The following is a 115,343-nucleotide window of genomic DNA, read 5'->3' as shown; positions in this document are numbered from 1 at the left end:
CGCGCTATCCCAAATGGGGCGGGCTGTCTGTCCTGTTTTTCATGGTGTTGACCGCCGTTCCTGTTTACAGTATCGGGCGAATTTACTTTTACTGGAACGTCTGGATTCACTGGAGCGACAACGTTCGCTTTACCGATCTGGGCGACAAATTGTTTCTCCAGACTCTTGAGCAGACCTTGCAGTATTTGCGCTGGAACCGTCCGGATCTCTGGAGCGCCTATGAATGCGGCAGTGTGGAATTCAATCCGGAAGTGGCGCTTCATGACGGACCGAATCGTTTTTGTCAGGGCCGCTATGATCTGATTTCCGATGCAGACGGAGCGCTTTACTTCCCCGGATTTGCTGTCATACGGTATTCGGCAAAGAAACAATGTTCCGTTTTGCTTCGGACAACATTGGATGATTCCGGATGTCTGAAATTCCTCTATGTCAATGACCATTGCAACTGGCGGCTGCCGAAAAAGAAGCGACTTTCTTTGAGATCCGCGAGTATCGTCAAGGATGTTTTAACGGAGGATCTGACATACAAAATCGGTCCGGCAGAAGATGTTCCGGAAAATTTGCGGGAATGTCTGAAACAATGTTGTTCAGACTATCCGTCAATCCGGAAAGCATGGCTCAATCCGGCCATTATGGATGGAGTCCCGGTATATTTGCTGACGGTGCTCGGCGACGAAGATACCGGATTGAATCCGCTTTTGGGAAAAGCACTGGAACTTTCCGATCGTCCCTTTAACGCGGCAGTGATTTTCGACGAAAACGGGATGGAAAACAACCCGCCCCTGTTTGTACGAAACGCGGAGGAGAAACAATAACCATGCCCGATATGTTCAATACGACGATTCCGGTGGATTGGGGAACGGAAACTTTACGCTGGACGGCCGGCGATGAGGTATTCTCCTGTCCGAATCTCGCGGTGCCGCCGTCGAAACGCGGGCCGGTGTGCGCCGTGGATAATGATGCAAAACAGCTATTGAACGATCACCCGAACTACTGTGGTTTCACGCCTCCTGCCGAAATTTTATTCGATGATCCAGAGATCATGGCAGTACAAAATTTGACAATGATTCATCACGCCCGGCAACCTCTGCCGTGGAGGAAACGCCTGATGAAGCCTAAGATACTTGCCGCCGTTCCATTGGGCACCAACGGCATCGAATCCATCGGATTCTGTCAAGTTTTGAAGCGGGAAGCACCAAAAGTCATTTTCGTGGAAGCGCCGATGGTCGCGCCGCGCGGAATCTCGCCGGAGCCGTCCTGTGCGGACTTCTGCGAATGCAGGGGGAGATTCCGCAAAATCTATGGAAATAATCTCACGTAGATTTCATACGCGGAACCGATATGTCCCCCGCCCTTACGGATGCCACGCCAGCCAAAGCGGCTGCGTCCGGCTGAGCTGCCGGTTGTGCAGCGGCTTTTCCTTGCACAGGAGCGGCCACCAGCGCAATCTGTTTTCGCCGCCGTCACGCCGCAGCAGGTTGCTGACGTCGAGGCGGCGCATCCAGCCGGGCGTGGAAATCACATGCCCGTTCAACATCAGCCAGCCGAGGTGGCCGGGAGCCTCCAGAAAGATCCGCCGCGACGGGCCGGACGGCGTTTGGAACACCGTTTCCAGATAGAGGAATCCGCCCGGCTGCTTCCCGTCGAAAGGCGACAGCACATTCACCTCGCGCGCCGCCCGCCAGCCGGTCACCGGCACGGTTTTCAACGGAACCGGATCGCTCTGCAGGAAAAACAGCCCGGTCACGCCGCTCGGACGGCTGCGAAGCTGCTCCTTGTGGCGCAGCGCCCCATTCACCTCCAGCTCCAGCACCACCTTTTCGCCCGGCGTCAGATCGAACATGAAACAGCCGTTCGTCCGGTCTCCGAAAGGCTGTTCGATCGGAGCCGGCTTGCCGTTGACCCACAGCCGCCCCTGCGGTTCGATGCCGTAGAACCAGTACTGCGACGCGAAAACCAGCGACGCCCGCCGCCCCCGCCATGAAGCCGGAACCGTAAACTCCCGGCGGAAGTGAGTGACCGCTTCCTCATCCGGCACTCCCATTGTCAGGTAGGCGCCGAGCTTCACGGTACGCCCGGCCTTCCAGTCGTGATCCGGCGGCGGCGCTTCGCCCCAGACCGGACCGCCGACCGTCATTTGCCAGCCGTCGGCCAGGGAAACCGTGTTTCCATCCGCGACTTCGGGAGGCGGCAGCTCGTCCGCCGGGATCTCCGGCAGCCGGTACCAGCGCTGCTCCAGACTCTTCAGCCACGCCAGCGGCGCGCGGGCGATATCCCGGCGCGGCGCGGCGAACATGCGCAGTTGCATCGGTTCAAAGGAAAGGCCCGCCAGCGTCAGCTTTCCTCCCTCGTACCGGAACGGCGTTGCGGGATGGCCGTTCGCCGTCACCTCCCGCAGCGTCTGCGGCCGGTCCGGCGCGGCGAAGGTCAGAGCCACATCCCGCACGCCCTCCTTGTCGTTGACCTTGGCGGCAAGATAGAGGTCGTAAAGGCCGTTCTTGCTCCGCCAGCGTTCCGAGAAAATATCCGCCGTCCCCTTCGCTCCGTTGTTGTAAGAACTGCGCGGCACCTTCAGCGCATCCAGCAGTTGCGCAAGGTACGGACGCGCCGCCGGATCGGTTTCAAACCGGCCGCTGCGGTCGCGCGCCTCGCGCCAGAAGGTCGAGCCGAGCGTGATGATCCGCCCCTTGCCGATCTTCCGGGCGGCGATCGCGATGCGCCCCTCCCCCGGCTTGCGGTCCGCCCATTCGGCGATCACCTCGACGTCGGAAGCCGCCGGCTCCATGCCGAGGGAAGAACCGGTCACGTCGGCTCCGGTCCAGTCGTAGACCACGCCCCAGGCGTCGATCTCCCTGCCGCGCAGTTCCGGCCACAGCTCCTGCTCCTTGCTGAACCGCAGTTTGCCCCAGCCGCCCCGGCTGCGGCCGACTACGCGCAGGCCGTTCAATTTTGAAACCGGCCACGACCAGCCGCGTTCCGGCGAATGCTTGCCGGTCTCGTGCATCGCGATAAAGGTGCCGCCGTTGCGGCAAAACCGCTCGATTCCGGCGATTTCGCCGTCGGTCAGCAACTCGCTGGCCGCGTCGAACACCACGTCGAACCACGCTCCGGCCCGATCCTTCTCAAAGTCCGACGGATCGGCGAGGTTCACGGTGCGCCCGGCGGCCTGAAGTTCACCGCGGCTGACATCCCAGCTCCACACCGCAGGGAAGTGGAGACGCGACGCATTGCGTACCGATCGCATCACTCCGAGGTCGGAACGGTTCATCTCGAATTTCCCGGCGCTGCGGATCACCTCGGGATTCGCGTCGATCCAGCGGCGCACCTCCTCGTTGCCCATATATTGCTCCGCGTCGAACAGCGCATTGATGCCCTCGTTGCCGAGCAGCATGTACAGCGTCATCATTTTGCGCATCTCCCACGCGCTGCCCGGCGCATTGCCCGGTTCGCAGGTGATCGGCAGTCCGCGCGCGACATAGTAGCGGGCCAGCCACGGCGCCCAACAGGCTCCGCCCTGCCCGGTATCCTGCGCGGTCGCGCCGTATTTCCGGCAGAGGTCGAAAGTGTGATCGATGAAATCCCAGGTCGCCATCAGCAGCTGGGGACGCCCCTGCGGATCGCCGCCGCGGGTCGCCTTCAGCCAGTTTTCGATGCCGCGCATCCGGTAGCGCGATGCGAATTCGATGGTGTCGAAATAGAGTCTGTTCAGTCCCGGATCGTCCGACGGATAGCTCCACCGCCCTTTCGGTCCGAGGAAGATATAGCCGGGAACCGGCTTGCCGTCGAGTTTCAGCACAATGGTGTTCTCCCCGGCGCGCACCGCTCCGCCCAGCTCGAAACACTCGTCGAAGTCGCCGGTGATCGGATCGTCGTGCGTCAGGTCCTTCAGTGGTTTCCCGTTCAGGAACGCCGCCTGAACCTTGGAGACGCGCCCGTGCCACGCATTCCGGGAGATGTGCAGATAGTTCAGCTTCGCCGGGTCCGCCGCGCGGAAATTCCGCTTCAGCCACACCGAACCGGAGTAATAATCGTACAACAGCAGCAGCGGGTCGTCGCTGCGGATTGCGCTCCAGCCCGCCCCCCCGTCCGGAGGCGTTTTCCCGCCGGCGGGATCGGCCTTCAATTGCCACTCGCCGCGCAGGTCGAGACAGGTTTCCGGATTCCATCCGGCAAAAGTGCGCATGGTCGGAATCTCCACTTTCTCACGCTCCGGGTTCCGGCCGGTAAACGCGGCATAGGCCGCGACCGCACCGGGATCTCCGGCGTAGGTCGGAATCGCCAGCATCACGTTGTGGCCGATTTCAACGCCGCCGAAATGGTTGTTGAAGTCTGGATTTTCCGCATTGTGCGCCGCAATGCCGCGCAGCGAGGCGGCGAGCGCCGCATCGGTCGGGCGCACCGGATCGAACGCCGCGCAGACCGCGTTTTTCTGGTAATCGAGATCGGGATAGGAAACGAAACCCGGCTCCGCAGACACATGCGGCAGCGGCGTGCGGTTCCACAGCCATGCCGGACGTTCCGGGTTGCCCCACGGCTGGTAGATATGATACGCGGTGCCGTGCCGCTTCGCCAACGCCGCGAACCAGTCCGCCACCGAGAAGTCGTACACACCGGGAGCCAGCTGGATATTGGGATTCAGCACGTCGCCGATCAGGTTGAATTGCTTTTCGCCCAGCCAGTCCGCCCCCTTGCGGTAATCCTTCGGCAGCTTTCCCCACCCGAGCAGGCCGATCGCGAATGCGTCGTTGTCGAAGCGGTCGAGCCAGCGCGGATGGACGCCCGGCGTCACCGGCTTCCAGTTTTCCGCATTCGCCTGCTTCGCCAGCGCGCCCAGTCCCTCCGGATCGCGGGCAAACAGCACCTGCACCCGGTCGCCGTCCAGGCCGAGCAGCCAGCAGCCGGTTCCATCCAGCTTCAGATTGGTTCCGGGGAGTCCTCCGTCCCATATTTTCACATCCCCGAAACCGGTCAGGTCGGCCAGCAGCTTCGAGCCGCACGCGGCGGCCAGTTCCGCGCTCCCGGTTTTCAGGGTGGTCCACGAACTTTTCCCGCCGCCGGACTCCCGGCAGAGCGCCTCGATTTTCCCGAGGCCGCGCAAGTCGGCGGCCCCCCGGCTCTCCCCGGCAAGTGCTCCGAAACCGATCAGCATCCCCAGCAGGACGGCAAACCGTATCTGATTCATTCAATCACCTCAACCAGGCGTCCCAGCCGGGCCAGCCCCAGGCCTGCGTCCACTCGTTGCCGAGGTCGCTGTCCACGAATTTACGCAGCAGCCCCTGCCGGGAACCGCAATGGCCGTCGGCATAAAGCTGGTTCGAGGAGACATTGCCGTGCGGATAGCGGGCCCGTCCCACGCCGGTCGCCACGCGCGGCAGCGTGTCGTCGCCGTTGTCGAGGTTGCATTCGCTCAGGATCGCCCCCTGCCGTCCGCCTTCGACGATCGCGAACAGCGTGGAGGGATTGCGCAGTTTTTCGATCCTCTTGGGTTTGTTATAGGCGGCGTCCGGATAGCCGACCACCGTTGCATATCCCATGCCGTTGATCGCATAACAGAACCGCTCCGGCCCGCAGTCGGTCGGCCCCGGATAGCCCCAGTAGCTGTCATCGCTGCCGTTCGCATCCGCATTGTACGGAACCGCCGGACAGCGGTAGATGTGGCTGCCCCGCTTTGCGGAGGTGTAGTTCAGCACATCCACCCCGAGTCCGAGGTAGGAGGCCAGAAAATGCTGCCACGAAGGCTGATCCGTCGTGAAGTCCCCCATCGTGAATTTGAAACTGCCGTCCATCACATGCGGCACCGTAATGCCGTTGCTGTCGCCGGTGTACAGATTCGCCGCCTGTCCGAATTGCTTCATATTCGCAAGGCAGCTCGCCGACTGCGCGGTCGCCCGCGCCTTGTTCAGCGCCGGAAGCAGCATCCCCGCCAGAATCGCGATGATCGCTATCACGACGAGCAGCTCGATCAAAGTAAACCGCTGGTTCTTCATTGTCCCTCCATTATCAATTGTTGCGTTGTTTTTATCGGCCATTTATCATCTCCTGAATCCAATGCCACCCGAGGTCAACCTTGGAGTGCGGAGCCCGAAAGGGCGGCGAAGCCGACTTCAGCTCCGCTTTCCAATCGCACGTGATCATGCACTTACTCATAAGTTTGGTCTGCCTTTTCGCATCATTACAGTTCACAAACTGGTTGTTATGTCTTATGCGGATGGCTCCGGAGGGCCAACCGCCCTCCGGACCTCCCCGCTCGCCTCGGAACTCCCGCTGACTTGCAAAGCACTTCCATTCGCGGGCGGGGCTAGCGCCCCTTACTTGTCGGGCTACGCCCGCCAACCCTTCATCGTTCGCTACGCTCACTACGCCAGGGGGGCTTCGCTCTCTACGTTCGGCTTCGTCACTATCGTTCCTCGTTATTTTGCTACCACAAAATAATTCCCTCACATTCGTTCGCGGCGCTGACCGCGCTTATTGTGCGCCGCGTAAATGGTCTTGGAGACCAACCAAGGCTCGCCTGTACCGGCAGCCGCACGCCCCCCAGCAGCGGCGCTTTGCCGCCCTTAGCACTTTTCCGGCAAGTCCGGCGACAGTTGTTTTTTGTCGCCGGTACCGCCTTTCCATGTATATTATACCAGAAAATCATCGAAATGCACAGACGATAAAACCATCATCTCTAGCACAAATAAGGAATCCGCCGGGCAGATATCACGCTTCATTCCCGTCGAAGCGGATTTCCCACTCGCGGCGGAAGCGGGAGGGGGTCATACCGGTTTTCTGCTGAAAGAAGCGCGTGAAGTAGTTCGGATCGTTGAAGCCGGAGGCGAAAGCCACCTCCCGCACGGTCAGGTTGCTTTCCAGCAGCAGCTTGCGGCTGTAGTCCACGCGGCGGGTCTGGATGTAGTCCATCACCGACATTCCCAGCGCGGCGTGAAACAGCTTGGTCAGGTGGTTGGCGGTGATCTGGAATTCGGCGGCGACTCCCGCCACGCGCAGGCCGCCGTCCAGATAGCGGGCATCGATCAGGTTCTTGGCCTTGAAAAAGAGCTTGCCGGATTCCGGCGTCTGAGCGGCCTCCGGCTCCTCGCCGCGCAGGACCAGCCCGAGAATCTGCATCAGAACTCCCTGGCGCATCAGCATTCCGCCGACCCCTTTCGACTCCGGCAGGAAGTAGCGCCGCAGAAACAGCAGAATCTCCTGAGGAACCGTCTCGCGGAAAACCGGAAACGACACGCCGGGCAGTTCCGGGTCCTTCGCCGCCAGCTCTTCCCGGTACGGGGCGGGATCGTCGTTGTAGACGAACACATCCTCCGCTTTCGGGTTGTCGCGGTGCGCCCCGCAATCCCCGAACCAGTCGAAATGGATGCACCACCGTTCCAGCTGGGGCACTCCGACTGTGCAGTGCACCAGCCCCGGCGGAATGATGATCGCGGAGCCGGTACTGCATTCATAAACCCGCTCACCGGTGATGATCCGGCCGCTGCCGTTCGCGAAATAGACCAGTTCATAATCGTAAATCCGGCGGTTCGGCTCGACGCGGCCCGGAGGCCAGGTCGAGTGCCACACGGGACCGCCGCCCAGAAACAGGCGGCGGCGTTCAAACTCATGTTCCATTTTCAGCGGCTCCTTCGGCGGTTTCAGCCGTACTATAAAACCGGAACGGAGCGAATGCAACCTGTTCTTTCCGGTTTTCCCGCCGAAATACGCCTGACAAGCGGCTGCCGAAAATTATATCCCCCTCCGAATCTACCGCAACCAGCAACACCGGAGAACCGGAAAATTGGATCAACCTGTTTCATTCAAACATCTTACAAAACAGCACTTCCAGAAATCGTCCATCTGCCCGGCTGCTCCGGCGTCCGAGGCAGGGGTGAATCCCCAAAGAACTGCCGGAAAACGGAGAACCGGGCTTTGCCCGGATATCGGAGAAGGGACTGAATCCATTCCGGCTGAAAAAATCCTCAAAAAGCCTGTATTTTCTCACGGAATGGCAGGTAAAACCACTAAAAATCCGTGATCCGTGCTAGGAATATCGGTTTTGTCGCCTGTCATTTTCGCTACATTCGAGTATAATATAGTCAGGAAACATCTCACAACGAAAGAGGTATTGCCATGTCCTGGTTGGAAAAATGCTATTCCCGAATGCTGATCGACAACCACATCACCGACCTGAACCCCAGATTCATGAGCCGTTTCGACCCGGCGGAGTATGTCAGGATGCTGAAGCTTTCCGGCGTCGAGAGTTCGATGGTCTACGCCTGCGACCATAACGGCAACAGCTACTATCCGACCAAAGTCGGCCACATGCACGCCGGACTCAACGGACGCGATATCTTCGGCGAAACCGTCCGGGGACTCGCCGACGCGGGGATCATCCCGGTCGCCTACCACACCATCATCCACCATAACTGGTCCGCCAAAACCCATCCGCAGTGGCAGATGCGCGACCGCACCGGCAACAACCACGGCAACCGCTACTACTGGAGCTGCCCGAACAACGACGAGTACGTGGAGTTCTGCTGCACGGAAATTTCCGAAATCCTCGCCTATCCGGTCGCGGGCATCTTCATCGACATGACCTTCTGGCCGACGGTCTGCTGCTGCGACTCCTGCCGCGCCAAATTCCGCGCCGCAACCGGAGCAGAAATCCCGGAGGTAATCGACTGGAGAGACCCGGCATGGGTCCGTTTCCAGCGCTGGCGCGAGGATTCGATGGCGGAATACGCGATGAAGCTGACCGGCCATGCCCGCAAGGCGCGGCCCGGCGTGACCGTGACCCACCAGTTTTCGCCGGTGCTGCACGGCTGGTTCCTCGGCGCCAGTTCCGGCATCGCGGAAGCGTCGGACTACACCTCCGGCGATTTTTACGGCGGCAGGCTCCAGCAGCGGTTCGGCGCCAAGGCGTTTTCAGCCTACACGAATATGCAGCCCTATGAATTCATGACCTCGCGCTGCGTGTCGCTGCACGACCACACCTCGACCAAATCCGACGAGGAACTTTACCTGCATGCCGCGACCACGCTGGCCAACGGCGGCGCTTACTTCTTCATCGACGCGATCAACCCCGACGGCACGCTGAACGAGCACTTCTACAAACGCCTCGGCAAGATCGTGCGGAAGCTCGAACCCTTCCGCCGGGCCGCCGCCCGGCTGCGGCCGGTGCTGCGGGCGGAGGTCGGCCTTTACTATTCGATGTCCAGCTGCGTGGACGAGTCGAAAAACCGCCTGCCCCTGCTCGAACTCTTTGAACAGGGCGCGAATATGGACATCCGCCACAACGCGGTGCTCGACGAGGTGCTCGGCACCGCCGCACTGCTGAACCGCCTGCACGTCCCCTACAAGGTCATCACCGACCGGACCAGCGACTATTCCGGCTTCAAGGCGATCATCGTGAACCATGCCGCCTACCTGTCGCCGGAGGAAGCGGAACGGCTGCGCCGGTTCGTCGCCACCGGCGGCACCCTGATCGCGACCGGCAAGACCTCGCTCTACGACCGGTTCGGCAACACGGACGGCGACTTTCAGCTCGCCGACGTATTCGGAGTGAGCTACACCGGCAAGGATACCGACAAGGTCTGCTACCTCGCCGCCGGGGATGAACTGATCTCCTGCTCCGGCACCTGTTACCCGCTGGTCGAAGCGCATGACGGAACGCGGGTGGACGGCACCGTCACACTGCCGGATTTCCCGGTCAACGATCCCGAACTTTACGCGTCGATCCACTCCAATCCGCCCGGCGTCGCAACCGCTTATGCGGGGCTGACCGAACACATTTACGGCAGCGGGCGCTGCGTCTACCTCTACTCCGGGCTGCTCGCCGAACGGCAGTACGCCCAGCAGAGCTTCGGCGAAACGCTGTTCCGCCGCCACCTGCCGATGTTCGTGACGGCCTCCCGGAACCTGCCCGCGTCGGTCGAACTGACGCTGCTGGAGTGCGCCGTCCCCGGCACGCTGCTGCTCGGCATGGTGGACTATCAGGAGGAGCTGCCGAACATCACCCTCGCCGATGTCGAACTGACCGTGAAGCTGCCGGAAGGGTTCACGCCGAAGCGGGTGCGGCGCACCTCGGACGGCAAAACCGTGCCGTTCCGCTTCACCGGCGGCGAACTCGCGCTGACTTTCGACCGCTTCCGCGACGCCGAACTCTTTGAACTCACGATGGAGGAATGAATTATGACTTACTGCAACCTCTCCGACGCCCGCCGCTACGCGGGCAGCATGGAACAGCTCGCCGACGCCCGACTGGTCGAACTTGCCGAAGGCCCCGGTCGCGGCTCAAGGCTGATCGAATTCCGCAACGGTTCCGGGCTGGCGTTCACGGTCGCGCCGGACCGGGGAATGGATCTGGTGGACTGTTCGTTCCGCGGGATTCCATTGGTGTTCCGCGCCCCGGCGGGCTACGTTTCCGGCGAACGCTACGAACCGCAGGGGACCGGCTGGCTGCGCAGCTGGCAGGGCGGACTGATGACCACCTCCGGCTTGCGCAACGCGGGAGTGCCGGACGGGGAACACGGCCTGCACGGCCGCGCCTCCCACCTCGCCGCCGAAGATGTCGGCATCCGGCGCGGCGCTTCCGGAGGCAGTTACCGGCTCGAAGCCGTCGGCACGCTGCGCGAAAGCGCGATGTTCGGCGAATATTTGCAACTGGAGCGTTCCGTCTCCACCGGTTTCGGCGACAACTCGATCACACTTTGCGACACCATCACCAACCTCGCCCCCCGTGAGGACTACCTCGAACTCCTGTACCACTGCAACTTCGGCTATCCTTTCGCGTCGCCCGACCTCGAATTCGAGGCGCCGCCCCATGAAGTCGTGCCGCGCGACGCCGAAGCCGCCGCCGGGCTGGCCGAATGGGACCGGCTCGACGAACCGGCGCCGGACTACCGCGAACAGTGCTTCTTCCACAAACTGCCGGAGGGCAGGATCGCGGTACTGAACCGGAAGCTCGGCGTCAAAGTGACCCTCGTCTGGAACACCGACGTACTGCCCGATTTCGTGCAGTGGAAAAACTGCCTCGCCGGAGCCTACGCGCTCGGCCTTGAACCGACCAACGCCTCGCTGCGCGGCCGTTCCGCCGATATCGCCGACGGCGTCGCCCGCCGCCTCGCCCCCGGCGAAGCGGTCCACACCCGCCTTGAATTCCATTTTGAAACCATATAAAGGAGGTTCACCATGTCCGCTTCCGCCATCCGCAACGCCTTCTCCGCCGGAAACGGCATTTTCCGGCTCGCCCCCAACTGGGTGCCCCGCTCCTTCTGCATTCCGGGCCGCCGCATCAAACTGCATCCGGACGACTACTACGCGCTCGGCGGTCAACGCGGCGGCATCGACGAACGCTGGCTCGGCTGCACCACCCCCGCCGACAACGGCCCGCTGACCGGCAGGAACGAGGGAATCAGCCACCTCGTGACGCCCGGCGGCGAACTGATCCCGCTCACCGAAGCGGTCGCCGAACTCGGCGCGGAACTGCTCGGCGAGCGGCTCTGGAAAGAGTACGGCTGCTGGCCGGTCTACTCCAAGTTCTTCGACAATCTCGGCCCCCTGCCCCACCATGTCCACCACCGCGACGAACACGCGAAGCTGGTCGGTCAGCGCGGCAAGCCGGAGTGTTATTACTTCCCGCCGCAGCTGAACAACCACGGCGGCCACTTCCCGTTCACCTTCTTCGGCTTCGAGCCGGGCACGACCAGAGAGCAGGTCCGCGAGTGTCTGGTGAACTTCACCAGAGGCGACAACAAGATCACCAACCTCTCCAAAGCCTACCGGCTCGAACCCGGCACCGGCTGGGATGTCCCGCCCGGCGTGCTGCACGCCCCCGGCAGTTTCTGCACCTACGAGCCGCAGGTCGCCAGCGACGTGTACGCGATGTACCAGAGCCTCGTGGACGACCAGATCGTACCCGAATCGCTGCTGTGGAAGGATTGCCCCGCCGACCGCGTCGGGGATTTCGACTACCTCGTCGAAGTGATCGACTGGGAGCTGAACGTCGATCCCGACTTCGGCAGACACCGCTTCATGCGTCCGGTCGACGCCCACCCCGAAGCCGAAATGCGCGACGGCGGCTACCTCGACCGCTGGATCTGCTACAAATCCCCGGCGGTTTCGGCCAAGGAGCTGACCGTGCTGCCCGGCCGTACCGCCGTAATCCGCGACAAAGCCGCCTACGGGCTGATCGTGATGCAGGGACACGGTTCGATGAACGGCCTTGCGCTGGAAACTCCGGCCCTGATCCGCTTCGGGCAGTTGACCAGCGACGAATACTTCGTCTCCGAATCCGCCGCGAAGCAGGGCGTCACGATCGTGAACGCCTCCCCGACCGATCCCCTGGTGATGCTGAAGCACTTCGGCCCCGCCAACCCCGAGTGGAGCGCCCGTTTCCGGCAGTGACTCCCGTTTCCGGGAATTGCAGGGCGGCAACGGGCCTGCGCCGCGGGATCAGAACTCTCTCCGGATGACGGAAAGGATCAGCTTCCCGATGCGTTCGCCCAGCCGTTCCGCATTTCGTATTTCCACACTGACGCAGCGCCCCGGCAGCAGGCCGGCGGCCTCCGTCAGCACCAGTTCGATCCGGTAAAGAGCGAGAACCGACGAATATTCTCCCGGATTTTGCCCGTCGGCGTAAACCGGAACCGGCCCGCCGTAGTGTTGAAGCAGCGGTGAATCCTTCAGCCGCGCCGCAATCCGGTTGACCTGCGTAATCCGGGCCGGATGCTCCGCCGGCGAATCCCGGACGAAGACGACGGCCCGGCCTCCCTCTTTCAGCTTGCCGATATCGCGATCCTGCGCATAGGCGTAAACCATCAGCCTCTCGGAAACGACCTCGCCGGCTTGCAATCCTTTCGGCAGATACGCCCCCTCCGACATATCCGGCAGGGCCGGGACAAACACGCCGTCCGCTCCGGCCCGCACCGTCAGTTTTTCCCGGCGGCGTTCCAGTTCTTCCAGTCCGAGCCGGTCCGAAGCGATTTTTTCAGCCGTCACCCGGCTTTCGGAAAACAGCTTTTCATCAAGCTGTTGAAGATCGTAAAGCGTCCGGTCGTATTTGAGAACCGTTTTCAGCCGTTCGATTCCGTTTTCCAACTGCGGGGAACGCAGCCGGAACAGGATATCCCCCTCCCTGACCGCCCTTGCCCGGCGCGGCAGCTTCGCCGTCAGGTAGCCGCCCTCGGAAACGGTCACGAGCCGGCGCGCCGCCGGAACCGTCTCCCCCGGCAGCGAGATGCTCCACGACAGCGGCAGAAACAGGATTCCCGCCAGAATCACCAGCGCGGCTGCGCCCGGAAACCAGCGCGCCCGTCCGGCGGAACGCTTCGACAGCGCCCGGATCGTCCAGATCTCCCGCCAGCACGGATAAATCAGAATGCTGTAAAGCTCCAGAACCATCATCACCACGGCCACCGCCTTTACAAAGCTGTGATAGATGACCAGAACGATCGAAGTGTACAGGAAAATCCGGTAAAGGAACGCCCCGACGCCGAAACAGAACAGCAGCACGCCGTGTTCGCCGCGCGGTTTTGCGCCGAGCCGGAGGAAATGCCAGCGCCAGCACTGCCTGACGTATTCGCCGGAACGCGCCATCAGGTTTTCGATATTCACCAGGTCGCAGAAGATGTAGTAGCCGTCGTAGCGGATGAACGGGTTGCCGTTCACGAAAAGGGTCGAAATGGTGCTGACCGCAAAGACATAGAACATCGTCGACTTCCATGCGCCCGGCGGCAAATAGGCCCACAGCAGGGCCGCGATGCCGCCGAGCAGCAGCTCGGTAATGATTCCCGCCGCGTCGATCAGCAGCCGTTTCCCGCGCGGCAGCCGCCAGCTGTCGGTGGTATCCGTGTACAGCTTCGGATAGAACACCATGAACCCCACCCCGATCCCGCGCACCCGGCAGCCGAAACGGATCGCCGCCAGCGAGTGCGCCGCCTCATGGATCAGTTTCAGGAACAAAATCGCCGCGAAGTACTTCGCCAGCCCCGCCCATGAAAGCGAATCCAGAAACGTCGTGCGTACCGTCCCGAACTCCCGGACCACCAGCAGATACCCCAGCAGGGCGGGAAACAGCAGCGCCAGAACCACCGGTTTCGATGCGATCCAGCCCGCATACGGCCTGATGGCCTCAAAAAAGCGCTCCGGGCGCCACGGCGGCAGCCTGAAAAAAAGGTATGCCGCCGAAAAACGCAGAAAAGCGGTCTTCTCCCTCTGCTCCGCCCGACGCTCGCGCCTGACGCCGATCTGGCCGTATTCGGGAGCGAGCAGGTTGTTCTGCCGGAGGAATGCCAGCAGTTTCACAAGCTCGCTCCGCTCCAGCGAAATGCCGTTGCACCTGAGTTTATCGAGGAACTGTGAAACCGGCATGGATTCCGTCAGGAACGCCGCGACATCGAGCATGGCCGGAGGAATCCGGTAATAGGCATCCGCCTGCCGGTCGAAAAGCAACGGCGTCCCGCCCCGGATCAGTTCGACATCCGTTCTCAACATGCCGGTCATCGGTTCCGCGGCGGCCATTTCACATTCCCCGGAAGTAAAGTACGGAGCTCTTGAACAACCGGTAGCCGATGGGAACCCGGCCGCCGGAAAGCCTTGCGACGCCGCGCATGCCGTAACGCAGTCCGGCCGGGGCGTTCTGCAGTTTTACCCGGACTTTATAGCAGTAGGTCTTTTGTTCGGTCAGCTCCGGGTAATGCGAAATTTCCAGAATCTCAGCCGGAATTGCCGTTTCCGGCGCGGTGTGCAGAAATAAAGTCACCCGGAAATGTTGAGACAGCACCGACGCCTCTCGTTCATCGACCGGTATTTCCGCAACCATTCCGTTTCCGCCGAATATCTCGAAGAGCTTGTCGCCGGTCCTGACCGCTTTCCCGGCAAGCAATTCGGCACGGTCATCCGCCAGCGCCACGATCCCCTCGGCCGGAGCTGCAATTTCGGAGTGTTCCAGATACCACTGCGCCTCCTCAACCGCGACTTTCGCCGTGTCGCGGCGGGCTTCAAGCAGCCGTACCTGTCCGAGCCGCGTCTCGTCGGTAAAAGCATTCTGCTGTTCAAGCGCAAGCTCCGCCTCAACTTCGCGAAGCGCGCTCCGGGCGCCGGAAAGCCGGTAGGCGAGCTGTTCCGTGTCATATTCCGCAACCACATCGCCCCGCTTCACGGTTTCTCCATCCTGAACCAGACACTTCGCGATCAGCCCGTCGAACCAGGCGTAGGCGCTCGTGATTTCCGGCGCTTTCAGCGTAAACTCCGCCGTGACATTTTCGGGAACGCGCACGAACATTGCGCCGGTCAGCATGGCGAGAATCACGCCCCAGATCCACCTTTTTTTCACATGGCGCTTCATCCGGCGGAACCGGCTCTTGCAAAGCCGCTGGTAATAAAGCGCTTCGGAAACCGAAGCCGCCAGCAGTTTCACCGTGTTCGAGACATAAGGCGGCACTCTCTTTTCATATTCGAGCAGCCAGATGAAAGTAAAATCCGTTTCCTCAAGGTTCGCGGGCGGACGCAGTTTCACACAGCAATAGACCGCGTCATGTTCCGCCAGTTCATCCGGCAGGCCGTTTTCCCGCGTGACGGTTTGCGGTTCATCGGCAAGCTGCAGCGACTCCGCAAACCGGCATTGCCGCACCGCCAGCTGCGAGTGCGGATTCGCCTCCGCCAGCCCATACTGCGCAATCACGCGGGCTTTGCCGCCGGCAAGTTCCAGCAGCGTGGCGGTGCGGAAATTCAGCAGTTGGCGGCTGTTGTTGACCGCCAGCGCCGCCGCATCCATGAAATCCCCGGCCCCGAAGAGGTCGTGTCCGTATTTCAGCATCAAAGCAAAGGCTTTCAGCCGGGCGGAAAGTTCCTCATTCGTCATGGATCAATTCCCCGGTCATGCCGGCGCGCAGTTTGCCGTCGCCGTTGTCGATCAGCACACGGATGCGGACGGTGCCGGTACGGTGGTCGGCCTGCGGAGCCACCTCATATACGGTTCCCTTCGCCTTCCGGTCCGTTCCCGAAACCGAAACGACAACCGGATTGCCCACCGTCGTCAGCGCGGCATCGTTCAACGGAACGTTCATCACCGCCAGCAGCCGGTTGTCGTCGATGATCCGAAACAGCGGCTGCCCCGGACGAACCGTTTCGTACTCCTGCGTCCGGATTTCCGCGAGCTTGCCCGCGAACGGAGCTTTCACGATGCAATACGAAAGATTCAGCTTTGCATCCGCCAGGCTGCTTTCCGCAACAGACAAGTCAAATTCTGCTTTTTTAAGCTCGTGATCGCTGGTGAAGTTCTTGGCCCGCAACTGCTTCCTGTCCTCGAATACAGCCCGGGCAAAGTCGGCCTGTTCCGTTGCCCGCCTGACTTCCAGCGCATACCGGGAGTCGTCCAGTGCAGTGAGAACCTCCCCCGCCTTGAACGGCTCGCCGAGCTTGAAACGGTAAGGCAGCAAAGTGGATTCCGCCCGCGCCGCAATGACTGCCTCGCGGAACGGAAAAAGCACCGCCTTCACCGCCTCGCCGTATGCCGGGGCGGCAAACAGCAGCAGAAAAAACGCACACCATCTCACTTCGCTTCTCCCCGTCAGTAGAGCGCCCGGGAAAATTTCGCCATTTCCGCCTCCGCCCGGGCATTTTCATAAAACGCATCGCCGATATAATCATCCAGCAGAAGTTCGAAATCATCCTTGAACGCGGTGTGCCGATTCAGGATGGTTTCCCACCGGACGCCGCCGATTTCCAGATAATCCTCCAGGGAGTCATCCGCCTCACGGAGGTTCAAACTGCCGCTGACAGAATTTTCACCATCCGGGATCGGATCAAGAACCGAAGTCGGAGCCTCGAACCGATAAATCCCGCGCGGTTCCCAGTAAAAACCGGCGCTGCCCGGTCCGAGGGCCTCGGTGGACATCGTATAATTCAGATTGTAAATATACGGCTGCTGCCATTCATTGATGCTGCTGTCCGGAATCCTCTCCGGCTGGTTGTCGCGCGGATTTTCCGTGATATGCAGCAGGTTTTCCACATAGTGAAGGATATAATTGGGGTTGTTCACCTGCAGCGTATCGTTGAGGATGGTGTAGTCCCCGACCTCCTCGCCCGGTTCCCGGACCAGCGTTCCATCGATGGAATCGCCTTCCAGCAGGACACCGCCGGTATGCTTCCAGGTCAGTATCGGATCGTCGTCTCCCCGCTGCTTGCTCTGCTCATCCGCCGTCACCGTAATGTGCCGCGGCGTGACGGCGCCTTTCCCCGTCAGGACCAGAATATAATTGCCGCTGTCGCCGCCGGTCAGACTGCCCGCCATTCCGGTCAGCTCCCGGCCGGAATGGACATTGGCATCCGCATATTCCGCCTGCAGCGAATCCATATCGAAATCCACATCATCATTGCCGATCCTGCCGGCCAGTGCATAATCCGCTTCATCGTGACCAAGACGGGTATTCGCATCGTACACCTTTTCCGCATTGACATCGACCGTGATGACGGCATGGCGAATCGTGCCGGTATAGACATATTCAATGATGAAATTATTCTCGCCATACTTGCCGATATAACCGGCGTTGCCGTTCGTGCCGTCCGCTCCGGTATACTGCCCGACATTCTTGCCGCCGTACTCGAAGGATTCCAGCACGAAATCATCCGCATCCAGCAGCCCCGACTCGTCGCTGTTCACCGTAACCGTATGGTTGCCGCTTGCGACGTCGTAGCCGGTAGTTCCGTCATAGGTTTTTACGGCATCGACGGTTACAATGACCTTCGCCGGGTTGATCGTCAGCTTGCCGTCGATGTAGCTGATCTCGTAGTTGCCGCTCATGTCGTTGCCGTCGGCATCCACAACCACCGCATCCGAAAGCACCTGATCATACTCGCCGACATCCGTTCCGGCGGCGACGCCCGCTACGCTTTGCAGGGCATCACCGGAAACCAGACCAGTGACATCCGACCAGCCGACGACCGCATGTTCCTTGCCGTTATAGATTTGTGTATCGGTATTGCCGGTTACGGTCAACTGCGCTTTATGGATATCCCCCTTGCCGCTGAAAGTGACGATATAAAGAGAGCCGTCCTCGAATCCCCCCAGAACGCCCTTGACATTAAGCGGAATATCCCTGCCCGCATTCTTATCGGTGTATTCCAGTTGTTCCAGTTCAACCCGCTCCGCACCAATCAGCAGTCCGTCATTGGTTGAAACGATACCGTCGACGCTGTAAATGTAACCGCCGTTTCCGTCAACCGGTGCGGCGGTGGTGCCGTCGTAGCTCTTTTCGGTGCTGACTTCCACGGAAATTTCCACCATCGCATGGGCGCCGACATTGAACCCGCCCCGGCTGGTTTCCACGCGGACGATTCCATTCGCGGCGCTTGAATCCTGTGCCGCCATGATGTAATCAGCCCGTGAAACCGTCGTGGTGTTGCCTTTCATATCAACCCACGCTCCATCCTGCAGGAAATAGAAATCATCACCCACTTTGGCCACCTGCGTTCCCGAGGTGAAGGCAAGCCCCGCCGCACTGATCGCCAGCGTGCCGTATGCGGTCAAATCCGATGCCGCAAGCAAATCCTTGCCGAACACCTCATTCAATACCGCGTATTGCGAATGAGTATCCGTCGCGACCGTTCCGGCGGCCTCCCGGCCGTAAATCGAATAGGCGGTATGGATCTCTCCGCCGTTGGCGACGGCGAACTCTCCGCCGCCGTTGCCGAGCACGATCGAGTTGATCACATTGACCACGACCGCGTCGGCAGAAATTCCGCCATTCGCCGCCGTATTGCATGCCACAGTGGAATCGATCAGATTCAGGCGCATTTCATACCGCGTATCAATTGCGCCGCCATTCGTCCCGGCCGCGTTGAACGCCAGTGTGGAGTTGATCATATCCACCTGCAAAGAGGTGCTCCTGATCGACGACGAAAAGGCTCCGCCGGCCCGCAGGGCGCTGTTTTCGCTGAACGTGTTGCGATCCAGTTCAAAAGTGATCCCGGAAGAAGTTCCAGACCGCGATACGGCCATCGCCGCCGGAGCAGGCGCAGAAGCCATGCGCAACTCAATCTCCTGCTCCACGACGTGCCAGCTCAGCACATTGATCCTGATACTCATGAAGAACGAATAGAATCCTCCGTTGGAATCCTCCGTCAACCGGATCGCTCCGCCATCTCCGGCTGTCGAGTTGCCGCTGAAGAAGTTGCCGTCGATTTCCACATCAACGCCGACCTCGCTCATACCGGCGGTGTAGCCACAGAAAAATACCGCTCCGCCGCCGTAAGTCCCGGCGGTATTGCCGGAAAAAGTCGAATCGGCCAGTACGAAATTCTTCCCCGCACCGTCGTTCTGCCGCCCGGTCAGATCCATGAAAATCGCGCCGCCGCCGCTTGCCGTAAGGGTTGCGGCATTGCCGCTGAATACGGAATCGCGGATCTCCACTAGAAAATAGCTTTCCGAGTTCACAAACGAGGTCTGGATGTAATAGGAATATTTCCCCTCAGACCTCATATCGTTGAGCGAAACCGGCGCAACGGCGATCGCCCCCCCCGCCTTTTCCGCGGAATTGCCGTCGAACACCGAACCGGTCACCGTCAGTTTTCCTGCCTCATAATCGCCCCGTCCGGTCGGAGTGAAGCTGCCGGGGCGGGAAGCACTGCTCCCCAGGGACGCCTGTCCGCTGCTGCCCGCCATGATGTCGTTGATATAAACCGCCCCGCCCATGTAGCTCGCGGAGCAGTTGCGGAATTCACACCGGTCAAGCGTGATCGCCGGGCCGATATATCCGGCCCGGTCCGCCTGAATAAACAGCGCGCTCGAACCGTAGACCGCACCGCCGAACGAGGCGGAACTGCCGTAGAACTCGCATTCGTTAAGAGTCAGGACAACGTTGCCCTCCACATAGATGCAGCCGCCTGCTTCCGGCGCGGCCGACACATTTTCGCGCGTCATCGCGACATTTTCAATTGTGACGACAACCTGAGGCAATGCGGCGTCATAACGGGTTGAACCATCCGGAAGCCTGCTCGAATTGACGGTCAGGATGCTGCCGCCGGAAACCGCCGAAAGCACCGTATGCTCCCCGCCGACGAAATGGAACTCCACATTCGCCGCCTCCGGATTCGCCGGATCATATTGGAAATCGGCGTCGTTGGAAACCGTGATCGACTTCACATCGATATAACCATCCGCCAGATAGATGGTTTTCCCGACCAGCGAGGCGTAGTCGCTGATCGCCGGAGTAAGCATCACATTGACGCCGCCCCGCTCCGGCATGTACAGAAAGACATCCGCCTCCAGAATGTCGGTGACATCTTTGGCCGGATCCGTGAAATAGTATCCCCAGATCGCCTTGCCCGCATAGGCTCCGGCTCCGTAAAAACCCGCCAACATGCGCGCGGCGCCGCGTCCGTCCCGGCTGATGTACATCGCCTCGGCCTCCGCGACGGATCCGGTCACGAGATCCGTCCCCGCCGGGTCGAGCGCGATCCACTGCATTTGCCCGGTATCGCGGCCGGTGGTGAAGTAAAAGCTGCCGTCCTTTTCACCGACGATCAGGTTCCGTTCCTGCGACGCGAAAGCGCCGGGAAGCACGCGAAGGCCGGGCATGTCGCCGCCGTTGGCCGTATAGCGGCTGCCGCCGAATTCCGATTGGGAATCGGCTCCGCCGAGGTTGGTGCCGTCCATGCCCGCCGCGTTGGAAACGACATTGTACTTCAGATTCGCCGCCGCTCCATCCTCCGCAAAGAAATCGAACGCGCCGTTCGAGACAGCCAGATTGTTGAGCGCCAGCAGTTTCGATCCGGAAGCGGCATAGACGCCCGCACTCTGCTGTGCGGCATCATCGCTGAATGCCGTAATCGTATTGTTGACCAGCGAGGAGACGCCGGAAGCCGCAAACCACGCGCTCCCCTTCCCGGCCGCCGTATTGCCGTCAAAGGTAGAATTGACTGCCGCCGCGGTTCCGGCATTCCAGACCGCGCCGCCGTCGACGGCGGCATTCGCGCTGAAATAAGAGTTGTCGATGCGCACCGTGCCGGCGGCGTTCGCAATTGCCCCGCCGCTGCCGGAAGCTTTGTTCCCGGTAAAAATTCCCTTGTCAATCGAAAGGCTGCCGCGATTGAACACCGCACCGCCGGAAGCGGCGGCGTTGCCCGCAAACAGGACATTGACCGCGGTGAGCACTCCGGCATTCCAGACTGCGCCGCCATTGCCGGTCACCGTCAGGCCGGAAAATTCGACATCGGCAAGCGTCAGCGTCCCCCGGTTCACCACCGCGCCGCCGTCCCCCGACATGCTCCTGCCGTTTCCCGTCATGGCGAGGTCGGATATCGTCACGTCGCCCGCCTGTATCTGGAAAATTCCATTCCCGGCGGAAACCAGAATCGTTTCACCGCTCCCCTGCCCGACGATGGCAAGGTCGCGGCCGATGGTCAATTGCCCGTTCAGCAAAATGCGCGTATCCAGCCAGTAGAGCGTGTCGACGCTCTCGTCATCCAGCGCCGCCTGAAGTCCGGCAACCGTGTAGAAATGCGTTGCGTCTCCGGCGGCTTCGGCGCCGCTCCATGCGACATATCCCTCCCGCAGGACTGCGCCGATATTGCCGGGCGCGCTGCCGTAAAGATAACCGCGCTGGTCATGGTCGAGCTGCCGTTCCGTTGTCGCGGTGGAATAGCCCGGCGTGGAAACCCTCACCGTCACCTCATTTTCCGAAGTGCCGTCGCCGTAGAAGAAGGCGTAGATTCTCCCGTCGGAGTCCCCCGTCTGCATACGGACCGCCGCCGCGGCAAAGCCGGCGGCATACTCGCTCAGGGCAACCGATTTTGAATGCCCGCCGTTGTCCGTGAGCGCGCCGCCGTTTTCAAACATGCTCTCCACACTCTCCCCGGCGTGATTCCGGAACGCCGCCTCGTCCGCAAAGCCGTCGATGGAACCGTAAGCGGAATACCGGATCTCCAGCTTCCCGGAGTTCGTGATGTCGGCGCCGCTGCCGTTGCCGACGGCGATGCTGTTCAGGACAAACGCCGTTCCCAGACTGCGAATCGCTCCGTCGCCCTGTACCGCCTCATTGAAAGCAAAGGTGGAGTTGGCCGCGTAAAATTTACTTTTGGCGTCATTGTAGACCGCACCGCCGGAAGCCGCTCCGTTCCCGTGAAACGTCGTATTGACAACTACAAGGGTCGCGCCGCCGTAATTGTTGATCGCACCGCCGGCATGGCTGCCGCCGTCCACCCGGTTGTCGGCAAAAAGGCAGTCCGTGATCGACAGATAAGCACTCCCGCTGCCTTTCTGGTTGAAGATCGCTCCGCCGCCGCAGGTTGCATCGAATAAACCGGAACTGCCCTCATAAGCGATATTGCCCTCAAACACACACTGTTTGAAAGTCCCGACATTATAGTTCATCACCGCACCGCCGTCCCCGGTCGCCGAGTTGCCGGCAAAACGGACTCCGGAAGCGGTCACCGTGGCGGAGCTGCCGCTGATCAGCGCACCCGCATAGGAATCGGCATGATTGCTTTCGAACAGAGTATCCTTCAGGATCAGCTTGGCGTAATTGGCGATCGCGCCGCCGCCGTCGGCACTGTTTTCCCGGAATATGCAGCCATCGACAGTCAATGTCCCCGAACTCGTATTAAGATAGATCGCGCCCCCCGCATGGCCGGAAGCGTGATTGTCGAAAAATAAAGAATCGGTAATGTTGATCGTCGCATAACCGCCGTACCAGGAATCGGCGGTATTGTAAAGTACTCCGCCTCCAGCGCCGCTGGTCGAGTTGTCATGGAAAACACTGTCGTTGATATTCAGCGTAATACTGCCTTCCGCATAATTGTAGATCACGCCGCCGCGATTGCCGCTGGAAAGATGGAACCCTGAAAAATCGGTGTGATTCAACGTCAGGTTGCCGGAGTTGTAGATCGCTCCCCCATTGGAGTTGACGGTGCCGTTCCCCTCGAAATTGAGGTTTTCCAGCACGACATTCGCGCCGGAGTCGATCGAAAAGATCCTCCGGCTGGCGGCAGCGGTGATGGTGACAATGTTTTCTCCGTCGCCGCTCAGGTATCCGGAAATGGTGACCGAATCATCGATCGTCAAAGCCCCGGAGAGCCGAATTTCCGTAACATTGTCGGCGAACGTGATCTCATCGGTTCCGGCATGTTTGTTCGCCTCGCTGACCGCCCACGCGAACGATCCCTCGCCGGAGCTGTTTTCATTCACGACAAGATAGTTGGTCAGGTTGTGCATATAGCCGTCGACCGCAATGCTTTCGGCCTCCACCGTGCCGAACCGGTACTCCAGTTCCCAGTCGCCGGAGACGCCCGTCGCGTCGTCGCTGGCGGCGACGTCGGCTCCGCTCGCGTCGGCAATCAGCCCGATCAGCTCGCGCCCGGCTTTGCCGTCGGCGAGATTGCAGCCGTACAGCAGGATGTCGCCTCCCCCGGTCAGGTGCTCGCCGACCTCTGCCCACTCCGCCGCATCGAAGTTTTCCGCATTGAAAACTTCGCCGTTCAGCACGAAGTAACCGTCATTGCCGTGGCTGAGAATGTGAAGCGCCTCATATTTCACGCCGTCGTGGCGGTTGAAGTAATCGTTGATCTGCTCCATCGCATCGCGGTCGGGATCCAGAAGCAACGCCTCCTGATTCGGCTTCAGCGACGCGACAATGTCGTCCGCATCGGCGACACTGGAGTTGATGACCACCAGCTCCCGGCCGGTGGAAACCGTGCCGCCCCGGTCGATAAAATCCACCGTGACCGTCGGGACATCGCCATTCTCAACTCCCGGATCGGAAAAAACGGCGTCAGCGGCAAGGTCGGCGGAACCGATCTCCCCGTTGATCAGCTTATCCAGCTCCGCGTCGATTCCGGCGGGTTCGCCGGGAATATTCTGTGACTCGCCGTTCGGACGCGCCTGCGACGGGTTTTCAGGCGGCGCATTTTTCAACGCCTCCCGCTCCTCCTGCGCTTGCTTTTCGCTTTCGCTCACATTCGCATTCGGGTTGTCCTGCGCCGCTTCCGCCGCGTCGACGATTTCGGCGGCGGCGGCGGCTTCAAAAAGCACCCGGTCTTCCAACCGGAACATATCCCAGTCATTCAGTTTCATTGTTCAACTCCTCCCACATTTGCATCAGGCGGCAGGTTCGGCAGGCGGTTCCACCGGAGTTTCCAACTGCTGCTCCGCCTCGCGGATCTTCGCTTGTTCCGCCTCATACTCCGCCTTGGCGCGCGCCAATTCTTCCGCGGCGCGGATCCGTTCGTCCTCCAGACGCTTTTTCAGTTCGGCAACCGTGGCTTCATGCAGATTTTCGATGCCGAGGGTATTCAGGATGCGGAAATACGCGACATAATAGTTGCCGAGCGACAGATATTTTTCAATTTCGGTTTCGGCGGCGGCAAGGCGCATGTGGGCAAGCTCCAGCTGCGAGAGTTCGCCGGAAACCCGGCTGCTGCCCTCCGCCTTCTCCAGATTCTTCCGGTAAGCGGCGTTGACCCGCGTGTCGATATTGAGCCGCTCGCGGGTCGCGACCAGATTGGCGTGCGCGATGCGGACCTGCGCCATCACCGCGATCGCCTGCGCATAGGTGCGGGCCTCCTCCGCATCCACCTGCGCGCTGTAAGCCTGATAACGGGCGATGTGCTGCGGCAGCTTCAGCAGATTGTACGCGGCGCGGATTCCAAGCTCCCACCAGGTCGAGTGATAGAGGAAACTGTTGTTGCTGTTGGTGAAGTCGACGAACATGCGCACATTCGGGAACATCATCACCAGCGTTTTCCGGCACTCCAGCACGTTGATGTGCTTTTGCATGTCGACCTCATACAGCTCCGGGCGTTTCATCAGCGCGATCTGCTCCATCAGCTCCATCTCCGGGAAATCAAATTCCGGAACCGTGTCGAGCACCGAATCATCCACCCTGATCGCGGCATTCGGATAGAATCCGAGCAGAGAACGCAGTTCCACGCAGGAGTTCTCATAGCTGCGGATATAATTCGTCAGCCGTTTTTCCATCTCGACAAACTGCTTGACCTCGTCGAAGGCCCGGAACGGCGTGATCTGCCCCGAATCGCCCATCTGCTCGATCAGCTCGTAACGGTTCCGGCACTCCTCCAGCAGCTTCCCGGCGACGTTGATCGCGCGCTGCGCCGCCGCCACCTGAAAGTAGACCCGCACCGTATCGAGCACCAGATTCTGTTCCGCCCGGCGGGTGCGCTGCTGCCGCAGCAGCATGCGGTCCTGCGACTGCTGGGTGTTGAAGAAGGCAAGCCCGAAGTCCAGCACGCTCAACGCCAGATCGACGTTCAGATAGTTCACATTCCGGTCCTGGCTCTGGGAATAGGTGTACGTGCCCGGCCCGGTGCCGTGAACCTGCCGGCTGCTCGAAGCGGGGGTGTTGCTGCGCCCGGTCAGGTTGTCGGAGACGTTCAGCTCCGGCAGCATTCCGAGCATTTCGCTGGTCCGCATCTCCTTCGCGACCTGCTCTTCAAGCCCGAACACCTTCAGATCGAGATTGTTTTTCACGGCGAGACGGACGCATTCGTCGAGCGAAAGAACGCGCTCCGCGTCAATATTGTCATATCGCGCACGCTCGAAATGCTTCACCGCATAGGCCACGCGCTCTTCCTGATAGTCATCGAACGATTTGCACCCGGCCAAAAACACTAAGCCGACAGAACCGCCAACCAATACATTCCGATATTTCATTCCCTGATTTTCCCTGATGTTACTGATCTACGCCGTTGACGTGAATTGAATGTTTCAAACGCAGGATTTCAGGACGGCTGCGCCAGCCCTCTCCTGACGGAAAACCGCACGCAGACCTCCATTTATCCAATATTTATTATGTATATATTTTTATATAAAAGCAAATAAAATTAAGGGGAATTTATATTTTTTCTTTATTTTCGCACGCCTGTCGAAATCCGGCGCGAAACAGGGAAATCCCCCTGAACAGCTTCCGGCTCCGAATTGTCATACGTCCCCTGTCCGCATGAAATCCACGCGACCGCCCCCTATTTTTCCGAATATTATTATGTTTAGAATCACGGCAAAAGCAAATAAAATAAGAACAATTTATATTATTTCTTTATCATTCGGCAATTCGCACCGCGCCGGCCTCATCCCCCTCCCTCTGCCCGTCCCGTGATGAAAAACAAATAAAAACAGGACCGGCCCTTGATATCCCAATAAATAAATGTTATATTTATTTAGATTTAAAATTTATATAACTGGATTTGAATTTTCATGCAGACCGCGACACATGCTGAATTTTTGAAACTTTGCCGGAAGATCGGCTGGAAGTGCACCTCCCAGCGTCTGGCCGTCTACGAGTTTCTGCAGGGAAACCACGCACATCCTGACGTGGATACGGTCTGGTTCGCAGTGCGCAGCGCCCTGCCGACGATCACCCGTGAAAGCGTATACCGGATTCTCAATGAATTTACCGAAATGGGGATCATCGGGCGTCTGGATCATATCGACAACGCCCGCTACGACTCCCGGGTGGGCGCGCACGGGCATTTCATCTGCGGACAATGCGGAGAGATTTCGGACTTCGACTGGCCGGAAGGCGCGGTAATTCCGCCGGAAATGCTGTCGCGCGGCGTCAGCCACATGGAAATCCGGCTCGTCGGAATCTGCAGACGGTGCGCCGCCGCAACCGGCGGGTCCGCACCGTCACAGGCAAACGATTTCCCCAACAACCAACCAAAATAAGGAGAAAGAAACATGAGAAGCATCACGAAGATCGAACTGCAGTATGCGCACAGGTTCTACAAATTTCAGGGCGAAGCCCAGTACCTGCACGGTCACACCGGCGTCCTGACGATCGAGGTCGAGGACACTGTCGACCCCGGCGTCAACATGGTTTTCCCCTGCAATGAGATCCAGAAAGTCGCATGGGATGTGTTGAAAAATTTCGATCACGCCCTCGTGCTGCGCGAGGATGACCCGCTGCTCCCGGCCATCCTTGACGTTTACGACAAGCAGGGAATCAGAAACGGTTCTCCCAACAACAAGATGAAGGGAGCGGCCTTCAAAACCGAACTTGCGACTGCCTATCCCGACTGCCGCCTGGTCGTCACGAAAGAGACGATGACCGTCGAAGGCATGATCAAGATCGTTTACGACCTGCTGAAAGACAAGCTCAACATCGCCAGGCTGACCTTCACCAGCGGAGTCAACGCCGCCACGCAGGAGTACGCTCCGGACAAAACCGTCGACCGCTGTCCGCTGTGCGGCGTCGCGCTGGTCAACGGAGTCTGCCCGAAATGCGGCTACCGGAAACACTGACCGGTTCGCTTCCGCTCTGAACCGAAAACACGAACATCCCGGCCGGATCCCCTCCGAACCGGGATGTTTTTCATTGCCCGAAACGGGAAATCGCAGCTTTCCGCAAAAAAAACGCACCCGAATTGCTTCGGATGCGTTTTGTGCTGTAACAGCAGGAGGATGAATTACATCATGCCGCCCATGCCGCCCATGCCGCCCATGCCGCCGCCGGCGGGCATCGCGGGTTCCTTTTCTTCCTTGATGTCGGTGATCAGGCACTCGGTGGTCAGCAGCAGACTGGCAATCGAGGCGGCGTTCTGCAGCGCCGAACGGGTCACCTTCGCCGGATCGAGGATGCCGGCCTTCAGCATGTCGCCGTATTCGCCGGTCGCCACGTTGAAGCCCTCATTGTCCTTGAGTTCCTTGATGCGCTGGACGACCACGCTGCCCTCGTAACCGCCATTGGCGGCCAACTGGCGGAGCGGCTCTTCCACCGCGCGCTCGACGATCGCAGCACCGGTGGCCTCGTCGCCGCAGAGCTTCAGGTCCTTCAGCGCCTTCGCGGCGCGGATCAGGGCCACGCCGCCGCCGGCGACGATGCCCTCTTCCACCGCGGCGCGGGTCGCATGCAGCGCATCGTCGACGCGGTCTTTCTTTTCCTTCATTTCGACTTCAGTCGCGGCGCCGACGTTGATGACGGCCACGCCGCCGGCCAGCTTGGCCAGACGTTCCTGAAGCTTTTCGCGATCGTAATCGCTGGAGGTCTCCTCGATCTCGCGGCGGATCTGGGCGACGCGGCCCATGATCGCGGCCTGGGTGCCGGCGCCTTCGACGATCGTGGTGTTTTCCTTGGTGACGGTCACGCGCTTGGCCTTGCCGAGCTGGTCGATGGTCACGTTTTCAAGTTTGATGCCGAGGTCTTCGGTGATGCAGGTGCCGCCGGTCAGAACCGCGATATCCTGCAGCATCGCCTTGCGGCGGTCGCCGAAGCCCGGAGCCTTCACCGCGCAGACCTTCAGGATGCCGCGCATGCTGTTGATGACCAGAGTGGCCAGCGCTTCGCCTTCGACGTCTTCGGCGATGATCAGCAGCGGCTTGCCTTCCTTGGCGACGGACTGCAGCAGCGGCAGCATGTCGTTCAGGTTGCTGATCTTCTTTTCGTGGATCAGCAAGTAGGCGTCCTCAAGGACCGCTTCCATCGCTTCGGTGTTGGTCGCGAAGTAGGGCGACAGATAGCCCTTGTCGAACTGCATGCCTTCGACCACGTCGAGGGTGGTTTCGAGGGTCTTGGCTTCTTCGACGGTGATGGTGCCTTCCTGGCCGACCTTCTCCATCGCTTCGGCGATAATCTGGCCGATGGTGGTGTCGCCGTTGGCGGAGATGGTCGCGACCTGCGCGATCATGTCGCCTTCGACCTTCTTGGACATCTTGGCGATGCCCGCGACGACCGTTTCGACCGCCTTCTCGATGCCGCGCTTCAGCTCCATCGGGTTGGAACCGGCAGTCACGTTCTTCAGACCTTCGCGGTAGATCGCCTCGGCCAGCACGGTGGCGGTGGTGGTGCCGTCGCCGGCGACGTCATTGGTCTTGCTGGCGACTTCCTTGACCATCTGGGCGCCCATGTTGGCATAGGGGCACTTCAGTTCGATTTCCTTCGCGACGGTAACGCCGTCCTTGGTGATCGTCGGAGCGCCGAACTTCTTGTCGAGCACGACGTTGCGGCCCTTCGGACCGAGGGTGGCCTTGACCGCCTTGGAGAGCAGGGTGACGCCTTCGAGAATGCCGCGACGGGCTTCATCTGAGAAAACAAGCTGTTTCGCCATAATAAACTAAAACTCCTTTTAAAATTCAAATACGTTCAGAAACCTGAAATTCCGTCAGCCGACGATCGCGAGGATATCGTCCTGGTTGACCACTTTGTACTCCTTGTCGTCAACCTTGACTTCGCTGCCGCCGTAACGGCTGGTCAGCACGATATCGCCGACCTTCACGTCAAACGGAACCTTGTTGCCATTGTCGTCGGTCTTGCCGGTGCCGAGCGCGATCACTTTGTATTCCTGCGGTTTTTCCTTCGCGGAATCCGGGATCAGAATTCCGCCCTTCATCTGGTCGCGGTTCTCGCAGATCTCGAGGAGGACACGGTCGCCAAGCGGCTTGATGTTGACATTCGACATTTCTGAAAACTCCTTTGTTTTTGGGTTAAAGAAGCACAACGTGCTTACTCTTTTTGAAATTCAAATTTTTCCGGAAAAATTCCCCGCCCGGGCCGCCCCGGGCGGGGCTCTTCATTGATACTCGTCTACGTCCTATTCCGTAGCCGGGATTTGCTTACTTATCGTCCACCACTTCGGCGTCGACGACCCCGTCGTCATTGCCGCCGTTGCTGTCCGGCCGGCTGCCGGCATCCGCCGCCCCCTGCGCAGCTCCGGCCTGCTGGGCCTGCTGCTGGGCGGCGTACACCGCTTCGCCGATCTTCTGCAACAGCTGTTCGAGCTCCTGCATCGTGGACTTCATGCCTTCGGTGTTGTCGGCTTCGATCTCCTTTTTCAGCTTGGCGATCGCGCTTTCGATCTGGCCCTTCACATCGGCCGGAATCTTGTCACCGAATTCCTTCATCTGCTTTTCGGTCTGGTAGACCATCGAGTCGGCGTGGTTCTTGGTCTCGATCTTGTCCTTGGCCGCTTTGTCGTCGTCGGCATGGGCCTTGGCCTCGTTGACCATCCGCTCGATTTCGGCGTCGGAGAGACCGCTGGAAGCGGTGATCGTGATCTTCTGCTCCTTGCCGGTGCCGAGGTCCTTCGCGGTCACGTGCAGAATGCCGTTCGCGTCGATGTCGAAAGTCACCTCGATCTGCGGCACGCCGCGCGGAGCCGGAGCGATGCCGTCGAGCTTGAACCGGCCGATCGACTTGTTGTCGCGCGCCATCTCGCGCTCGCCCTGCAGCACGTGGACATCCACGGCGGGCTGGTTGTCGCTGGCAGTGCTGAAGATCTCGCTCTTCTTGGTCGGGATCGTGGTGTTCCGCTCGATCAGCTTGGTCATGATGCCGCCCATCGTTTCGATGCCGAGCGACAGCGGAGTCACATCGAGCAGCAGCACGTCGTTGACTTCACCGCCGAGCACACCGCCCTGGATCGCGGCGCCCGCGGCCACGACTTCATCCGGATTCACGCCCTTGTGCGGTTCCTTGTTGAAGGTTTCCTTCGCGGTCTCCTGCACCTTGGGCATACGGGTCATGCCGCCGACCAGGATCACTTCCTTGATCTTATCGGCGCTGACGTCGGCGTCGCGCATACAGTTGCGGCACGGCACCTTGGTGCGCTCAAGCAGCGGATCGCAGAGCTTTTCGAGTTGGGCGCGGGTCAGCGTGATGTTCATGTGGACCGGGCCATCCTGATTCATCGTGATGAACGGCAGATTGATGTCGGAACTCATGCTGCTGGAAAGCTCGCACTTCGCCTTTTCGGCAGCCTCCTTGAGCCGCTGCAGCGCCTGCGGGTCCTTGCGCAGGTCGACGCCGTTCTCCTTCTGGAACTCGTCGGCCAGATAGTTGATCACCGCCTGGTCGAAGTCGTCGCCGCCGAGGTGGGTGTCGCCGTTGGTGGCTTTCACCTCGAAAACGCCGTCGCCGATTTCCAGAATCGAGATATCGAAAGTACCGCCGCCGAGGTCGTAAACCGCAACAGTTTCTTCGCTCTTCTTGTCGAGGCCGTAAGCCAGCGCGGCCGCGGTCGGCTCGTTGATGATGCGGAGCACTTCGAGGCCCGCGATCTTGCCGGCGTCCTTGGTCGCCTGACGCTGGCTGTCGTTGAAGTAGGCCGGAACGGTGATCACCGCCTGGGTGATCTTCTCGCCGAGATAGGCTTCCGCATCGGTCTTGAGCTTCTGCAGGATCATCGCGGAGATTTCCGGCGGCGAATAATTGTGGTCGCCGACCTTCACATGGGCGTCGCCGTTGGCGGCTTCTACGATCTCATACGGCACGAGCTCGCGCTCGCGGCCGACTTCCGCGAACTTGCGGCCCATCAGGCGCTTGATCGAGAAAATCGTATTCTTCGGGTTGGTGACGGCCTGACGCTTCGCGGTCTGGCCGACCAGACGCTCACCGGTCTTGGTGAACGCGACGATGGACGGGGTGGTCCGGTTGCCTTCCGCATTCGGGATCACCTTGAATTCTCCGTGCTCCATCACAGCCATGCAGCTGTTGGTGGTGCCGAGGTCAATACCTAAAATCTTGCTCATAATACATCCTCCTTGAAAAGTAATTTTTTAATCATTCAAAATAACGTTTCGGATAATAGCAAAGGGCGTGCCAACTTTTCTTCTGCCGCAGCTTTTCCTCGAAAACCGCCGTTTTCCCTTTGATTGTCCCGGTATCCGGCTGTTTCCGGCACACCTTACTGTGCCATTTTGTCACACCGTGACACGCCCGGAGTGTGCCATGACACACCCCGGACAAAAAAACGGCCCGGCAGAAACCGGGCCGCAGCGACGACGTATGTTTATACTATTTCGCTTTCAAACATAGACATGAAGCCGCTGATATTCCGGATTTGATTTTTGTTTTGTCCCGCAGGGCGATACAGAGTATCGCACGAGGACACAAGGCAAAAAGCAAACCGGAAGGGCAAGGCTGGATCTATGTTTGAAAGCAAAATAGTATTACTCCAGACTTCCCATCACCGCTTTCACATACTGCGGATACTTGCGCAGGTTCGTGACCGATACGGCGCGGTCCACGCCGACGCTCGGCATCGCGGCAGCGACCAGTCCGGGCAGGTAATTCCGGATGTCGCCGGGGCGGGTCGAACAGTTCGCATTGACCGTCCAGCAGATTTTGCCCTTTTCCGCGGCGCTCATCGAATAGCGCACCACCATCCGGTTGGCCTGGGTGCTGCTGAAATTGATCGTCACGATCAGCTTCGCGGCGGATTCGCCGGCTGCTTCGGTCATGCCGATGTACTTGAGGCCGTTCACGGTATAGGCTTTGACCTCCTCCAGATACGGGGAGTTTTTCACGGCCTTGTCGGCGACCACATAGAAGGTTTTCGGATATTCGGCGTTCAGACAGGAGCTGGACACCTGCACCACCCCGGTTTTGTTCGCAACACCCGGAGCGACGTTATTCGGAATCGACGACAGCGAACTGCAGCCGGTCAATCCCAATACCGACATGCAGACAACGGCAATGCTTCCCATCCATTTCACAGTTTTCTTCATCTTCCTTGCCTCCTTGCGTAAAATAACGATTCGCGTGCGGAAACGCACCCTATAATATGGTATCATTTCAGCTGTTTTGCAAGGGCCGGGCGATCAAACAGTGGATTTTCGCCGCTCCGCCGTAGACCGGCAGCACCTCGACTACTACCCGGTATCCCTCCGGCAGCCCCGCGCCGCGCGCGATCTCCTCCAGCTCGGCGGCGGTATAGCTGCGCATCCGCGACAGGAAGCCGTCAACCAGCAATACCAGCGGCAGAACCGGAATCAGATAGGTGAAGAACAGCCGTCTCCACGAGAACGGAAACACCAGAAACGACACGCACCACAGCAGCACCGGCGACAGCAATACCGGCGGAAGTTCCGGCAGCAGCTCCCGGCGGGAATAGTCGAAGAACGCGAGCGTCCGCCCCTTCGCCGCCCCCGCGCGGAGCAGCCCGGCAATCTCCTCCGGCGAAAAATGATGCAGCGCGGAAAACATCAGATGCACGCCCGGCAGCCCGGCCACCGCCCGCTCCGCCGACAGCGGCACCGCCGCGAAATCGACCATGCCGCCTGACAACTCCTTCACCCGCGCCCAGTTCCGGTTCGGATAAAGGTCGGTCAGGGTACAGCGGATCGCGCTGTCTCCGGTCAGTTTCCGCAGTTTTCCGACCAGCATCCGGTCGTAGAGGCCGCCGCCCGCGCACAGGTCCGTCAGCCGGGATTCGCGGCTGCGCTCCAGCAGCGTTGCGATCCGCTTCACGGCGGGGTCGTAGATGTGCGAATAAAGCACGAAAAAACTCAGAAAATCGGTCAGGCCGTCCCGCAGCACGGCGGGACAGAACTTCGTCTCGTGAAATTCGCGGCAGTTCCAGCGTTTCATCACTTTTTCCTGACGATCTTGCCGCTGGCGGTGCGCGGAATCGACGCGACCACCGCGAACTCCTTCGGCACCTTGTAGCCGGAAAGCCGCGCGAAGCAGTGCCGCCGCAGCCGCTGCCGGAACTCCTCCGACCACTCCGCGCCGGGCTCCAGCACCAGCTCCGCCGCCGGAAGCTCGCCGTAGCCGGGGGTTTCGACGCCGGAAACGCGCGACTCCTTCACGCCCGGAAACGCATTGAGCACCGTTTCCACCTCATACGGAAAGATTTTCATGCCCATGAAATTGATCAGGTTCTTGGCCCGGCCGACGATGAAAAGATACCCCTCGGAATCGACCCGCCCGAGATCGCCGGTGCGGAACCAGCCGTCCGGTTCGAGTTCGGTGCGCAGCGCGAACGGCGAAAAGTACGCGTCGAACATCCCCGGCCCGCGCAGCAGGATTTCACCGACGCCGTCCGCCCCGGCTCCGTCGAGCCGCAGCCGGTACGCCTGCTGCAAACGCCCCACCGAATCGACCCGCTCCCCGGCGATGTCGTCGTTCAGGCAGGGGAGTCCGACCTCGATGATGCCGTATGCCTGCGTCAGCGGCACGTTGAACTTGCGCGTAAACGCCTCCGCCTCGGCGGCGGTCAGCCGCATCGCGGTCGAAACCGCCTGCTTCACACTGTTCAGGCACTCCGGCGGGAAATCCGGCGAACCGGTCATCAGCCGGTAGTGGTACGGGGTCGCATAGAGCAGCCGCACCGGCCGGAGCCGGAGGGTTTCGGCCATCGTGCGCTCCAGCGGCGCGCGGGCGACCGCGATCAACGCGCGGCGGCGCAGGAACAGGATGATCGTGACCACGAAGTGAAACGCCATATCCAGCACCCACAGCACGGTCTCGCCCTCGCCGATCCGCAGCCGGGTACAGGCGGCGGTCCGTTCCAGCACCGCCCGGTGGGAGAGCACCACCCCTTTGGAAAGCCCGGTGGTGCCGCTCGAAAAGCGGATGAACGCCGCCTGCTTCCCCTCCCCCAGCGCCAGCGACGCGACCGGCACGCCTTCAAAGACCGCCGCCTGAAGTTTCAGCTCCGGCGTGACCTCGAACTCCCGCCCGGCCACGCCGGGGAGCGGCTGCGACGCGATCAGCGCATTCAATTCGATGCGGCGCACAATCTCCAGCGTCTCCTCCGCCGGGACGTTCACCGAAACCGGCACGATCACCGCATCCAGCGACAGGATCGCCAGCGACAGCGCGATGTACCCGGCGGAATTTTCCACCTCCACCCCGACCCGGAAATCACGCCCGATCCCGAAAGCGCGCAGCCGCGCGGCGGTCGCATCGACCAGCCTGAACAGCCCCTGATAGGTGAGTTCGGCGCCGCCGTCGGCGACCGCGACGCCATTGTAAGCGCCGACCTCGCGGCGGATTTCAGCGTAGATATTCATCACTCCTCCCATTGCAGTTCGCGACGGATCAGCCGGAGCAGCCCGTCGGCTTCCTCCGGCCTGAACAGGCCGCCGCGCCACGACAGCACCAGATTCAGCCGATCCGCAAAGACGTTGCAGAAAATGCCGAGCGCGGGCCGGGGCGGCATCACCGGCAAATGCACCAGATTCCGGAACTCCCGCCCCTCCCACGCCGCCGGAACCGACGAGGCGGGAATCAGCGAAAACATCGCGCTGCCCGCACCGCCCCGGAACCGGCTCGCCGCCAATTTTCCCTCCAGACCGACCGGCAGAATCCGCATCAGCAGGTTCGCATCGCGGAAATCCTTCGGCAGCCCCGCGCCCATCGCTTCGAGCATCCGTCTGCGGCACTCGGCGATCCACCACGCCCGTTCCGGCGCGGCTTCGCCCGGCTCCCACCAGAGCGGCAGGCAGCTCCACTGGTTGAACCACATGTTCGGCTCCGGGTCACCCGGCAGCCGCATATCGATCGACATCGGGAAAAAGACCCGCCCCGGCGAAAACCGTTCCCGCCGCCAGAGGTCGAAAGCGCGCGCGATCAGCGCCGCCGCCGCCGTGCCGAACATAAAGGGGCCGGCGTGCTGCCCGATCTTCGCTTTGATCTGCTCCGCGTCAAGCTCCGCGACCCGGAACCGGACTCCGGCGCTCTCTCCCTCCGGATTCGGAAGCTCCGAAATCGGTTCGGCGGAGAGTGCGCGCAGCGCCCGGTTGACCCGCGTGCCGGAGCCGAACAGCTCTCCCCAGCGGTTCAGGCCGGGCTCCTTACAGCCGGGGAAAACACTCCACAGCGTTTCGTCGCCGGTGAACAACGCTTTCAGGAAAAGCTCCGCGCCGCCGCCGTCGAAAAGCCGGTGACTGAATTTGAAAGCGATCCGCCACTCGCCGCCGCCGTCGATGACCCGCACCGCCAGCGCGGCGCGGGGCGGCAGCGGCTCGTCCGCATAAATCCGCGCCGCCCTGAGCCAGTCGGAGGAGGCGACGCAGGAGAAGGCGACGGGAGCGGGCGGCCCCGGCTTCCAGTAAGGCGCGAGATGCCACGCGCGGACCCAGCGGCCGTGCAGCAGGGCGCGAGCGGCCTCCGGGATGGAGCCGAGCAAAGCGCGCACGGCCTCCGGCTCGACCCTCCCGGCGGGAGTCAGCAGCAACAGAAAATGGTTGGAACCGCCGGGGGTGGCGGCGCATTCCGCACCGAGCCCGGCGGCGACCCAGTCCATGCCGTTCGCGTAGCTTCTCCTCATGCAACTTTCCCGATCAAATTTACCGCGTTTCCGCTGTAATATAGCCTCCCCGGATGGAAAGTAAAGCAGTCATGAAAAAAAGAGGCCGTCAAATTCCGGCGGGCTGCCCCTGCGCGTTCCCCCATGAACCGGCATAGACCACCGCCCGGTCGCCTTCTCCTCTCCCCGGCACGGTATTGCCCCGGCACTCCGCTCCGGCGCAGCCCAGAAAAACGATCGCGGAGCGGGATTCCTTCAACCGCCCCCGTTCTTCCGGGGAAATCTTTTCCACGGAGAGGTCCAGCCGTTCGCCGAGATCGATCCGGCCGGCCGCCGTCGGATTGGCGAACGGCGCTTCGATCCGATTGTCGGAAACTCTGGGAGCCCGGCTGTTGAAAACCGCGATTCCGGCGCCCGCGTTGCACCGGCGGATCAGGTTGCCGGCCACGACGATGCCCTCCATGTTGACAACCGGCGTGATCCGGTCTGCGGGCGGTGCGCAGCAGCCGCACATCACCAGAATCGCCGCAAGGGCGGTATGCCCGAACGCGCAGTCCGTCAGGGTATTGCCCCGAATCACGATATTCCGGGGCATCGGCCCCTCCAGCCAGAAAAACTCCGGTTTCAGGATGATTCCGTTGAGGGCGGTGCGTTCGATCCGGTTGTCTTCGATCCGGCAGTCGGCGGCTTTCAGCAGGATGCCGCGCACATGGCAGTCGTGAAAATGGTTGCAGCGGATCACCGCGCCGGAGCCGCAGTTGTCGTAGTCGCACGCGAAGTCGCCCGGCTCCGTATCCAGCGGCCGGTCGAACCGGACCCGGCACAAAGAGCCGCCGGGAAACCCCTGAAGGCCGATCCCGAACTTCCGGCCGTAAAGCTCCCTGACCCGCCGCAATCCCTCCTGTTCGCTCCCGGCGCTCTCCTGTCGGGAGACGACCGCGGCCCGGAATTTCTCCCTTCCGTAGGGAGCGGAGAAAAAGGTCAGCTCCGTACCGGGCTGCAGACCGGTGCCGAAAGGGGTGACGATCAGCAGTTCATCTTCGGAGAGCTGTTCCAGCACCACATGAAAATAACCGTGGATGTTCACGAAATCATCCATCGCCCAGGAAAATTCGCACTGTTCGATCAGCGGTCCGCGCCGCTGGTTCATCGAGTGGAAACAGTCGGCGGCAGAAGCCAGCAGCCGGTCCGTCCCCGGACGGCGGATCAGCCGGCAGCCGCGGTAAGTGTTGCCTCCTCCGCCGTGGCCGATCTCATAAAACGCGAAACAGGGCGAAGCGTAGACCGTGACCGCCTCGAAGCACATGGCTTCGCAGCCGTCGACCAGCAGCATGCCGCCTTCATGACGCATTCCCAGCACGACCCGGTCGCCGGGACGGGGCACCCGAAGCTGGTAGCGCCAATGCCGGGCAACCGGTTCCGACACCGGAACCAAGAGATTGCCCGCCGCGTCGAGAGAAAGTTTTTCCCGCGGGACGATGAAGTCGAGATTATCGGTTTCGCACTCGCCCGCCACGTCGAGAAACATCAGCCGGAAGTGATCCTGATCCCGCTGTTCATGAAAGCGGCGGCGGAAATACTCCTCCAGCCGGATCACCAGCCGTTCTTCCCCGACTTCCAGCAGAATCCCCTGCAGAAACGGCAGTTCCTCCATGTCAAGGGCGAGGCCGGAAAGCCGGACGTTGCGGCAGTTGCGGAAATGCACGCCCGCCGTGACTTCGGGAGAGAACCAGAAGGTTGCGCCTTCCGCTTCCAGCGAAATATCCCGCAGATTTTCCAGCAGCATCCCCTCCCGGCCGGGGAAGCGGTAATCGCCGGGCGGAATGCGGACCGTGCCGGAACCGTCCCGCCCGGCGCGCCTGATCTGCTCCAGTACTTCGCGCCCGGCGGCGGCCCGGCGCTCCTTTTCGTCTTCATCCCACGCGGAAACCTCCGCAGGGAACAATTGCGGCATGTCAACCATATTTTTCATCTTGTCGAAAAAGTACTTTTCTGAGCTTTGCTGCGGTCATATCCGAAATACGGAGCATGATCCCAGCCTTGATACATGACCATCCGTTTGGGCACGGTAAGGTTATTGTAGAGTATCTGAACACCGGACGGTGGGCAGATCCAGTCCGAAAGTCCGGCGGAAATCTCTACCGGGCATTGAATGCGGCGAGCGAAATTCACAGTGTCGTAATAACCGAGTCCCCGTTTCCAGACAGGTCGCCACCCCCTTGTACGCCCCAACCCGGCGCCCCCCAGATCGCAAAACCACGGAATCTGCAGTTCGCACCGGGTCGCCTGAGGAGTGAGCGCCGCAACCGCAGCCGCCCGGAACGCGCCCTGACTGCCGCCGGATACGAGGATTTCACCACCATTCCATTCCGGCAGCGACATCGCATAGGCGACAGCTCGAAGATCCCGGAGGATCATGTATTTGAAATAGCATGTATCCGGGTCTTCGTTTTCTTCTTCCCGAAAGCCATAGGCATACAGTTCTTTGTCGGCAAGCTGCCTGTAATATTCCGGCTCGCGATTGTTTTCAATGCCGTGAGCATTAACGAAGAAAACAATGGCATCACGGCGTTCGACCGGCCGGATCGCGTGAACCGCGTAACCGTCGAACCGGATGTCGATCGGCAGAGACTTCGCGGCGGCCTCCCGGGGAATGGCGAGATAACCAACAGTCGGCCGGGGCCCCGGGGCGGCGATCTTCACATCGTAAATATGACAGTGCTCCGTTGTGTTGAAAAGCTTCCGCTCCAACACCTTTACTGGAACGCGATCGAGTTCCCGGCGGCACTTCCGCCAGAATTCGTCAAAATCGGCGGGTTCCGGTTTTCCCTGCCGGAGCTTGTCCGGCTCAACGGCGGCAGCGAGTCCATATTGAAGCGGACGCATGACGCCGCGGTCATCCCGACGGTTGATGACCGCGCCCTGCGGCGTCAGCAATGCAGCACGAACCATCATATATCCCGGCGCATCAAGGGAAGCTGTTACTTCAAGCGGCTTGTCATCGGGAACATCAAATTCCTTTTCCTCACGGCTGCCGTCGTCACCGGAGAAAAGCACCCGCAACCGTCCTGAAACTTTTTTACCGCCGTCAAGGATATCAAAACAGAACTTCATCGTTTCGCCCGGCGCATAGAGTGCATCGTCCCGGCCGCAACGACCGGTAACGACAGTCCGGGAATAATCGCCGGCGGGAAGTGCCTTTTCGATTCTGATATTGCGGAATTCCGCTATCCCGCACACATTTTCCAGACCGAGAGCAAGTTCCGCTTTGCGGACATCGGCCGGGATGTTCAGCAAAAGGGTACGGCGTGTCCAGTCGCAGGTTCCGTCGACGGTGGAAGCCTGCGGATAGTTCCGTTTGCCGTCCGCACCGGTCAGCACCAGCATCAGTTTAACACCGTTATACGGTCTTGGACGGGGTGAAACATTGTGCTGCCGGATATCCGCAGACAGAATGATCTCCTTGCCGGCCAGCCGTTTTTCATCCAGCGGCAGGAAGATGACGTCAGCCGCTTTGTCTGAATTCGCGACGGTCAGCACGGGAATGCCGTCCAGTTCTTTCACTTGAAACGCCGCCGTCAGCTTTCCGCTGAATTCCGGGGAATTCAGGTCGATCACCGGCAACGGGGCTTCGGATTTTTCCGGTTCGACTTCCGCGGCGAACGCTGCAACTTCGGGAGGAGGCGCACCACCTCCCGGCCGGGTGTTTTTACGGAAATGCTCCAGCAGCACTTTCAGGCGCGGATTGTTGAGATCCGGCGTCTCGCTGCCACGGTCATCGGAGTGTTCCGCACTCCAGCCGGACCATTCCCGATAGGCATGGTAGCACCAGTCCCAGCCGTATTCTTCGGCGATCTCCAGCAGGTCACGCAGATAGTCCGCTCCGTTCGGAGCCCAGCGGATCACCCCGAACTCGCTCATCACGATCCTCGCTCCGTACTTCCGCTGGAATTCACGGACAGGAGCGAGATAACCGCGCATCACCTCTTTATCCCACTTTTTCCCATAGAAGACACCGGGCCAAGTCTTCCGAATCCATGTTCCCCCCACCCCCTGATGAGTATAGCGCAGCGGATGATACATGTGGACATTGTAAATCAGGTTCTTCAACGGCAGCGGATGAAGAAATGCAAAAGCACGCGGTCCATTCCAATTGCTTGCGGCAATGCAGATCGGCGTGTCGGGATCGATTTCCCGGATCGCCTGCGCCGCCTGGTATTGCAACGTCAGATAATCGATTTTGCAGGGGCGGCGCTGATTGGGTTCGTTGATGAGATCATAGCCGTAGATCACCGGATTGCCCCGATAACGCCTGGCGATTCGCCGCCATGCTTCGATGAATTCCGCCGCGAGTTCTTCCGAATTGAACATGCGTGCTTCCGACTGTATTTCTCCGAGGTTTTCACTTCCTCCTGGAACGCGGTGCATATCGATCATGACCATGATGCCGGCTTCACGGCACTGACTGATGACCTTGTCGAGCGTTTGAAGCTCGCGATCAAGCGCATCAAGAAAGTTTTCCGTCGTCCGGTTCCGTTCCGCTTTCTGCTGATCAACACCCGGAATATAGATTTTCTGCGGCGAAGGGCGCAACTGCCAGCGGATCAGATTGGCATTCCATTTCGCCAGATCCGGAATGTCATTCACCCGATATCGGACCGGCGACATCACCCCGCGCATCGGCGGGAGATTGCGGAGACGTTCATCATATGCACACTTGAAATTTTCCGGCAGCGGAACGGGTGGCTCTCTGAAGAGAACCATCGGATCATAATCCTGAATTTCCACATTGCGCACTTCAAGGATTCCGGTCGAATCCTGAAGGCCGACTTCGATGGAAATCCACTCGGTATCCCATGAAATATTTTCCCGGACGGTGATGCGCTTCCAACCGTCACTGCTGCCGCTGAGCGGGGGGCAATTGCGCCAGAATTGTTTGCCGTTGACCCTCGTGTGTATCATCAGCTTGATACCGTTATGCGAAAGGGCGGGAGTACTGACGTCGGTGTATTTCACATCGAAATGGACGATCAGCGTTCGTCCGATATAATCGCGTGAATCGATTTCCGTCCGGGCGAGCCGGGCTTCCCGATCCGTAGAAGCGACGGTCAGAACTCCGGCGGAAACCGCAGCCCCCGGCGGCAGCTGCCAATTTCCCGGAAACGGCAGGCCAATCTCCGCTTTCAGCGGAAACGCGACAAGCATCATCAGACAGAGCACGCCGGAAAGAGAAGCAAATTTCATAATTACGGCAACCTCCTTAAAGCTCTTCGACAAACTTGAAGAACTTTCCCATGTCATATCCCCACCACCACGGAGCCTGGCTTTTCAGAATCGTGGCCTGCGCATGTTTCCTGACGGACCCGTCCGCATGGAGAAAAGTCGCACTTCCGCCATGATATTCTCTCACATGAGGTTGATAGAACGGCATGTCCCCGGTACTGCGGCAATAGAGCAGTACCTGACGGCGGCACATACTCCAGGAAGGCAGCTTGCCCGCATCCAGCCATCCGGCCGCATCATATTGGTCGCGCGTATACATATAATCACTTTTCCCCCAGAAATTTGATTCTGTATCCGGTCCTTTCCAGGCGGGACAGGTGATGTTTTTCGGACACTCCTGGCGATTCGGAACATTCATATTATTTTTTTTACCACCGAAATAATTCAAACTCAGCGGGATACCGATCCCAACCCCTTCTGTGGCCATTACAGAAGATTTGAACCTCATCGGCTCACTGTATCGCGGCGGCAGTCCATTATAATCATCCGCATATTGAAGCAGCCCATATCCAAGCTGTTTCAAATTGCTGAGACAGTTGGACACTTTGGCGGAAGCACGCGCCCGGTTCAAAGCCGGCAACAGCATTCCCGCAAGAATCGAGATGATGGCTATCACTATCAACAATTCAATAAGTGTAAATTTTCTTCGCATTTTTCCATCCTTTTCTGCCATGTTCTTCCCGCTGATTACAGGGATAACAGCCTGTTTTCGCAAAACAGTCCCAACTGCTGAAAAATTTGCACACGCCATCAACGTCCTCTTGTCATTTATGTTTTTTGCATTTCCATTTCAGGAATGTTATGTTAATATTATGGACTGAAACAAAGCAAAAAGCAAGCGGGGTAAGTTGCGTAAAATGGTAGTTGAAAATATGTTTTCCGGTATCGAGGTTCCGACGCGGATCGTCTTTCGCGACAACCGCAATTACAACGACCGGATCGGGATGGGAATACAGAACAAGACCGGGCCGGAGGATCAGGTGCCGGCTCCGGCCTGCTTTTCCTTTTTTTCCGTCTCCTGGCTGGCGCGCGGAAACGGCAGCTACGAAAACAGCCTCACCGGACAGTGCCGGCCGCTGGCCGCCGGATCCGTTTTCCTGCGCCAGCCGGGCGTGGAGCATCGCGTCCATGTGGATACCGGAAGCGGCTGGCTGGAATACTGGCTCCACCTCGGAAATTTCGCATGGCCGTTTTTCCGGAATTACCTCTCGCTGCGCGACGACAGCCTGACCGGGCAGTTCGCACCGTCCCCGGAGTGGTTCAGCCGTTTCGACACGCTGATGGACCGTCTGGAAGCCTCGCCGGAAGACGCGCTGCTGGAACGCGCGATGGAGCTGTGCATGTTCGCCGCCGACTGCGTCCGCCGGACCCGCGGCGGCGGCGAGGAGGAGGATATGATTCACCGCGGCTGCGAATTTCTCGGCACGAACTTCGCGGAAAACCGCGACCTGCGCACCTTCTGCCGCAGGAACGGCTGGGGGTACGAACGGTTCCGCAAGCTCTTCACCGACCGGGTGGGAATCTCGCCGAACCGCTATCGGATTCAGCGGCGGATGGCGGCCGCCCGGTCGCTGCTGGCGCAGACCTACCGTTCAGTCGAAAGCATCGCCGGAGAACTCGGCTACTGCTCCGTATTCGATTTTTCCGCTAAATTCAAGGCGTACACGGGACTGTCCCCCTCGGAATTCCGGAAAAAGGCCCGAGAACCCTACAAAGACTTCTTTCACGTCCCCCTGAACCTGATCCGGTGAACTGGCCGGTCACTCCGCGTCCCGCGCGATCCTCGCCGCCAGCGCCTCCGGCGACTCCACATCCGTCATCGGCAGCCCTGCCGCCGCGTAGTCCAGATTCCACTTCCGCCTGATGAACAGCAGCAGTTCCACAAAACCCAGCGAATTGATCCGGTTCACCCCCAGCGGCGCCCCCGGAGACAATGTCGCCTCCGGCGCTCCCGTGATCACCGAAATCTCCTCCATCAGCGCCTTCAGCACTTCATCCTGATTCTTCACAGCATCGTCTCCCCGTCGCCGCGCCACGGCTCCCGACGGCGCAGCGTCAGCACGCCGCCCGCCTCCGCCCGCTCCAGCGACTCGAAAAATTCCCGGCTTCCGCCGAAGTAAAACAATCCCGGCCCTTCCGCCGCCGTCCGGTCGAGTTTCAACTCCCCGTACCGGTTCTCCGCCGGGTCGAGGCTCAGCAGCAATGCCGCAGCACCCTCGCGCGGCTCCGCCTCGAACCGTTCCGGCCACAACTCATGGGCGTGCTCCGTCAGCAGCGCCCGCTCCTCCGCGCCGATCACCAGCGCCCGGCGGCACAGCCCTCCGTCCAGCAGCGTCCGCGCCAGCTCCAGCGCCTCGAACCACACATCCTCGAAGCCCGCCAGCGCCAGCGTCGGCCCCTGAATCTGCAGCGCCACCCCGACATAGGAGGCGGCGGCGTTGTGCACCGAGTGCGAAAAACGCGTCGGCAGAATCTGGTCCTCCGGGTAGTCGAGGATGTCGTCCAGCGTCGCAAACGTGGTGCGGTGCGGTCCGAACGCGGTCGCGGTCACCAGCGCCGTGCCGGTTCCGGCGACCTCCACGCCCTGCGCCGCCCGCACCGCCGCGCCGACCACCAGCGCCGTATAGCGGTCCGCCCGGCGCAGCGAATAGGCTTCGCGAATCCGTTTCAGCTCCGCCGTATTCAATTCGGCGGCGCCCGGCGCCTCCGCCGGTCCGAACAGGCATTTCGATGCGATATACATCACGGTATCCTCCCGACCGCCAATGCGGTATTCGAGCCGCCGAACGCCAGCGAGGTCGAAAGCGCCCATGCGCCGTCCGTCGCGAAATCCTCCGTCAGCGGCGGCACCGGAATCTCCTCCGACGGCGTCCGGTAACCGTGATTTTTCACCGCGCGGCGCGCTTCGAGCATCAGACAGCAGAAGATGAACTCCAGCGCCCCGGCCGCTCCGAGCGTATGGCCGGTCATCGACTTGGTCGACATATACTTCAGTTCCGGCCCGAACACCCGCGCCAGCGTCTGCGCCTCCACCCGGTCGTTGGCGGGCGTGCCGGTGCCGTGCGCATTCACGAAAGCGATCCTGGCCGGAGTCAGCCCGGCACTCTCCAGCGCCTGCCGGACCGCCCGTTCCAGCCCGATCCCTTCCGGGTGGGGCTGGGTGATGTGGTAGGCGTCCGCCGACTTGCCGAAACCGCCGACGATGAATTTCCGGCCGATCCCGCGCCGTTTCGCGGAGCCGGGCGACTCCAGAATCACCACGCCCGCCCCCTCGCCGAGGTTCAGCCCGGAGCGGTCCGCATCGAACGGGCGGCAAGGCTCAGCCGAGCAGACGCCGAGCGCGTGAAAACCGTCCAGCGGCACCTGATTCAATTCGTCCGCGCCGCCCGCGATCGCGAGGTCGCACACCCCTTCGCGAATCCACAAGGAGGCGATCCCGACCGCGTCCGCGCCCGAAGTGCACGCATTCGACACGGTCAGGGCCGGGCCTTCCAGCCGATAGCGGCGGCGCACCCATTCGGCCGGATCGCCCTTCACGTAACTTCTGAACGCCTCGCGCGGCGCGGCGCGCCCGGCGCGCAGATCGGCGTAAAACGGAATGTTGTTCAACTGGCACGCGACGGTGGTGCCGATGCAGACGCCGACCCGTTTTCCGGCCAGCTCCTCCTCCGTCAATCCGGCTTCCCGCAGCGCCTCGTCGAGCGCGAGCCGCAGCAGCTCCATCGTGAAACCGCCCGCGATGCCGGGCGTGCCGGGCAGCGAGGCGATTTCAAAGACCGGCAGTTCCAGCACGGTCCCGAACCGGCGCGGCAGGGCGGGACGCGGCGGCGGCGCAAACAGCCCCGCCCGCGTCGCTTCCACTCCGACTCCGACGGCGGAAACCGCGCCGAAACCGGAAACCCCGACCGGAATCACTCCCATTACTGCATGCTCCTCGCCTGCACGAAGTCGCTCAACGTCGCAAAGGTCGCGAAGATTTCACGCTTCTGATCCACATCGCGCTGCGGGATGTTATATTTGCGCTGAAGCATGATCACGATCTCGACCGCGTCCAGCGAATCGAGGCCGAGGCCGGAGCCGAACAGCGGTTCGTCGTCTTTGATCTCCTCCGGTGCCTTCTCCTCCAGTTGGAGCCATTCGATCAGATTTTTCTTGAATTCCAGCCGGAATTTCGCAGTAGCTTCGTCCATATTTTTCCCTCACGTTTGTCATTCAGCTATTGTAACACCGTTTTGCCGTTTTTTCAATCCGGTTCGAAGCGGAATACCTGATACGGATAGCGCCGGGCCATATTCTCCAGCCCGCGCGCATACTCCGCCATCGGCGCGGCCAGCTCCTCCGGCCTGACCCGCCGGTCGGGATCGCCGGAAACCCGGATCACATCGCCGAAGCGGAACAGCAGTTCCGAGCAGTCCGGCTCGAATGCGATGAAAAGCGGCACCACCGGGCAGCCGCTCCGCGCCGCGACCAGCCACGGCGAAAGCGGGAACTCCATCGCGCCGCTGAAAAATTTTGCGGGGCGCGACGCACCGCCAGCGACCCGGTCGCCCATCACGCAGACCACTTCGCCGCGCCGCACCGCCTCGATGCACTCCAGCAGGCCGCCCATGAAGCCGTCCGCCGGAATCAGCTTGAACTGATCCGCGCAGTCCGGCACCGCCATGCGCTTGTCCAGCTCCGCCTTCGCGTCGGGCTGCGCCAGCAGATTCACGGTGCGGCCGAACCCCGCCAGCCCGGCCAGCGCCGCCTGCCAGCAGCCGAAGTGGCTGGTCACCATCACGAATCCCCGGCTCCGGTCGGCCAGCAGCGCCGCCATGCCGTCGCGGTTCTCCGCGCGGTGCGGGAACTTCCAGCCGTGCGCGCCGATCCAGCCCGCGATCAGCAAGGCTTCGCCCTGCGAGGCCATCAGCCGGTAGCAGTGCAGCCACCGCGTGAAACCGCGCGCCTCCGGGAAGCGCAGTTGCACATACGGCAGCGCCGCCCGGTTCGCCCTCCGGTCGAACAGCGCGTAGAACAGCACCACGAACCACACGAAATTGCACGCGTGCTTCAACCCGAACAACCGCATGAACACCCGGAAAAACCGGATTCCCGCCGAGCTCCCCCGCGTCGCGCTGAGGTTCTGCCGCTCACTCATCGCCCCGCCTCCCGGCGAGCAGCCGCGCCGCCGCGAACACCGCGACGAACGCCGCCGCCGCGAACACCGGCGCCAGCACCAAACTGCCGAGCAGCCACTCCCAGAGCCGGTACGGCATCTCGCGCACCACGGAGTCGAAGGTCAGCTCCGTCCACCAATGGCCGTGCCGCAGATAGTAGCCAAGTTCGATGCACAGAAACGGCGTCAGCGGCGGCATGAAAAGGTTCTGGATCGCCAGCGCCATGATCTTGTTCAGGTTCAGCCGCACCGTCACGTACAGGATCGCCAGCGTGTGAACGCCCGGCAGCGGCAGCACCGCAAGAAAAGTTCCGACCGCCGCCGCCGCGGCCAGCCCGCCCGGCGTCGCGTTTTCGCGCAGCAGCTGCTTGAGGAAAGCGGCCGGATGCAGCAGCACGCCCCACCCCGGCCCTTTCTCCGGCTTTGCTTTCGCGATCCGCTTCGCGTTCCACGGCAGCAGCCGCAACCCGACCAGATGGACGTGGATCAATGAAATACGCAAGTTGTCCAGCCACGGCCGGAAGTGGCTGACCCGTTCTTCCCGCGCCGGATAGTGCACCCGCACCGGCACCTCGCGCAGCTTCAGCCCGCCCCAGATGCAGCGGGTCAGCACTTCGGTTTCAAAGTTGTAGTGACGGCAGCGGAACCGCAACTTCGCCAGCGCCGCGACCGGATAGGCCCGGAACCCGCTCTGGCAGTCGCCGCATGACGCACCGGTTTCGACCTTCAGCCAGAAGTTCGCGAAAGCACGCCCGAAACGGCTGCCGCCCGGCACGTTGTCCCCCTCGAATTTCCGGCAGCCGACGACCAGCAGGTCCTCCTGTCGTTCCAGCAGTTCCAGAAACGCCGGCAGGTCCTCCGGGTAGTGCTGGCCGTCGGCGTCGATCGTGATCATATAGTCGGCCTTCTCCCCTTCGAGGAACGCGAGCGCGGTCAGGATCGCAGCCCCCTTGCCCCGGTTGCGGCCGTGAATCAGATAGCGCACGCCCATGCTTTCAAGCATCTCGTAAAACCCGAGCGGCAGGTCGGTGCTGCCGTCGTCCACGACCAGCACCTGCTCCATCTGCGCGCGGCAGCGGCGGACGACGTCGGCGACAGTCGAGCCGTTGTTGTAGACCGGGATCACACACCAGATATTGTTCGGCGACGTCCCCATTCAGTTCCTCGCCAGCTGGAGGTTGCGCAGCTTCACATAGCCGAATTTGTGGATCATCTGCAAGTCGCGGTTGCGGCTGCCGGGCGGATAGACGCAGAACCGGCTCCCCTTGAATCCCTCCAGAAGCATCTCATGGACGCGGTCGGGATCGAGGCCGGGCGCGAAGTAGTACAGTGAACCAAGCCCGTCCCAGTCGGGCGCGACTTTCCCCTCGCGGCGGGCGACGTCGACCAGCGGCGCGCCGTCCAGCACCCGGATTCCGGAAAACGCGATCGAGTAGGCCGGTTCGATTTCGCGCAGGTTGCGGATGCCCTCGGCGACGGTTTCGTAAGTCTCGCCGGGGCCGCCGAACATCACGCTGGTGGTCACGCCGACGTTGAGTTCCAGCAGTTTCCCGCAGCAGCGCCGCACCTCGTCGAAAGAGAAAGCCTTGCCCAGCCCGGCCAGCGTCGCGTCGCTGGCGGCATCCACGCCGAGGTCGACCGCGACCATGCCGGATTCGGCCATCCGTTCGAGGTCGCCGTCGCGCAGCCGGGCAGGAGTCACGAAGCCGGTCCACGGCACGGTGAGCCTGCGTTCGATCATCGCCTCGACCAGCGGCACGTAGCAGCGGCCGGGATCGTTGAACACCGCATCGACGAAATAGAGCATCGCGTCAGGCCATTCGGAGCGGATCCGTTCGATGTCGCGCAGCACCTCATCGAGGTCGCGCAGGCGCATCTCATGCCCCTCCAGCATCGGGTAGGTGCAGTAGGCGCAGCGGAACGGGCAGCCGCGCTTGGTCTGGATCGGGATGATGTGGGTCTCGCCGTGGTAGAAGCCGGCGATTTCCGGCGAATACAGCGGCGGAGCCTGCCGCTCCGACTTTTTCCGGTAGACGCCCGGCGCGGGCCGTTCGCCCCGGGCCAGCGCGGCGGCGAGTTCCACCACGGCGCTTTCCCCCTCCCCCGCGACGCCGTATTCGGCCCCGGTCAACTCAAGGATCCGCTCCGGGTAGAGCGAATAGCCCGGCCCGCCCAGGATCATCGGCGCCGCCGCGAGCGTGCGCAGGAAACGGATCACCTTCACGCTGTCGCGGATCAGTTCGTCGTCGTCCGCGCGGCTGTCGATGTTGTCGAGATTGCGGATGCTGACGCCGATCAGTTCGGGACGGAATGCGGCGACCCGTTTCGCGACCTCCTCGCGGTACTTCTCCGGCCCGAACGGCATCGGGTCGAACTGCTCCACCTCGTGTCCGGCAGCGGCTAGCGCCCCGGCGATCACGCTCATGCCGAGCGGATAGACCGGATACGGGTCGGAACAGAAATTGGCGGCCGAAAGCAGAATGCGCATCCCGTCACGCCTCCCTGCCCCAGCGGCGGCGGTTCGGCCGCAGTTCACGGGCGCTGCCGTCGGCTTCCTCTTTTTTCATCACGTCCAGATAGAGCTTGGCCATCTTGAACTCCTTGCTGCAGTCGTAGTAGAAGGTGTCCCACGCGTACTGATAGGCCCACTGCAGTTCGTCGACGGTCATCTTCGCGGGCTTGAACACCACCTCCCCGGCGGTATAGCGTTTCCAGTCACGGTGCAGAATCCGCCCCTGCTCCTCAAGGCTCGCCGCGATCGACGAATGCGGGAACGGGGTCAGCACCGTGAATTCGGCGAGGTCGAGGTCGATTTCCAGCAGGAAGTCCACCAGCCGCCGGATGTCGTCGAGCGTCTGGTCATCGGTGCCGAGGATGATGGTCCCCTCCACGCCGATGCCGTGGTCCTTATAGCGCCTGATCCGGTCGCGGATGTAGTCGGAAGTGTCGAACACCGCCTGATAGACGTACCAGCAGCCCGCCTTTTCCGCCAGCTTCAGAATCTCCTCGTCATCCTTGATCGGGTGGGAGATCCACTTCTTCTTCAGCGGGGCGATCGCGCGGAACAGCTCCTTTTCCCACTCGTCGTCCTGCGCGAGGGAGTTGTCCACGATGAACAGCCGGTTGTTGTCGATCGACTCAAGCTCCTCGACCACCTTGTCGATCGGGCGCGGCCGGAACCGCCGCCCGCCGAGGTAGGGCGTGCAGCACGGGAAGCAGTTGAAACGGCAGCCGCGCGACGCATGCACCAGATCCACCATCTGAATCCCCCGGTAGTTGTAGAGGTCGCGCTTGAGGATGTCGCGCCGGGCGGTGCCGATCAGGCGGGTGTCCGGGAAGTCGCCGAGATAGTTGTAGACCTTTTTGAGACGGCCGTTTTCAAAGTCGGAGATCACCGTTTCCATCCGCCCCTCCGCCTCGCCCAGAAACACGCAGTCCGCATGTTCCGCCGCCTCCTCGGCGTGAAGCATCACAGCGATGCCGCCCATCATCACCGTTTTGCCCTCGGAACGGAAGCGGTCGGCCAGCTCGAACGCGCGCGGCGTCTGGCAGGTCAGCATGCAGGAGATGCCGACCAGGTCGCAACTCCCGCCGAAATCGATCGGCTCGACGTTTTCGTCGTAGAAACGCACTTTCACCCGTTCCGGCAGCGCGGCGGCGAACACCGTCGGGCCGACCGGCGGGAGATTGAACTCCGGCTGGTTCGGCAGCTTCGGCCATTTCGGGTAGATCAACTTCATTTCCATTTCCGATACCTCATCTCTTCAAACAACTGTTCCAGACTTGCACAATCGGGGTATTCCGGCCCCGCTCCGGGCGCGAAAACCAGAGCCGCCGCCCGTTCCTTACCGATTTCAATCGCCATCGTCAGCGTTTCGCCGCACAGCTTCGCCAGCTCGCGCGTCGAAGCGGCCCCCTTCACGTAACAGCCGGAGCCGTGCGCGCCAAGCGTGATCGCCGCCTCGCAGACCGGCGTGGAGGCGAGCGTCGCGACGAACAGCCCGCCCCGGCCGAGGTCGCGGCCGTTCGCAAGATAATCCTGCCAGTAACGGCGGTTTTCAGCGGCGCAGCCGGAACCGTTCCAGCCCAGCACCGCCGCCCGTTCCGGACGCCACGCCTCCCCGGCGTCGGCGGCGGCCAGCAGCGCCGCAAGCTGGGCGAGCCGCACCGCCTCGCAGCCGCGCCGGAAATCCTCCAGATCCCCCGCCGGCACCCAGTCGGCTCCGGCGACGAGCGTTTTCAATTCCGCGAGCGTAGCGAACCCTTCCAGGCGGCGGGCGCTCCGCAGGGTTTCGGCGACGCCCGGCGCGATCCATGCGCCTCCGGCTACGATACTCATTGCAGTTCCTCCACGATCAAAGCGGAATTGAGTCCGCCGAAACCGACATTCAGCGACAGGATCGCGCCCGCTCCGAGCGGACGCGCCGCGCCCGATACCATCTTTTCCGCACCGGGGGCCGGAGTGCGAAGCCCCGCCTGCGGCGGCATCCGGTGCAGTTTCAGCAGCTCTGCCGCGACCACCGATTGAATCACTCCCGTGGCGCCGAGGGTGTGGCCGAGATTGCCCTTCAGCGAAAAAAGCGGCGGTACATTCCCGCCGAACACCGTGTGCAGCGCATTGATTTCAGCCTCGTCGTTGTAGCGCGTGCCGGTGCCGTGGCCGATCACTCCGGCGACCGCCGGATTCCCGGCGGCTTCCAGCGCCCGCCGGATCGCTCCGGCCAGATGCCGCCCGGAGAGATCGGGCGCGGTGATGTGGGCGGCGTCGCAGCTTTCGCCCCAGCCGATGATCCGTCCGAGCGGCGTAAAACCGTGCCGTTCCGCCGCTTCCGGCGACATGAGAATCACCGCCGCCGCCGCTTCGCCGAGGGTCAGCCCGTCGCGCTCCGCGTCATAGGGACGCGCCGCCGACGCCGACAAAGCCCCGAGCGACGCGAAGCCGGAGGTCACAAATTCGCTCGCGATATCGCAGCCTGCCGCCAGCGCGCAATCGAGTTCGCCGCGCCGGACCGCTCCGGCGGCCAGCACAATCGCCTGCTGGCCGGAGGCGCACGCCGCTGCGACCAGCATCCCCCGCCTCCGCCCGAAACGATCGAGGGCGAGCTTCAGCAGCGCATCGCTGCCGTCCGCCGGCTCCGCCTCTGAATCCTGCCGTTCCAGCAGGTCGATTGCGCCGACGGTGGTCGCAAGATAGAGCGGCGCTTCCTGCGGCAGCTTCGCGGCTTCCGGGAAAGAGGCCGCCAGCAGATCAAGCAGCTTTCCCGCACGGGAACCGTCACCGCCGTCCAGCTCGTGACACAGTCCGAGCTTCACGCCCTTGCCGTCGAAGTGGCGCGGCTCCGAAAAAGCGCGCTTCCCGGCCAGCAGCGCTGCGACATTTTCCCGCACGCCGTCGCCGAGGGCGGTCGCCATCCCGGCGGCGGCGATCACCGCGTCACGCATGGAATTCCCCTTTCCGCCACCGCTCGCGGCAGGCTTCAAACAACGGCGGAGTCAACAGATACGGTTCATGGGTGCGCACATGGAAAAACATCTGCACCGTATAGCCGGTCGCCGCCGTTTCACCCTTTTCATTCAGGATCAGGTACTCCACGTTGAGCCGTGCGCCGTCGCTCCAGCACAGCGAGGCGCGCACCGTGAACTCCTCGTCCAGCACCAGCGGGATATAGTAGTCCACATGACACTGCACGATCGGCGCGCCGATGTCGCTTTTGCCGTAGTTCTCATAGGTCAGGCCGACTTTGCGCATCAGTTCGGTGTGCGCGTCCTCGAAAAACTGCAGATAGCGGCCGTGCCACGCGATCGCGAGCGCATCCACCTCGCTGAAGCGCAGTTTGCGTTTCACCTCCACGGCCACCGGGGCCGGATCGCCCGGCAAGGCGTCGAAATAGTGCTTGCGCCTTCTCATTTCATTTCCAGCTCCATCGTGAATTTGCAGACCCGTTCCCCCGGCCCGGTCGCGACCGAGCCGGAAAGGCGGCTTCCCTCAACCGCCAGCGTGAACACGCCGCTGTCACCCGGCTGCAGCGGGCGGAAAAACTTCACCTGCCCGATCGAACGGATCGCGACCGGCTTTTGCAGCGCCCGTTCCGCCAGCAGCTCCGCCGCCTGAATCAGGCAGACGCCGGGAACCAGCGGATTGCCCTCGAAATGCCCGGCAAAGCCCGGGAACTCCGGGTCGAACCGGAGTTCCGCCTCGAATTTTCCCTCCCCCGCCGCGCCGAAACGGACGATCCGCTCCTCCAACGCTTTGGCCAACAATGATTTTTCACTCAATTTTTCCTCCTTCCGGCGTCACCGTGCGGGTGCGGACCACGATCCGGCACCCGGAAGCGTCATCATCCAGAACCGCATTGCCGACGCTCCAGCGCCCGCCGGTCCGTTTCCAGTCGTAATAGCGCACCCGCCAACGCCTTTTCCAGAAACCGCGGCAGCTCTTTTCCACCAGCTGCAACGGCTTTCCGGCGAAGCGGTAACGCAATTCGTCCCCATCCGGCAGCGGCAGCGAAAACTCCACGAAACGCCCCTCCGGCGCGATCCCCTCCTGCGGCTGCGGCGCATTGCCGAGCCAGACCGCCGCCAGATCGCGGTACACACTTTGCGCCGCCGCCTCGCGGTCGCCGCCGGGGAAGTACGGGGCCAGTTCCCACCGCTCCAGAACGCCGCCCGCCCCCGCCGCCTCGAATACCTTCGCCCCGGCGGGGGCCAGCCCGGCGGCGGCCAGCCGCTCCGCCGGCAAATCGCCGCGCACCAGCGCCAGCGCCGGAACCGTGACCCGCCAGTATTCGATCGACAGATTCGCCTGCGCGCGGAACCGGGGCAGCGCCGTCCGGTTCCACTCCGCCAGCTCCGCCGCCGTTTCGGCTGGCGAAAGTTCCAGCGGAGGGTACTCCGGCGCCTCAAACACATCGCTGCGGCACCCGGCCAGCAGCACCGCCGCCAGCAGCGCCCCGGCCACCCAGCCGCGCCGCTTGAAAAGCGTCCACAGCGCCGGAACCACCAGCAGCCCGGCCGCACACGCGACGGACACCCCGACCACCAGCGCAAAGCCGGTATGGAACAGCACCGGGTGCGACGAAAACAGCAGCGCCGCCGCGCCGAACACCGTGGTAGCCGCCGAAATCCCCATCGCCGCCGGCAGCGTCGAACCGCGTCCCTCTTTCGCCGCGTACACCGCGAAAATACCGTAATCGATGGTCAGCCCGGCCAACATGATCCCGGTGAAGCAAACGATCAGATTCAGCGCCGTGCCGCAGAGCGCGAACACCGCCCCCAGTACCGCCATCGCGGTCACCGCCGGCACCGCCGCGAGGAAAGTCAGCGCCGCCGAGCGGAAGAAGAACGCCGCCAACGCCAGCACCCCCGCCGCAGCCGCCGCCAGCACCTTCAGGAAGCGCCCTCCGAAGTCGTCGGCCAGCATCTGCTCGAAAGCGCCCGGCGACACCACCGCGCACTCCGGCTCGCCCGCCGCGGCGGCGCGCACCGCCCGCACCAGCTCCGGCTCGTCCGGGAAAAAGAGCACCGCAGCATATCCGCCGCCATTTGCGCGCACCATCCGGTCCCGCACCGCCCGCACCAATGCCGGCGGCTCCGTCCCCGGCTCCGCCACTCCCTGCCGGACTCCGGCGAAGAACGGCGCGAAAAACCCGGCGGGCAGTCCCCGCTTCCGCGCTGCGGCGGCCAGTTCCCGCTCCAATCGGTCAAGATCGACGCCGCGCCATGCTGTCAGATTCTCCTGCCGCGTCTTTTCGGAGGGCCACAGGTCGGTCGGCGAAAAAGAACGCCCCGCCATCCCCGGCAGCGCCGCCAGCCGCGCCGACCACGCCTCGCCGCGCCGCGCCAGCGTCTCCGGGTCGGGCGCGAGCACCATCAGCACAGCCGGAGCCGGGGCGACCCGCCACGCCCGGTTGAACGCCGCCTCCGCCTCGATGACTTCACGCGGCGAACCGTCGAATTCCGACAGCGACAGCTTCACGCGCAGCTCCGACGCGAACCAGACCGCCGCCGCCAGCGCCACCAGCCAGACCGCCGCCGTGCGGCCCGCCCACCGCTCCGGCGGATGCGGAACCGGGAAGCGCGGCCTGCGCCCGCCGCTCCCCGGCAGCAGCGTCGGCAGCAGCAAATAGGAGAGGATCAGACTGGTCAGCAACGACGCTCCGGCGAAAATCCCGAGCTGCGCATAAGCCGCGATGCCGGTCAGCATCAGCAGCCCAAAGACGCCCACCGTGGTTGCCGCGCCGAGCAGCAGCGGCAATCCGACCCGTCCGAGCCGCCGCATCCCCATGTTGCCGTGGCGCGCCGCGTACACGTGAATGCCGTGATCCACCGCCAGCCCCAGAATGCCGCCGCCCATGCCGATGATGAAGAAGAAAAGCTCGTCGCAGAAAAGCGCCATCGCCCCGAGCACCAGCAGCGCCGCGCCGAGCGGGATCACCGGAATCCAGAAACTCTCCAGCCGCCCCCGGTAGATCGCGAAAAAGAGCAGCGCGAGGAACAGCGCCGAAAAGATACCGACCCGCGTGATATCCCTTTTCAACACCTCCTCGTTGCCGAGGGTGTGCAAGTGGGGTGCGATAATCCGGCACGCCACGCCCGGCGGCGCGTCGCGGAACTCCCGCTCCAGCGCGCCGACCAGCTCCCGGCTCGCCGCCGCGTCGGCGCTCGATGCGGTCACATCCAGTACGATCGAAGCGCGCTTGCCGTCCTCCGACACCATAAAAGGGTACAGGGGGGAAAAGGCCAGCCCCGACACCGCATTCAGCGCGTTGAGCCGCAGCATCAGCTTTCCCCGCAGTCCATAGGGATCCTCGCGCGCCATCGCGGCGGCTCCGGCGGCGGGAAACATCAATTGCCGCCGGGCATTGGCCGCCGCCCGCTCCGGATCGGCCTCCCCGGGGGCCGGAGCCGGCAGCAACTGCGGCAGGAACGACAGCAGTTCGCGCATCGAATCGGCCAGCGGCGCGGTGCGGAACCGGTAGTCCACCTGCCGCACCTGCGGCAGTGCCGCAAGGCGCGGCGCGAGCCGGTCCAGCCACGGCGCGAGCTTCGCCTGCTCGATCCCCGCGTCGCCGGTGTCGAATTCCAGCTGCACCCGGTTGGTCAGGCCGCTCTTTTGCATCACCCGGAAAGTGCGGCCCGACTCGGAGTCCGGCGGAAAGAGCTCGCCCAGATCGTTGCCGTAATTCCCGGCGAACACCGCCAGCGCGACGGCACCGGCGACCGCGGCGCAGCAAACCAGCCAGAGGAGTCTGCGGCGCCGGATCACCCGGATCAGCAGCCGGGTCAGAAAGCGTTCGACGGAGGCGGAAGCTGCCATCTCTCCCCCGGAATCGGTTGATTGTTCACCACATCACGGAACACGATCTCCATCTCGTCGCCGTTTTTCTCGACGATCCGGAGCCGCTCCACCCGGTCGAGACCGGGGCCGAACTCGAATTCGACCGTTTTCACATACTCTTTGAAAAAGCCGGCGTCCAGCGGCGTCAGCCGCAGCGACCGTTCACCGGACGTTTCGACCGTGAACTCCTTTTCCAGCGCGTCGAGGTCCGCCGACAACCAGCCGGAGAGGCTGCCGTAAATCAGCCGCAGCCACGGAATCCGCTTTGCGGAGAGCTTCAGCACCTCGCCGGAATCGCCGTCCCACTGCGCGAGGCCCTGCTCCGAAATCACGCACATGTAGCGCATCGGTTCGCGGACCAGCCACGCCATGCGCTTCCCCTTTTCCAACGCGAGGCGGCCGGTGATCGCCAGCGTCATATCCAGCGACTTGAGCCTGCGGTTCTGGATGAAGGCGGCTTCGACCGTCTCCACCTTGCCGAGGTTCGCGGCGAGCTTCTCCCGGAACTGCGCCGACAGCGGCGCGGCGCACGCCGTAGACGCCGCCAGCAGCGCGATCAGGATTCCAGTACGCATAATTTCAGCTCCCCGGAGGCGACCGTATCCGGCTCCCCCTCTTTGACGACGTTGAACGCCACGATATGCCAGCCGTCCAGCGCGGCGGTCTCCTCCAGCGACACGACCAGCCGGTCGCCGACACGGATATCGCGGAAATATTCGATCTTCCGGCAGCCGACCAGCATACCGGGCTTCACCGCGCCGTCGTTGCGGAACGCATCCGCCGCCGCGCCCGCCTGCGACACCAGCTCCGGCAGCGCGGCGCGGTCCAGCACCCCGCCGCCGTCCAGAAACCGGTTGTCCGGCCGGATCACCGCGAGCACTTCGCTGGTCTGCCCGCTCGACAGCACCTCGTCCACCATCACCATCGGCGGCTTGTGCGGCACCAGGCTGCGCGCGTCGCACGGCAAGACCGCAATCTCGCTTTCGCGCCCGATGTTGTGCCAGCAGAGCGGATCCGACGCGAGGTAGTCGCCGGTCATCTGGTAGGCGGCGCCCCGGCAGCCGTAGCACTCCTGCGCCTTGCGGCAGGTGCGGCAGGGGCCCTTGATCATCTTCCGGTAATTCTTCAGGTCGCGGATCACGCTGCTGTCGAAAAGGATGTCCCGGACCGGCCGCTCCGCGGCGCTGCCGAGCTTCGTGGTCACGCCGACGCACGGCATCACGTCGCCGGACGCATTCACCAGACACGAATAAATATGGCGGAAACACTTCCCGCCGACCAGCGGCGGCTGCGGCTCCCAGCAAAAGCCGAACTGCGCGTCGATCGCGGCGATCTCCTCGAACACCTGCCGGAGCCGGGCCGGCTCCACCATCAGATGGCGGTTTTCCAGCATCCGTCCCTGCGGCGTCATCATTTCAAAGTAGGGCAGGATCTCCCGCTCGCGCAAGTAACGCCACAGCGCGGGCATCCCGTCCACGTTTTCCGAACAGATCACCGAACTGGCCGCCACTCTTCCCGCACCGCAGCCCGCTTCGCGCAGCAGCCGGAGCGCCCGCTGCGCCAGCTCCAGCGCCTCCGGTTCGCCGGTCATGCGCGCCTGCACCGCCGGGTCGAGTGAATTGAGCTTGACCACCACCCGGCAGTTGTGCGCGGCGAACATCCGCGCCGCGGCCTCGTCGAGCAGCGCGCCGTTGGTGAAGATCTCCGCCCCCATGCCGAGGGAGTTCACCAGCTCGATTTTCCGTTCCAGCTCCGGGTAGAGCAGCGGTTCGCCGCCGAGGATCACCACCTTGCGCGCGCCCAGCTCCGCCGCCTGCCGGATCACCGAATCGGCCAGTTCGGAACTCATCTCCGGCAGTTCCGTCTCCGGGTCGCCCGCGTAACAGTACGGACAGCGGTAGTTGCAGAGCCGGTTGAATTCTATCTCGATCGACAGCAGCCGGTTCGCGGCGGCCGCCTCGCGGATTTCGGCATCGGTAAAATCAAATATCGCGGAATCGAACATCTCACTTACTCCGTAATGCGCCGGTCGAAAAACCGCACCGGCTTGCGCGACACGCCGAACACCCTCGCATGCGCATCCTCCAGCCTGACCCGGCGCACCGGCACGTGGATGCGGGTACGGCCGTACAGCCGGGCGGCGACCTCCTCAAGGGCGATGCCCGGCTCCTTCAGCGCGACGAAAATCTCCACCTCGTCGGAGAGGCCGCGCCCGGAAACCTCCAGATAGTATTCGGCCACCTCCGGCATCCCGTCCAGCGCGGCGAAGAACGAATTCGGGAACAGCGTCGTGCCCCGGATCTTCAGCATCTGCGCCTTGCGCCCGAGAACCGGCCCGAGCCGCAGGGTATGGCGGCCGCACGGACACGGCTCCGGCACCAGAAAGCTCACGTCGCCGGTCCGGAACCGCACCAGCGGCATTCCCGCGACCTGCAGCGGCGTGACCGTGACCTCCCCCGGAACGCCCGGCGGCAGCGGCTTGCCCGCCTCGTCCAGAATCTCCACAATCGCGAGATCGGCGGGGGGATGCCCGCCGGAACGGGCGGAACACTCGGTGAAGCTGGTCACAATTTCGCTCGAAGCGTAGGTCGAGTGAATCCGGTCCGGCCACAACTCGTTGAGCCGTTCGCCGAGCGGAGTCAGTTCGAGCCGCCGGTTGCGCATCGGTTCGCCGATGCACACGAGCGTGCGGATCGAACTGTCGTCGATCCGGTTCTCGCGCAGGTAGTTGCCGAGCCGCACCAGAAAGCTGGGCACGCCGACCACCGCCTGCGGCTTCTGGAACCGGATGATTTCCGCATGGCTCTCGATGGTGTTGAGCCCGTTGCGGATCGCCGCCGCCCCCAGTTTCACCACCCCGTTGTAATAGGCCAGCCCGGCGATGAAGCAGCGGTCGATGGTGCAGGTCAACAGCACCCGGTCTCCCGCCCGCATCCCGGCGGCGAGGAAGCCGAGCGCGTCGTTGTAGCCGAGCCGGTCGAGGTCGCTCCGGGTGTAGCAGATCCGGCACGGGACGCCGGTGGTGCCGCTGGTGAAGCTGATATCCGAAATTTCCTCCTCCGGCACCGCCGTGAAATCGTCGTTACATTCGGCGAGGTCCTGCTTGGAGGTGGTGGGAAAGAGCGCCAGCTCCTCCAGCGAAACCTCCCGCTCCGGCAGCCCGGCGAACCGCCTGCGGTAGAACGGCGAACGGCTCCGGCAGCGGGCGAGGTGCTCATTCAGCAGCTTCGTCTGAATCTGCCGGATCTCCTCCGGGGGCGCAAAATCAATCGCCTGCTCCAACCTGAAATAGTCACTCATCGCTCGCAATTCCCTCCATTCGCTCGATCTCCCGCTGAATCCGGGACCGAATGTGATTCTTCAATAAAAACGCGTTGCCGAAGCTCCGTACCTCCTCCGGCGCCAGCGGCGGCAACAACCGCACCCGGATCCGTCCGCACCGGAACCGGAACCGCCGGTCCGGCAGCTCCTCGTTGCCGACGATGCAGCACGGGTAGATCACCGCCCCCAGCTCCCGCGCGGCCTTGAACACCCCGCTGCGGAACTGGTTCATCCGGCGGCTGCCCGAGCGCGTCCCCTCCGGGAACGCCGCGACCGACACCCCGCGCTCCAGCATCCGCCCCATCCGGTCGCGCGCTTCTTCGTAGCTCAGTTTCGTCGTGTCGATATAGCCGCCGCGCCGCGCGAAAAAGCCGAAGAACGGCAGCCGCATCGGCCAGCCGTTCACCGCCTGGATCACCGGAATGTTCAACGTCGCGACCAGGAACGGGTCCGAAGCTGAACGGTGGTTGAATACATAAATCCCCGGCCGCGTCTCCCCGGCCGCGCCGTCTTCAAACTTCACGCGCACAAAGGGCCACACCGCCCGGTAGACCATCACGCGCCCGTACTGCAGAATCACCCACCGGGAAAACCGTCCCCGCGCCTCTTCCGGCAGCAGTGACGCCACACAGAACGGCAGCAGCATCACCGCGCAATACCCAACGGTCCAGAGCAGCATCGACGTGTAAATCAGCGGTGTCGGCCGCCATTGCGCCATCGTCATTTCTTCAGGTTCGCGGCGAACTCCGGCCGTTCCTTCGCCAGTTTCACGAAAAATTCATACACGTCGCCGAGGGTCACGATCTTGCGGATCTCCTCGTTCTGCCGCAGCGGAATCCCGAACTTGCGCTGAAGCCCGATCATCAGATCGACGATGTCGAGGCTGTCCAGCCCGAGGTCGTCAAAAATCTTCTTCTCCGCCGTCAGCTCCGCCGGGTCCAGTTCAAACTGCTCGACGAAGATCGAATTGATTTCGGCTATGATCTCTTCTCTGGTCATGTTTCCGTATTTCCCGATTCTATAATGAATTATGATAATTTCTTACCGATCAGCACCGCGTTCACTCCGCCGAACGCGATGCAGCACTTCGCAAAAGCGCCGATCCGCTTTTCACGCGGCGCGACGGGCAAATCCAGTCCGGCGCACTCCGCGCCGACCCGCTCCAGATTCAGCGTCGGCACCACCACGCCGCGGCGCGCCATCTCGCACACCGCCGCCAGTTCGATCGCCCCGGAAGCCCCCAGCGTATGGCCGAGATGCCCCTTCAGACTCGATACCGGAACCCCACCGCCGAACACGTTCCGCAGCGCGGCGGCCTCCTCGCGGTCCCCCGCCACGGTGGCGGTCGCATGGGCGCTCACATAGTCGATTCCGGCAGGCTCCAGCCCCGCATCCGCCAGCGCCAGCTTCAGGCAGCGTTCGATCGAGGCAGCGTCGGACTGGCTCACATGCACCCCGCTGCAATTGGTCGCATAGCCGGTCAGCTCCAGCAGCAGCGGCGCACCGCGACGCACCGCGTGGCCGTACTCCTCAAGCACCAGGATTCCGGCCCCCTCGCCGCAGACCAGCCCGCGCCGGTCCGCATCGAACGGCCGCGAAGCCCGCTCCGGCTCCACGTCGCCGCCCGCCAGTGCAAAGAGCTGCTCAAAAGAGCCGGCCACCGCCGGAGTCGCTTCGTCGGAACCGCCCGCGAGCATCACATCCTGTTTGCCGAGCTGAATTTGCTCCATCGCCGCCCCGACCGACTGCAGCCCGGAAGCGCACGCCGAACAGGGCGAAAGCTGCACTCCGTTGATGCCGAGCAAGTTCGCCACGTTGAACGCCGACGAATGCGATGCGCACTTGAAAAACTGCGTCGCGGGCATCTCCTCGCGGCGGCCCGAAAGCAGCAGCGCCGTCGCCTCGACGATGCTCGAAGAGCTGCCCATCGTCGAACTCACCGCGCAGCCGGTGCGGCCGGAGCCGAGCAGCTCCGCATCCAGCCCGCTCTCCTCCGCCGCCTGCAAAGCCGCCAACGACGCGAACAGCGCCGCCGGGCCCATCGAGCGCCGGAACTTGCGGTTGATCCGCTTCGCGATCTCCGGGTCAAGCTCCACCGGGGCGGCCAGCGGCACGCCCGGCAGTTCGGCGCACCACTCCGGCATCCGGCGCACCGCGCAGCGGCCCGCCAGCAATGCTTCAAAGAGTTCGGCGCGGCTGCCGCCGAGGGCGCTGACCACGCCCGCGCCGGTAACCACCACCCGTCGTTTTTCCATATTCATTCTCCCTTTCGTCACCGCAGCCGCGCCTCGATCAGTTTCCAGTACGCGGCCTCCCCGGCGACCTGCCGGAACATCAGAAAAGAGGCCATCATCGTGCCGAGCATCCCGGGAATCAGCGCGCTCTGCCCGATTGCGTAAAAATTCCGCACCGGCAGCCGTCCGAAAATCCGGGAACACCCCAGCTTCTGGCGCACGCCGTAAGCGCAGCCGGTCGGCGGCGCATAGTCGCGGCAGGTCAGCAGCGAAGAGGTCGCTCTCCAGTCGATCCTGCCGCGCAATCCGGGATAGACCCGGTACACTTCATCATAAATCTTCTGCGCATAACGCTCTTTGTATTCAAAATACGCGGCGTCGCGCTTTTCGCTCCAGCGGGCGGTCGCCTCCGGCCACACGCTGCCGAACGCGGTGAAAGTCCGGACCGGCTTCCCCGCCGCGTCCCGCTCCTCCGCGATCACCATGCCGGTGCCGGTGCCGCCGCCGCCCGGCAGCAGAATCCGGTTCAGGTCGGGTGTGGAGAGGTACGAAGTCAATTCCGGCACCGCCTCTGCGGCCGGATCGATCACGCCGGAAACCGTAAAGAAACCGCAGCTGTCCTCCATCTCCCCGACCCGGCGGCGGAAGAACGCATTCACCGCCTCCGGCGGCAGCAGTTCCAGAATCGCCTTCGGGTGAATCGCCAGAAACGCATCGTCGAATTCCAGTTCCGAACCGTCGCTCAATACCGCCCGGCGGCACTCGCGGCGGCCGACCACTTCGGGGCACTTCGCGATGCGCACTCCGGTACGCACCTCGATTCCCAATTTTTCCGCCTCGCGCCGGAAGCCGTCGATAAAGGCGTCTCCCCCGCGCTCCACCCGCGCGATATGGTTGCCCAGCCCGAAGCTGACCCGGCAATGGTTCGTGACCGAGGATTCGCACGGGGGCGTGCCGTGACACATCGCCGCGCTGCCGAGCGCCGCGCGCAGCTCGCCCGCAACGCCGAGCCGGTCGAAAAACTCGTCCAGCGTCATCAGGTCGTACTCGTTGAGCATCAGCTTCTCCGCCAGGTCGCGGTCGCGCAGGTCGAACATCGGAGTATGCTCCACCACCGCCTTTTCGCATTTGTAATAGCCGTAAACCGCGTCGCGCTTTTCCGGAAATTCCGAGGCGAGGTAATCGGCGAGCGCATCGACGCCGCCGCCGGGCAGCTCCAGCCTGCGGCCGGATTCGCCGAAAAAGATCCGGCTGCGGAACGGCGCTTCTTTGACCATGTCGTCAATTCCGAGCACCTGCAGCATCTGCGCGAGCACATTCTCAAAACCGCCGGTGAAGTGGAACCCCGTGTCGAACGGCACGCCGCCGCGCCGGAAACGCTGCATGAAGCCGCCGATCTTCGGGCACGCCTCAAGCAGCGTCACGCGCCGCCCCGCCGCCGCCAGCAGCAGCGCCATGCTCATGCCGCCGATACCGCCGCCGACCACGACCGAATGTACTCCGGAATGCCCCACCCCTTTTCGCTCCTTTTCAGATGACCAGTCCGCCGTTGACGGCGATCACCTGACCGTGGATATAACTGCTGTCCGGCCCGCACAGGAAACTGACCGCGCCGGCGACCTCCGCGGCCTCCCCCGCCCGGTTCAACGGAATCAGCGGCAGCACCCGCTCCTCCGGAATCTCCCGCGTCATTTCGGTATGGATGAAACCGGGCGCGACCGCGTTGACCAGCACGCCCTTGCGCCCGACTTCGCGCGCCAGCGCCTTCACCGCGCCGATCAGCGCCGCCTTGGAGGCGGAGTAGTTCACCTGCCCCGCCTGCCCGGTCTGCCCGGAGGCGGAACTGACCGCGACGATCCGGCCGCGCTTTTTCGCGAGCATCCCGAACACCAGCGGCTGGATGGTATTGTAAAAACCGTTCACATTGGTTTCGATCACCTCGTCCCACTCCCGCGGGGACATGAACGCCATCAGATTGTCGCGCGCGATTCCGGCGTTGTAAACCGCGACTTCGGGAGCGCCGCCGTCGCCGAACACCCGTTCCAGCTCCCGCCGCACCGCTTCACGGTCGCGCACATCGAAAGCCAGCAGCGTGAATTTCCGCCCCGCCGCCGCGACCTGCCGCGCCAGTTCTTCCGAATCCGGCCCCGCCTGCCGCGCGGTCGCCGCGATATCGAATCCATCCTCCGCCAGCCGCTGCGAAATGGCGCGGCCGATGCCGCGGCAGCCGCCGATCACCAGCGCGATTCTGTTGCCATCCGAACTTTCACGTTTCATTGAATGTGCGGTTTACCTTATATTTCATCTGATAAAATAACTCATAGCCATCCGTTTAATATAACCGCCGCCGCCGGAAAAATCAACCTTTTTCCGCGTCATTCCCGGAAAGCAGACCGGTTTCGCTCCGTTGCTTTCCCTCCTGACGGTTTCTGCCGGAAAAATTCGTCACAACTTCGGAAAATCAACTTCAAAAGCGATTTTTTTTCGATGTTTTTTCACATTTTTTCCTTCCAGCTATTGACATTGAGTTTTTTTCCGGTATAATATTTGTAGATTTTGATGATGGTTTAGTCATTTTTCGATTGGATCTTATTTATTCAAAGTATTGCTAAGTCTACAATTTTCAGCCAGTTGGCACCGTTTTCCAGATTTCGGAAGACGTTTCCTTTAATCTCGCCGGCGATTCCCGACATCAGCATTCCGCCTGTATTCCCCTGACGGTTCGGCATTTTCCAGCGCAGATTCAACCAGAAGTTTAAACCATCGGGGCACAGGCGACAAGATCAACAGGGATTCCGGGGGGTCCGGAAAACCGGAACAATGAAGAGAGAAAGGAATGAGTGAGGATGAACATCTACGTGGGCAATCTGCCGTACTCCACCGACCGTGACGAATTGAAGTCGACCTTCGGCGCTTTCGGCGAAGTCAGCACCGCCCGGATCGTAACCGATCGTGAATCCGGCAAATCCAAAGGCTTCGGCTTTGTCGAAATGCCGAACGACAACGAAGCCCGCCAGGCGATCGAAGAGCTGAACGGCAAGGAGATCGGCGGCCGCAAGGCGGTCGTGAATGAAGCGCGTCCGCGCGAAGAGCGTCCGCGGGGCAACTTCGGCGGTGAGCGCCGCGGCGGTTTCGGCGGCGGAGACGGCGGCAGCCGCTGGTAATCCCACCGCAACAGCCAAAGACGTTCCCCGACCGGAACGTCTTTTTTCATGCCCGCTCCACTCCGGTTCCGCCGCCAGTCACATTTAACCAGGGAAATATCATGGATATCCATTTTTTGCATGATTATAATCTGTACAATATCAACATGTCATCAAAGGAAATTGTTCTTTCATTTTCTGAATGCTTTACAGAAACGCCCAGACTTTACAATATCCATCTGATTGATATTCAATATTTTTATTGTTCGGAACTCAAAGAGGGAAATATCATTCTGGATATCGAGATCTTTGAATTGAAAAATATCACGCGGGATGATTTTGATAAAATCTTCATCAAAGAAACAGACGGCACTAAGGTTCGTTTTGATGAGTATTCCGGGAAATATGTGTTTTATTTATATTCAAGCTATGGATGTTACATTAAAGCGATTGTCCAGAAAATCATCACAACGGCGGTAGAAAATGGCGAAGAAAAAACTTTGCAATAAACCGGCACCCAGCCAAAATTGAGAAATGACAGAACGTCACTCGTGCCTCATCTGCGGCAAACAACCGGCTGCCGGCTCGCAACTTATCCCGGACCTTCAAATCACTTCAATTGCCTTTTATCGAAAATCAGACATGCCGATTGCTTTGCTCCGCCGAATCGGTGAACTAAATAAATACAGTGATATGGTATTATCCCCTTTTTTTGCTCCACGTAAATAAATATATCCTTGATTTCGATCAGCAGGCCCGAGGTATTGATTATGATCTCATACAAATCTTCATCGGCATCATAAATCATCTGCTGGTATTTAAAACGACTCGGCAGACCTCCTCCGTAAACAGGCTGATATTTTGCTTTCAACATTTTTTCTGTTACCTGCGACTGCGGAACACCAATGAGCTTAAATGTAATCCGGATGTTTTCATTTCTTTTGTCGAACTGAAAATCAAGCAGCTGCAACATACGATGCTTTGCCTGAAGAACAATCATGGACTCTGCGATAAACCATAAAAGCCACATTAAGGGGAAGCAGGGAAGTACCCAGGGCCACCAAGTGCTGAACAAAAGATTCCGAAAAGCAACATTTTCCTGATATAATGGGATATAAATACCTCCAATAAATAGAGATAAAAATATTATTCCTCCAATTTGAACCAATGGTGGTCCCCCAAGCCTTACAGGTTTCAATACTTTCATTTCCATAGCAAATGTATATTGGTGCTGCTTGTAAGGAAAGTGGGAGAAACGGCGCATTCTTCAAAACACGCAGCAATGCCTTATCCCTGTCATAATTGCTCTGACGCATCGCATGGCCGAAACCGTGTCACCGCTGGCAGTTCCATCATACCGGCCTTCATGATATGACGGTTTACCACTCCTTCGGCGACGGGGTCACTACATTCCCGTTCTCATCCTCGTAGGCGACCTGATTAAAATCGAGCCAGTCTTTCAGGGCTTCGACCTCGGCCTGCTCGGAAAAGTCGTACCACTCCTGCAGAAGTCCCCGCTCACACAAAAAGTCTTTCCAGTTGCCGTAGGCGCCCCGGTGCGAAAAAATTCGTTCGACTTCGTCCTGCTCCGGCCCGCTCAGCAGAAAGCTGCATAATCATACGCTTCCTGAATCTCATTGAATTTCAGCACAGGCACCTCCTTATGTTATGCGAGCAATGCGTTGAGTTTCGAATAGATGCGCAGCGCGTTTTCCCGGAAAACCAGATTGTGAGCCTTCTCCGGCACCAGACGGCGCAGCACGGTCAGGTAGGCTTCAAGGTTCACCAGCGGCCAGTCGGTGCCGTACATGAATTTGCCGTAATCCGACAGGTAGTTCATCCATGTTTTCAGATGCTGGAGGTAGCCGGAATAGTCGTTCCAGAACCACTCCGGGTCGAAGTTCCCGACCGCGAGGCCGGAGAGGTCGATGAACACATTCGGATTCTTCGCCGCCACCTCGGTCGCGTCGATCACCCACGGATTCCCGTAGTGCGCCATCACGAAGCGCACCCGGGGAAAGTTCACCGCCACCTCGTCCACCGTCAGCGGATGCGAATACTTGACCAGCGCGTTGGCCGTCGCGGTATCGCCGGTGTGGATCGCGACCGGCACATCGTAATGTTCGGCCAGTTCGTAAAGCGGATAGTGCAACGGATCGTTCAGATAACGGCGGTTGTAGCCGGGATACATCTTGATTCCGACGCAGTGCGGATCGCGCAGCCGCTCCTCGAACAGCGCGACGGACCGCTTCTGATTGGCCTTGTTCAGCACGTCGCTCTCCACGCCAGCACAATAGGCGATGCGCCGGGGCTGGCCGTAGCGGACCGGATCAAACGGACCGGCCAGATTGACCGTCATCGGCAGGCACTCCCCCTCCGGCGAACCGCCGCGCCCGGCCCCCATCGCGACCGCCGCCTCAATGCCGAGCCGGTCGAATTCGGCCAGCAGATGTTCGGCGCTGTTGATATGCCCGGCTTCGCGGGCCCGCTCGTCGAAACCGTCGAACTTTGAAAAGTGCAGATGCGCATCGATAATCTTCATAATACACCAATCCTCCTCAGGAGGAGATAATATACCATTCCGGCGGCGGAAGTTCAAGAACTTACCACCTGCCCGAAGCGCCGCCTCCTCCGAAGCCGCCTCCGCCGCCGGAAAAACCGCCTCCCCCGCCGCCACGGAAGCCGCCGCCTTCGAAACCACCAGAGTGGCAGGAGTATGACGAACCACCTTTGGTTTTAAGCGAAAATTTCCGTATTTCTTTTGGAGACTGTGGCTTCAATACCCATTTGCCAAACTTATAGACAGACCAGCCGACCGCAGTCACAAAAGCTGCCAATATTCCCCAGAATATCAATCCGTCTTTTGCAGTCGGGCCATTTCCCGTCCCGATAAACCCCTGCAAATGCCGGATCGCCTGCGCCACGGCCTGTGCATACTGCTTTTCCCGGAAACCAGGCGCCATCGCACGGATCACATCACCGGCACGGGCATCGGTAACCAGATGCTCCCAGCCATAGCCGACTTCCAAACGCATCTGCCGCTCCGGCGGTACGATCAGCAGCAATATACCATTGTCCTTTCCCTGATAACCGAGTTTCCATGCTTCGGCCACTCGGATCGAGAAATCCTCGATCGGTTCACCATCCAGCGTCGGCACCGTCAACACCGCCATCTGCCCGCCGGTGATCCGTTCAAACGCCTCCAACTGCTCCGTCAGTTCCCGCCGATCGCTTTCCGGGAAAATTCCCGCCCTGTCCACCACCCGGCCGGTCAGCGCCGGCACATCCGTCACAGCCCATACCGAAAAGGTGAACACCGCCACCCAAACCGCAAGCATAAACTTCCGCATCCAGCCCCGCCTCCTTCCGTAACAATTCTTGATTCACCACTTGCCCGAAGCGCCGCCTCCTCCGAAGCCGCCTCCGCCGCCGGAAAAACTGCCTCCCCCGCCGCCACGGAAGCCGCCGCCTCCGCCGAAGCCGCCGCCGCCCAGGAAGAAGAAGCCGCGCCCCCGTCCGAGGACCAGCAGCAGGATCACCACAAAGACGATGATCGCCGCCACGGGGCTGTCCCCCGAATCGCGCCGTTTCGGCGGAACCGGCTGCCCTTCCGGCGCTTTCCCGGTCACGAACTCCTGCACCTTGCCGACCGCGTAAACCGCGCCGTCGGCATAATTTCCGGCACGGAAAAACGGCGCCATATCCCGGATCACATCCCCGGCCTTCGCATCGTTGATCTCGCCTTCCCAGCCGTAACCGATTTCAAGCCGCATTTCGCGGTCATCCGGCACGATCACCAGAATCGCGCCGTTATCCTTGCCCTTGCGCCCGATCTTCCACGCTTCGGCCACCCGGATCGAAAAATCCTCGATCGGTTCGCCGTCCAGCGTCGGAACCGTCAGCACCGCCATCTGCCCGCCGGAGGCGTTCTCCAGCGCCAGCACCGCCGCCTCCACCCGCGACGCTCCCGCGCCGAACACCCCGGCCCGGTCGACCACCCGGCCGGTCAGCGGCGGCACCTCCACCGCTCCCAGCCACAGCGCGCCGCACAGCGCGACCGCCGCCAGAATGATTTTGCCGTATGTTCTCATCGTATCAGAAACTCACCGCCGGCGGTTTCGCGACCGCCGCCGCGCCCTCCGGCGGCTGGAAGTATTCGGCGGCCTTGAAATCCAGCCCCGGCGCGAACAGCGAACCGGGGAATTTGCGGATCGCGGCGTTGAAGTCGCGGACGGTCTGGTTGTAGCGGGTGCGGGCCACGCTGATCCGGTTTTCCGTGCCGGCCAGTTCATCCTGCAGCCGCACGAAGTTGTCGCTGGCTTTCAGCTGCGGATAGTTTTCCGCGACCGCCAGCAGCCGTCCCAGCACACTGTTGAGCTGTGCACCGGCCTCCGCCTTGGCGGCAGGCCCCTGCGCGCTCAGCAGACGGCTGCGCGCGTCGGCGACTTCGGTGAAGATTTTTTCCTCGTGTTTGGCGTACCCTTTCACGGTATTGACCAGATTCGGGATCAGGTCGGCGCGCCGCTGCAGCTGCGTCTCAATCTGGCTCCACTGTTCCCGGACCTTTTCATCCCGGTCGATCAGTCCGTTCCGGATGCCGATGCAGGCGATCACCGTGATCACCACCACCGCGACCACCACGCCGAGCGTGATAAACAATGCTTTCATTTCGTTTTCTCCTTAATCTGTTCCGTCTCTGTTAAAAAGATAGCACCTGCCCGCTCATTTTACAACTTCAACTTGAAATTCCGCGCAAAGGTGATATTGTGAATTAGACACCTTTAACCACCAATTCAAATGAGGAGAATTGTCATTATGTCTGAAATCAGAGATGTCCATGCCCGTGAAATTCTGGATTCCCGCGGCAACCCCACCATCGAAGTCGAAGTCGTGCTCGAATCCGGCGCGATCGGCACCGCCGCCGTCCCCTCCGGCGCTTCCACCGGCGAAAACGAGGCGCTTGAGCTGCGCGACGGCGACAGGAAGCGGTACGGCGGCAAGGGCGTGCTGAAAGCCGTCAGCAACGTCAACGACGTGATCTTCCCCGAAATCGAGGATCTCGAAGCGATCGACCAGATCGGCGTCGATTCGACCATGATCGAACTCGACGGCACGCCGACCAAGGAGAAGCTCGGCGCGAATGCGATCCTCGGCGTTTCTCTGGCGGTCGCCAAGGCCGCCGCCGCCGAACTTGAGCTGCCGCTCTTCCGCTACCTCGGCGGCGTGAACGGCAAGGTGATGCCGGTGCCGATGATGAACATCATCAACGGCGGCTCCCACTCCGACGCGCCGATCTCCTTCCAGGAGTTCATGATCCGCCCGGTCGGCGCGGAGAGCTTCAGCGAAGCGCTCCGCATGGGGGCCGAAACCTTCCACGCGCTGAAAAAGATCCTGAAGGACAAGGGACTCTCCACCGCCGTCGGCGACGAAGGCGGCTTCGCCCCGAACTTCAAGGGCGGCACTGAGGAGGCCCTCGAATCCATCCTGAAGGCGGTCGACCTCGCCGGCTACAAGCCCGGCAAAGACATCAAGATCGCGCTGGACTGCGCCGCCAGCGAATTCTTCAAAAACGGCGTCTACGACTACCGCAAGTTTGAGGGCGGTTCCGCGCCCGAACGCGATGCCGCCGCGCAGGCCGACTATCTGGAGAAGCTGATCAGGCTCTATCCGATCGACTCCATCGAAGACGGCATGGCCGAATCCGACTGGGACGGCTGGAAACTGCTGACCGACCGCATCGGCGACCGCTGCCAGCTCGTCGGCGACGATCTTTTCGTGACCAACGTGAAATATCTCGCCAAAGGCATCGAACTCGGCGCCGCCAACGCGATCCTGATCAAGGTCAACCAGATCGGTACCCTGACCGAAACCCTCGACGCGATCGAAATGGCCCATCGCGCCGGCTATCGCGCGATCGTCAGCCACCGCTCCGGCGAAACCGAGGACACCACCATCGCGGATATCGCGGTGGCGACCAACGCCGGCCAGATCAAGACCGGTTCGCTGTCGCGCACCGACCGCATCTGCAAGTACAACCAGCTGCTCCGCATCGAGGAGATGCTCGGCGACCTCGCCCGCTACGGCAACTGATCCGGCGATTTCCCGTCAGGCTCCATCCGAATCCGGGTGGAGCCTGTTTTTTGGACGTCAGCGCGGATCGAGGAAGTAGTAGACTTTGCCGTCCTCGGCGTCAACCAGCAGGTCGGGGCTGCCGTTCCCGTCCAGATCGGTCACGCACGGCGTCGCGTTCATGTTCAACACGTTTTACAGCTTCCTGCCGATCCATCCCTACTGGACGACGATCGCGGTCAACGGCGTGCTCTGGCCGGTCGGCTATCTGCTCGGCTTCCTGTGGCCGAACCGCCGCGACCTCTCCGGGCTGACCGTCTGGACCGGACAGCAGCCGGCATAACTTCATATTTTCCGGCGGCGGAAGTGGCAAAACCTCCCTTGCCGTGCTATCTTTGAAAAACGCGAGGTGATTTGCCATTATGCAGGATATTCGTACAAGACAGCTCAGCCTGGGCGGAGCCGGAATGCGCGGCGTGGTCGGCCCCGGTCTCACTCCGGCGGCGGCATGCGATTTCGCGGCGGCTTTCGCCACGCTGGACCCGCAGGGGCCGGTGCTGGTCGGCGTCGATCCGCGCGTCTCCTCGGAGATGCTCCGCTGCGCGGTGGTTTCCAGCCTGACCGGCAGCGGCTGCGAGGTGATCGACGGCGGCGTATTGACCGCCGGGATGATGCACTTCCTGATCCCACACCTGAAGGCCGGCGGCGGCATCCTGATCACCGGCGGCCACCAGAGCGCCGGGTGGAACGCCTTGATTCCGCTCGGTGCGGACGGCTCCTACTTTGAACCGCTGCGGCAGCGGGAGCTTTTCGACGTCTATCACGAACGGCGCTTCCGCTACGTTCCGGCCTCCGCAATCAAACCGGCCACACCGTTGGCGCCCGCAGCCGTGGACGCCTACTGGGAATTTCTCGCGGCCAATTTGAACGTCGAAGCGATCGCCGCCGCCGACCTGCGCGTGGTCTGCGATTTCTGCAACGGATCGGGGGCCGCTTACGCAACCCGCTTCGCCGAACTGCTCGGCATCCGGCTGGTCGCGGTCAACGATTCGGTTTCGGGAGTGATCCCGCGCGACCCGGAGCCGCGCCCCCGCAGCGAATCCCCGATCCGGTCGATCATCGCCCCCCTCGGCGCGGCGGCGGGGCTGGTCTTCAACCGTGACCTCTCCCGGATGGGAGTGGTCACGGATACCGGTGAACCCCTCAGCGAGGAGCTGACCTTTCCGCTGGCCGCCGACTACCTGCTCGAACGGTATCCGAAAGGTTCCAGAGTCGTCACCAATATCTGCAGCACCCGCGCCCTCGACGACATCGTCGCCCGCCACGGCTGCATTCTGGAAAAATCCAAAGTCGGACAGGCCAATGTGATCGATCTGGTCCGCGCGCTCGGCGCGGTCGCCGGCGGCGAAGGCAGCGGCTCCTTCACTTTCGGCCCCCAGCGCGGTTTCGACGGCTTCCTGATGGCCGGATTGCTGCTCGAAGCGATCGCGGTGCGGAAAAAGCCGCTCAGCGGGCAATTGCAGGAGTTGCCGCGTTATCACATCGTCAAGCAGACCATTCCGTACAACTCCCCGCACGCCTACCAGCAGTTGCGCCAGTTGCGCCTTGAATTCGGCGAGGAAGTGGAGTGTTCGGATCTCGACGGACTGCGGTTCGACTGGCCGGACGGTTTCCTGAGCCTGCGGCTCTCCACCACCGACGCGCTGCTCCGGCTGATTTCGGAGTCGAAAAATCCGGAACTCGCCGCCGAACGCGCCTGGCGCGCCCGGCTGATCTGGGAACGCCTCGGCATCTGACCGTCTTTCCCGTGGCACCGGCACCGGCAAGATCGTAAATTCTGTTCTGAAAGGCCGAGACAATACAGACATGGAACTTCCGCCCGTCTTCCAGAGAGAGTTCGTAATTGCAGTCAGGCGCGCGCAGCTCGCCGCCGAACGGCATGCCCGGCGGTTCTTTCCGGTTCTGGGAGTTCTTTTCCTCCTGATCGGTTGCTTTTATGCGGATTTTATACGGCAGTTTCCCCGAATGCTCCGGGTATTTCTGGGTATTTTGCCGTTCTTCACCTTTGCACTGCCGCAGACGAGTCGCGGGGGAAGCCTGCCGTTTTAAAGGCAGGCGGGTCTGTTCGCCCTGACGGGCGGCAGACCTTGTGCGCTACGCGGCGGCAAGGTGCCGCTGCCGTGACTGTCTTCGACGGGCAAGGTGCTTTGCCCTGCAACCCGACCGGCAACGTGCCGGTGCGGTAAAACGCACATAGAGCCAATCCAACCTATTATTAATACCCTCGGTTTTGAGATTTTTGCGCAGCAAAAATCTCAAAACCGTACCCGGCGCCGGCACCTTGCCGGTCGGGGGCCGGGGGGCGAAGCGCACCCGGTGGGGTTCCGGGGCGACGCCCCGGACCGCCGGAGGCAACTCCCGAATCAAACGAGGGCGCGGGCGCGGGCGAGCGCTTTGTCGATATGGGGGCAGATGTTCTCCTTGCCGATTTCGGCGGCAAGGCCATAGTGCTCCATCGCGCGCATCGGCTGGGAATCCGAGAGCACGCCGGAGAGGATCAGCCCGATTTTCTCCTTCCGGCACTGGCGCAGGAAGTCGGCCAGCACGTTCAGCCCGGTCGCGTCGATCGCCGGAACCATGCGCATACGCAGGATGATGATCCGGTCCTCGGTGCTGCGGTGGCTCATCGCGGCGTCGCGGAAGCCGTCCACCGCTCCGAAGAAGAACGGCCCCTGAATTTCAAAGACCACGACATGGTCCGGCACTTCGCGCCGTTCGATCGCGTCGGGATCGTCGACCGGCTCGACCCGGTCTCCGCCGAGTTCACCGGTGATCGCGCTGACGTTGGAGATTTCGGACATCCGGCGGATGAAGAGCAGCGCCGCCAGCACCACGCCGATTTCCACCGCCGCGACCAGGTCGACGAAGACGGTCAGCAGAAACGTCGTCAGCATCACCGCCCAGTCGCTTTTGGGCCCCTTGAAAATCTGCAGGAAAGTGCGGTATTCGCACATGTTGTAGCAGACCACCATCATGATTCCGGCCAGCGCCGCCAACGGAATCAGCTTGGCCTGAGGCGCGAGCAGCAGCAGGATCAGCGCGAGCACCACCGCGTGAATGATTCCGGCGATCGGAGTGCGCCCGCCGCTTTTGATGTTGGTCGCGGTGCGCGCGATCGCGCCGGTGGCCGGAATGCCGCCGAACAGCACGGAACCGATGTTGCCGATCCCCTGTGCGGTCAGCTCGGTATTGGGGCGATGGCGGCCGCCGGTCATGCCGTCCGCGACGGTCGCGCTGAGCAATGATTCGATGCCGGCCAATAGAGCGATGGTGAAAGCGGGCATCACCAGTTCAGGCAGTTCATGCCAGCCGGGAAAGACGAAGGCTGGCATCGGCAGAGTGCGGGGGAGTTCGCCGAAACGCGAACCGATGGTCTCCACTTGAAATCCGCACAGCGCGGTCAGCACGGTGGCGGCCAGCATGCCGATCAGCATCGCGGGCCAGCGGGGCAGGAAACGCTTCACCAGACAGATCGCGATCACGGTGAAGGCGCTGACGCCGACGGTGGCCGGATTGATCTTTCCGGCGTTTTCGACGCAGCAGGCCAGCTTGCCGATGAAGCCGGCGGGCATGGAAGCGAGGCCGAGCCCGAGCAGGTCGTTGAGCTGGGTCGCGAAGATCACCACCGCGATTCCCGAAGTGAAGCCGGTGGTGACGGGGAACGGGATGAATTTGATCAGCGCCCCCATCCGGAACGCCCCGAATAAAATCAGGATGATCCCCGCCATCATCGTCGCCGCCAGCAGTCCGGCATCGCCGAACTTGAGGTAGATCGACGAGATGATCACGATGAATGCGCCGGTCGGACCGCCGATCTGCACGCTGCTGCCGCCGAAAAAGGAGATCAGGAAGCCCGCGACGATTGCAGTGTAGATGCCGCGCGCCGGAGAGAAGCCCGATGCGATCGCGAAAGCCATCGCCAGCGGCAGCGCGACCACGCCGACAGTGGCGCCGGCAAAAAGATCGCTGCTGAATTTTTTCCAGGAATAATGCTTGAGCTCGGAGAAGAGAACTGGACGGAACATCGTAACAATCATACCCTTTTCTGTTGTTGGAAAAGGATAAATATACGATCAAAAATCCGTTTTTTCAAGCTCGGATCACAAGAATTTCCGTGACTTTACACCAACACGGGCCGGAATTCCTCCGCGCTGCGGCGGCAGGCGTCGATGGTCCGGACCAGTTCGAGGATTTCATCGGCCTTCACGAAGGGGGCGCGGTCCAGCGCGTAGTAGTCGTAACAGTACCGGTAGTAGGCATCCCGGTCCGCCGGCAGTTCCGGAAGCGTCTCGGTCTGCCAGGCGATCGGCTCGGAGGGATAGCGGCGCCCGGCGGCGGCCAGCCCGGTATCCGCCTTCATCTCCGGCAGCGCGCCGGGCAGGAAGTAACGCAGCTTCCATTCGCCGTCCTGATAGAGCGCCGCGCCGCGCTGCCCGCAGATGCGCCACTCCGGCAGCGGCAGCGCGGCCGCCTGATTGATGTCGAGATCGAAGAGCAGGCCGCTTCCGGCGGTGATCAGCGCGTGAACCACGTCGTCCGCGTCGCCAAGGGAGGCGATCCGGCGCAACTCGCAGCGCACGCGCTCCACCCGGCTGCCGGTCAGGTACAGCAGCTGATCGATGTAGTGGGAGCCGTAATTGAGCAGCATGCCGCCGCCGTTTTTGCGGAACGCCTGCCAGTCGTTGCGGCGGGCATAGTTGCTGAGATGGCGTTCGATCAGATAGAGGGGGCCGAGCTTGCCGGAGTCGAGGATCGCGCGGACGGCGCGGGCTTCGCCGTTCAGCCGGTGCGGCTGGTAGGTCATCAGCTTGCGGCCGGTTTCGCGGGCGGTGCGGAACATCGCTTCGGCTTCGGCGGAACAGAGCGCCAGCGGTTTGTCGCAGAAGACGTCGCAGCCGGCGCGCATCGCCCAGATCGCCTGGTCGGCGTGGAAGACCGTGGGCGAAGCGATCACCACCAGATCGGGATGCAGTTCTTCGAGCATCGGCTCGAAGTCGGTATAGAGGGCGGAAACTCCGAAGCGGGCCTGCGCTTCGGCGAGCCGCTCGCGGCAGGGATCGACGACGGCGACGGGATGGAATCCATCGTGCGCACAGAGCTGCGGCAGGTGGAAGTCCCAGGCGATGCGCCCGAGCCCGGAGACGGCGGTACGCAGAATTTTTTTCATACTATGGTTTCCTGTCGGTAAGGTAAGTTACGGTTCAAGGCTGGAGGGGCGGTTGCGGAGGTCGACGCTGCGCTTGTAATAATCGTCCCACAGCTCGATGCCGAACTCCCTGACCATCTCCTCGCTGGTCACGTCGTCGAGTTCTGACGTCAGCAGCACCGCGCCGACGAAGCCGGGGTCGAAAACGGTCACGCCGCGCCCGTACTTCTTCTTGACCGCTTCGAGCTTTTCCCAGTTTTCGTCGAGGTGGACCACCTGATAATCGAGGTTGATCGCCGCGGTGACGCGCGGCAGGTAGTTCGTGGAACAGGCGACGCGGGCGCCGAGCGGGTTGAGGATGTTGTTTTCCGGCCCGGCGATCGCGCCGACGAAGTAGCTGCGGCAGTGGTAGGCCCAGTAGCCCTGCATCAGCCCGCCGTGGTACATCGAGCTGAAAATAATCAGGTCGGGACGCTGTTTCGCATACCGTTCCAGCAGCTCGTGGAAGTTCAGGTCGAAGCAGATCGCCATCCCGACCCGGCCGAAGTCGGTCTGGAACACCGGAGCCTCTTTTCCGGCAAGCGTTTTCCATTCGGTGACCTCGCCGACAGTCGGATAATTTTTATTGTAGATTCCGGCGATTTCGCCGTTGCGGTCGATCAGCTGCGTGGAGTTGCGCCAGGTGCCGTCCGGCATCTCCCGGGCGGCGGAATAGGCGATGTAGCAGCGGTTCCGCCGGGCGACATCGCGGAAGAAATCCCGGATCTTATCGCCCCGGAACCGGTAGTAGGAAAAACGCTCCTCTTTGTTCATCGCCGGATAACGGTCGCAGACTTCGGGCAGCACGATCAGATCGGGACGGTCCGGGAGGACCTGTTCAAGCTCGCGCTTCCAGTGCGAAATCATCGTATCCACCGCCTGCTGATTGTCGGCGGGCCGGAGCTGAAGGGGAAAGGGGCCGAGCGAGCTTACCACAATCTTGCGGCGAGCTTTGGGCGGTTTATTTTCCGCCGATTCGCCCGGCGCGGCGAACAGCAGTGCTCCGCAGGCAAGGGACAACAGAATGGCAGTCAATTTGGTCGGCATGGTCTATTCCTCCAAGGTGGATTTGCGTTTTCTGGCGTTGCAGGCGTGAAACTGGCCGGTCAGGTAGATGCGGCGCGCCGCCGAACCGGGCTGGGCCACCCGCCGGAGACTCTCCCCCAGCGCGACGGCTCCGGCCTCGTACCAGTCCGGGCCGATGGTGTTCATCGGTTCGTAAAAGTGAATCAGCCGCGATTTCCCGTCGAGGCTGAGGATATGCCGCTCCGCCGCGAGACAGCCCCCGGTCCGCTCCCGGTAGCGGACGGCGCAGTGATTGGCGACAGTGCCGCTGACGAAGAAGTAGCCGAGGGCGGAATCCTCCACGTCGCACGCCTCCGGCGGCGGCGCGGCGTAGGGATCGAATTCGATGAACTCACTGCCGCCGTACCGGTTCCAGAGCTCGCGGAACACAATTCCGCGCGTGTGGTGGATCGAACCGGGGTGGGAGAAAATCCGCACCGTCTCCACCTTGCGCCTGCGGAAAAACGCGGCGGCGGTCTCGGCGGCGGAGAAGGGGTCGAGCGTAACCGTGGAATTGCGCCCGTCGTAGGAGGCGTGCATCTCCAGCCCGACGCAGGGGCGCGTCTTCGGCAGGTACTTGAGCCGGGTGTCGTAGTCGCCGAGGAAGAGCAGCACGTCATTTTCGGTGGCGACTTCATCCAGAAAGGCGCGGCCGAGTTCGTGATGGTTGCGGAACCGGATGTACAGACGGCAATTGTGGTGGCGCGACGCCTCCTGCACGCCCCGGAGCGCATGGGCGCAGTAGTGTTCCGACGGGTCGCTGTTGATCATGAAGACCGCGATCCGGGTTTCGGCGGCGTCCTGCTCCGGCCCCGACACGTTCTCCGGGCGGCGGACGAAGGTGCCGGAGCCGTGGCGCACCTCCAATAGATTGTTGTCCACCATCAGCCGGATGCCGCGCGCGGCGGTGCCGGTGGAGAGGTGGAACATCCGGCAAAGCTCGCGCAGCGTCGGAATCGGCGACCCCGGCGGATATTTGCCGCTGACGATCATCGACTCCAGATACTCCACCATGTCGTGGAAGATCAGTTTTTCCGGTGTGCGCATTTTCGTGTTCCAAAGTGTTCAAATAATCTGCTATAATTTTAGCACACTTGCACTCCGGTGTCAAGAGGGCCGCGCAAATAAATGTCGATATTTTCTTTAAATCCGTGATACGAATTGCATTTTCCCTTGCGTTGTCTATATTATGAAAGGGAGAATTCAGAGCTATGGAAATGACGCGAAAGACAGTCTGGCTGATCGGAGTTGCCGCAATCGCGGCCGGGCTGGCCGCCGGGACCGCGGCGGGCTGGTACTTCGGCAGCCGGAGCCGTGCATGCGAAGTGCCGGCTGCCATTCCGGCAACGGTTCCGGAAAGCGTGCCGGCACCCGACGCGACAACGCTGAAACGGGCCGCCGACCGCGCGCTGCGCGATATCGGAGTGCGCGCAAGATCGGCGGGCGTGGAGCTTGACGAAACCCTTTCCGACGGCAGCCGGCTGGTCACGGTGTATCTGGAGAACGGCCGGACCGCGCAAGGGCGGCTCTACCGCGACCGGCTCCGCTGGAAGATCAGCCTCGACCGGCGCAGCCTGTGGGACGCCGACCGGGTGATCGTCGTGGAGCATGAAAGGCATATCAGGTAAGGAGATTGAAGATGAAAAAAATCGGTTTGACCGGAATATTGCTGACGGCGGCGGCGCTGCTGCTGCCGGGAGCGGAGAAGGCGGCGCCGGTTCCGGCGATGAAGATTGCGGTGTTCGATTTCTCGACCATCGACACGGTCGGGCAGAAGTTCTACCGTTACACCGAAAACCGGATGCCCGCGATGGTCTACAACCAGCTAACGCCCGCCGACTACGGCACCATCGACGACCGGATGCTCGGCTGGGTGCGCGGCCTCGAAGTGCAGGCCACCTTGCAGGAGCGGCGCGAGGACCGCGACCGGCAATCGCAGCTGAACGACCGCGAACTGGCGCGGCGCGACGAACTGGCCGCGAAAATCCTGAATTCGCCGCAGCGTTCGACGGTGATCGGTTCGGAATACATGATCGCCGCGCTCGGCGACTACCCCGAAGCGTTTTCGCCGGTGGACCGGCGGGCGCTGGACGACTCGCTGCTCGCGATCGAACTCGGCACCCAGGCCGACGCGATGGCGCAGGCGAAAGAGAAGTTCGGCAAGCTGACCGGCGCAACCCATGCGCTGTACGGGGTGGTTTCCGATTTTCAGGTCGAGGAAACCTCTTTCAAAGGGTACGGCATCGAAACCAAAAATAAACTCTACACCCTCGACGTGATCGTGAAGGTGGTGGAACTCGGCACGAACCGGGTGGTGTTCAGCGGCCTTTTCACCGGAAAAATCAAGCGGCTCGACCACGGCGCGACGACCCGCCGCGACACCGGATTGTACGAAAAACTGATGAAGAACGCGGTCGGACAGGCCGCCGCCGCGATGAATGAGCGGTTTGCGAAAAAGGAGGCGAAATGATGAAAACGTGGACCCGTCGGCTGCTGCCGCTGCTGCTGTGCGCGGGCGCTTCGCTCGCGGCGCTCGACCGGATTGCGGTGGCGGAGATCGAAACCAAAGGCAAGCTGGACGCCGCTTCGGTGGCCGGACTGGCGGAGCGGATCGAGGCGAAGCTCGGCGGCGGCTATGAGGTGATCTCGCGGTCGGCGCTGAAGGCGATGCTCAAGGAGGCCGCGTTCCAGCAGGAGTCCGGGTTAGTCGCGGACCGCGAACAGCTCGCCCGCCTCGCCGAGGTGCACGGCGTGAAATACCTGCTGGCGACGACGATTGCAAGGATCGGCTCCAAGCTGAGCATGACCGTGATGGTGGTGGACTGCACCACCGGCAGGCTCGACCCCGACCGCCGCATCGCGATCGAGGCGGACAATCTGGAAAAGCTCTTCCGCCAGCTCGACGGCGCGCTCGACCGGATCGGGTTGCTGCACCTGCCGCCGACCGAGGCGGGGTTGAAACAGCTCGCGGTGCTGCCGGTGCAGGCCGCTCCGGGAATCGGCCGGGAGGATGGGAGCGCATTCGGCGCCAAGCTGAATGAGTTTCTGCTCAAATCCGGCAGTTTCGAGCTGCTGAACCGCGACGCGCTGAATCTGGTCGCAATGGAATCCGCGCTGGTCGACGCCGAGCAGGCCGCACCGGGGCAGTATGTGAAAGTCGGGCAGATCGCGGTCGGCGACTGGCTGATCGCGGTGAAGCTGAAGCGGCTGGAGGTGAACCGGCTCTCCTCCGGCACCGCGATCGCGGGCGTTTCGACCCGCGAGGTTGCAACGCTGGAAGCCGAGCTGCGGATCATCGATGTAAAGACCGGCGCGCTGGTCGCGATTGAAAATGTGACCTGCCGCCGCAAGACCACCGACATTCCGGCAAGCATCCGGCGCGACTGGACCGCGGCCGACTACCGCAACGACCTGATGGAGCAGGCCGCCGAGCAGGCGGGCCGCAAGCTGCTGGAACGGCTCGATCCGGTGCTGGTTGCGGCAATCGAGGGCAAGCTGCTCTATCTGACCCGGGGCGAAGGCGCCGGAGTGCGTCCCGGACAGACCTACGAAATCTACACGCCGGGCAAAACGGTGCTCCATCCGAAAACGAAAAAGCCGCTCGGCACGGCGGAGAAGCGGGTCGGCGTTGCGCGGATCGACTCCGTCGCGGCCAATATGAGCATCGCTTCGCTGCAGGACGGGGCGGCGGAAGCGGCGGTCGGGGCGCGCTGCCGGCTGCTGGCCGACGCTCCGGCGGTTTCGGAACCGGCCGCGCCTCCGGCTTACCCGATGGCGACGCCGTAACGGGAAGGGCGAAGCGGTGAACGGAGCGAAACGGATTCTCTGGATGGCCGGTGTACTGGCGGCGCTGCTGTGCGGCTGCCGCACGGATTACACCCGCAGCGACCAGGAGCATTTGCGCACGCTCTACTACTCCAACCGTCTCGCCGACGCGGCCGCTTTCAGCATGAAAATGAGCGACGCCGAGGACGGCGAAACCAGCCGCAACGCGCTGCTGTGGCATCTGGAGGCGGGCAGCGTGAACCTCGACGCGGGCAACTTCGACGATGCGCTGACCGCGCTGGAGCGGGCCGAGAAGCTGCTGTGGCTCTTCGACCGGCAGGGACACATCCGCTGCCACGAGCCGGGGGCGCTGACCTACCGGGGCTACCGCAGCGACCGCATGATACTCGGGATGTTGAAGTTCTTCGCCTATTTCAGCAAGGGGGAGCTGGAGGATGCCTTGGTGGAGGTGCGGCGGATCCGTTCCGGTCAGTACCAGTATCTGCTGCGCGAATCCGATCCCCGTCTGCGTGAATACGACCGCGAAAACTACGGCAAAAAAGTGCCGCCCTACCGGATCGGGCAGTTGATGCGGGACAACCTGAACCGGGGCACCTTCGAGGCGGCCGGAATGCAGAAGGAGTTCGGCGAATACCGCGACCGGCTGCGGCCGCAACTGGCGGCGCTGTTCAATCCGCTGGCGTTCTATCTGTCGGCGGTCGGCTATTACTGGGACAATGAATTCGACGAAGCGGCGCTGGACCTCAAATACCTGCATCAGCTCCAACCGGGCAACGAGCTTTTCAACCGCGACTACGCGACGGTGCTGCGGCTGCTGGACGAAAAACTGCCGCCGGAGCTGGAAAAGATGAAGCCGTGGAACTATTCGCTGACCGACGACCTCGCGGTGGTGATTCTGGCGCAGGGTGTTCCGCCCGGCTGGAAGGACCGCCGCGCGACCGTGCGGCTGCCTGATTACGTACCGGGGCACTGGAAATTCAGCGAACCGGAATTCGTCAGCTCCGCGGGCTTGCGGCTTTCCGCCGCCGCCGGCGGCGAAACCTTCCGGGGGAGCGAACTTGCCGACCTGAACGCGGTGTTCCGCGATGAGTTCTGGCAGTTGACCATGCCGTCCCTGGTGCGCTCGGCTTCCGCCGCGATCAAGGCGATGACCGCCGAGAACAACCGGGCCAAAGTGGCGCTGGCGGCGCTGCTGGCTTCCAAAGATTTCGAGGGCAAGGCGCTGGCGGTCGCGGCGGCGCAGGCGCGGGTGGCTTCGACTTCGAGCGTGTCGATCGACGAAACCGACTGGCGGCGCTGGGTCACGGTCGCGCAGCAGTATCAGGTGCTGCACCTGCCGATCCCGCAGGACCGCAAGGTGACGGTCGAGGTGGCGGATGCAAAGGGCAAGACGCTCTTCCGGCGGCAGCTGGAATTCGACCGGGACACGACCCGCGCCGTGGTGTACGTCCGTGAAATCGGCGGGAAGTTTCACCTGAAACAGTGGAGTACGATGGAGTGAAAAGAGTACTGTATGGCATAACCGGGCTTTGTTTTCTGCTGTTGCTGTTGGCGGCGGGAGGCTGCGCCTCTCCGGCCCGGATCATCGGCATCGACAGCGACGAGGCGCTGGTCACGGTCAGCGGCATCGATCCGGCCGACTGGCAGCGGGCCGCCGAGGAGAACATCCGTTCGCTGCTGGCCTCCGGCGCACTGCGCCGCACCGACGGGCAACAGCCGGTGGTGATGATCAGCCGCATCCGCAACTACACGATGATGCACCTGGAGTCGCAGATCCTGACCGACAAGATACGGCGGGCGATTCTGCAGTCCGGCCAGGCGAAGGTCTCCTCGGCGGTCGGCGTCGGCGGCAACATCGACCTTGCGGTACGCCGCATCCGCGCGAAAGAGCTGGACGATCTCTTCGACCAGTCCACCGTGCAGAAGCGCGGCACCGTGATCGCGCCGAACTTCAGCCTCTCCGGGGCGATCACCCAGCAGACCGCCTATCAGGGGCGGACCGAGGAGAGTTATTTTCTGTTCCACATGGCGCTGACCGATCTCGCGACCGGGCTGGCGGTGTGGGAAAATACCGTGGAAATTCTGAAACAGGGGACCTACCCGCTGTTCTATTAGAGAAAGGATGGACAGGATGAGACGATTGTTTTTACTGGCGGCCGGTGCCGCCGCGCTGGCAATGCTGGCGGCGGGCTGCCAGAACACCGTGAACACGCTTTCGGGCGGCCCGGAGGTATCGCAACTGGATTTGCAGCGTTTTTCGAGCGACAGCTTCTGCCGCGACCGGCTGGCGGTGATGTCGGTTCACCGGTCGCGGACCGAAGGCGGCGCGATGAAACTTCAGGTCGCGCTGCGCAGCGAACGCTACGGCTTCTTCCCCGAAATCTGGAGCTGGTTCACCGGCGAGAATCCCTACTACATCAACTACCGGGTCGACTGGTTCGATCCCGACGGGATGAAGGTCGCTTCGCCGTCGTCGAACTGGATGACCGAGATTTTCTACCCCGGCGAAACCAGATACCTCCAGAGCGTCGCGCCGAATTCAAAGTGCTGCGGCTTTATGGTGAGCCTCAAGGAAAAGAACGACTGACGAAAGGAAATCGGATATGAAACAGTACGCCCTGTTCGGCGGCGCCGCCGCCATTGCGCTCGGACTCGCGGCCGGATGCGCCGTCGCCCCCCACCGGATCGATCCGGCCGGAGACGAAATGCTGACCAGCACCCACAGAATCGATGTGAAAGACTGGCAGACCGCCGCATTGAAATCGATCGATTCTCTGCTGGAGTCCGGCGCACTGGCCCGCACGGACGGCCGCAAGACGGTCGTGATGGTCGGCGAGGTCAAAAACAGTACCTCCACTCCGGTAAATACCCGTATCCTGACCGACAAGATCCGGCAGGCCATCCTGAAATCCGGCAAGGCGGTGACCACCACCGCAGTCGGCGCGAAAGGGGCGGAGGAGACCGCGACCCGGCAGGTGCGCGAACTGGAAAATGATGACCTGTTCAATCAGGCGACGGTGCAGAAGCGCGGCACGGTGATCTCTCCGGATATGAGCCTCTCCGGCGAAATCGTGCAGCAGAAAAGCAAAGTCGGCCGGGTGGAAGAGTCCTATTTCTTCTTCCACGTGGTGATGACCGACCTCGCGACCGGCCTCGCCGTCTGGGAGGACAACGTCGAAATCGGCAAGCAGGAAACCAAATCGATCTTCGATTGACATACGGGGATGCCTCCGGCGGCCTCCCCCCCCACTGGGGAATGCCTCCGGCGGCCGGGGGCGCTTCGCCCCCCGGTCCCCCAAACCGGCAAGGTGCCGGCGCCGGGTACGGTTTTGAATTTTTACTGCGTAAAAATTACAAAACCGGGTTTATTAATCATGGGTTGTGAGAAGTCTATGGGCGATTTACCGCACCGGCACGTTGCCGGTCGGGGTCAAGGGGCGAAGCGCCCTTGCCACCGGAGATGCGATTGAAAATCAGGCCGCGTAGCGCACAAGGTCTGCAAACCGCAGGGTTGCAGACCCGCCTGCCGCGAAAGCGGCATGGCCTCCCGGCCTCCTGCTGCTTCTACTACCAGGCCGGATGGTTGAAATACCACTCTGCCGCCAGCTCCAGCCCCTGTTTCACGCCGATCTCCGGCTCGTACCCCAGCAGGCGGCGCGCTTTGCCGATGTCGGCAAGCGAATGCGGAATGTCTCCGGCGCGGACCGGGCCGTACTGCGGCTCGATCCCCGCCACCGCCGGATCGAACTTCGCCAGATTCTCCCGCAGGTACAGGAAAAGTTCATTCAACGTGGTGCGTTCTCCGAATGCGACATTGTAGACCGTGTTCACCGCCTCCGGCTCCACCGCCGCCATCGCGAGCAGGTTCGCGTCAACCACGTTGTCGATATAGGTGAAGTCGCGCGAATAACTGCCGTCGCCGTTGATCACCGGGGATTCATGCCGCAGCAGGCTCCGCACAAAACGGGGAATCACCGCCGCGTAAGCGCCATCCGGGTCCTGCCGCCGCCCGAACACATTGAAATAGCGCAGCCCGACCGTTTCCACGCCGTAAATGCCGCTGAAGTTCTCCGCGAACAACTCATCCACATATTTGGTGATCGCGTAAGGGGAAAGCGGCTTGCCGATCCGCTCCTCGACCTTCGGCAGCGCCGTGCTGTCGCCGTAAGTGGAAGAGCTTGCGGCATACACAAACCGCTTCACCTTCGCCTCCTGCGCCGCGAACAGCATATTCACAAAGCCGGAAATATTCACTTCCGTGGTGGTCATCGGGTCCTTGATCGACCGGGGGACCGATCCGAGCGCCGCCTGATGCAGCACATAATCCGCCCCCGCCGCCGCTTTCCGGCACATCGCCATGTCGCGGATATCCCCCTCCAGCAGCGTGAAAGCCGGATTTCCGGCGAAAGGAGCCAGATTCTCCCGCCTGCCGGTCATGAAATTATCCAGCACCACCACCTCGTTGCGGGCGGCCAGCAGCGCTTCGACCAGATTCGAGCCGATGAAACCGGCTCCTCCGGTGACCAGCACCCGGCAGTTTTCGATCCTGCGCTTCACCGGTTACAGCCTCCCATCAACACATTCGCGAGGCAGAATCCCCTTGATATCGTAAACCACCGCCTCCGGCTTGCGCAGGGGAGCGAGGTCCAGTTCCCTGAACTGCCGGTGCGCCACCGCCAGCACCACCGCGTCGTATGTCCGACCGGCCAGTTGTTCCGGAGCGTTCGTCGCCTCAAACCCGTATTCGCGCCGGACCTCCTCCACATCGGCCCACGGATCGTACACATCAACTTCGCAGCCGAATTCCCGCAGCCCCTTCGCGACGTCCACCGCGCGGGAGTTGCGGATGTCCGGGCAATTCTCCTTGAAGGTGACGCCGAGCAGCAGCACCCGGGCGCCGAACACCTTCAACTCCTTGCGGATCATCAGCTTGACCACCTCGACGGCGATATAGTGCCCCATGCCGTCGTTGATCCGGCGCCCCGCCAGGATCACCTCCGGCAGATAGCCGAGCGCCTGCGCCTTGTGGGTCAGGTAATAGGGATCGACGCCGATGCAGTGCCCGCCGACCAGCCCCGGACGGAACTTCAGGAAATTCCACTTCGTGCCGGCGGCTTCAAGCACCTCGCCGGTATCGATGCCGATCAGGTGGAAAATCTTGGCCAGCTCGTTCACAAAAGCGATGTTCAGGTCGCGCTGGGAGTTCTCGATCACCTTGGCCGCCTCCGCCACCTTCAAAGAACTCGCCCGGAAAGTGCCGTTCTTCAGGATGGCCCGGTACAGCGCGTCCACCGCGTCGGCGGCCTCCGGCGTGGAACCGGAGGTGATTTTCAGGATTTTAGTCAACGTATGCTCCTTGTCGCCCGGATTGATCCGCTCCGGGCTGTATCCGCAGAAAAAGTCGCGGTTGAACGCCAGATTGCTGTATTTCTCCAGAATCGGCACACACTCCTCCTCGGTGCATCCGGGATAGACGGTGCTCTCATAGATCACGATGCTGCCGGGACGCATCACCCGGCCGACGGTTTCGCTCGCCCGGTAAAGCGGGGTCAGGTCCGGGCGGTTGTATTTGTCCACCGGCGTCGGAACCGTCACGATAAAGAAATCGCACTCCTGCAGCTCCTGCATCTCCCCGGTATAGCGCAGATGCTTCGCCGCGCGCAGCTCCTCTTCCGAGGTTTCCAGCGTCGTATCGATGCCGCGGCGCAGCATCTCCAGCCGTTCCGGTTTCACGTCGAAGCCGACCGTGTCGAATACCTTGCCGAATTCGACCGCCAGCGGCAACCCGACATATCCCAAACCGATCAGCCCGATCCGGACGGTTCCATTCTGAATGCGTTCCACGATATCCATAAAAAATGCCTCCTCCCGCAGACACTCGCGGGAGAAAGAATATACAGCCTCAATCCGCCGAAAGCAAATCCTCCGTCCATTCCATTTCCGGTAAAAACGGATTTCCTCTCCGGCAGGCGCCGCTTCAGAGCTGCGCCAGAGCGTCGGCAAGCGCCTCTTTGATGTCGTCGATATGCTCAAGGCCGATGGAGAGCCGGATTAGTTCGGGAATCAGCCCGGCGGCGCGCTGCTGTTCGTCGCTGAGCTGCGAGTGCGTGGTGCTGGCCGGATGGATGATCAGGCTCTTGGCGTCGCCGACGTTCGCGAGCAGGCTGAAGAGCCGGATGCTGTCGACCAGCCTGACCGCGGCGGCGCTGCCGCCCTTCACGCCGAACACCACCATGCCGCCGAAGCCGTTCTTCAGGTACTTCCGGGCAAGCGTTCCGGCGGGGTCATCCGGCAGCCCCGGATACCGCACCCACTCCACCTTGGGTGACTCCGCAGGAACTCCGCGACCGCCAGCGCGTTTTCGGAGTGCTTCGCCATGCGCAGCGGCAGCGTTTCCACTCCCTGCAGAAACTGCCACGCCGCATCGGGCGCGAGCGTCGGCCCCTGATTGCGCAGTCCGACCGTCCGGAGCCGCAGGATGAAGGCGAGATGGTTGTTCGCGCCGAGATCGTGGGCGAAACGGAGGCCGTGATATCCCCGGTCCGGCTCGTTGTAGAGCGCGAATCTGGGATCGCTCCAGTCGAATTTCCCGGCGTCGATCACCACCCCGCCGATCCCGGTGCCGTGGCCGCCGATCCATTTGGACAAAGAGTGGATCACGATATCCGCACCGTGTTCGATCGGACGCAGCAGCGTCGGCGGCGTAAAGGTCGCATCGACGATCAGCGGCAGGTGGTGCTTTTTCGCAATCTTCGCATAGCTTTCCAGGTCGGCCACATCAAGCACCGGATTGCCGACGGTTTCGACGTACAGTGCGCGGGTGCGGCCGTTGATTGCGGCTTCGACAGCGGCGAAGTCGTTGACCGGCGTGAAATTCACCCGGATGCCCTGCTGCGGCAGGATCGCGTCGAACTGGGTGTAGGTGCCGCCGTAGAGGTTGGAGGCGGAAACCAGTTCATCCCCCTGCCGGAGGATATTCGCGACCGTGAAGTAGATCGCGGCAGTCCCGGAGGAGAGGCTCAGCGCCGCCGCGCCGCCGTCAAGCTCGGCCAGCCGCTTTTCCAACACATCGTTGGTCGGATTCATCAGCCGGGCGTAGATGTTGCCGGATTCCCGCAGCGCGAAGAGATCCGCGCCGTGCCTGGCGCTTTTGAAGCTGTAGGCGGTGGTGCGGTAGACCGGCACGGCACGGGCAAGGGTGGTCGGATCGGGAACCTGTCCGGCATGCAACGCAAGGGTTTCAATGCGGTATTTTTTATCGCTCATAGTATCAGATATCCTTTGGGGTTACGGTGGATCAGGCCTGTTCGGAAAAAAGCTAGGTCGACAGATAACGTTCCCCGGAATCGGGGAGAATCACCACAATGCGTTTCCCTTCATATTCCGGAAGCCTGCTCTTTTTCAGCGCAACCGAAAGCGCCGCGCCGGAACTGATGCCGATCAGCAATCCTTCCCGTCTGGCGGCTTCCCGCGCAACCCGTCCGGCATCGGCGGCGGAAACCGGCACAACCTCATCGATGATCGCACTGTCCAGCACCTTCGGCACGAAACCGGCGCCGATTCCCTGAATCCTGTGCGGGCCGGGCCGCCCGCCGGAAAGCACCGGGCTGGCGTCCGGCTCGACCGCGATCACTTTGACCGCCGGATTGCGCTCCTTGAGCACTTCTCCGATTCCGGTCAGGGAACCTCCGGTGCCGACTCCGGCGATCAGCGCATCGACCCTGCCGCCGGCGTCGCGCCAGATCTCCTCGGCGGTGGCGGCGCGGCGGCAGGCCGGATTGGCCGGGTTTTCGAACTGTTGCGGAATAAAGGAGCCCGGCGTCCGCCGGTGAATTTCGTCAGCCCCGGCGATGACCCCCTTCATACCGGCGATACCGTCGGTCAGGACCAGCTCCGCGCCGTATGCCTGAAGCAGCTTGCGCCGCTCGACGCTCATGGTTTCGGGCATGGTCAGGATCAGTTTATACCCTTTGACCGCCGCGACCATCGCCAGGCCGATGCCGGTATTGCCGCTGGTCGGCTCGACGATCAGCGCCCCCGGTTTCAGCACGCCGCGCTTTTCCGCGTCCTCGATCATGGCCAGCGCGATCCGGTCCTTCACACTGCCGCCCGGATTGAAGGATTCCACCTTGGCGATGATTTCCGCTTTGCCTTCATTCAGGCGGTTGATCCGCACCAGCGGAGTATTCCCGACCAATTCAGTAACAGTATTCGCAATTCTGCTCATAATAATCTCTCCTCCATTCTGAAAACAAAATATACTCTACTTGTATAGTTTTGTATTTAGACAATATATCATGCTTCGAGAAAAAGTCAAATGGAGGCGATGGAATTTTCGGAGGAACCGGATAGAATCTCGCCAAGCGCAAATTTCCGTAAACAGGATTCCGCTTCTGAAAGAGTGAAATCCTGTTTACGGACTTGACTTCCGACAGGGTGACAAACGGCTAGGCCATCGCCGGAACGCAGAAATAAAAGGTATGCTCTCCCTGCCTGACCGCACTCAGGGAACAGGATTTTCCGTTGAGGTTCAGCGTCACGGGGAACGGCGAATCCGGCGCGACGCCGAAAAGGTCGGTAACGTCCCGTCCGCAGAGCTCCGCCGCGGAGCTCCCCAGCAGCTGCTCACCGGCGGTATTGAGCGAGACCAGCTCGCCCGTTTCGCCGAATCGGAAAGCGGGAAACGGCATTCCGTGCAGCAGCGCGTCGGTTTCGGCCTGCGCCCGCTCCTGCCGCTCCGCGGCGGTCTGGCGCTCGGTGAGCAGCTGGATGACCCGGGCCGCCGACAGTACCACGCGTTCCTCAAGCTCGCTGAAACGGCGGATCTGCTTCAGGGAAGCCAGGATGATAAAGCCGTAAAGTCTGCCGTCCGCCCATAATCCGGTGCCCAGTACCGCCCGGAAATTGTTGCGGCGGAAAAGTTCCGCGATATCCCGCGGCACCAGCTGGGTTTCGCCCGGATCGTAGATGTTGATCAGTTCGTGTGCTTCCAGTGTTTTATCCCACAGCGTGGGAGTGGGCAGATCGATCAGCTCGAATCCCTTGACCGGAGGCACATCCGGAGCGTGCCAGCTGTACATCAGCCGCACCGCGGCGGGTTCGTACCGGTAGATATAGCAGTACTGCCGGGCGGCATAAGTCGAAATCGTGTTCAGGATCGCCTGCATCGCGTCATCGTAATTGCGGGTGCCGACGGCGGTTTCCAGACAGGCGTTGATCACGCGCTCCTTCTCCACATACCCTTTCAATTCCTGAAGCAGGTGATAGTAATCGTCATTGGAAATCTGCATGCTGTCCGGCAGCGATACACGGGAGTCGACATACAAATAGGAAAGCTTTTTCAGATCATCGTCCGAAGCGCCCTGCGAGAGCAGCAGTTTGTGGATGCGGTCAAAATGGTTCAAGGGCAAAGAAGTTTTTCCCACACAGATCTGGGAGACGTATTGGCAGGTCACTCCGAGCTCGGCGGCCAGTTTGTTCTGACGCAATCCATGCTTGGTCAGCAATAACTTCAGCCAGAGCCCGAGTTCCTTCTTTTTATCGACACTGGAATTCATTGTATGAAAGACGACCTCATGCTATAAAGTAAATGAAAACAACTGTGCGCTCTCAATATAAGACGTAAATAGCAAGAAAACAAGTCAAATCCGAATTTCCCGTCCAGATTTTTCCGGAATGTTCTCCGGTTTGCCGCTTCGGCCCCCCGGATGAAAATTCTCCTCATTTTTTCAGGCGGTTTCTTGCAGAATATTTTTCCAACGGTATATTATCGTTTAAAAATAAAGTATTTTAATTTATTTTGCTATTTTTTGAACTGAATTTTCCGGCAAAAGGCGGGAGGGAATGATGGCAGACCGCAAAAGAATGAAAAAATCCGGCCTGAACTATGTGCTGCTGGCGTTGCTGGCGCTGGTGACGCTGGGGTGCCTCGGAGTATTCGGCTGGTTTATGTTCCGCAGCCACCGCAAGGTGGTCCGTTACAATGAGGCGGTCCGGGCCATGGAGACCGGAGATTCCTCCCTGGCGAAATTGCTGCTGCTGGAGACGATCCGCGAAGACCGCAACCATGAAGCCGCAATCGCCAAATTGGCTGAATTGCTGGAGCAGGAAGGTGATTGGCAGGGGGCCGCGCAGCTCTGGCGGCGGGCTTCCGGCCTGAACGCCTTCCAGACGGAATATGTCGCCCGCTATCAGCAGGCGCTGCTGCGCAGCGGCGGCTACGAACAGTTGCTGAATGCTCTGGAACGGCAGAAACAGAAATCCGCACTGACGCCGGAACAGACGGTCATTTTCGCTTTCGTTACCCTGAAAAGCGGCAAGGCAGCGGCCGCCGGGGAACTGATCGATTCGGTCCCCGGCGAAAAAAGTCCGCTGGCAGTGCTGGTGCGCTTTTACCTGAACCGGGAAAAGCTGCCCCGGACGGAGCTGCTCCGAAAGCTGGAGGAGTTGACCAGCTCCGAAGATCCGGTCGTCGCCTTCGACGTCTGCGAAACCATCGCCCGGGTCCGAAGCACGCTCGGCGACACGGAGGGCGCGGAGAAATTCCGGCGGGCGGCGGCCAACGCGAATCCCCGGCTCGGCGAACCGCAGCTCGGCGATTTCTATTTGCAGAACGGCAAGTTCGAGCAAGCCGCCGAGGTTTTCCACAGTATGCTGAAACGCGGCCCGGACCCCGTAACCGCGGTTAAACTGGGCGAGGCGCTGGCGGCGCAAAACAAGCTCGACCAGCTCAAAGCCCTGAGCGAACAATACCGGATCGGCAATAAACCGATGCTGCAGGCCGGCTATTACCTGGACAGCCTGACCGCTTTTCTGGAGAAGGACCCGAAACGGCTGGCCGCCAATCTGAAACTGGTGGATGGGGCAGTCCGCTCCCCGGTGGCGCGCATGATCGGCCTCTATTCCGCAATCGGAACCCGCGATCTGCCGGAGGTGGAAAAGCAATTGACCGCGCTGCGTGACGGAGCCGTCCCGGCGACAATCCGGGAACGCGCCGGAGGGATGGCACTGCCCTGTATCGCCGAACTGGTGCGGGAGAACCGGATCGAAGACGCCACCCGTCTGGCCCGGCTGGTGCAGGGCTGGATGAAACCGGAACTGCTGCTGCTCCGCCTGATCACGGCGGACGACCTGCGGCAGGGGCGGTTGGGTTCGGCGGAAGTGAAACAGGCGCTGGGAGCCTTTCCGAAAGACCCGGTGCTGCTGAATGCCGCCGCCGCCCGCGCTTTGCAGCAGGGGGAATTTGCCGCCGCGCTGGAGTTGGCGGAACGGAACCGGGCCGCGGGCGGAAGCAATCCGGGCACTCTGTTTCAGCTCCTTGCGGCCCGGGAAGGGCTGGGAAAGCTAGACGAGGTGTCCGCCGAATTCGGCGCGGCACGCCGGAAACAGCCGGAAGACACCGCTCTGGCGGATCTTTACCTGAGCTTCTGTGTCCGCAACCGACGCGCCGGAGAATTGAAACAGCTGGCGGAGGAGCTCCGGCAGGCGAAAAAAACGGAGCTGAAAGTCCTTGCCTCAGTCGCCGAGGCGGAATCGGCAGTGCTGAAGCAGGATTCCGCCGCCGCCGAAAAACTGTTGCGCGAAGCGATTGCGGCAGCTCCATCCCTGCCGCGCCTCTACCTGCGGCTCGCCGAAGCGCAGGAAGCGGCCGGTAAAAACAAAGAGGCGGCCGCAACCCTGGAAACCGGCCTGAAAGCAATTCCGGCCGACGTCGAACTGGCTTACCGCGCCGCGCGGCTGCATGCGCTGGCGGACGATCTGGAGCCGGCGATCCGGCTTTACAGCAGGATTGCCGACCGCTACCCCGATCCCGAACTGATCCGGGTGAACCTGTCGGAGCTCTACGCCGCCGCCGGCCGGTCCGCGGAAGCGTTGAAAACAGCGGAAAGCGCCTGGCTGGCCAAACCGGATTGGCCCCCGGCACAGGAGAGTTACGGCATCCGGCTGACGGAAACCGGCGCTTTCGACCGGGCTGTGCCGGTGCTGGACCGGCGGCTCCTCGCCGCCGGGAAGCCGGAGCTCCGGGTGATTCAGGCCTGGAGGACCGCGATGGAGGGGTTGATCAGGCAACAGTTCGAAACCAAGGAGTATTCCGCCTGTCTGAATTCCTGCAGAAAACTGTCGGAACGGATTCCGAACAGCCCCCTGGCCGTCGAATTTCGTGAAAAAGCGGAAAAACTGATCAAAAAGTGAGGTTACCGTGAAACTGTTTTCACGTTTTGCCGGACAAGGGCTCCGCGGCATTCTGCCCGCAGTCGCCGTGGGCGCTGCAGCGCTGCTTTATGCGGCATTCCAGGCGTGGCGCGTCTCCTCCGGCGCCTGGGAAAATGCGCTGGTGATGGTGCTGTTCGCCGCCGTGGCCGGTTGGGATGCCGTAAAAGGTCCGGCAACCGCCGGGCCGTCCCGGGGTGCCCGCCTGACGGCCTGGGGGCTGCTCGGCGCCGGACTGGTTCTGGCGGTGCTGCCGTGGGGGGTGAGTTCCGGCCTGCCGGGAAGATGCGCACTTCTGTTCGCGGCGCTCGCCGCGGCGCTGTTCGGTTGCGGAACCCGAATCGGCCTCCGGATGGCCGGGATGCTGTTCCTGTGTTTTCTGGCCATTCCCTATCAGGAATACTGGACGCTGGCGCTGAGCTACCCGCTCCGGCTGATCTCCACTTGTCTGTCGGCCGAAACGCTCCGGCTCTTCGGCGACGCCGTCGAATACCACCTGACCACGATCCGGGTCGGCGGCGCAGAAATCGCGATCACGGATGCCTGCAGCGGCATACGCCAGCTCGAAGCGCTGCTGCTTCTCGGCTACCTGATCGTGCGCCGGCAGCATACCCGGACGGGGTGGGCGGTGCTGCATTATTTCTTCATGCTGCCTGCGATCATCGCGGCGAATTCGGTCCGGATCGCGGCGACCGTACTGTTGTTTCATTGGATCGGTGCGGCTGCTTTCGATGATTTCCGGCATACGCTGCTCGGTTATCTGCTGGTGATCGTCGCACTGCTGCTGTTCTGGTGGTTCGGAGCACTGTTCCCCGACACCGGAAAAGCCCGGAAGGAGGAAAGTCATGAATAAGAGACTGCCCGGTTATATGACGGTCGCCGCCGGCTTCGTGCCGCTGGCCTGTAAAATGCCCTATATGTTCCGGGCATGGCGGCAATCTCCGCTGGACCGGTTCGACTGGATTTTCGGCGCGTTGTTTCTGGCGGCGGCGGGCATCGCGTGGAGCCGGCTCCGGGAACGCCGCGAAAAGCCCGACGGGGTGGCGCTGGCCGCCCTGCTGCCGTCGCTGGCTCTATTCCTGCTGGCGCTGAGAGTGGATAACCATGCGCTGGGAATCATCGGAGCAGTGGCGTTCAGCTGGTCGGCGGCCTGGCTGGCCTGGGGCTGGCGGAGCGCCTGTTGCATCTTCCCCGCCTACGGCATCCTGATGCTGATGTGCACCAGCAGCCGTTACTGGCTCGGCTATTTTTTCAGCATATTCCGGCTGGACGGACTGGCGATCAAGGCAATCCTGACGGTGCTGTTCGCCGGTTGGCTGGGACTCAGCCTGCTCCGGGAACGGCGGGTGCGCCGTGAAAGCTTTTTCTTCTGCCTGGCGCTGCTGCTGGTGCTGATGACAGTGTGGCAGGCGGGAACCCTGCAGCGCCGGAGCGCGGCGTTTGTTCCGGAATTTCATTCGGTGAATTTCAGCGGTTATCTGGGACGCTCTCTTGAGCCGACGGCGGATGACCGCCGATTCTTCGGCGGCAGCAGGCTGAGGAAGTTTTTTTACGCCGCCGATTCCGGGATCGTCAATGTGCTGGCGCTGACCTGCGGAGACGACGTGCACCAGATTCATCCGGCCGGCCATTGCCTGCGCACAAGCGGCTGGCGGATCATTTCCGAGCGCCTGACCGAGGCGGAGATCGGCGGGCGCAAGCTGGAAGTCAGCGAAATCGTCGCCTCCAATCCCGGCACGACGCTGCTGGTGTGGGTCTGGTACAGCTGCCGGAGTTTTTCCACCGGCAGTTTTCTCGGCTTCCGGCGCATCTGGAGTGCCGACACGCAGTGGCATACGTATCAGATCTCCACGCCGCTGTTCACATCGGAGGAAGAGGGACGCGCCAGGCTCGGAGAGTTCCTGAATGCGGCGGCGCAGAACCGGGCAAATTGATTTTTGACCGTTTTTCTCCGGGGAACGGTTGTTTTTTCCGGGAACCCATGACATAATAAAATATGCGGCATGGTGCCGCCACGGCGCAATTGTGCGCAAATCAAATATAGCATGAGGTGTAGTATGAAGAAGTTGTGGATGCTGTCCGGAATGGCCGCCGGAGTCGTGATGATTGCGACCGGCTGCACGTCGATCAACACCAACGACGCCGCTTCCGATTCGAAACAGGCGATGGTCCCGGCGGTCTATGAACCGGTGATCAGGCACGTGGACCAGAAGGTTTCCGGCAGCGCCCAGATGCACGTCGTGCTGAACTTCATCAAGTGGGGCGACAATGCGTTTGCCGACCGCACCGTGCTCGGCGGCATGTCCAGCGACTCGACCTTCTTCTCCGCCTTCTCCGGGCTGTTCCCGAATCCGATCCGCGACGCGAAGGCCGCCGCGGTCTACAACGCCTGCAAGGCGGCCAAGTGCGACATGCTGCTCAGCGCGAAATATGAGCTGACCACGACCGACTACTTCGTCTACAAGGTGGTCAACTGCACCGTGACCGGTTTCCCGGGGACCGAAGTCGGCGTCGTCAGGAAAGATGTCGCGTTCCCGTCGAAATTCAACGGTTCAATGACGGTTCCCGTGCTGCCGCTGAACTGATTCTCCGCAATTATTCCGGCCGGTCCGCATTGCCGCGGACCGGCCGTGTCTTTTCCGGCATCTTTCACGGGAAAAACGCTTGAAAACCGCCTTGTTCCGGGATATTTTTATAAACCGGTACCTCAGGCGGCCGACCTGAATTCCGGCATCAAAACAGAAGGATCAAAACTATCATGGGCATCGCGTTTCTCTATCCGGAAGGCAAACTCAAGGCATTGACGATGAGCTACGACGACGGCGTCCGCCAGGACCGCCGCCTGATCGAAATCTTCAACCGGAACGGTCTCAAGGGCACGTTCCATCTGAACTACGCGACGTTCGGTCACGGCAACCGCCTGAACGCCGACGAGGTGCACGATCTCTATCAGGGCCACGAGGTCGCCTGCCACACCGCGACCCACCCTTTCCTCGAACGCCAGCCGCGCACCGAAGTGATCCGTGAAATCTTCGAAGACCGCCGCGGGCTTGAATCGCTGTGCGGCTATCCGGTCGTCGGCATGTCCTATCCCTTCGGCACGTGGAATGAGGAGGTCGTCGCGATCGCCCGCGCCGCCGGGATCGTCTACTCCCGCGACACGCGCACCACCGGCGGCTTCGGCTGGCCGCAGGAGTTCATGCACTGGGAGGGGACCTGCCATCATCACGAAATGCTTGAACGCGGCAGGGCGTTCCTCGACTTCAACCGCCACCCGCTCCCGCTGATGTACGTATGGGGGCACGCCTACGAATTCGACAACGACGACAACTGGAACGAGATGGAGGAGTTCGCCGGAATGATGGGCAACCGGCCCGACATCTGGTACGCGACCAACCTCCAGGTCTACCGCTACATTCAGGCGATCCGCGCCGCCGTGACCTCCGCGGACGGGAAAATGCTCTGCAATCCCAGCGCCGAAACGCTGTGGATCAAAAAGGGCGACACCATCCTGCCGGTCGCTCCCGGCGAAACCCGCGCGATCTGAAAAGGCGCGTAAATAAGCAGAAAAAAGGCGGAGAGGAAAGATTTTTCTCCCGCCTTTTTCCTACCGGACAAGCAGCCGTTCCTTCAGGAATACGCGGCCCATTGCCGCCGGGGAAATGTGGGGACAACCGTGTTGAACCGGACTCCAGCAGGAAAACCGCTTTTCCGCGTCTGCCGTGGTGAAACCGTGATTGTAACGCACGAAGTTCATCCGCAATCCGCCCGGCTTCCAGGCCGTCAGGTTCACCGCCGCCGCCGGAAACGCAAATTCCACGGTCCAGCCGATCACACGGCCGCCGCACACCAGTTTTCCCGCCGCGCTCCGCAAGCCGGCGGCGTTCCACGCGCGGGTCGTGCGGTAAGCCGTTTCCAGCAGCTCCGGCCTGATCCGCAAGGTATCGGTGCAACCGCCGGGTCCGCCCGTGAAAGAGCTGACCGTATCCATCACCTGATTCAGCGGGCTGACCTGCAACTCGAACCATTCTTTCCCCTCCCCGGAGACATCGAGGAAAAATTCGCACGCATCCGCTTCGTACACGTCGCCGTCCCGCTTCAATCCGGGATCGGCCACGATATCGCGATCGGTACAGGAAAAAGCGATGTACAAAAAGCGTTCGTCCCACAGCAACCGGACTTCAGTCGGCTCGCGGTCGACCGCGTCCCAATAGGAACATCCCAGCGCCGGACGCAGCCCCCGGATCACCGCCGCGCCCGCCCAAGCCGGATCGCTCAGGTCGCCGTCGATTACCGGAGGCCGCGCCGTATGCGGCACTTCCAGCCGCGGCAGCGGTTCCGCCGCCTGCAACAGCACGGCGGCTGAAAGCGCCGCCAGCCCTGCCACCGCCCTGATCACTATTCCGCCCCCTTTCACAGAATCAGGTTCGCCGCTTCAAATCCCGCCGCGAACGGCGAGAACGTATGCACCAGTTTGACCTTGCCCGGTTCCACGGCGGCTTCCGCCGGAATCATCCCGCCGCGCTGCTGGTCGAAGATCAGCAGATTGCCGCGCGGATTGCCCAGCAGCACCAGATCCGCATTCACGCTTTCCCAGCGCGGATACGGCTGGATCGAACGCACCGGCTGCAGCGAACGCACCACGCCGCCCGGCGCCGCGCTCCCGACCGAAACCTCCCCGCGCCCCTGTTTCCGCGCCAGCTCCGCGAGCTTCGCGGCGGCTGTGCGGAACCGCTCGTCTCTCCGCTGCGCTTCAGTCAGCGCGATCACCAGCGGCTGCTCCGGGCGGTCGGCGAAAAACTTCAGCAACGCCTGCCGTTCCGGCTCCGCGATGCGCCCTAATCCGGCCAGTTCCGCCATCCGGGACGGTTCGGCGGCGGCCGCCTCCACGGTAAAGGTTTCCGACGCAGTCCGCCCACCGATCAATTCGCGCACTTCCAGACGGTATTCGCCCGGCTCGTCGCCGACGGCGACCGGCAGCGCGGTCCGCAATCCGGTGCCGGAATAGACGGTGATCCGGTCATCGCCGCGCGACAGGGTCAGCTCCACCGGAACTCCCTTCATCGCCGACGGTTGCGTAACCTGCGGCTCCGCATAGTAGAACCCGTCCCCGCCGCGCGTGACCGGACACGCGACCGCTCCGATTTCAGCGGGCGGCAGCGCGTAGAGCCGGAATCCGTCCTCCATCAGGTCGCACGATGCCTCTCCCCGCCCGGCAAGCCGTTCGCCGGAACGCAGGTCGTAAACCGGGCGGTCCGTATTCCATACCAGAGTGCCGGTCTGCGGCGCGACGAATTTCGACGCATTTTTATAGAGGTAAGCCGTATTCGGCACGTAACGCCCTTTCAGCCCCGGCTGCTTTCCCGCCGCATCGACGGAAAAAGCGCGCGGCGGCACCGACGCCGACTGCCCGGAACCGGATTTCCAATGCAAGGTCACGTTCGCTTCCCGGACTTCCTCGTGGAAAGTCGCCGCCAACGCATAACGCCGGTTCGCCTGCAATGAAATTTTCCCTTCACGCACGCCCCGGCCGATCACCTCACGGCCATCGATCGACAACGTCGCGGCATCCTGATGGCTGAGGCGGAAGCTGAAGGTGTATTCGCCGGATTTTTCCGGAGTGATGAAGCCGCGCCATTCGATATCGTAATTGTCGTCCGGCCACCGGTTCGCCTTTTCATCGAACTTGCCCTTGCCCACCGAAAGCGGATTGCCCCAGCCGAAATTGAAGTCGATCGACCGATCGATCCGTTCAAAGACCGGCGACTCGTCCGCCGGAACCGGTTTCTGGTTCACCACGGTCACGTAATCGACGTCCCCGGCGCGTGAAACCACGGTCCAGACGGTGGGATCGGCACTGGAGGCGACCGGCGCTTCGATTCCCTGCATCGCGCGGCGCAACAGTTCAATATTGCCGCGATTGCGCTCCAGCAGCAGCGGCGTCAGATCCTGATTGCTCTGCAGGATGTAAGCGGCCAGCGACATTCCGGTACGGACCGCATCCACCGGCGACGCCGATTCGTCGTCCAGCAGAATCCGTCCGCCACGCGCCGCGAACTCCTTCAGCGCCGGCTCCAGCCCGTCATGCCAGCGCCAGGTGGAATCGATCTCGTTCAACCCGACCAGCAACAGCGCCTTCATCTCCGGCGGCAGGCCCCGCTTCAGTTCCGCCGGGGTTACGATCCGGGCGGGCCAGCCGGCGGCATGGCACAGGAACAACGCCTCGAAGGTCTTGCCTTCGTGCGGTCCTTTCGGGTCCGCCGCGTCGCAGCGGCGGGATTGCGCCTGCTCCTGCACGTACAGGATGCCGACCGGGGCGGCCGCCCGCATCTGGGCATAGGCGCCCCCGAATTTGTGAATCCATGCGAACAGCTCTTTCTGCCCCGCGATCACCTCCTCGCGGTTTTCCGGTTTCTTGAAGGTCGCGGACCAGCCCTTTTCGGTGTATTTCGCATCGCCGGTGGTGTGGGCGAGAAAGTTCGTGCCGATCGCCCTCACGCCGCGGCTCAATACCAGTGCATAGGCCCGCTGGCGCGGCTCGCGCCGGAAAAAGAGGCCGAAGTCGTCGACGCAGCTCCACAACTCTTTTTCGGGGAAGTCGCTGCGCAGCCGGTCCAGCAGCGCGACATTGTGCAGCGGCTTCGAGGACATCGACTCATTCCAGTCGTAGGCCATCGCCCGGTCGAGGCCGCTGAAAATCGCGCGGCCCGGAATCGTACCGATCGCATAGCCGCCGTGTGCGAGCACACCGGGGGCGCTGCCGAAGGTGGTGGTATTGAATTCGATGCGAGGATTCGCCCGCTTCATTGCGTCGGCGATCAGGGAAAGCGAGTTGAAAGCAGCGTCGTATCTCCGGAGGTACTCCACAAATTCCGCCTGCGTCCCGCGCCGCTCGAAACGCTTCCCGACGCCGACCTGCGGGCCGACCGGCACCACAGGCGCGGTTTCATCGTGGAGGGTCGTCATCGCCCGCGCCCACGGCCGGTTCGGGATCGGCGGCGCCCAGTCCCAGAAGCTGTAATACCCGGCATTGTCCCCCATCGCCATCATGCCCCGGAAGTTCGGATAACGCCGGAACCGTCCCGCCACCAGCTGCGCGTCGCGCACCCCGGTCGAATAAAACTCCGGCAGCGTCCTCAGGAACAGCGGCAGATTCGCGTGAGAAAGCGATTCAGTGCGCGGATTCACCCCGCCCTCAAGACCTTGCTTCGCCAGTTCGACCAGCCACTCGTCGTAGCGGGTATCCAGCGGAGTGGTCTTGTACCAGTTCGCGATATTTTCATAGTCGCGGTCGAAGCCGAGATCGGCCAGATGGGCGGCATACTCCGCGAGCGTTCCCTTGAAACCGGTCAGGTGCCCGCCGTCGAACCACATGCCGCCGCTCATGCCGTGGTGAACCGTGTACAGATCGATCCGCACCGGCGAACGGTATGCCCCCTGCCCCAGGCGGCGCAGGAAAGGCTTTCCCGGCGGCAGCGCGGCGCGCGGCAGCGCTGATTCGGCACCGGCCATCGCCGCCACATCCCGTTCCCACTCCTCCCGGTTCGGGAAGCCGGCCTCCCGCCGGTTCGTGACCTCGATCGCCCCGGCCAGCTTCAGGTCGACTGCCGACGGCTCATTCACGGGGCGGTCCGGATCGACCGGGCGCAGCCCGACTTCAAACTCTCCCGCCGCACCGTTGTTCACCCGGATGCGGTAAGACTCGCCGGGCCGGTTCGCCGCCAGCAGCAGCGTCAGCGAATCGAGCTTTTCCCTGCGGCGGTAGATCACCCTGCCGCCGCAGGACAACTCCACGGAACGGACCGCCCCCCTGCCTTCTCCGGCGATTCGCACCGGAAACACCCACAACTCGTAATCGCCGCTGCCGGTCCGCGCGGTCCGGTCGGAAGTGTACACATAATATTGTCCCCAGCGCCATGCGATCGGACGCAGCCAGTGACCGCCCGGTTCGATCCGCGCATCAAGCTCGTGCGGAAACACCGGCTCGTTGCGCCAATCCCTGAAAAGCGGCAATTCCAAATCCTGCCGCCCCGACTGCCTGAACAGTTCCAGCCGCCGTTTCCGCGTCGGAATTTCGAGCGTGAACTCCGGCCAGTCCACAGCATCCGGCCCGCCGCGCCGTTCCGCCGCCTTGAACCAGGTCGCATCGTGCGCGCGCAATCCCATCGGATGCCCGAACACCGCCAGCGTCATCCGTACCGGATAATCATTTTCCGGCATATCCGCCAAAACCGCGGGACGGGTCGCGGGCCTGCGGCCCGCCGCCAGTTCCCGAACCTGCTTTTCATCCAGTGTCACGGCATAAAACGCAACCTCGTCCAGCAGCCCTTTCCAGCGCCCGAAGCCGACTTTCAGCGGATCGCCGACCGGCCAGATTGCGAAAGGCGTCGCGAATTTTCCGACACATTCTCCGTTCACGTAAAGCCGGCTCGTCCCCCCCTTTTCAAATGTCAGCGCCACATGGTTCCATTTGCCGGGAGCAATCCTGCCCGCCCCGCTCCACGGGCTGTGATACCAGCCGCCGCCCCAGCTGCCGTGCAGAAACAAAGCCCCGGACCGCATCATCGACAGCTGCACTCCGGCGTTGCCGCCTTTCGCGAACAGCACGCCATCCTCCCAGCGGTTATCGGCGAAGCCCTCCGGCTTCACCCACAGACTCACGGTGAAGTTCGCGGTCATCCGGTCAAACAGCGCATGGCGCACCTCCACGCCGCCGCCGGAGCCGACCTCCAGCGCCCCGCCCGATTTGCCGCCGGAAACGATCTTCACATTTCCGGTCACTTTACCGTCCAGCTTATTTCCGGAAGAATCCGCCGCACCGCCGTCAAACGTGTAATTCGCAATCAGCGGCAACGGCCCGGCGGCGACTCCCGCCGCGGCCAGCAACAGCGCCCCGCCCACGGCGCCCCATTTCCATATTCCGATCATCGACATGGTTTCAGCTCCTTATGGTTACATCGCGGCGTAATAATACAGCTTCCGGTCGGCGATCCACTGCCGCCCCACGGAACCGACGTGTCCGTCGCCGAACGCCATATTCGCCCGGCCGTTGTGACGCAGGCCGATCGCCCCGGAATTGTCTTTCGACGCCTCGGTGCCGGTGCGCTGCTCCAGATAGTACATCTCCTTGCGGATCATCGGGAAAGCCGGGTCCCGCGCCAGCGAATCCGCCACCATCACGTCCTCCGAAGTCATCCGCTTGCCGCTTCGCATGTAAAATCCGCTCGCCATCTTCGCCCCGAACGGAGCGCGCGCCGCATCGTAAATCTGCGGCACACCATAGGTGCGGTTGTTGCCGATCTCGTTGCGCATTACCGTCGGGCAGTTCCAGATGCTGAACTTCCTGAACTCCGCCGCGGGCAGATAGCCGGCTTTTTCTCCCAGCACATAAAACCACGGCTGCAGCTCCTCGATGTCCGGTTTGTTCGGCCCCAGCCGCGATGCCAGAAAAAGATCGCGGTTGTCGCCGGCATAGGCGACGTGCGCCTGCCCGGACTGCTTCAGGTGGGAAATGCAATTGGCGCTCTTCGCCCGGTCCCGCGCCTTGTTCAGCGCCGGAAGCAGGATCGCCGCCAGTATCGCAATGATCGCTACCACAACCAGAAGCTCGATCAGCGTAAAATTCCGGCGTACCGGCGCACATGTATTCTCCATCGTCCAGTCCCTTTCCCTATTGTGATTTGCATGGCGTAAAAAATCTTCGGCGCACCGAGGTCAGTGCAAAAACTGCGCTTCTTCGTCGAAACGGTAGAGGCCGTCGGCCAGTGCCGTCTCCATCTGGTTTTCGGCGAGCAGTTTCTGCCCGGCGACATACGCTTCCGCCTCGGCGGCGGAAATCCGTCCGAGCAGCAGCGGCACGATCACCGGCGAACGGAGCTTTTTCAGCAGCTCGAACCAGAGCCGGTTGAAATTCCGGTTGAACGAATCGTCGAAACGCACCTCGCCGGCCCACCGGATCATCCGCGACAGATCGAGGCCGTCCGGCTCCGGGCGGTACTCCGCGAGCCTGTCCTGATAGGGAGAAAGCCCGGCGCCACCATGCAGCATCCGCTGCTGGAATTCAGGAGAGACCAGATAGCGGAAAAACGCCTTTTCCGCCTCGGAGACATCCTTCGCCCCGACCATGATCACATTGGCCACAAAGAAGTTGATGCAGGTGTTTCCGGCCAGCGGCAGCGGCGCGACCTCCAGCCTCATGCCGGATTCCGGCGCTTTCCTGCCCCAGTTGTACGAGAACGCCCAGATGCACCTGACCATCTCCTGCCGCAACTGCGGCAGCCAGTCCTCCGGCAGCCGGCAGGCCAGATTGATCAGCTGCATGGATGCCATTTTCTCCAACACGTCAAAGAAGCGCCGGAATTCCGGTGAAATCCGCCCCTTTCTTTCATAGAATACCGCAATCCGGTTCAGGCCGCAGCTGTCGCGCAGGAAGTTCAGGTCGGGTACCGAAAGCGAATGTTTCCCCAGTGTTCCGGCCCAGTCCAGCCAACGCATCACATCATTTTCCTGCGGGATCGGGCCGGCGGCGGCGTTGCAGATCACCGACGGCACCTGAAACTGATAGGGAAGCGCGACGTTCCAATCCGGTTCCGGAATCCCTTTCAGAAAATTGCGCCGGACTTCCGCGAGCATCTTTTCGGACAGCAGCGCATTCAGCGGCACCAGCGGGCGCTGGACGTTCCGGTAATTTTCCGGCCGGACCACGATGCAGTTCTCTTTGCCGGTGACGACATTCTCCACTCTGGTATCCGGCGGGAAAAAACGGACCTTCACGCCCACGCCGCCGTGCAGTTCGATGAAACGGCGCACCGATTCCTGCCAGAATTCCCGCTGGTAGGTAAGCTCCTCGCAGATCGCAAGGCTGATTTCCGTCCCGGCATTTCCGGCGGCTCCCTCCTCTTTGCGGTACACCACAACCGCGCCGCGGTACGGTTCGACACGGATCAGGCCGCGCCGTTCCAGCTCCGCCATGCCGATATGGACGGCACTCTGCGAAATCCCGAACCGCTGCGCCATCTCCCGCTGGCAGGGCAGATCGGAGGTGAATCCGGAAACCCCTTCCCGGATCAATCTCTCCAGCTCCCGGATGAAATTATCGATTTTTCGCGATCTGCTCATGAAATGATCCACCTTCCGCTGATTCCAACTGATTATAATTATGAATCAAAATGATTAAAAAGTCAAGAGCAGTTCTACAAAAACAGCGAAAAATTATGGAATATACGGGAAGCAAACTTTCTAATCAGTTTTAATCAGTTTTTTTTCAACAGCAGGAATTTCCTCACACTGCCCCACCTGATTCGCCACGCCATAACGCAGCCGCAGGTAGCCGGACAGCCAGTCGAGCAGTTCCCGGCGGCGCTCCGGCGGCAGCGCGGGATGTTCCCTCAGCAGCGCCATCAATTCGGCGGCGGTCGGTTCGGAGGCCCCCGTCAGGATATGTTCGCGCCGCAGTTTCCGGCACAGCGCGAAAAACTGCCGCTGGACCTTGCGGCGTTCGGGGGAAAGCTGCCGGACCGGCTGCGGCCGCCGGCTCCACCAGCGCACCAGCAGCCAGATCGCGGCCAGGCCGAGCAGCGGTCCGATCACCGGATGCAGCACCAATGCCGCCGCCACCTGCCAGACCATCACCGCGAATCCGATGATCGCCGCCGCCACCCTGCCCCGCCGCAGGTCGCTCAACAGCTGCTGCCACAGCAGCTTCCAGTAGTCGATTTCACTGTCGAACCTGTCACGCCACCCCTCGGCGGGCGCGGGAGCGGCCGTGACCGAAGCGGGAGTCGCATCGAGCATCACCCACTGTTTCCGCTCCCGGTCGTAAGCCTCCACCCACGCGTGGGCGTTGCGGAAGCGGGCGATGTAATAACGCCCCGACGGATGACGTTCAAAACAGACCACGCCGCTCACATACCGGGTCGGAATGCCGCAGTCGCGCAGCAGCATCGCCAGTGCCGAAGCAAACAATTCGCAATGCCCGCGCCGCTCCTCCAGCAGAAAAACCCGCAGCGGCTCCTCGCCGTGCTCCGTGCCGCGCCAGTCGAGCGAATATTGGAAGTTGTCGTTGAAGAAATCAACCGCCCGGTCAAACCGGCTCCGGTCGTCCGGCAATTTCTGCAGCCCGAGCTGCAAGGAAAGATTGCGCAGCGTCGGCTTCAGCCGCTCCGGGATCGCGGTGAACTCCGGCCCCGGCGTCTCCGGCAGCGGATAACTGGTTTCCGGGGCGTCGGAGTCCGCATAGAATGTGTAACCGGCATCGCGCACCATATTCTCCGGCTCGATCCTCCCCTCCGGCGTGATCGAAACCTGATCCGCCATCAGCTCGAACGAAACCGCTCCGCCCGGGTAACAGATATCACTGCCGGACAGCTTTTCGCCGGGGATGAAAAGCCACTGCTTCGCGGCCCGTTCCAACCGGGAGAGCTTGTAGAGCTGGGCGGCGGCGATGCCCTCGCCCACCATCTCGCTTTCCACCATATCGCGGCGGCTCTCGCCGGCGGTATCCCAGCCGCCCGACTTGTAACTGGAAAAGGCGCGGCAACGCAGGTATCCCGGCGGCGCCTCCCCCACCGCACGCAGCGCCACCTGGTTGCCCATCGCACGCAGATACGGCGGGAACGGCGTATTCAACCGCGGCGAACCGCCCAGCTGCATCCGGCGCCTTTCCGCCCCCCGGTAGAGCTGGCGCACTCCAAGCCGCAGCAGTGCATTCTCCCAACTGCGCAGCACAGTCTCATGCGCCCGGTAGGCCCGGAAACCGCCGTAGGTCAACCCTCCAGCCAGAACCAGTGCCGGCAGCACCAGCAAGATCGAACGCCTGCTCCACGGCGCCCGTTCCATCGAGCGACTGCCGAAAACCGCCCCCAGCACCGAAATCCCCGCCGTCACCCCGTAGAACCAGCAAAAACCGGGCAGGTCGAAATCGATCCCGGGCCACCGTTCGGTCGCCAGATGGTCGATCCGCACATCGCCGCCGACGCCGAAAGCGAACAGCGCGGAACCGGCGGCAAATCCGACCGCCAGCTCCTTGCGCCGGAATCCGGAGGCCAGCGCCGCCATGTACAGAAAGAACGGCACCAGCAGCGCCGGGCGCATGAAAAATGCCATGAATCCGAACCGCTCCGGCTTCATCGGCACCAGATAATTGCCGAACGCGGTCATGATCAGCGCCGCCACGACCGAGTAGATCACCGTCCGGTCCGAAATCGGCCACCCGCCCCTTCCCGCAATCGCGACGCCGAACGCGGCGACGGTCAGCAGCAGCACGTGCGGCAGGTCGGCCACCACTGAAAAATAGAGGGCGGCAGGCAGCAATACCACCGCCGCGCGGCATACCACGGAACGCCCGTCCTGTACAGGAAAACTCATAATTCGGTCACCTCTCCGGCCAGCACCGCGGCGGGCGAAAGCGCCAGCCAGCCCGGCGGCAGATCGGGAACCGCCCGTTCCGACAGCACGAGTACCCGGACGGACACCCCGGCCTCGTGCAGGCGCTCCACGAAACTGCGCCGCGGCTCATCCACTCCCAGGAGCACCACAACCGCCCCGCCGGTCGCGGAGAGGTCGCGGAACACTTCCGGTTCCAGCCGGCTCAGCGCCGGTTCCCGGCTCGGTTCTATTCCGCTCAGGATATCGCAGACCGATTCGAAGCTGCCCGAACTGCGCCCGGTTTCAAAGTGGTAGACCGCCGGACCGACCGCGAAAATTTCGACCACGGCCTCACCGCGCGACAGATACTCCGCCAACGCGGCGGTCAGGGCCAGCGCCGCTTCCAGCTGCGGATAGCCTTTGGGCGTGGTCCGCAGCGACCAGAAAGCGGGAGCCGGGATGAAGGTATCCGTAATCAGCGCAACCCGGCGCAGCTCATCCTCCTCGAACTCCTTGACTACGAAATTGCCGGTCCGGGCGCTGCCGGGCCAGTCGATGCGGCGCACGTCGTCCCCGTCCCGGTAGTCCCGCACGCCGATCAATTCGGTGGATTCGCCGATCTTGGAGTAGCTGACCATGCCGCTGGACTGGCAGCGCGCCCCGAACGGCAGGTCGAAACGCCTGAGCGAAGTGAATGCCGGATAGACCGTCAGCATGTTCCGATCCCGGCGACAGCCCGAACTCCACCGGATCAGCCCGAACGGAAAGCCCGATTCCACCCGCGGCCCGTAGATCAGACACCGGCCGCGGCGCAACGCCCGCACCGTCGCCCGGGCCGTCAGGGTCTGCCGGCCCGGAAGTTCCGGAAATTCGGCGGGCAGCTCCGTCACCAGCTCCGGCGTGAACCGGAATGGGTCCGCCCGCAGGTCCCACGCGGGCAGCCGGCGGCGGTTCCGCACCCGGTAACGGATGTGAAAAACACTCCCGGCCCGCACCCGTTCCGGCATTTGCCGGTCGATCTCCACACTTGGCCGGAACAGCGCCCCGACCGCCAGCTCCACCAGGAACACCGCCAGAAACACCAGCACCCACACCCGCATCGGCGCTTCCATCGCAATCGACGCATACACCCCGATCACAAACACCGCCGGCAACAGCCACAGCGCCACCGGAGACAACACCGAACGGAACAGCGCAAAACTCCACGCCGCCAGCGCCAGGCTGCTCGAACGGTAACGCCGCGAACCTGAGCGCTTCAGCGCCGCAATCTGAAAAGTGGCCGGCCCGTCCAGAAAACGGGACATTTTCGACTGTACCCGTTCTTCCAGCTTCATGGCTTTTTCCCGTCGCTCCGCCCGGCTTCCGGCACCGGAATGCGGTAGGTGAGCATCAGCTCCATATCCGTGTCGATGTCCACCAGCCGGTTCAGCTTATCGTCGGGAAGCGTCAGCGGCCGTTCGGAACGCCCGGCGACCGCCAGTTCAAGGTCGGTCATATCGCCGGAACGGACCGCGCGCAGCCGCAGTTCGCGGCAATTGAAATCCCGCAGCGCTTCCAGCACCATCCGCCGTCGCGCCGTATTGCCGCCGCGCTGATCCACATACTTCTCCAACGGCTGGAACCGCAGGTGCCGGACACTCCGGGAAATCAGTTCCAGCGCCACCGGTTCCGGCTTCGCCCCGCCCCGGAAAGTGACGGTTCCGTCACCGCGCCCGGCAATCACCCCGGCGGGCAGATTGAGGATGCGCGCCGCCGTTTCGAGGTTAATATCGTTCAGCTGCAATGCAAACTCAGGCCCCGGCCGGGAGGCCGTCCAGACCAGCGGAGCGGCCAGCCTGGCCCGCCCGCCCCAGAGCGAACCGGACGCATCCTGAACTTCCAGCACGCCGGGGCGGGAAGAGAGCCAGTTCACCATCCCTTTGCCGAGCGTGATTCCTGCCGCGCTGAACCCGTCGAAGGTCAGCCCGCCACCCGAATCGCGGTAACCGGCCCCCTCCCCCGGCACCCGGATCATGCCGGAAATGCCGGACAGTTTGAATTGCGGCCCGGCCAGCTCCGCGCCGGAAGGCCGCAGCGTCAGGTTCCAGCGGCGGGAGCCCCCGGCAAACCGGAAATCTCCCTCGCCGCCCACCTTGCCCGTCAGCCGAACCCCGGAGGCGGCCGGAAAAAACTCCCCGAAATGGATCGGCTCCGCCAACTGCGTCACCGGCAGCTCCAGGTTGCCGTCCATGCTCCACTCGCCGTTCGGCAGCCGTCCGGCCATTGCGTTGAGCCGGAGCACCGGCCCGCTGAAGAAACGCGAGCCGGCCTGCCCTTCAAAGGAAAGGCCATTCGGCTTCAGGCGCAAAGTTCCCTGCGCATCCGACAGGAAATTGCCGGGGACCCGGATGGAAGCGGCCCGGATCGTCCCCGGCCTGGCCTTCTCCCAATCCGGGAACAGCAGCGGCAGCGAAAGCTCTCCGCCGGAAAACCCGTACTGCCGGCCGCCTTCGCCGATCGCGTCGAATTCCACCTGTCCGGCGACCGCAAGTCCGCCCAGCTCCGCACCTGAACGGACCAGGTCCAGTTTGGCGACCGGAATCCGTGCCGACCAGTTCGAGACCGCAACGGAGGAAGCCGCCTTCAGATCGCGCAATTCCACATTCAGCGCCTGTGCTCCGCCCGACACCAGTTCCGTCCGGCCGGAAAAGAGTCCGGTCGAACCGGTAAAACCGTTGCCCGCAAATGTTCCGGCAGGGAAGCGCCACTGCACCGTCCAGCCGGGCGGCAGCAGCTCATCCTGCCGCATTTCCCCGGCGGCCCGCCCCTCGAAACGGCCGCCGTCGAACCGGATTTCCTCCACGCCCAGCACTCCGCCGGTCCCCCGGAAATCGACGATGCAATTCGCGCCGGGATCCATCAACGCGCGATTGAAGCGGCTCTCAAAGCTGATCGAAGCGCCCTCCAGCGCCAACTGCTCCAGCCGGGTCGAACTGCGTTCGATACTGCCGAACAGCTCATGGCGGCCGATCCGGCCGCGGTCGTCCGGGAACACGGAGCCGGAGAGCCGGATCCGTTCCATCTCCCCGGTCCCGAAACTGGATTCCACCAGCGTCGCCCGGTCCACGGTCATGCTGCCGCGTATCTCCTCCGGATAGCGCCGTTCATCCCCCGGCAGCATCCGCAGCTGAAATTCCGCCGAAGGATTCTCCAGCTTCAGCTTCGGGAGGGTCGCGCCGTAAACATTCACATTCGCGGCCAGCGGATTGAGTTTATATTCCCACTCCTGTTCCCCGGGACGGCGGGACAGCTCGAATCCGACTTCGGCCCGGGTCGCCCCCCAGGCGCTCGCCGGGTCGCTCCACTCCAGCTTGTTCGCCTGCAGCGTTCCGGAGAGGCGGAAGGAGGCGGCGTCCGGCCGGGTCAGGTCGAAGCGGCAGTTGCCGGTCACCCGGCCCGGCCGCGCCGAAAAATCGTGGCGGTTTCCGGCCACACGCAGGTCCAGCCGGTCGAAGTCGAACAGCCACGTGACCTCGCCGCGCATCCCCCTGCCCTGCCCGGAAATCTTCGGTGCGCGCCACACGCAGCCCACCGTGCCGGGCGCACCTGACAGCTGCCACTTCACCGCCTGGTCGGAACTGGCCGCCTGCCGGAACTCCCAGTCCCCTCCCGCCGGATCGAACCGGCCCTCCAGCCGGAACCGGCCCGCCACCTCGCCGACCGTCGGCACCGAATCCACCGAAAAACGCCACTCCGGCCCTTCGCCGCCCTGCACCGCCAGTTCGCCCAGCGGCGCGGCAAACGGCATGGTCAGCTCCGCCTCGGGAAAACCGACCCGCCACGCGCGCCCCGGCCCCTCCCAGCGGAACGAGTAGTGCCCGCCCGGATTCACCTGCCAGAAGCCGCCCTGAATCACGGCGGGGGAAAGAAACAGCCCCGATGCGGTCAGTGGAGTCGTCAGTTCAAATGTCTCGGGCGACACCTGCACCGCCCCGCTGACGGTGAACTGCGCCGGCAGCACCAGCTCTGCCGGAAGCTCCACTCCAGCCGCTTTCAGCAGTGTCCGGTTCAGGTTTCCGCTGAAACGAAGCTGCAACTCCCGCTCTCCCGGCAGCATTTCGCCGGTCACGGTCAGCTCCGGCTTCGAGAAAACCACCTCCAGCGCCCGGCGCCCGCCGGGAGTCCAGCGCAATCTGAACGGAATCCCGCTCTTGCGGTCCGTCCCCCAGAAACCGGAGGCCGACATCGTGCCGGTGAAAGCGGAAACACTCTCCTTATAGCTTGCCGCCAGCTTCCAGAGCCCGGAGAAATCCCGCACCAGCGCATCTCCGACCCGGATTTCCATCAGGCGCCGCGCCTGCTTCTCGCCGCCGAACCGCAATTCGACCTTGGAAGCGGTGAACAGCTCGCGCTCCGCGCGCGCGTAGCGCACGGCGGTCATCTCGATCCGGTCGGCTCCGGCCTCCGCGATCCGGGCCGACAGCCCCGGAATCTCACCGATCCGGCGCGCCGCCACATTGCGCGGCAGCCGGAACGCGCTCCACGCCGCCAGCGCCACCGCCAGACAGCAGGCCAGCGCCAGCGCCGCCCAGAGCCACCGGCGGCCCCGCCCCCGTCTTTTCCTGTTCCGTTTCACTTTCATACCGTCACCGGCTCCGCTTTCCCGGCGGAATACTCCACGGTCCGCACCGGAATCCACGAGCAATCCGCCTTGCGGTAACAGAGCTGCCCATCCCGCCGGCCGAACCTCCCCGCCGCGAATTCATCGACCACGCGCGGCAGCACCACATGGTCCCCGGCGAACTTCAGCCGCTCCAGATTCGCGGCGGCGACCTCGCGCAGCAGATCGCGGTAAGGAGCCTGCCGGCGGGCGGCGGCGACCGCGGCCAACTGCTCCACGGAGCATCCCTCCAGCCCGACCGCCATCGGGGCGGAAACGCCGAGCACCGGTCCGGAATCCATCTCGGCCTCCCCCTTTCCCTCGAACGGCTGGGCCAGGATCACGCTGCTGCGCAGCGCCGGAAATCCTTTCAGGATCGCGGTTTCCACCGGCTTGAAGTGAAGCCCGGCCAGAATCCGCCGGCCGTTTTCCTCGACCGTCAGGTCGCCGGGATGCACATTCAGACACGGGTAGTCGCGCGTGATGTTGCACAGCGGCACGAATCCGGCCAGCACGGCAAAATCAATCCGGTACGGCGCAACCAGCGCGCGCAGCGCCTCCGTCCACTCCTCCCGAAGCCGGCGCCGCCGGGGGGTGGTCAGCGCGATCGCCGTTTCACCCCGCTCCCGGTAAAAAGCCCGGATATCCAGCTCCGCCAGCGGCAGGCCGCAGCGCCCGGCCAGCACCCGCGCCCGGCTGGTTTCGGGAGCATCGGTCACGATCAAAACGGTTTCAAAGGCAACGGGTTCGCCGCGCCGTTCATATTCGAGCAGCGCCTCCGCATTGGTGCCGGAGCCGCTCATAAACACGGCAATCCGGGCCTTGCCGCCCGTGCCGCCGGGAGAAAAAAACTGTTCTATTTGCATATCGCCTTTACAATTCTCGGAAAAACACAATGTCAATGGTTTAAAATGCCGTGATTTTCCGAATCTTCAAGTCAGACGGCTGATTTTTTCCGTCTTTCCCCCCTCCGCAGGAGGGAGGGAACCGGAAAAGTTTCCGTTCCGCCTCTTGAAATTCACCGATTTCATTGTATGGTGATGATTCACCCCATCCCGGAAAAAACGATGAAACTGAACGCGACCGAAAAACTGGCCCTGCTGGCGGAGGATTCCAGATACGACCTCGCCTGCGCCTGCGGTACCTCGGCGAAGGACCGCCGCCGCCGTCAGCTCGACGGCAGCTGGCTCTACCCGGTGCCGCTCGCGGCGGGCGGCTACGGAATCATGCTCAAGACGCTGCTTTCCAATGCGTGTTCGAGCGACTGCCGTTACTGTCCGCTGCGCCACGACGGCGTCGCGAACCGCTGTGCGCTGACGCCGGACGAAACCGCGAAGCTTTTCATGGACTATCTGCGCAAACAGTGGCTGGTCGGCATTTTCCTCTCCTCCGGGATCGTCGGCACGCCGGATCACACGATGGAACTGCTGACCGACACCGCCGCGATCCTGCGCCGCAAATACCGCTACCGGGGATTCATCCACCTGAAGGTGATTCCGGGCGCGTCGGAGGCGGCGATCCTGCGGGCGCTGAGCCTCGCCAGCGCGGTTTCGCTGAACATCGAAGCGCCGGGCGCGCGATACTTTTCGCAGCTTTCCAGCTACAAGAATTTTGAACGGGACATCGTACGGCCGCTGAAATTCCTTGCCGAACAGGCTGCCTGCGGCGATCCCCGGCGGCCGGTGCGGTGTTCGACCCAGTTCATCGTGGGGGCGGCGGACGAGCCGGACCGGGATATCGTGCGCTACACCGGGGCGATCTACCGGAAACTGAACTTCGACCGGGTTTACTTTTCCGCTTATCAGCCGCCGAAGCCGACCGAATTCCGGCTGGACGACGGCAGCAACGACGCGCGGCTGACCCGGGAGCACCGGCTCTACCAGGCGGATTTCCTGATGCGCAGCTACCATTTCGACGCCGCCGAACTGGAATTCGAGGCGGACGGCAACCTCGACCTGTCGACGGACCCGAAGCAGCGCTGGGCGGAACGCCATCCGGAATTTTTCCCGGTTCGGCTGAACACGGCGGACCGGGAGGAGCTGCTCCGGGTTCCGGGAATCGGCCCGGCCTACGCCGACCGCATCCTCGCCTGCCGCCGCGCGATGCGGCTGCGGAACTGGCTCGACATCGGCCTCAAAGGCAAGGCGGCCCTGAAAGCGGCCCGTTACGCAATTTTCAGCTGAAAAGTTTGAAAAAAATTAAAATTCGAGCTTGCTTTGTTCCGAAATGCGGTTATATTAGACAGCACAACGAAATAGAAGATACGCAGTCCTGTGGTGTAACGGTAGCACAAGTGATTCTGGTTCACTTTGTTGAGGTTCGAATCCTTACAGGACTGCCATTTTTTTTGCCGCAAAAACAATTTTCCGAGCCTCTGCTTCGCAACAGCGCCCATCCATGCCGGCGTGCGGCGGCTTCGCTGCTCTGCTGTTTGCGCAGATTGGCTTTTTCCACGGCAATTGCGGTGTTGAGCGCATTGATTGCCTCCTGCTTTTGCAACATGGTGTCCCGGGTAAGTTTGGACTCCATCACAAGCATGCTTTTTTTCATCGCAGCCTGTTTGAGTGCTTCGGCGGCTTGAATTTTCTCCGCTGTCTGCCGGGCTGTTTCACCGACAACCGCGATACGCAGAGCATTTTCCACCCCTTTGTTGAGGGAGGCGCTGAATTCTTTTTGCCAATCGTTAAGCCCGCCGACCAGTATCTGGGCGGAAAGCCATTTCCCCGCCAGCGACGCCACCTGTTTGAAGGCGGTTTCCGCCTGTTGCGGAATCTCCTTCATCCCCTGTTGGTAATCGCGCCGGTCGAGTTCGACCTTCGCGTACATCGTCCCCAAATCCAAAGCCATAAAAAAGCGCCTCCGTTTTACCGGAAGCGCCTTGTCAACAATCTGACGGAAACAGCGGAAGGCTTTCGGGGGCTTTTTCCCGGTTTCATTCTTGCGTTAACTTGAAGCTGTGCTATTTTAAACGTGAAATTCAGAAGTTTTCCAACCGAACAGGGAGAAAAAGCGATGAAAACGGAATGCCCGCACTGCGGCCAGCACTACGAAGTGGAAGAAAATTTCGCCGGGCAGAATGTGGAATGCTCCAAATGCGGGAAAGCATTCACGGTTTCCGCGCCGGAAAAGACCCGCCGCTGCCCGATGTGCGGAGAGGAGATTCTGGCTGTCGCAAAGAAGTGCAAGCACTGCGGGGAACTCCTGGACGATGCGGGGCAGCCGATTCAGAAGAAAAGCCGGGCCGCCTATATTTTATTCGGACTGTTTTTCGGTGGATTGGGGGCCCATAACTTTTATATTGGAAAAAGTACGGCCGGTATGTGTGAGGCACTTGTCTGGGTGCTCGGTTTGGTGATATGGTGGGTAGGTGGAGCGTCGGGAATGCTTCCCTTGCAGATCTGTATATTGCTTTGGGGAGGGCTTGGCCTTTGGGTGATATGGGAGCTTCTGACGGTTACGCATGATGCTGACGGAAATTCAATGCAATAGAAAAAGCCGTTCCACAGTTTCAAGAACAGAAGCCATGCCGCCTACGCGCACAAAGTGTTTCCGACGGGCAAGGCGCTTCGCCCGGTTACCGAGGCCGACGTTCGGCCCTGACCAGGTAGCACCCGGTCGGCAGAACCGCTGATAGAGCAAATAAACTGATAGATCGTACCCCGGTTTTGAGATTTTTGCGCAGCAAAAAGCTCGAAACCGTACCCGCCGCCGGCAGCCTGCCGGTCGGGGGAACCGGGGGGACGAAGTGCCTCGGCCGCCGGAGGCAAAGTCCAGGAGGGGAAGCGGAAAATTATTTAAAGTTGAACCAGGTTTTACTTTCTTCATACCAGGACATCCTTTTACAGAAATCCTGCAAGCGTTCCAATGGAGCATTTCCGGTCGCGCTGCCGGAAAGAACGACCGTATTATCAGGATTCAGATGGAATTGAATGCGGCAAATGCCGTTTTTCCCGGCATTCAAAGCCATTTTCTCTGTATTCAGGGCGATGATTTTTTCATTGCTTTTGATCAGTTTTTCCAAAACAGCAAGGGTATCCGCTTTTAATTTATCATTGATTCTTTGTTCATTTTTACCGCCATTCCGCACGAGTTTCCCACTTGCTTTATCCAAATGATAATCTGTTACCATACCATTGTCTTTGAAGCGAACTGAAATCATTTCTACTTCAGCCTTTTCACTGGAATTCAGTTTATCATAGATACTTAATTCCCTTAAACGAGCAAGGTCTTCAACTGCTCTCTTATTAAAGCTTTCCTGCTCATCTTTCTGTCGTTCCAAACGCAGATTTTCCGCTTGGGAAACTGCTATTCGGTTTTGCAGTTCCTCCAATTCCGCCACTGTAGCCAAAGATGCAGATGCAAAAAAGTTGCCTTCTTTATCCTGTTTAAGCGGAATCGCATATTTAACTTTGATTTTTTCCACAACCCGAAGTAAATCTTTGTTATTGTCCCAAATTTTGTGAAACACACTTGTAGTTTCCAACGCCGATAACGACGTTGCCGATAATTTGCATACGTTTTTGCCAGTAGTCCTCC

92 protein-coding genes, 1 tRNA gene and 1 pseudogene (1 of these 94 running past the window's edge) are annotated in these 115,343 nt (G+C 61.9%); 30 read left to right on the top strand and 64 right to left on the bottom strand.

Annotation, left to right across the window (positions count from 1 at the left end):
• Together C8D82_RS08925 and C8D82_RS08920 are read left to right on the top strand one after the other, a co-directional pair.
• Positions 1–815 carry the 3' portion of a hypothetical protein gene (locus C8D82_RS08925; RefSeq protein ID WP_133245124.1) on the top strand. Its footprint begins 565 nt before the window's first position, so only the last 815 of its 1,380 coding nucleotides appear in the window; its start codon lies off the left edge, out of view; its stop codon occupies positions 813–815.
• A 2-nt stretch (positions 816–817) separates the two neighbouring features.
• On the top strand, positions 818–1,321 hold the full coding sequence (locus tag C8D82_RS08920) for a hypothetical protein (RefSeq protein WP_116883932.1): 504 nt from the start codon (positions 818–820) through the stop codon (positions 1,319–1,321).
• 33 nt (positions 1,322–1,354) lie between these two features.
• Here C8D82_RS08920 and C8D82_RS08915 read toward each other — a convergent pair whose 3' ends face one another.
• The 3 genes from C8D82_RS08915 to C8D82_RS08905 form a co-directional block, all read right to left on the bottom strand.
• Positions 1,355–5,182 carry a hypothetical protein gene (locus tag C8D82_RS08915; RefSeq protein ID WP_116883931.1) on the bottom strand — a complete coding sequence of 1,276 codons (3,828 nt, stop codon included), beginning with the start codon at positions 5,180–5,182 and terminating at the stop codon, positions 1,355–1,357.
• 4 nt (positions 5,183–5,186) lie between these two features.
• Positions 5,187–5,987 carry a type II secretion system protein gene (locus tag C8D82_RS08910; RefSeq protein WP_116883930.1) on the bottom strand — a complete coding sequence of 267 codons (801 nt, stop codon included), beginning with the start codon at positions 5,985–5,987 and terminating at the stop codon, positions 5,187–5,189.
• 715 nt (positions 5,988–6,702) lie between these two features.
• Positions 6,703–7,608: an AraC family transcriptional regulator gene (locus C8D82_RS08905; RefSeq protein ID WP_133245123.1), complete on the bottom strand. Its 906-nt coding sequence runs from the start codon at positions 7,606–7,608 to the stop codon at positions 6,703–6,705.
• A gap of 166 nt (positions 7,609–7,774) precedes the next feature.
• On the opposite strand from C8D82_RS08905, the gene C8D82_RS20640 reads away from it, so the two are divergent.
• The 4 genes from C8D82_RS20640 to C8D82_RS08890 all read left to right on the top strand — a co-directional run bounded on the left by C8D82_RS20640 (position 7,775) and on the right by C8D82_RS08890 (position 12,381).
• Positions 7,775–8,011, top strand: a complete 237-nt coding sequence (locus C8D82_RS20640; RefSeq protein ID WP_133245122.1) for a hypothetical protein — start codon at positions 7,775–7,777, stop codon at positions 8,009–8,011.
• A gap of 95 nt (positions 8,012–8,106) precedes the next feature.
• Positions 8,107–10,164, top strand: coding sequence for an alpha-L-fucosidase (locus tag C8D82_RS08900; protein WP_116883928.1), 2,058 nt, complete (start codon positions 8,107–8,109; stop codon positions 10,162–10,164).
• Positions 10,165–10,167: 3 nt separating this feature from the next.
• Complete coding sequence (locus C8D82_RS08895) at positions 10,168–11,154, top strand: aldose 1-epimerase family protein (RefSeq protein ID WP_116883927.1); 987 nt, start codon at positions 10,168–10,170, stop codon at positions 11,152–11,154.
• Positions 11,155–11,166: 12 nt separating this feature from the next.
• On the top strand, positions 11,167–12,381 hold the full coding sequence (locus C8D82_RS08890; protein WP_116883926.1) for a cupin domain-containing protein: 1,215 nt from the start codon (positions 11,167–11,169) through the stop codon (positions 12,379–12,381).
• Positions 12,382–12,429: 48 nt separating this feature from the next.
• Here C8D82_RS08890 and C8D82_RS08885 read toward each other — a convergent pair whose 3' ends face one another.
• From C8D82_RS08885 to C8D82_RS08865, 5 genes are read right to left on the bottom strand one after another with little or no spacing between them, the layout of a single operon-like run.
• Positions 12,430–14,496 carry a site-2 protease family protein gene (locus C8D82_RS08885; protein ID WP_116883925.1) on the bottom strand — a complete coding sequence of 689 codons (2,067 nt, stop codon included), beginning with the start codon at positions 14,494–14,496 and terminating at the stop codon, positions 12,430–12,432.
• A 1-nt stretch (position 14,497) separates the two neighbouring features.
• Positions 14,498–15,838, bottom strand: coding sequence for an efflux RND transporter periplasmic adaptor subunit (locus tag C8D82_RS08880; RefSeq protein WP_116883924.1), 1,341 nt, complete (start codon positions 15,836–15,838; stop codon positions 14,498–14,500).
• Positions 15,828–16,532, bottom strand: a complete 705-nt coding sequence (locus C8D82_RS08875; RefSeq protein ID WP_165832957.1) for an efflux RND transporter periplasmic adaptor subunit — start codon at positions 16,530–16,532, stop codon at positions 15,828–15,830. The genes C8D82_RS08880 and C8D82_RS08875 overlap by 11 nt, the downstream gene beginning before the upstream one ends.
• Positions 16,533–16,546: 14 nt before the next feature.
• Complete coding sequence (locus C8D82_RS08870) at positions 16,547–24,046, bottom strand: DUF4347 domain-containing protein (protein WP_116883922.1); 7,500 nt, start codon at positions 24,044–24,046, stop codon at positions 16,547–16,549.
• Between the two features lie 24 nt (positions 24,047–24,070).
• Positions 24,071–25,642 (bottom strand): TolC family protein, encoded by a 1,572-nt coding sequence (locus C8D82_RS08865; protein WP_116883921.1) that lies wholly within the window; start codon positions 25,640–25,642, stop codon positions 24,071–24,073.
• Positions 25,643–26,182: 540 nt separating this feature from the next.
• Here C8D82_RS08865 and C8D82_RS08860 point away from each other — a divergent pair.
• Both C8D82_RS08860 and C8D82_RS08855 read left to right on the top strand, forming a co-directional pair.
• Complete coding sequence (locus C8D82_RS08860) at positions 26,183–26,653, top strand: Fur family transcriptional regulator (protein WP_116883920.1); 471 nt, start codon at positions 26,183–26,185, stop codon at positions 26,651–26,653.
• A 12-nt stretch (positions 26,654–26,665) separates the two neighbouring features.
• The gene (locus C8D82_RS08855) at positions 26,666–27,229 is read left to right on the top strand and encodes a 6-pyruvoyl trahydropterin synthase family protein (protein ID WP_116883919.1); all 564 of its coding nucleotides are present in this window, start codon (positions 26,666–26,668) and stop codon (positions 27,227–27,229) included.
• A gap of 164 nt (positions 27,230–27,393) precedes the next feature.
• Here the strand turns inward: C8D82_RS08855 and groL are convergent, their stop codons facing one another.
• From groL to C8D82_RS08805, 10 genes are all read right to left on the bottom strand, one after another.
• Positions 27,394–29,031, bottom strand: coding sequence for a chaperonin GroEL (groL, locus tag C8D82_RS08850; protein ID WP_133245121.1), 1,638 nt, complete (start codon positions 29,029–29,031; stop codon positions 27,394–27,396).
• 54 nt (positions 29,032–29,085) lie between these two features.
• Complete coding sequence (locus C8D82_RS08845; RefSeq protein ID WP_116883917.1) at positions 29,086–29,382, bottom strand: co-chaperone GroES; 297 nt, start codon at positions 29,380–29,382, stop codon at positions 29,086–29,088.
• Positions 29,383–29,536: 154 nt separating this feature from the next.
• Entirely contained in the window at positions 29,537–31,450 is a 1,914-nt protein-coding gene (gene dnaK / locus C8D82_RS08840) for a molecular chaperone DnaK (RefSeq protein ID WP_116883916.1), read from the bottom strand.
• 420 nt (positions 31,451–31,870) lie between these two features.
• Positions 31,871–32,428, bottom strand: coding sequence for a hypothetical protein (locus tag C8D82_RS08835; RefSeq protein WP_116883915.1), 558 nt, complete (start codon positions 32,426–32,428; stop codon positions 31,871–31,873).
• A gap of 67 nt (positions 32,429–32,495) precedes the next feature.
• Positions 32,496–33,290 (bottom strand): hypothetical protein, encoded by a 795-nt coding sequence (locus C8D82_RS08830; RefSeq protein WP_116883914.1) that lies wholly within the window; start codon positions 33,288–33,290, stop codon positions 32,496–32,498.
• Entirely contained in the window at positions 33,290–34,717 is a 1,428-nt protein-coding gene (locus tag C8D82_RS08825) for a class I adenylate-forming enzyme family protein (protein WP_165832956.1), read from the bottom strand. Before C8D82_RS08825 ends, C8D82_RS08830 begins: the two co-directional genes overlap by 1 nt.
• Positions 34,717–35,976 (bottom strand): hypothetical protein, encoded by a 1,260-nt coding sequence (locus tag C8D82_RS08820; RefSeq protein WP_133245120.1) that lies wholly within the window; start codon positions 35,974–35,976, stop codon positions 34,717–34,719. The genes C8D82_RS08825 and C8D82_RS08820 overlap by 1 nt, the downstream gene beginning before the upstream one ends.
• An 88-nt stretch (positions 35,977–36,064) precedes the next feature.
• Complete coding sequence (locus tag C8D82_RS08815) at positions 36,065–37,927, bottom strand: right-handed parallel beta-helix repeat-containing protein (RefSeq protein WP_116883911.1); 1,863 nt, start codon at positions 37,925–37,927, stop codon at positions 36,065–36,067.
• Complete coding sequence (locus C8D82_RS08810; RefSeq protein WP_165832955.1) at positions 37,924–41,199, bottom strand: acetylxylan esterase; 3,276 nt, start codon at positions 41,197–41,199, stop codon at positions 37,924–37,926. Before C8D82_RS08810 ends, C8D82_RS08815 begins: the two co-directional genes overlap by 4 nt.
• A gap of 16 nt (positions 41,200–41,215) precedes the next feature.
• The gene (locus C8D82_RS08805) at positions 41,216–41,911 is read right to left on the bottom strand and encodes a type II secretion system protein (protein ID WP_207776096.1); all 696 of its coding nucleotides are present in this window, start codon (positions 41,909–41,911) and stop codon (positions 41,216–41,218) included.
• Positions 41,912–42,110: 199 nt separating this feature from the next.
• Between C8D82_RS08805 and C8D82_RS08800 the strand changes: the two genes are divergently transcribed.
• Positions 42,111–42,989, top strand: coding sequence for a helix-turn-helix domain-containing protein (locus C8D82_RS08800; RefSeq protein ID WP_165832954.1), 879 nt, complete (start codon positions 42,111–42,113; stop codon positions 42,987–42,989).
• Positions 42,990–42,998: 9 nt separating this feature from the next.
• Here the strand turns inward: C8D82_RS08800 and C8D82_RS08795 are convergent, their stop codons facing one another.
• From C8D82_RS08795 to fabG, 21 genes are read right to left on the bottom strand one after another with little or no spacing between them, the layout of a single operon-like run.
• A complete protein-coding gene (locus C8D82_RS08795) occupies positions 42,999–43,247 on the bottom strand; it encodes a hypothetical protein (protein WP_116883908.1) in 249 nt (82 codons plus the stop codon).
• The gene (locus C8D82_RS08790) at positions 43,244–43,981 is read right to left on the bottom strand and encodes a beta-ketoacyl synthase chain length factor (RefSeq protein WP_165832953.1); all 738 of its coding nucleotides are present in this window, start codon (positions 43,979–43,981) and stop codon (positions 43,244–43,246) included. Before C8D82_RS08790 ends, C8D82_RS08795 begins: the two co-directional genes overlap by 4 nt.
• On the bottom strand, positions 43,981–45,159 hold the full coding sequence (locus C8D82_RS08785; protein ID WP_116883906.1) for a beta-ketoacyl-[acyl-carrier-protein] synthase family protein: 1,179 nt from the start codon (positions 45,157–45,159) through the stop codon (positions 43,981–43,983). Before C8D82_RS08785 ends, C8D82_RS08790 begins: the two co-directional genes overlap by 1 nt.
• A complete protein-coding gene (locus C8D82_RS08780) occupies positions 45,159–45,428 on the bottom strand; it encodes a phosphopantetheine-binding protein (protein WP_116883905.1) in 270 nt (89 codons plus the stop codon). Before C8D82_RS08780 ends, C8D82_RS08785 begins: the two co-directional genes overlap by 1 nt.
• 53 nt (positions 45,429–45,481) lie before the next feature.
• Positions 45,482–46,375: a lysophospholipid acyltransferase family protein gene (locus C8D82_RS08775; RefSeq protein ID WP_116883904.1), complete on the bottom strand. Its 894-nt coding sequence runs from the start codon at positions 46,373–46,375 to the stop codon at positions 45,482–45,484.
• Positions 46,368–47,549, bottom strand: a complete 1,182-nt coding sequence (locus C8D82_RS08770) for a DUF2062 domain-containing protein (protein ID WP_116883903.1) — start codon at positions 47,547–47,549, stop codon at positions 46,368–46,370. Before C8D82_RS08770 ends, C8D82_RS08775 begins: the two co-directional genes overlap by 8 nt.
• Complete coding sequence (locus C8D82_RS08765; RefSeq protein WP_116883902.1) at positions 47,550–48,881, bottom strand: lipid biosynthesis B12-binding/radical SAM protein; 1,332 nt, start codon at positions 48,879–48,881, stop codon at positions 47,550–47,552. It abuts the gene before it with no gap.
• 4 nt (positions 48,882–48,885) lie between these two features.
• Entirely contained in the window at positions 48,886–50,139 is a 1,254-nt protein-coding gene (locus C8D82_RS08760) for a B12-binding domain-containing radical SAM protein (RefSeq protein ID WP_116883901.1), read from the bottom strand.
• Positions 50,130–50,732 (bottom strand): hypothetical protein, encoded by a 603-nt coding sequence (locus C8D82_RS08755; RefSeq protein ID WP_116883900.1) that lies wholly within the window; start codon positions 50,730–50,732, stop codon positions 50,130–50,132. Before C8D82_RS08755 ends, C8D82_RS08760 begins: the two co-directional genes overlap by 10 nt.
• Positions 50,729–51,835, bottom strand: coding sequence for a beta-ketoacyl synthase N-terminal-like domain-containing protein (locus C8D82_RS08750; RefSeq protein WP_116883899.1), 1,107 nt, complete (start codon positions 51,833–51,835; stop codon positions 50,729–50,731). The genes C8D82_RS08755 and C8D82_RS08750 overlap by 4 nt, the downstream gene beginning before the upstream one ends.
• Entirely contained in the window at positions 51,828–52,301 is a 474-nt protein-coding gene (locus tag C8D82_RS08745) for an acyl-CoA thioesterase (RefSeq protein ID WP_116883898.1), read from the bottom strand. The genes C8D82_RS08750 and C8D82_RS08745 overlap by 8 nt, the downstream gene beginning before the upstream one ends.
• Positions 52,298–52,669 (bottom strand): ApeI family dehydratase, encoded by a 372-nt coding sequence (locus C8D82_RS08740; protein WP_116883897.1) that lies wholly within the window; start codon positions 52,667–52,669, stop codon positions 52,298–52,300. Before C8D82_RS08740 ends, C8D82_RS08745 begins: the two co-directional genes overlap by 4 nt.
• Positions 52,662–55,709, bottom strand: a complete 3,048-nt coding sequence (locus tag C8D82_RS08735; protein ID WP_116883896.1) for an MMPL family transporter — start codon at positions 55,707–55,709, stop codon at positions 52,662–52,664. The genes C8D82_RS08740 and C8D82_RS08735 overlap by 8 nt, the downstream gene beginning before the upstream one ends.
• Positions 55,676–56,305 carry a LolA family protein gene (locus C8D82_RS08730; protein WP_116883895.1) on the bottom strand — a complete coding sequence of 210 codons (630 nt, stop codon included), beginning with the start codon at positions 56,303–56,305 and terminating at the stop codon, positions 55,676–55,678. Before C8D82_RS08730 ends, C8D82_RS08735 begins: the two co-directional genes overlap by 34 nt.
• On the bottom strand, positions 56,287–57,735 hold the full coding sequence (locus C8D82_RS08725; protein WP_116883894.1) for an ApeP family dehydratase: 1,449 nt from the start codon (positions 57,733–57,735) through the stop codon (positions 56,287–56,289). The genes C8D82_RS08730 and C8D82_RS08725 overlap by 19 nt, the downstream gene beginning before the upstream one ends.
• Positions 57,736–57,740: 5 nt before the next feature.
• A complete protein-coding gene (locus C8D82_RS08720; protein ID WP_116883893.1) occupies positions 57,741–59,030 on the bottom strand; it encodes a phenylacetate--CoA ligase family protein in 1,290 nt (429 codons plus the stop codon).
• Complete coding sequence (locus C8D82_RS08715; RefSeq protein ID WP_165832952.1) at positions 59,023–59,769, bottom strand: lysophospholipid acyltransferase family protein; 747 nt, start codon at positions 59,767–59,769, stop codon at positions 59,023–59,025. Before C8D82_RS08715 ends, C8D82_RS08720 begins: the two co-directional genes overlap by 8 nt.
• Positions 59,770–59,771: 2 nt before the next feature.
• A complete protein-coding gene (locus C8D82_RS08710; RefSeq protein ID WP_116883891.1) occupies positions 59,772–60,050 on the bottom strand; it encodes a phosphopantetheine-binding protein in 279 nt (92 codons plus the stop codon).
• Positions 60,051–60,079: 29 nt separating this feature from the next.
• A complete protein-coding gene (locus C8D82_RS08705; RefSeq protein ID WP_165832951.1) occupies positions 60,080–61,306 on the bottom strand; it encodes a beta-ketoacyl-[acyl-carrier-protein] synthase family protein in 1,227 nt (408 codons plus the stop codon).
• Positions 61,307–61,323: 17 nt separating this feature from the next.
• Positions 61,324–62,799: a phytoene desaturase family protein gene (locus C8D82_RS08700; protein ID WP_116883889.1), complete on the bottom strand. Its 1,476-nt coding sequence runs from the start codon at positions 62,797–62,799 to the stop codon at positions 61,324–61,326.
• 16 nt (positions 62,800–62,815) lie between these two features.
• A complete protein-coding gene (gene fabG / locus C8D82_RS08695) occupies positions 62,816–63,562 on the bottom strand; it encodes a 3-oxoacyl-ACP reductase FabG (protein WP_116883888.1) in 747 nt (248 codons plus the stop codon).
• Between the two features lie 569 nt (positions 63,563–64,131).
• Here fabG and C8D82_RS08690 point away from each other — a divergent pair.
• Both C8D82_RS08690 and C8D82_RS08685 read left to right on the top strand, forming a co-directional pair.
• On the top strand, positions 64,132–64,449 hold the full coding sequence (locus C8D82_RS08690) for an RNA recognition motif domain-containing protein (RefSeq protein WP_116883887.1): 318 nt from the start codon (positions 64,132–64,134) through the stop codon (positions 64,447–64,449).
• 101 nt (positions 64,450–64,550) lie between these two features.
• The gene (locus C8D82_RS08685; protein WP_116883886.1) at positions 64,551–64,937 is read left to right on the top strand and encodes a hypothetical protein; all 387 of its coding nucleotides are present in this window, start codon (positions 64,551–64,553) and stop codon (positions 64,935–64,937) included.
• A 101-nt stretch (positions 64,938–65,038) separates the two neighbouring features.
• Here C8D82_RS08685 and C8D82_RS08680 read toward each other — a convergent pair whose 3' ends face one another.
• From C8D82_RS08680 to C8D82_RS08660, 6 genes are all read right to left on the bottom strand, one after another.
• On the bottom strand, positions 65,039–65,635 hold the full coding sequence (locus C8D82_RS08680) for a hypothetical protein (protein ID WP_133245119.1): 597 nt from the start codon (positions 65,633–65,635) through the stop codon (positions 65,039–65,041).
• Between the two features lie 172 nt (positions 65,636–65,807).
• The gene (locus C8D82_RS21170) at positions 65,808–65,954 is read right to left on the bottom strand and encodes a hypothetical protein (protein WP_165832950.1); all 147 of its coding nucleotides are present in this window, start codon (positions 65,952–65,954) and stop codon (positions 65,808–65,810) included.
• Positions 65,955–66,094: 140 nt separating this feature from the next.
• Positions 66,095–66,970: an amidohydrolase family protein gene (locus C8D82_RS08675; RefSeq protein ID WP_116883884.1), complete on the bottom strand. Its 876-nt coding sequence runs from the start codon at positions 66,968–66,970 to the stop codon at positions 66,095–66,097.
• Positions 66,971–67,031: 61 nt separating this feature from the next.
• The gene (locus tag C8D82_RS21165; protein ID WP_165832949.1) at positions 67,032–67,745 is read right to left on the bottom strand and encodes a TPM domain-containing protein; all 714 of its coding nucleotides are present in this window, start codon (positions 67,743–67,745) and stop codon (positions 67,032–67,034) included.
• A gap of 66 nt (positions 67,746–67,811) precedes the next feature.
• Entirely contained in the window at positions 67,812–68,519 is a 708-nt protein-coding gene (locus C8D82_RS08665; protein ID WP_116883883.1) for a TPM domain-containing protein, read from the bottom strand.
• 4 nt (positions 68,520–68,523) lie between these two features.
• Positions 68,524–69,096 carry a LemA family protein gene (locus C8D82_RS08660; protein ID WP_116883882.1) on the bottom strand — a complete coding sequence of 191 codons (573 nt, stop codon included), beginning with the start codon at positions 69,094–69,096 and terminating at the stop codon, positions 68,524–68,526.
• A 147-nt stretch (positions 69,097–69,243) separates the two neighbouring features.
• On the opposite strand from C8D82_RS08660, the gene eno reads away from it, so the two are divergent.
• Positions 69,244–70,518, top strand: a complete 1,275-nt coding sequence (gene eno / locus C8D82_RS08655) for a phosphopyruvate hydratase (RefSeq protein ID WP_116883881.1) — start codon at positions 69,244–69,246, stop codon at positions 70,516–70,518.
• A gap of 57 nt (positions 70,519–70,575) precedes the next feature.
• Here eno and C8D82_RS21840 read toward each other — a convergent pair whose 3' ends face one another.
• Positions 70,576–70,680: a hypothetical protein gene (locus C8D82_RS21840; RefSeq protein WP_243402518.1), complete on the bottom strand. Its 105-nt coding sequence runs from the start codon at positions 70,678–70,680 to the stop codon at positions 70,576–70,578.
• Between C8D82_RS21840 and C8D82_RS21160 the strand changes: the two genes are divergently transcribed.
• Both C8D82_RS21160 and C8D82_RS08650 read left to right on the top strand, forming a co-directional pair.
• Entirely contained in the window at positions 70,679–70,840 is a 162-nt protein-coding gene (locus C8D82_RS21160; protein ID WP_165832948.1) for a hypothetical protein, read from the top strand. The two genes, C8D82_RS21840 and C8D82_RS21160, sit on opposite strands and share 2 nt — an antisense overlap.
• Positions 70,841–70,919: 79 nt before the next feature.
• Positions 70,920–72,293, top strand: a complete 1,374-nt coding sequence (locus C8D82_RS08650) for a phosphohexomutase domain-containing protein (protein WP_116883880.1) — start codon at positions 70,920–70,922, stop codon at positions 72,291–72,293.
• 627 nt (positions 72,294–72,920) lie between these two features.
• Here the strand turns inward: C8D82_RS08650 and C8D82_RS08640 are convergent.
• The 4 genes from C8D82_RS08640 to C8D82_RS08625 all read right to left on the bottom strand — a co-directional run bounded on the left by C8D82_RS08640 (position 72,921) and on the right by C8D82_RS08625 (position 77,854).
• Positions 72,921–74,594, bottom strand: coding sequence for a SulP family inorganic anion transporter (locus tag C8D82_RS08640; protein WP_207776095.1), 1,674 nt, complete (start codon positions 74,592–74,594; stop codon positions 72,921–72,923).
• An 83-nt stretch (positions 74,595–74,677) separates the two neighbouring features.
• Positions 74,678–75,724, bottom strand: coding sequence for a Gfo/Idh/MocA family protein (locus C8D82_RS08635; protein ID WP_116883877.1), 1,047 nt, complete (start codon positions 75,722–75,724; stop codon positions 74,678–74,680).
• Positions 75,725–75,751: 27 nt separating this feature from the next.
• Positions 75,752–76,789, bottom strand: a complete 1,038-nt coding sequence (locus C8D82_RS08630) for a carbon-nitrogen hydrolase family protein (RefSeq protein ID WP_116883876.1) — start codon at positions 76,787–76,789, stop codon at positions 75,752–75,754.
• A 3-nt stretch (positions 76,790–76,792) separates the two neighbouring features.
• Positions 76,793–77,854, bottom strand: a complete 1,062-nt coding sequence (locus tag C8D82_RS08625; RefSeq protein WP_116883875.1) for a winged helix-turn-helix domain-containing protein — start codon at positions 77,852–77,854, stop codon at positions 76,793–76,795.
• Between the two features lie 164 nt (positions 77,855–78,018).
• On the opposite strand from C8D82_RS08625, the gene C8D82_RS08620 reads away from it, so the two are divergent.
• Genes C8D82_RS08620 through lpoB form a run of 7 tightly spaced genes read left to right on the top strand, consistent with a single transcriptional unit; the run spans position 78,019 to position 83,808 of the window.
• Entirely contained in the window at positions 78,019–78,435 is a 417-nt protein-coding gene (locus C8D82_RS08620; protein ID WP_116883874.1) for a hypothetical protein, read from the top strand.
• A gap of 11 nt (positions 78,436–78,446) precedes the next feature.
• Positions 78,447–79,277, top strand: a complete 831-nt coding sequence (locus C8D82_RS08615) for a CsgG/HfaB family protein (protein WP_116883873.1) — start codon at positions 78,447–78,449, stop codon at positions 79,275–79,277.
• Positions 79,274–80,593, top strand: coding sequence for a CsgG/HfaB family protein (locus tag C8D82_RS08610; protein ID WP_116883872.1), 1,320 nt, complete (start codon positions 79,274–79,276; stop codon positions 80,591–80,593). The genes C8D82_RS08615 and C8D82_RS08610 overlap by 4 nt, the downstream gene beginning before the upstream one ends.
• A 16-nt stretch (positions 80,594–80,609) precedes the next feature.
• Positions 80,610–82,094: a COG3014 family protein gene (locus tag C8D82_RS08605; protein WP_116883871.1), complete on the top strand. Its 1,485-nt coding sequence runs from the start codon at positions 80,610–80,612 to the stop codon at positions 82,092–82,094.
• Positions 82,091–82,708 (top strand): penicillin-binding protein activator LpoB, encoded by a 618-nt coding sequence (locus tag C8D82_RS08600; RefSeq protein WP_165832947.1) that lies wholly within the window; start codon positions 82,091–82,093, stop codon positions 82,706–82,708. Before C8D82_RS08605 ends, C8D82_RS08600 begins: the two co-directional genes overlap by 4 nt.
• Before the next feature lie 16 nt (positions 82,709–82,724).
• The gene (locus C8D82_RS08595; RefSeq protein WP_165832946.1) at positions 82,725–83,180 is read left to right on the top strand and encodes a YcfL family putative periplasmic lipoprotein; all 456 of its coding nucleotides are present in this window, start codon (positions 82,725–82,727) and stop codon (positions 83,178–83,180) included.
• Between the two features lie 16 nt (positions 83,181–83,196).
• Complete coding sequence (gene lpoB / locus C8D82_RS08590; RefSeq protein ID WP_116883868.1) at positions 83,197–83,808, top strand: penicillin-binding protein activator LpoB; 612 nt, start codon at positions 83,197–83,199, stop codon at positions 83,806–83,808.
• A 352-nt stretch (positions 83,809–84,160) separates the two neighbouring features.
• Here the strand turns inward: lpoB and C8D82_RS08585 are convergent, their stop codons facing one another.
• The 5 genes and pseudogenes from C8D82_RS08585 to C8D82_RS08565 all read right to left on the bottom strand — a co-directional run bounded on the left by C8D82_RS08585 (position 84,161) and on the right by C8D82_RS08565 (position 90,150).
• Complete coding sequence (locus C8D82_RS08585; protein ID WP_116883867.1) at positions 84,161–85,150, bottom strand: SDR family oxidoreductase; 990 nt, start codon at positions 85,148–85,150, stop codon at positions 84,161–84,163.
• 3 nt (positions 85,151–85,153) lie between these two features.
• A complete protein-coding gene (gene tviB, locus C8D82_RS08580) occupies positions 85,154–86,446 on the bottom strand; it encodes a Vi polysaccharide biosynthesis UDP-N-acetylglucosamine C-6 dehydrogenase TviB (RefSeq protein WP_116883866.1) in 1,293 nt (430 codons plus the stop codon).
• A gap of 124 nt (positions 86,447–86,570) precedes the next feature.
• Positions 86,571–87,859: pseudogene (locus tag C8D82_RS08575) on the bottom strand (O-acetylhomoserine aminocarboxypropyltransferase/cysteine synthase family protein).
• 52 nt (positions 87,860–87,911) lie between these two features.
• On the bottom strand, positions 87,912–88,820 hold the full coding sequence (gene cysK / locus C8D82_RS08570; protein WP_116883865.1) for a cysteine synthase A: 909 nt from the start codon (positions 88,818–88,820) through the stop codon (positions 87,912–87,914).
• Between the two features lie 220 nt (positions 88,821–89,040).
• Positions 89,041–90,150, bottom strand: coding sequence for a GAF domain-containing protein (locus C8D82_RS08565; RefSeq protein WP_116883864.1), 1,110 nt, complete (start codon positions 90,148–90,150; stop codon positions 89,041–89,043).
• A 307-nt stretch (positions 90,151–90,457) separates the two neighbouring features.
• Here C8D82_RS08565 and C8D82_RS08560 point away from each other — a divergent pair, with 307 nt between their 5' ends.
• The 5 genes from C8D82_RS08560 to C8D82_RS08540 all read left to right on the top strand — a co-directional run bounded on the left by C8D82_RS08560 (position 90,458) and on the right by C8D82_RS08540 (position 96,350).
• Positions 90,458–92,785, top strand: coding sequence for a tetratricopeptide repeat protein (locus C8D82_RS08560; protein ID WP_133245118.1), 2,328 nt, complete (start codon positions 90,458–90,460; stop codon positions 92,783–92,785).
• Positions 92,786–92,792: 7 nt separating this feature from the next.
• Complete coding sequence (locus tag C8D82_RS08555; protein ID WP_116883862.1) at positions 92,793–93,656, top strand: archaeosortase/exosortase family protein; 864 nt, start codon at positions 92,793–92,795, stop codon at positions 93,654–93,656.
• Entirely contained in the window at positions 93,649–94,737 is a 1,089-nt protein-coding gene (locus tag C8D82_RS08550) for an exosortase-associated EpsI family protein (protein WP_116883861.1), read from the top strand. Before C8D82_RS08555 ends, C8D82_RS08550 begins: the two co-directional genes overlap by 8 nt.
• A 123-nt stretch (positions 94,738–94,860) precedes the next feature.
• Positions 94,861–95,388: a hypothetical protein gene (locus C8D82_RS08545; RefSeq protein WP_116883860.1), complete on the top strand. Its 528-nt coding sequence runs from the start codon at positions 94,861–94,863 to the stop codon at positions 95,386–95,388.
• 173 nt (positions 95,389–95,561) lie between these two features.
• Complete coding sequence (locus C8D82_RS08540) at positions 95,562–96,350, top strand: polysaccharide deacetylase family protein (protein WP_116883859.1); 789 nt, start codon at positions 95,562–95,564, stop codon at positions 96,348–96,350.
• Between the two features lie 60 nt (positions 96,351–96,410).
• On the opposite strand, the gene C8D82_RS08535 is transcribed toward C8D82_RS08540, so the two are convergent.
• The 8 genes from C8D82_RS08535 to C8D82_RS08500 form a co-directional block, all read right to left on the bottom strand.
• Positions 96,411–97,202 (bottom strand): carbohydrate-binding family 9-like protein, encoded by a 792-nt coding sequence (locus tag C8D82_RS08535; protein ID WP_165832945.1) that lies wholly within the window; start codon positions 97,200–97,202, stop codon positions 96,411–96,413.
• Positions 97,203–97,216: 14 nt separating this feature from the next.
• The gene (locus C8D82_RS08530) at positions 97,217–101,737 is read right to left on the bottom strand and encodes a LamG-like jellyroll fold domain-containing protein (protein WP_116883857.1); all 4,521 of its coding nucleotides are present in this window, start codon (positions 101,735–101,737) and stop codon (positions 97,217–97,219) included.
• An 18-nt stretch (positions 101,738–101,755) separates the two neighbouring features.
• Positions 101,756–102,457, bottom strand: a complete 702-nt coding sequence (locus C8D82_RS08525) for an H-X9-DG-CTERM domain-containing protein (RefSeq protein ID WP_116883856.1) — start codon at positions 102,455–102,457, stop codon at positions 101,756–101,758.
• A 60-nt stretch (positions 102,458–102,517) separates the two neighbouring features.
• Entirely contained in the window at positions 102,518–103,921 is a 1,404-nt protein-coding gene (locus tag C8D82_RS08520) for a helix-turn-helix domain-containing protein (protein WP_116883855.1), read from the bottom strand.
• Between the two features lie 120 nt (positions 103,922–104,041).
• Positions 104,042–106,168 carry a transglutaminase-like domain-containing protein gene (locus C8D82_RS08515; RefSeq protein WP_116883854.1) on the bottom strand — a complete coding sequence of 709 codons (2,127 nt, stop codon included), beginning with the start codon at positions 106,166–106,168 and terminating at the stop codon, positions 104,042–104,044.
• The gene (locus C8D82_RS08510) at positions 106,165–107,502 is read right to left on the bottom strand and encodes a DUF58 domain-containing protein (protein WP_116883853.1); all 1,338 of its coding nucleotides are present in this window, start codon (positions 107,500–107,502) and stop codon (positions 106,165–106,167) included. The genes C8D82_RS08515 and C8D82_RS08510 overlap by 4 nt, the downstream gene beginning before the upstream one ends.
• Positions 107,499–110,789 carry an intermembrane phospholipid transport YdbH family protein gene (locus tag C8D82_RS08505; protein ID WP_116883852.1) on the bottom strand — a complete coding sequence of 1,097 codons (3,291 nt, stop codon included), beginning with the start codon at positions 110,787–110,789 and terminating at the stop codon, positions 107,499–107,501. Before C8D82_RS08505 ends, C8D82_RS08510 begins: the two co-directional genes overlap by 4 nt.
• Complete coding sequence (locus tag C8D82_RS08500; RefSeq protein WP_116883851.1) at positions 110,786–111,673, bottom strand: formyl transferase; 888 nt, start codon at positions 111,671–111,673, stop codon at positions 110,786–110,788. The genes C8D82_RS08505 and C8D82_RS08500 overlap by 4 nt, the downstream gene beginning before the upstream one ends.
• A 201-nt stretch (positions 111,674–111,874) precedes the next feature.
• On the opposite strand from C8D82_RS08500, the gene C8D82_RS08495 reads away from it, so the two are divergent.
• From C8D82_RS08495 to C8D82_RS08480, 4 genes are all read left to right on the top strand, one after another.
• Positions 111,875–112,990, top strand: coding sequence for a helix-hairpin-helix domain-containing protein (locus C8D82_RS08495; protein ID WP_165832944.1), 1,116 nt, complete (start codon positions 111,875–111,877; stop codon positions 112,988–112,990).
• 84 nt (positions 112,991–113,074) lie between these two features.
• A tRNA-Gln gene (locus C8D82_RS08490) sits at positions 113,075–113,148 on the top strand.
• A gap of 56 nt (positions 113,149–113,204) precedes the next feature.
• Positions 113,205–113,759: a hypothetical protein gene (locus tag C8D82_RS08485; protein WP_116883849.1), complete on the top strand. Its 555-nt coding sequence runs from the start codon at positions 113,205–113,207 to the stop codon at positions 113,757–113,759.
• Positions 113,760–113,819: 60 nt separating this feature from the next.
• A complete protein-coding gene (locus C8D82_RS08480; RefSeq protein WP_116883848.1) occupies positions 113,820–114,296 on the top strand; it encodes an NINE protein in 477 nt (158 codons plus the stop codon).
• Positions 114,297–114,597: 301 nt separating this feature from the next.
• On the opposite strand, the gene C8D82_RS20635 is transcribed toward C8D82_RS08480, so the two are convergent.
• On the bottom strand, positions 114,598–115,343 hold a 746-nt coding region (locus C8D82_RS20635; RefSeq protein WP_207776094.1), incomplete at its 5' end, for a hypothetical protein.

It is taken from the genome of Victivallis vadensis (genome assembly GCF_003096415.1).
GTDB lineage: Bacteria > Verrucomicrobiota > Lentisphaeria > Victivallales > Victivallaceae > Victivallis > Victivallis vadensis.
The sequence above is the reverse complement of the archived record's forward strand: the minus strand, read 5'-3'. Positions and strand labels throughout refer to the sequence as shown.

What these genes read in the sequence shown, in the direction of transcription:
- C8D82_RS08920 (WP_116883932.1), top strand. Translation starts at nt 818, where the DNA reads ATGCCCGATATGTTCAATACGACGATTCCGGTGGATTGGGGAACGGAA.
- C8D82_RS08815 (WP_116883911.1), bottom strand. Translation starts at nt 37,927, where the DNA reads ATGAAAAATATGGTTGACATGCCGCAATTGTTCCCTGCGGAGGTTTCC.
- C8D82_RS08660 (WP_116883882.1), bottom strand. Translation starts at nt 69,096, where the DNA reads ATGAAAGCATTGTTTATCACGCTCGGCGTGGTGGTCGCGGTGGTGGTG.
- C8D82_RS08895 (WP_116883927.1), top strand. Translation starts at nt 10,168, where the DNA reads ATGACTTACTGCAACCTCTCCGACGCCCGCCGCTACGCGGGCAGCATG.
- C8D82_RS08710 (WP_116883891.1), bottom strand. Translation starts at nt 60,050, where the DNA reads ATGACCAGAGAAGAGATCATAGCCGAAATCAATTCGATCTTCGTCGAG.
- C8D82_RS21160 (WP_165832948.1), top strand. Translation starts at nt 70,679, where the DNA reads ATGTTCAACACGTTTTACAGCTTCCTGCCGATCCATCCCTACTGGACG.
- C8D82_RS08545 (WP_116883860.1), top strand. Translation starts at nt 94,861, where the DNA reads ATGAAGAAGTTGTGGATGCTGTCCGGAATGGCCGCCGGAGTCGTGATG.
- C8D82_RS08690 (WP_116883887.1), top strand. Translation starts at nt 64,132, where the DNA reads ATGAACATCTACGTGGGCAATCTGCCGTACTCCACCGACCGTGACGAA.
- C8D82_RS08640 (WP_207776095.1), bottom strand. Translation starts at nt 74,594, where the DNA reads ATGATTGTTACGATGTTCCGTCCAGTTCTCTTCTCCGAGCTCAAGCAT.
- lpoB (WP_116883868.1), top strand. Translation starts at nt 83,197, where the DNA reads ATGAAACAGTACGCCCTGTTCGGCGGCGCCGCCGCCATTGCGCTCGGA.
- C8D82_RS08870 (WP_116883922.1), bottom strand. Translation starts at nt 24,046, where the DNA reads ATGAAACTGAATGACTGGGATATGTTCCGGTTGGAAGACCGGGTGCTT.
- C8D82_RS08650 (WP_116883880.1), top strand. Translation starts at nt 70,920, where the DNA reads ATGCAGGATATTCGTACAAGACAGCTCAGCCTGGGCGGAGCCGGAATG.
- C8D82_RS08790 (WP_165832953.1), bottom strand. Translation starts at nt 43,981, where the DNA reads ATGTATATCGCATCGAAATGCCTGTTCGGACCGGCGGAGGCGCCGGGC.
- C8D82_RS08705 (WP_165832951.1), bottom strand. Translation starts at nt 61,306, where the DNA reads ATGGAAAAACGACGGGTGGTGGTTACCGGCGCGGGCGTGGTCAGCGCC.
- C8D82_RS08550 (WP_116883861.1), top strand. Translation starts at nt 93,649, where the DNA reads ATGAATAAGAGACTGCCCGGTTATATGACGGTCGCCGCCGGCTTCGTG.
- C8D82_RS08865 (WP_116883921.1), bottom strand. Translation starts at nt 25,642, where the DNA reads ATGAAATATCGGAATGTATTGGTTGGCGGTTCTGTCGGCTTAGTGTTT.
- C8D82_RS08525 (WP_116883856.1), bottom strand. Translation starts at nt 102,457, where the DNA reads ATGGAGAATACATGTGCGCCGGTACGCCGGAATTTTACGCTGATCGAG.
- tviB (WP_116883866.1), bottom strand. Translation starts at nt 86,446, where the DNA reads ATGGATATCGTGGAACGCATTCAGAATGGAACCGTCCGGATCGGGCTG.
- C8D82_RS08825 (WP_165832956.1), bottom strand. Translation starts at nt 34,717, where the DNA reads ATGAATATCTACGCTGAAATCCGCCGCGAGGTCGGCGCTTACAATGGC.
- C8D82_RS08730 (WP_116883895.1), bottom strand. Translation starts at nt 56,305, where the DNA reads ATGCGTACTGGAATCCTGATCGCGCTGCTGGCGGCGTCTACGGCGTGC.
- C8D82_RS08500 (WP_116883851.1), bottom strand. Translation starts at nt 111,673, where the DNA reads ATGCAAATAGAACAGTTTTTTTCTCCCGGCGGCACGGGCGGCAAGGCC.
- C8D82_RS08620 (WP_116883874.1), top strand. Translation starts at nt 78,019, where the DNA reads ATGGAAATGACGCGAAAGACAGTCTGGCTGATCGGAGTTGCCGCAATC.
- C8D82_RS08530 (WP_116883857.1), bottom strand. Translation starts at nt 101,737, where the DNA reads ATGTCGATGATCGGAATATGGAAATGGGGCGCCGTGGGCGGGGCGCTG.
- C8D82_RS08510 (WP_116883853.1), bottom strand. Translation starts at nt 107,502, where the DNA reads ATGAAGCTGGAAGAACGGGTACAGTCGAAAATGTCCCGTTTTCTGGAC.
- C8D82_RS08800 (WP_165832954.1), top strand. Translation starts at nt 42,111, where the DNA reads ATGTTTTCCGGTATCGAGGTTCCGACGCGGATCGTCTTTCGCGACAAC.
- C8D82_RS08715 (WP_165832952.1), bottom strand. Translation starts at nt 59,769, where the DNA reads ATGGCGCAATGGCGGCCGACACCGCTGATTTACACGTCGATGCTGCTC.
- C8D82_RS08665 (WP_116883883.1), bottom strand. Translation starts at nt 68,519, where the DNA reads ATGAGAACATACGGCAAAATCATTCTGGCGGCGGTCGCGCTGTGCGGC.
- C8D82_RS08750 (WP_116883899.1), bottom strand. Translation starts at nt 51,835, where the DNA reads ATGCGTGACGCGGTGATCGCCGCCGCCGGGATGGCGACCGCCCTCGGC.
- C8D82_RS08905 (WP_133245123.1), bottom strand. Translation starts at nt 7,608, where the DNA reads ATGGAACATGAGTTTGAACGCCGCCGCCTGTTTCTGGGCGGCGGTCCC.
- C8D82_RS08630 (WP_116883876.1), bottom strand. Translation starts at nt 76,789, where the DNA reads ATGCCGACCAAATTGACTGCCATTCTGTTGTCCCTTGCCTGCGGAGCA.
- C8D82_RS08805 (WP_207776096.1), bottom strand. Translation starts at nt 41,911, where the DNA reads ATGGCAGAAAAGGATGGAAAAATGCGAAGAAAATTTACACTTATTGAA.
- C8D82_RS08835 (WP_116883915.1), bottom strand. Translation starts at nt 32,428, where the DNA reads ATGAAGAAAACTGTGAAATGGATGGGAAGCATTGCCGTTGTCTGCATG.
- C8D82_RS08830 (WP_116883914.1), bottom strand. Translation starts at nt 33,290, where the DNA reads ATGAAACGCTGGAACTGCCGCGAATTTCACGAGACGAAGTTCTGTCCC.
- C8D82_RS08845 (WP_116883917.1), bottom strand. Translation starts at nt 29,382, where the DNA reads ATGTCGAATGTCAACATCAAGCCGCTTGGCGACCGTGTCCTCCTCGAG.
- groL (WP_133245121.1), bottom strand. Translation starts at nt 29,031, where the DNA reads ATGGCGAAACAGCTTGTTTTCTCAGATGAAGCCCGTCGCGGCATTCTC.
- C8D82_RS08770 (WP_116883903.1), bottom strand. Translation starts at nt 47,549, where the DNA reads ATGGGGACGTCGCCGAACAATATCTGGTGTGTGATCCCGGTCTACAAC.
- C8D82_RS08760 (WP_116883901.1), bottom strand. Translation starts at nt 50,139, where the DNA reads ATGGAAATGAAGTTGATCTACCCGAAATGGCCGAAGCTGCCGAACCAG.
- C8D82_RS08725 (WP_116883894.1), bottom strand. Translation starts at nt 57,735, where the DNA reads ATGTTCGATTCCGCGATATTTGATTTTACCGATGCCGAAATCCGCGAG.
- C8D82_RS08720 (WP_116883893.1), bottom strand. Translation starts at nt 59,030, where the DNA reads ATGAGTGACTATTTCAGGTTGGAGCAGGCGATTGATTTTGCGCCCCCG.
- C8D82_RS08610 (WP_116883872.1), top strand. Translation starts at nt 79,274, where the DNA reads ATGATGAAAACGTGGACCCGTCGGCTGCTGCCGCTGCTGCTGTGCGCG.
- C8D82_RS08485 (WP_116883849.1), top strand. Translation starts at nt 113,205, where the DNA reads ATGCCGGCGTGCGGCGGCTTCGCTGCTCTGCTGTTTGCGCAGATTGGC.
- C8D82_RS08615 (WP_116883873.1), top strand. Translation starts at nt 78,447, where the DNA reads ATGAAAAAAATCGGTTTGACCGGAATATTGCTGACGGCGGCGGCGCTG.
- C8D82_RS08820 (WP_133245120.1), bottom strand. Translation starts at nt 35,976, where the DNA reads ATGAGGAGAAGCTACGCGAACGGCATGGACTGGGTCGCCGCCGGGCTC.
- C8D82_RS08520 (WP_116883855.1), bottom strand. Translation starts at nt 103,921, where the DNA reads ATGAGCAGATCGCGAAAAATCGATAATTTCATCCGGGAGCTGGAGAGA.
- C8D82_RS08565 (WP_116883864.1), bottom strand. Translation starts at nt 90,150, where the DNA reads ATGAATTCCAGTGTCGATAAAAAGAAGGAACTCGGGCTCTGGCTGAAG.
- C8D82_RS08495 (WP_165832944.1), top strand. Translation starts at nt 111,875, where the DNA reads ATGAAACTGAACGCGACCGAAAAACTGGCCCTGCTGGCGGAGGATTCC.
- C8D82_RS08915 (WP_116883931.1), bottom strand. Translation starts at nt 5,182, where the DNA reads ATGAATCAGATACGGTTTGCCGTCCTGCTGGGGATGCTGATCGGTTTC.
- C8D82_RS08855 (WP_116883919.1), top strand. Translation starts at nt 26,666, where the DNA reads ATGAGAAGCATCACGAAGATCGAACTGCAGTATGCGCACAGGTTCTAC.
- C8D82_RS08735 (WP_116883896.1), bottom strand. Translation starts at nt 55,709, where the DNA reads ATGGCAGCTTCCGCCTCCGTCGAACGCTTTCTGACCCGGCTGCTGATC.
- C8D82_RS08860 (WP_116883920.1), top strand. Translation starts at nt 26,183, where the DNA reads ATGCAGACCGCGACACATGCTGAATTTTTGAAACTTTGCCGGAAGATC.
- C8D82_RS08685 (WP_116883886.1), top strand. Translation starts at nt 64,551, where the DNA reads ATGGATATCCATTTTTTGCATGATTATAATCTGTACAATATCAACATG.
- C8D82_RS08910 (WP_116883930.1), bottom strand. Translation starts at nt 5,987, where the DNA reads ATGAAGAACCAGCGGTTTACTTTGATCGAGCTGCTCGTCGTGATAGCG.
- C8D82_RS08780 (WP_116883905.1), bottom strand. Translation starts at nt 45,428, where the DNA reads ATGGACGAAGCTACTGCGAAATTCCGGCTGGAATTCAAGAAAAATCTG.
- C8D82_RS08745 (WP_116883898.1), bottom strand. Translation starts at nt 52,301, where the DNA reads ATGAGAAGGCGCAAGCACTATTTCGACGCCTTGCCGGGCGATCCGGCC.
- C8D82_RS08595 (WP_165832946.1), top strand. Translation starts at nt 82,725, where the DNA reads ATGAGACGATTGTTTTTACTGGCGGCCGGTGCCGCCGCGCTGGCAATG.
- C8D82_RS08505 (WP_116883852.1), bottom strand. Translation starts at nt 110,789, where the DNA reads ATGAAAGTGAAACGGAACAGGAAAAGACGGGGGCGGGGCCGCCGGTGG.
- C8D82_RS08515 (WP_116883854.1), bottom strand. Translation starts at nt 106,168, where the DNA reads ATGAGTTTTCCTGTACAGGACGGGCGTTCCGTGGTATGCCGCGCGGCG.
- eno (WP_116883881.1), top strand. Translation starts at nt 69,244, where the DNA reads ATGTCTGAAATCAGAGATGTCCATGCCCGTGAAATTCTGGATTCCCGC.
- C8D82_RS08810 (WP_165832955.1), bottom strand. Translation starts at nt 41,199, where the DNA reads ATGAAATTTGCTTCTCTTTCCGGCGTGCTCTGTCTGATGATGCTTGTC.
- C8D82_RS08900 (WP_116883928.1), top strand. Translation starts at nt 8,107, where the DNA reads ATGTCCTGGTTGGAAAAATGCTATTCCCGAATGCTGATCGACAACCAC.
- C8D82_RS08880 (WP_116883924.1), bottom strand. Translation starts at nt 15,838, where the DNA reads ATGACGAATGAGGAACTTTCCGCCCGGCTGAAAGCCTTTGCTTTGATG.
- C8D82_RS08480 (WP_116883848.1), top strand. Translation starts at nt 113,820, where the DNA reads ATGAAAACGGAATGCCCGCACTGCGGCCAGCACTACGAAGTGGAAGAA.
- C8D82_RS08885 (WP_116883925.1), bottom strand. Translation starts at nt 14,496, where the DNA reads ATGGCCGCCGCGGAACCGATGACCGGCATGTTGAGAACGGATGTCGAA.
- C8D82_RS08680 (WP_133245119.1), bottom strand. Translation starts at nt 65,635, where the DNA reads ATGAAAGTATTGAAACCTGTAAGGCTTGGGGGACCACCATTGGTTCAA.
- C8D82_RS08540 (WP_116883859.1), top strand. Translation starts at nt 95,562, where the DNA reads ATGGGCATCGCGTTTCTCTATCCGGAAGGCAAACTCAAGGCATTGACG.
- C8D82_RS08560 (WP_133245118.1), top strand. Translation starts at nt 90,458, where the DNA reads ATGAAAAAATCCGGCCTGAACTATGTGCTGCTGGCGTTGCTGGCGCTG.
- C8D82_RS08675 (WP_116883884.1), bottom strand. Translation starts at nt 66,970, where the DNA reads ATGAAGATTATCGATGCGCATCTGCACTTTTCAAAGTTCGACGGTTTC.
- C8D82_RS08625 (WP_116883875.1), bottom strand. Translation starts at nt 77,854, where the DNA reads ATGCGCACACCGGAAAAACTGATCTTCCACGACATGGTGGAGTATCTG.
- C8D82_RS08890 (WP_116883926.1), top strand. Translation starts at nt 11,167, where the DNA reads ATGTCCGCTTCCGCCATCCGCAACGCCTTCTCCGCCGGAAACGGCATT.
- C8D82_RS08635 (WP_116883877.1), bottom strand. Translation starts at nt 75,724, where the DNA reads ATGAAAAAAATTCTGCGTACCGCCGTCTCCGGGCTCGGGCGCATCGCC.
- C8D82_RS08785 (WP_116883906.1), bottom strand. Translation starts at nt 45,159, where the DNA reads ATGGGAGTGATTCCGGTCGGGGTTTCCGGTTTCGGCGCGGTTTCCGCC.
- fabG (WP_116883888.1), bottom strand. Translation starts at nt 63,562, where the DNA reads ATGAAACGTGAAAGTTCGGATGGCAACAGAATCGCGCTGGTGATCGGC.
- C8D82_RS08755 (WP_116883900.1), bottom strand. Translation starts at nt 50,732, where the DNA reads ATGAGTATCGTAGCCGGAGGCGCATGGATCGCGCCGGGCGTCGCCGAA.
- C8D82_RS08775 (WP_116883904.1), bottom strand. Translation starts at nt 46,375, where the DNA reads ATGAGTGAGCGGCAGAACCTCAGCGCGACGCGGGGGAGCTCGGCGGGA.
- dnaK (WP_116883916.1), bottom strand. Translation starts at nt 31,450, where the DNA reads ATGAGCAAGATTTTAGGTATTGACCTCGGCACCACCAACAGCTGCATG.
- C8D82_RS08765 (WP_116883902.1), bottom strand. Translation starts at nt 48,881, where the DNA reads ATGCGCATTCTGCTTTCGGCCGCCAATTTCTGTTCCGACCCGTATCCG.
- cysK (WP_116883865.1), bottom strand. Translation starts at nt 88,820, where the DNA reads ATGAGCAGAATTGCGAATACTGTTACTGAATTGGTCGGGAATACTCCG.
- C8D82_RS21840 (WP_243402518.1), bottom strand. Translation starts at nt 70,680, where the DNA reads ATGAACGCGACGCCGTGCGTGACCGATCTGGACGGGAACGGCAGCCCC.